Genomic DNA, 115,343 nt, shown 5'->3' with positions numbered 1-115,343 from the left:
AGCCGGTCGCCCGCCCACAGCCCGCTGAAGCCCCGGGCCTCGGCCTCCCGGGCGACGGCGACCACAGCCTCGGGGCAGGCGAACCGGCCGTACTGCGGCACCGCCAGCCCGAAGCCGACCGTCATCAGGGCTTTCTCCCGACCCCGCAGAGGATCAGCGACCGGGAGGGGTCCTCGTGGAGCCCCGGGTCCTCCGGCCGCCACTCCGGCAGCCAGACGACTCCGGGCTCCGCCAGGTCGAACCCGTCGAACAGCTCGGTGATCTCCTGGCGGGTCCGCAGGACGAGGGGGGAGTTGGCCCGCTTGTAGACGCTGACGCCCTTGTCCACGGCCTCGACCCGGGAGTCGCTGGTGCCGTGGGACAGCACCAGGTGGCTGCCGGAGGGCAGGGCGTCGCGCAGGGTGGCCACGATGCGCCGGGGATCGTCGGCCTCGGTGATGAAGTGCATGACCGCCACGAGTAGCACGGCCACGGGCCGGGAGAAGTCGAGATGGTCCTGGATCTCCGGAGACTTGAGGATCCCCTCGGGAGTCCGCAGGTCGCCGGGGGTGACGATGACCTGGTGCCGGTCCTCCTGCAGCAGCGCCCTGGCGTGGGTGAGGACGATCGGGTCGTTGTCGATGTAGACGACGCGGGAGTCGGGGGCGGTCTCCCGGGCCACCTCGTGGACGTTGCCCTGGGTGGGCAGGCCCGTGCCGATGTCCAGGAACTGCCGGATCCCCTGGCCGGCGAGGAACCTGACCGCCCGGCCGAGGAAGGCGCGGTTCTCCCGCGCGGCCGCGCGCACCTCGGGGGCGACCGCGAGGATCTCCTCGGCCGCGGTGCGGTCGGAGGCGAAGTTGTCCTTGCCGCCCAGGTAGTAGTCGTACAGGCGGGCGACGCTGGGAGTGTTGACGTCGATTCCGCGGCGTGTCCACTCTTCGTCTGCCATGCCCCGCCTCCGCCCGAAAGCTCCGGAAGATCCCGTGTGAAGATCTTTAGGCAGAGCGTAGTGCGCCATCTCCCGAAATCGGCGGAATTTACGAAATCTCCTAGGTGGCGGCCGGAGGGACGGAAGGCCCCGCGCGGCGGGCTCCGCCGGGCGCGGAAGGGGACGCGGCGCCGCCGTACGGCCGGAAACCGCGGGGAGATCCGGACGGCGTGGCCGATAGCGTTGCCCTCATGAGCGCCACCCTCGTCGCGAAGGACCTCGCCGCCGGCCACGGCGACCGCGCCCTGTTCTCCGGCCTCGACCTGGTCGTCGCCCCGGGCGACGTGGTCGGCCTGGTCGGGGTGAACGGGGCCGGAAAGTCCACCCTGATGCGGATCCTGGCCGGTCTGCTGCCGCCCGAGCACGGCACCGTACGGCTCAGCCCGCCCACCGCGTCCGTCGGTTATCTCCCCCAGGAGCGTGAGCGCCGGGCGGACGAGACGGTCGCCGAGTTCCTGGCCAGGCGGACCGGGGTGGCCGCCGCGCAGCGCGCCCTCGACACCGCGACCGAGGGTCTCGTCGAGGGGCGGCCCGGCGCCGACGACGAGTACGCCGCCGCCCTGGACAGGTGGCTGGCCCTGGGCGGGGCCGACCTGGAGGACCGGGCCGGGGAGGTCGCCGCCGAGCTCGGCCTGGCGGTGGACCTCGGCCTGCCGATGGCGGCGCTGTCCGGCGGACAGGCCGCCCGGGCGGGGATGGCGTCCCTGCTGCTCAGCCGTTACGACGTCTTCCTGCTGGACGAGCCCACCAACGACCTCGACCTCGACGGCCTGGAACGGCTCGAACGCTTCGTCGCCGGCCTGCGTGCCGGGACGGTCCTGGTCAGCCACGACCGCGAGTTCCTCGCCAGGACGGTCGACCGGGTCGTCGAGCTCGACCTCGCCCAGCGGCAGGTCCGGTCCTACGGCGGCGGCTACGACGGCTACCTCGCCGAGCGGGAGATCGCCCGGCAGCGCGCCCGCGACGCCTACGAGGAGTACGCCGGCACCCTCACCTCGCTGCGGCAGCGGGCCCTCACGCAGCGCGCCTGGATGGAGAAGGGCGTCAAGAACGCGCGGCGCAAGGCCGCCGACAACGACAAGGTCGGCCGGAACTTCCGCACGGAGGCGACCGAGAAGCAGGCCGCCAAGGCCCGGCAGACCGAGCGGATGATCGAGCGGCTGGAGGAGGTCGAGGAGCCCCGCAAGGAGTGGGAGCTGCGGATGGAGATCGCCGTGGCCCCGCGGTCCGGGGCGGTCGTCGCCACGCTGCGCGACGCGGTGGTCCGGCGTGGCGGGTTCACCCTCGGGCCGGTGGACCTGCAGATCGGCTGGGCCGAGCGGGTGGCGATCACCGGCGCGAACGGCTCGGGCAAGAGCACCCTGCTCGGCGCGCTCCTCAGGCGGCTCCCCCTCCAGGAGGGCCACGCCTCACTCGGCCCCGGCGTGGTCGTCGGGGAGGTGGACCAGGCCCGGGGGCTGTTCCTGGGCGGCGAGCCGCTGCTGGACGCCTTCGGCGCCGCCGTGCCGGAGATGACGCCCGCCGACGTGCGGACGCTGCTGGCCAAGTTCGGGCTGCGCGCGGCGCACGTGCTGCGCCCGGCGGCCACGCTGTCGCCGGGGGAGCGGACCCGGGCCGCCCTGGCGCTGCTCCAGGGCCGGGGCGTCAACCTCCTGGTCCTCGACGAGCCGACCAACCACCTCGACCTGCCCGCGATCGAGCAGCTGGAGTCGGCGCTCGCCGCCTACCCCGGCACGCTCCTGCTCGTCACCCACGACCGGCGGATGCTGGAGGCGGTCCACACCACCCGGCACATCCACGTCGAGGCGGGCCGGATCACGGAGCAGCCGGGCGCCTCCTGAACGCGCCCTCCGGCGTCGCCGGGCGGGAGTCCTCCGCCCGGCGACGCCGGAACGTCACCGCCGCCCGGTGTCCCCGAGGACACCGGGCGGGCGGCCGGGGATCACCGCGAGAGGTAGAGCACCTTCCAGGTGCCGGCGTAGAGGCAGTTGAGCGACGGCTGGGCCGCCCTGGCCTCGGAGCAGACCTTCAGCTCCACCTGGTAGACGTTCCGGTGGTCGAACGTGAACGGCTGCGGCGTGCCGTACGAGCAGTCGCGGATGGTGCGGTGCGTGAAGGGCAGGTTCCCGTCGGACGTCCGGTAGGTGATCCGGAAGACCGCCAGGCCGCAGGTCGCGCTCGCGCGGGTCAGGTCCTGGACGCGCCCGGAGATCCGGACGGTCTCGGCGGCGGGGATGTCGGCGTGGTCCTCGCCGGTGGCGCGCAGGGAGCCGGAGGCCTTGGCCCCGCGCCCCGGGGAGTAACGGGGGCCCCAGGTGACGGCCGGGGCGGCGGCGGAATCCGGGGCGACGGCGACGGCGGGGGTGGGGATGGCGGCCTGGGCGGCCGAGGGGAGCGAGACGGCCGAGAGCGCGGCGGCGGCGAGGGCGAGGCCGGTGAGGAGGCGGGTGGCGATCATCGGAGCGGTCCTTTCCTGCGGTGGTACCCGCAGTGTGTTATGAGGTGCTTTCAGCGGGCTTGACCGCGCCTGCAGACGGGTATCGGCGGGCTTGACGCCACCGGCGGCCGGTGCGGGGACCGCGCCGGGGCCCGGTGCGGGGAACATGCCGGGGTCCGGTGCCGGGGTCATCGGGACGCGCGGTGTGCGGGCATCACCCGCCCGCCGCGGGGAAGAGGGCCACCCAGGGAGGTGACGCCATGGAGGCGCTGGGAATCGACATCGGCGGCTCGGGGATCAAGGGAGCCCCGGTGGACGTCGCGACGGGGAGGCTGACCCGGGACCGGCTGCGCGTCCCGACCCCGGTGCCCGCCGCGCCGGAGGCGGTCGCCGAGGTGGTCGCGCGGATCACCGGGCACTTCGAGTGGGCCGGGCCGGTCGGGATCACCTTTCCCGGGGTCGTGGTCGGCGGGGTCACGATGTCGGCCGCCAACGTGGACCGGTCATGGATCGGCGTGGACGCGCGGGCGCTGTTCGCCAAGGCGACGGGCCTGCCCGTGACGGTGCTCAACGACGCCGACGCGGCCGGGGTGGCCGAGGTGACGCACGGCGCGGCCAGGGAGGCGGCCGGGGTGGTGCTGATGCTGACGTTCGGCACCGGGATCGGCAGCGCGCTGTTCGCCGACGGCCGGCTGGTGCCCAACACCGAACTGGGGCACCTGGAGCTCCACGGCAAGGAGGCCGAGAGGCGGGCCTCCGACCACGCGCGCGAGGCGCACGACCTGAGCTGGGACAAGTGGGCCGAACGGGTGGAGGAGTACCTGCGGCACGTGGAGATGCTGTTCTCACCGGCGCTGATCGTGATCGGCGGCGGGGTCAGCAAGAAGTCGGAGAAGTTCCTGCCCAAGGTGCGGCTCCGCACCCCGGTCGTCCCGGCGGCCCTGCTGAACGAGGCGGGCATCGTGGGGGCCGCCATGGCGGCGGCGAAGGCGTAGACCGGCCGGGCGGACCGTTCCCCGGCGACCCGTGGCCCGGCTCCGCCCGCGCCGATCCCGTACGGCCGGCCGGAGCCGTACGGCCGTACTGAAAGTTTCATCGGGCCCGAAGGGCGTTCGGTGAGGTCAGCGGCGGGGACGGCCCCGGGGAGACGCCTTCGGCGCGCAACACCCTGTACACATTCCCGAAACCTCCGGACTATGGGAGCGCTCCCACCCACGTCCTGGAGATGATCACGTATGAGAGCTCATCCGCGTCGCCGCGCCTGGCGGCACCGGGCGGCGACGTCGACGGCCCTGCTGGTGGCCGCCGCGGGCCTGGCCGCCGGGCCGGCCACCATGGCGCACGCCGCCGTCGCGTGCGACGTCAGCTACACCACCAACGAGTGGCAGGGCGGGTTCACCGCCACCGTCAACCTGAAGAACCTCGGCGACCCGCTGAACGGCTGGACCCTCGGCTTCGCCTTCCCCGGCAGCCAGCAGCTCCAGCAGGGCTGGTCGGCCACCTGGAGCCAGAGCGGCAACCAGGTCACCGCGAAGAACCTCGACTGGAACGGCAGCCTCGCCACGGGCGCGTCGACCAGCATCGGCTTCAACGGATCGTGGAGCGGAAGCAACCCCAAGCCCACCTCCTTCACGGTCAACGGCGTCACCTGCGGCGGGACCACCCCGACCAACCAGCCGCCCACGGTGAGCCTGACCAGCCCGTCGAACGGCGCCACCATTCCGGCGGGCTCGGCCGTGCCGCTCGCGGCGACGGCCGGTGACGACGGCGGGGTGAGCAAGGTCGAGTTCTACGTCGACGGCGCCCTGGTCAACACCGACACCACCGCCCCGTACAGCTTCTCGGCGGCGAACGTGGGGACCGGCAGCCACACCGCCAAGGCCAAGGCCTACGACAACGCCTCCCCGGCGCTGTCCACCGAGAGCTCCGCGGTCTCCTTCACCGTGGGCGGCGGGAGCGGCACCCCGTCGATCGTCGCCACCTCGACCGCGGTCACCGTGCCCGAGGGCGGTTCCAAGACGGTCGGTTTCAAGCTCAGCGCGGCTCCCACCTCCAACGTCACGGTCAACCTGACCAAGACGGGTGACTCCGACATCACCATCACGCCGTCCACGCTCACCTTCACGCCCGCCAACTGGAGCACGGCGCAGAACGTGACGGTCTCGGCCGCCCAGGACAGCGACCAGGTCAACGGCACCGCCACCATCGCCGCCGCGGCCGCCGGCCACACCGGCGCCTCCGTCACCGCGACCGAGGACGACGACGACGTCACGACGCCGCCGCCCGGTGAGCACGTCGACAACCCGTACGCCGACGCCACCGGCTACGTCAACCCCGACTGGTCGGCCAAGGCCAAGGCCGAGCCGGGCGGCACCGCCGTGGCCGACATCTCGACCGGCGTATGGCTGGACCGCATCGCCGCCATCGAGGGAACCTCCTCGGCCAAGGGCCTGCGCGCCCACCTCGAAGAGGCGGTCAAGCAGGACGCGGCCAACGGCAGCAAGCCGCTGACGATCCAGTTCGTCATCTACAACCTGCCGAACCGCGACTGCTCGGCGCTGGCCTCCAACGGCGAGCTGCGCATCTCCCAGAACGGCCTGGCCCGCTACAAGGCCGAGTACATCGACCCGATCGCCACGATCATGAAGGACCCCAAGTACGCGGCCCTGCGGATCGTGACGGTCGTCGAGATCGACTCGCTGCCCAACCTGGTCACCAACCTCAACGTGCCCGACTGCCAGGAGGCCAAGTCGAGCGGCGCCTACGTGGACGGCGTCCGCTACGCGCTGGACAAGCTGCACGCGATCAAGAACGTCTACACCTACGTCGACGCCGGCCACCACGGCTGGCTGGGCTGGGACACCAACTTCGGCCCCTCGGCCGACCTGTTCGCCAGCACCGTCTCCGGCACCGCCGCCGGCTTCGACAGCGTGGACGGCTTCATCACCAACACCGCCAACTACTCGGCGCTGAAGGAGCCGCACTTCACCATCAACACGACGGTGAACGGCCAGACCGTCCGCCAGTCGAGGTGGGTCGACTGGAACTTCTACGTCGACGAGCTCAGCTACGCCCAGGCCTTCCGGAACCTGCTCATCCAGAAGGGCTTCAAGTCCACCCTCGGCATGCTGATCGACACCTCCCGCAACGGCTGGGGCGGCTCGGCCCGCCCGGCGGCTCCCAGCACCTCCACCGACGTCAACACCTTCGTCAACCAGTCGCGGGTCGACCGGCGCATCCACGCCGGCAACTGGTGCAACCAGAGCGGCGCCGGCCTCGGTGAGCGCCCGCAGGCCAGCCCCGCCCCCGGTCTCGACGCCTACGTCTGGATCAAGCCTCCGGGCGAGTCCGACGGCTCCAGCTCCGCCATCCCCAACGACGAGGGCAAGGGCTTCGACCGGATGTGCGACCCGACCTACACCGGCAACGAGCGCAACGGCAACAACCTGACCGGTGCCCTGCCGAACGCGCCGATCTCCGGCCAGTGGTTCTCCGCCCAGTTCCGGGAGCTGCTCAAGAACGCCTACCCGGCGATCAACTGACCTCCGCCCGATCCCTCTCACCCGGGTCCCCGGCCGCCTCGGCAGCCGGGGACCCGCCCCTTTTCCCGGGGCGCGATATTGGGATGCGGCCGCGGTGGCGGGTCGGGCACGATGGGCGGTCGGCTCCGGAACTTCGGGCTGAAAGTACTCTGGAAGCAGTATGGGAACGCCTCCTTTGACATCTCCGCTCGCCCAGCTCCACGCGCGCCTGCCCGAACTCACCCTGCGTGACCAGCGCAGGCTGCGGCGCCGGCTCGACGGCGCCCGCAAGGTCAGGAACCGGGCCGCGCAGCAGAAGATCGCCGCGGAGATCACCTCCGACATCGAGAAGGCCGAACGCCGGATCGCCGAACGCCGCGCGGGCGTGCCTGCGATCACCTACCCGGAGAGCCTGCCGGTCAGCCGCCGCAGGGACGACATCCTGGAGGCGATCCGCGACCACCAGGTCGTGATCGTCGCCGGTGAGACCGGCTCCGGCAAGACCACCCAGCTGCCGAAGATCTGCCTGGAGCTGGGCCGGGGCGTCAAGGGCCTCATCGGGCACACCCAGCCGCGCCGGATCGCCGCCCGGACCGTCGCCGAACGCGTCGCCGAGGAGCTGGACACCCCGCTCGGCGAGGCGGTGGGCTACAAGGTGCGCTTCACCGACCAGGTGAGCGACGGCACGCTCGTCAAGGTGATGACCGACGGCATCCTGCTGGCCGAGCTGCAGGGCGACCGCGACCTCGCCCAGTACGACACGCTCATCATCGACGAGGCGCACGAGCGCAGCCTCAACATCGACTTCATCCTCGGCTACCTCAAGCAGCTCCTGCCCCGCCGGCCCGACCTGAAGGTCGTCATCACCTCGGCCACGATCGACCCGGAGCGGTTCTCCCGGCACTTCGGCGACGCCCCCATCGTGGAGGTGTCCGGCCGTACGTACCCCGTCGAGGTCCGCTACCGGCCGGTGGAGGAGGACGACGACCAGATCCAGGCGATCAGCGACGCCGTGGACGAACTGTGCGCCGAGGGCCCGGGCGACATCCTCGTCTTCCTCAGCGGCGAGCGGGAGATCCGCGACACCGCCGACGCCCTGTCCAAACGCAAGGACGCCGAGGTGCTGCCGCTGTACGCCCGGCTGTCGGCCGCCGAGCAGCACCGGGTCTTCCAGCGCCACTCCGGCCGCCGCATCGTGCTGGCCACCAACGTCGCAGAGACCTCGCTGACCGTCCCCGGCATCAAGTACGTCGTGGACCCCGGCTTCGCCCGCATCTCCCGCTACAGCCACCGCACCAAGGTCCAGCGGCTGCCCATCGAGGCGATCTCGCAGGCGTCGGCCAACCAGCGCAAGGGTCGCTGCGGCCGCGTCTCCGAGGGCGTCTGCATCCGCCTCTACAGCGAGGAGGACTTCCTCTCCCGGCCGGAGTTCACCGACCCGGAGATCCTCCGCACCAACCTCGCCTCGGTCATCCTGCAGATGACCTCCATCGGCCTGGGCGACATCGGAGCCTTCCCCTTCGTCGAACCGCCGGACCAGCGCCAGGTCAGGGACGGCTACGACCTGCTGCTGGAGCTGGGCGCGTTCGACAAGGCCAGGCAGATCACCCCGCTCGGCCGCAAGCTGGCCGGCCTGCCGGTGGACCCCCGCCTGGCCCGCATGGTCATCGAGGCCGACCACAACGGCTGCGTCCGCGAAGTCATGGTCATCGCCGCCGCGCTGTCCATCCAGGATCCGCGCGAGCGCCCCGCCGACAAGCAGCAGGCCGCCGACGAGAAGCACCGCCGGTTCGCCGACAAGGAGTCGGACTTCATCTCCTACCTGAACCTGTGGAACCACCTGCAGGAGCAGCAGAAGGAGCTGTCCTCCAGCGCGTTCCGGCGGTTGTGCAAGGCGGACTTCCTCAACTACCTGCGGGTTCGCGAGTGGCAGGACGTCTACGGCCAGCTCCGCCAGATGTCCAGGTCCCTCGGCGTCACCCTGAACGGCGTCCCCGGCGACGAGCAGAAGATCCACGTCTCCCTGCTGTCCGGCCTGCTGTCGCACGTCGGCGTCAAGGACATCGACAAGAAGGGCGCGGACGGTCCCCGCCGCCCTATGACCGAGTACATCGGCGCGCGGAACGCCCGCTTCGCGATCTTCCCCGGCTCGGCGCTGGCGAAGAAGCAGCCCCTGTGGGTGATGTCCGCCGAGCTGGTGGAGACCTCCCGCCTGTGGGCCCGGGTCAACGCCAAGATCGAGCCCGAGTGGGTCGAGCCGATGGCCCAGCACCTGGTCAAGCGCACCTACTCCGAGCCGCACTGGGAGAAGAACCAGGGCGCGGTGATGGCGTACGAGAAGGTCACCCTGTACGGCGTGCCCATCGTGGCGCAGCGCAAGGTCAACTACGGCCGCATCGACCCCGAGCTGAGCCGCGAGCTGTTCATCCGGCACGCCCTGGTCGAGGGCGACTGGGAGACCCACCACGCCTTCTTCAGGGAGAACCGCAAACTCCTGTCGGAGGTCGAGGAGCTGGAGGAGCGGGCCCGCCGCCGCGACATCCTCGTGGACGACGAGACCCTGTTCGACTTCTACGACCGGCGCATCCCCGCCGACGTGGTCTCCGGCCGCCACTTCGACTCCTGGTGGAAGAAGACCAGGAACGATCAGCCCGACCTGCTCAGCTTCGAGAAGTCGATGCTGATCAGCGACGCGGCGGGCGACGTCAGCCAGCGCGACTACCCCGACGTCTGGCGCCAGGGGAGCCTGCGCTTCCCGCTGACCTACCAGTTCGAGCCCGGCGCCGACGCCGACGGCGTCACCGCGCACATCCCGCTGGCCCTGCTCAACCAGGTCAACCCCGACGGCTTCGACTGGCAGATCCCCGGCCTGCGCGAGGAACTGCTCACCGCGCTCATCCGGTCCCTGCCCAAGGAGATCCGCCGCAACTTCGTGCCCGCCCCCAACTACGCCAAGCAGGTGCTCCAGCGGGCCGAGCCCACCCGGGAGCCGCTGCTGACCGTGCTGGAGCGGGAGCTGGCCGCCCTCACCGGCGTGTGGGTGCCGCGCGAGGCGTGGCGGCTCGACCAGGTCCCCGACCACCTGCGGATCACCTTCCGGGTCGTCGACGGCCGCAAGAAGAAGATCGACGAGAGCAAGGACCTCGCCGACCTCAAGCGGCGGCTCGCCCCCCGGCTCCGCCAGACCCTCTCCCGCGCCGCCGACGGGCTGGAGAAGTCGGGCCTGACCACCTGGAACGTGGGGGAGCTGCCGAAGACGTTCGAGCAGCGCCGGATGAAGGCGTACCCGGCGCTGGCCGACGAGGGCGCGACCGTGGCCGTGCGGATGTTCGAGACCGAGGCAGAGCAGCGCCGCGCCATGTGGGAGGGCACCCGCAGGCTGCTGCTGCTGAACACCCCCTCCCCGGCCAAGTGGGTGCTCGGCCGCCTGGACAACCAGGCCAAGCTCGCCCTCAGCCGCAGCCCGCACGCCGGCGCCGTCGCCCTGTTCGACGACTGCGTCGCCTGCGCCGCCGACAGGCTCATGAGCGAGTACGGCGGGCCGGTCTGGGACGAGGCGGCCTTCGCCGCCCTGCACGACAAGGTCCGCGCCGAGCTGTTCGACACCACCGAGGAGGTGGTCTCCCGGGCCCGGGACATCCTGGCCGTCTGGCACGCCGTCTCCACCCGCCTGGCCGAGGCGCGCTCCACCCCCGCCGTCGAGGACGTCCGCGACCAGGTGGGCGACCTGGTCTACCCGGGGTTCGTGACCGACACCGGCCACCGTCGCCTGCCCGACCTGCTGCGCTACCTCAGGGCGGCCGAGCGGCGGCTGGAGAAGATGGCCGACGACCCGTTCCGCGACGAGGAGCGGATGTACAAGATCCACGACATCGAGGACGAGTACCACGACCTGGTGGAGAAGCTGCCCCCGGTCCGCCGCGCGGACGACGACGTCCGGGAGATCCGGTGGATGATCCAGGAGCTGCGGGTCAGCTACTTCGCGCAGACCCTCGGCACGCCGTACCCGATCTCCGACAAGCGCATCCGCAAGGCCATGGAGCGCCTCTGAGCGGGTCCCCGGGAGCCCCACCGGATCTTCGGGCGGACGGTTCAGGCGACCGCCTGGGCCGGGCCGGTGGGACGGCTCATCCGCCCGCGGGGCCGCCGCCGGGGAGGTAGACGGGGCGCCGCTCGCGGCGGGCCAGGCGGGCGGCGGGCAGGCGTGGCGCGCTGACCTCCGGCAGCAGTGTGACGGCGGTGTCCCAGGCCAGGAACGCCGCGTCGTCCAGCTCGTCGGCCTGCAGCCGGATGCGCGACGGGTCGTCCAGCACGCCGCCGTCGAACAGGAAGTTCACCATGGAGCGGGGGCGGTCCCCGGCCGGGGGCGACCAGTGCACCACGAGCAGCCCGCCCACCTCGACCTGAACGCCCAGCTCCTCCATCGCCTCGCGCGCGGCGCAGTCGTGCGGCGCCTCGCCGTTCTCGACGATCCCGCCGGGAAAGCTCCAGCCCGGCCGGTAGTTCGGCTTGACCAGCAGGACCCGGTCGTCGGCGTCGGTGATCAGCACGGCGGCCGAGGTGAACACACTGGGCAGTGTGGCGTACCACTCGGCCGGCTCCAGGAAGACCTTGCTCACCCCGTCACGCTAACAGGGCGCCCCGTCCCGGCCCGCACCGTCACGCCGCCGACGACGCCGCCTGCCGCGTGGCGGCCGGTGTCCGCGCCGGGAGGAGCCTCCGGCGTCCTGGCCCGGGAGAGGTCAGACGTCGTCCGGGAGAGTGGCCATCCGGTTGAGGACGGGGACGAGCTGCTCCTCCTCGTAGTCGAGGTGCGCCTCCAGTTCCTCCGCCAGCCGATCCAGCTCGTCGCCGACCCCCTGCCCGCCCTCGTCCAGCAGGCTCCGGATGCGGCTGATCAGCCGGGCCACCGTCCGATGCTCCTCGCGCAGCCGGTCAAGGGTCTCGGCGAGTTCGGGGTGCTCGGTCCGCAGGTGGGGGAACAGCGCGCCGTCCTCCCCCTCGTGGTGCGCGTGCAGGGCGTCGCAGAACGTCAGGCAGTGCGTGCGCAGGTCCGCTCCGCCGGTCCGGTCACCGGATTCGGGGCGGCCGCGCAGGTTCGCCAGGTCGCGGCGGAAACCGTCGTGGAGTTTGACGAGCTCGTCGCCCCAGGCGATGACCCGTTCGTCGTTCGTCATGCCGTTTCTGCCTTTCGTGAGAGGTTTCCGTAGAGGGCGGCGAAGACCGCCGCGAAGAGGGCGGCCGTCGCGGCGAGGGTGAAGCTCCAGCCCGGACCGGCGCTGGACAGGACGGTCGCCCCGACCGCCCCCGCCAGGCTGCTGCCCACCACCCTCACCAGCGCGTTCACGCCGCCGGCCACCGCGGTCTTGGACGGCTCGACGTGTTCGACGGCCATGGTGCCGAGGGCCGCGTAGCCGAGACCGATGCCCAGGCCGAGTACGGTGGCGGCGCCGTACAGGGGCAGGCCGCCGCCGCGCTGGACGGCCGGCCACAGCGTGGCGACCGCCACCAGCGTCGCGCCGCCCGCCACCAGCGCGGAGGCGGTGAAGCGGCGCATCAGCGGGCCCGCGAGGACGGAGACCGCCAGCATCAGGACCGTCGTCGGCAGCAGGTAGAGGCCGACCTGCAGCACCGAGGCGCCGAGTGTCTCCTGGGCGAACGCCGAGATGGTCATGATGGCGGCGAACAACGCGAAGCCGAGCAGGAACGAGGCCACCGTCGCCCCCACGGTCCCCCGGTGCACGAGCATCGGGATCTCGATCAGCGGGGAAGCGGTACGGCGGGCGGTCACGACCCACGTGCCGGCCACCACCGCGGCACCGGCCAGCAGGCTCAGGGTCGGCGGGGACGTCCAGCCCCAGGCCGCGCCCTTGCTGATCGCGAGCAGCAGGCAGACGAGCCAGGTCGACACCAGTGCCGCGCCGAGGAGGTCGGGCCGGTCTCCCGCCTGCCGTCGAGCGGCTCGCCGGTCCTCCCGAACGACGGCCGTCACCAGCGCGAATCCCGATGCCGCCAGTCCGGCCAGGATCCAGAACACGAGCCGGTGGTCCCCGTCCACCAGTCCGGCGAGGATCATGCCTCCGCCGCTCCCCACGCCGATGGTCGCGCTCAGCACCCCGATCGCCGTCGGCAGCCGCGGCGCGGGCAGGGCCTCCCGGACCAGGCCGATGGCCAGGGGCAGCAGCGGTGCGGCCGTGCCCTGGAGAACGCGGCCCACGATCACGAGGGTGAGCGTCTCCGACACGGCGCTCAGCACCGACCCGGCGACGAGTAGTGCCAGCGCGACCAGTGACATCGCGCGCCGCCCGTACATGTCACCGAGGCGAGACAGCAACGGGATGGAGACCGCGCCCGACAGGAGGCCGGCGGTGAGGGTCCACGAGACGGACGTGAGGGAGGCGCCGAGCCGCTGCTGGAGCAGGGGTAGCAGCGGCACCATCACGGTCATCTGCAGGGTGCCGACGGCGACCCCGTACGCCAGCACGGCCACGGCCGCCGCGCCACGCGAGTTTCTATACATGTATAAAAAGTAGCATGGCAGAATGCCCTCGCGTACCGGACGACCCCCGAAGATCTCCAGAGCCGACATCGTGGCCGCGGCCCACCGGGTCATCGAGGAGGACGGCGTCGCGGGCCTGACGATGCGCCGGCTGGCCAGAGAGGTGGGCAGCACGGCCATGGCGCTGTACCACCACGTACGCGACAAGGAGGAGCTCCTCCTGCTGCTCCTCGACGACTACGCCGCCGGCCGGCCCCGGCCGAAGGAGGAGGACCTGCCCGGAGAGCCTCGCGACCGCGTGGTGGCGGTGGCGACGGCGATGCGGGAGACGCTGTCCGGCTGCCCGTGGATCGTGGACGTGCTGCGGGCCGACGACCTGCTGTCGGTCGGCGCCCTCTGGTACCCGGAGCAGATCATCGACGCCGCGCTGAGTGCGGGGCTGACGACGGAGGAGGCCGTGGACGCCTACCGGATCATCTGGCACTACACGGCGGGTGAGATCAGCGGCAGGGCCGCGGCGCGCAGACGGCGGGAGCAGGAAGGGGACACGTACCGGGAGCGGGTGTTCGCCCGGCTCGACGCGCGGGAGTTCCCACGGCTGGCGGAGGTGGGGCGGCGATGGGAGGAGCTGACCGCCAAGGACACCTTCGACCGTGGACTGCGCGCGATCGTCACCGGTCTGCTGCCGTGAGACCCGGCGCGCGGTGAAGGCGCGGTACGGCCGGCGGTGACGGGGTGACCGGCGGTGACGGGGCGACCGGCGGTGACGGGGTGACCGGCGGTGACGGGGCGACCGTCGTTCTCCCAGGCGAACGACTCGATGCCCGCTCGTCTAGGATCGGTCCGGCCTGCCGAAAGGGGATATGTCATGGTTCGGGCGGTGGTGTTCGACGTCGGGGAGACGTTGATCGACGAGACGCGGATCTGGTCGCGCTGGGCCGACCGGCTCGGGTTCCCCCGGTTCACGGTGCTCGGCATGCTGGGCGGCATGGCCGCCCTCGATCGGCCGTTCTCCGACGTCTTCGAGCTGCTGCGGCCCGGGTTCGACCTGGAGGCCGAGCAGGAGGCGTGGAAGCGCGACGACCCCGACGGGCTCCGGGTGAACTTCGACGCCGACGACCTCTACCCCGACGTACGGCCCGGCCTGGCCGCGCTCCGCGACCTCGGGTACGAGCTGATCATCGCGGGCAACCAGCCGCCGCAGGCGTACGACGCGCTGGCCGCGATGGACCTGCCGGTCGACGCGATCCACACCTCCGACGGCTGGGGCGTGGCCAAGCCGGCCCCCGAGTTCTTCGCCAAGGTCGTCGCGGTGTCGGGCCGCGAGCCGGGGGAGATCCTCTACGTGGGCGACCGGCTCGACAACGACGTCCGTCCGGCTCGCGCGGCGGGCATGCGGACCGCGCTGATCCGCCGCGGCCCGTGGGGTCACCTGCACGCCGACCGGCCGGAGGCGGCCGAGGCCGACCACGTCATCGACGACCTGCACGCCCTGGCCGCGCTCCTGCGACGCTGACCGCCGGCACCTTGCACGCCCTGGCCGCGCTCCTGCGGCGCTGACCGCCGACACCGGTCGTACGGGGCGGACCGGCCGGCGTCCGGCCTCCCGCGGCGCCCCGGTCCTCCCGCCGGCTTCCGCGCCCCGCCGTCCGCGGGGCGCGCCGGCTTCGCCGCGGGCGGCCGCGGTCAGAGGCCCGCGGCGGCCCCGATGATCGAGCGCGGGTCCGCCGCGCCGGCGAGGATGCCCGAGGGCAGCACGTCGATCAGGTGGGCGTGGCCGAACGACGAGCCGTACGGCGCGGAGCGGACGGGGTGGCCGCGCTCGCCCAGGCCCCCGCTCCACGGGGCGCCCTCCTCCACCTCGACCGTCGCGTGGTCGGGGGCGAGCCAGGTGTCGAAGCCGGTGCCGCCTGAGGCCAGCCGCCAGCGGGCGGCGGCGATCGCCTGTCCCGGCGCCTGGTCGTGGACCAGCAGGCGGGTGATGATCTGCAGCAGGATCTGCGGCTGGGCGTCGCCGCCCATGGTGCCCACCACCGAGCGCAGCGACCCGTCGGTCCGGGTGACCAGCGCGGGGACGAGGGTGTGCGGCGGGCGGCGGCCGGGGCCGTACTCGGCGGGGTGCCCGGGCTTCAGGGAGAAGCCGATGCCGCGGTTCTGCAGGTTGATGCCGGTGTTCGGCTCGAAGACGAGGCTGCCGAAGCCGGAGGCGTTGGACTGGATCAGCGAGACGCCCATGCCCTCGCCGTCCACCGCGCACAGGTAGGTGGTGTCGCCGGAGGAGGTGAGGTCGCGCACCGTGACCCTCTTGTCCCGGTCGATCATCCTCCGGCGCTCGGCGGCCGAGGCGAGCGCCTCCTCGACGGAGCAGTCCTCGAACAGCACGTCGGGCCGGTCGTGCCCGGCCATCCGCGCGGCCTCCACCAGCAGGTGCGCCCAGAGGGGGTCGGCCGGGTCGGCGGGCAGGTCGAGCTCCTCGGCGATGGCCAGCGCGAGCAGCAGCAGGTAACCCTGGGAGTTCGGCGGCGCGGTCCACACGTCGTGGCCCAGCGCGCGGATCCTGAGCGGTTCGACCCAGTCGGCGTTCTCCCTGGCCAGGTCGTCCTCGGTGTACTCGCCCCCGCCGAGGGCGATCAGTCCCTCGCCGAACTCGCCGAGGTAGAACCCCTCGCGCCCCTCGGCGAGGGCCTCCAGCGCCCGCGCCACGCCGGGCCGCCTGATCAGGTCCCCGGTACGGCGGGCGGCGGCGAAGTCGTGGTGCAGGGGAGCGACCGTCTCCAGGGACGGCACCATCAGCGGGGAGGCGGGGAACCCGGCGAGGGCGTGCTCGATCGCGGGCGCCAGCACCTCGGGCATGGTCAGCCTGCCGTACCGCTCGTGCAGGGCCAGCCAGCCGTCGGCGCAGCCGGGCACCGGGACGGAGCGGATGTCCCCGCGGTGCGGCATCTGCTCGTGCCCCTCGGCGCGCAGCCGGTCCGGGTCCGCTCCGGAACCGGCCCGGCCGGAGGCGTTGAGCGCGGCCGGGGCCCCGGGGCCGTCGTGGACGAGCGCGAACAGGTCACCGCCCAGCCCGCACATGTGCGGCGCGGTCACCGCCAGCACGGCGTTGGCCGCGATCGCCGCGTCGGCCGCCGAACCTCCTCGCTCCAGCATGGCCACACCCGCGCCGGAGGCGAGGTGATCGACGGTGCAGACCATTCCGGAACGCGCGTAGCGGGTGTTCAGCATGACGAGAGCGTACGGCTTCCGCCGCCGGGACCGCACCGGCCGGCCGGTACGGATTCTCCCCGGCCCGATGGTTCCCGCCCTCCACCCGCCGCCGTTCCCCGGCCGCTTTTTCGGTAGGCATACGGATGTCGCTACGGATGTTCGGCGCCTGAGCGCGGATCTAACGTCACGAAACGGGGGCACCGCACCCCGCCGCCCCCTCGCCTCCTCACCCCCCTCGTCTCCCGCCGTGCCCGCCGCCGGGTGATCCCGGTCTGCGGAGCCGCCGCCCTCCCCCCTGCCCGCGCGCGGGCGGACGCGGTGCGGGAGACCGTTCGAAAGGAACACGCGTGAGACGCAGAGCCGTACTCGCGGCCACCCTCGGCCTGGCCGTGGTGGCCGCGGTGGCACCCTCCTCACCGGCGGCCGCCAAACCCTCCCCGAAGCCGGCCGACAATGCCCGCTCCCTCCATGTCCGCTCCTTCGCCGACCCGCCCCAGCTCGCCGTGGCCGCCGCCGACCAGGCCGTCGCGAGCGGTCTGGACGAGCTGCGCAAGGGGCCCGACGAGGCCTACCGGCGCACCGCCGTGATGCCGGGCTCCGAAGGCATGTACTCCGTCGTCTACGAGCGCACCTACAAAGGGCTGCCCGTGGTGGGCGGCGACGCGGTCGTGATCACCGACTCCGCGGGGAAGGTGCGCGACACCGCGGCGGCCTCCGGCGTCACCCCGAAGGTGACGACCTCGCCGAAGGTGACCGCCGAGGACGCCCGCGCCAAGGCGAAGAGCCGGCTGACCCGGGTCGACGACAGCGCCGACCCGCGCCTGGTGGTCCTGGCCTGGGGCGCCAAGCCGCGCCTCGCCTGGGAGGCCCTGGTCTCCGGAATCGCCGGCGGCAAGCCGAGCAAGCAGCACGTGTTCGTCGACGCGCGCACCGGCGAGATCGCCGACGCCTACGACGAGGTGCGGGCGGGCACCGGGAACGGCTACTACTACGGCCAGGTCACCATCTCCACGAGCGGCTCCGGCAGCTCGTACTCGATGACCGACCCGACCCGCAGCGGCATCCGCTGCGGCGGGCAGAACGGCTCGGCCTACACCGGCACCGACGACGCCTGGGGCAACGGCTCCGGGACGAACCTGGAGACCGCGTGTGTGGACGCGCTCTACTCGGTGCAGAAGGAATGGGACATGCTGCGCGACTGGCTCGGTCGCAACGGCATCAACGGCAGTGGCGGCGGCTTCCCGACCAAGGTCGGGCTCAGTGACGTCAACGCCTACTGGGACGGCAGCACCACCAACTTCGGCCACACGCAGGACAACCAGCGCCAGGCCACGTCGATCGACGTGGTGGCCCACGAGTTCGGCCACGCCGTCTTCCAGAACACCCCCGGCGGCACCGGCTCCGGCAACGAGAACGGCGGCATCAACGAGGCCGTCGGCGACGTCTTCGGCGCGCTCACCGAGGCCTACGCCAACAACCCGAACGACCCGCCGGACTACGAGGTCGGCGAGAAGGTGAACCTCGTCGGCGAGGGCCCGATCCGGTACATGTACGACCCGTCCAAGGTGGGCGACCCCAACTGCTGGTCCTCCTCGATCCCGAGCACCGAGGTGCACGCGGCGGCCGGCCCGTTCAACCACTGGTTCTACCTGCTGGCCGAGGGTTCCGCGCCGGGCGGCGGCAAGCCGAACAGCCCGATCTGCTCCGGCGGGCCCTCCTCGGTCACCGGCATCGGCCTCCAGAAGGCCGGAAAGATCTTCATGGGCGCGCTGATGCGCAAGACCTCGACCTGGAAGTACACCAACGCCAGGCTGGCGTCGCTGTCGGCGGCGGTCGAGCTGTACGGCGATGGCAGCCCCGAGTGCGCCGCCACCAAGGCGGCCTGGAACGCGGTCAGCGTGCCGGTGCAGACCGGTGAGCCGACCTGCGCCGCGACGGGCAACGACTTCTCCCTGACGCTGAGCCCCGCCGCGGGCACGGCGCAGCCCGGTCAGCAGGTCACCTCGACCGTCGGCACGCAGACCGTCTCGGGCAGCGCGCAGACGGTCACCCTCACCGCCTCCGGCCTGCCGGCGGGCGCCACCGCGAGCTTCAGCCCGGCGTCGGTGACCTCGGGCGGCACCTCCACCATGACCATCGGCACCGCCGGGTCGACGCCGGCCGGGACGTACACCGTCACGGTCACCGGTTCCGCCACGTCGGGCACGCACACGGCGTCCTACACCCTGACGGTCGGCAACGGGGGGCCCGCCCCGACCGACCCGCCGGACATCAGCCTCGCCAACGTCAAGACCCACCTGCAGCAGCTCCAGAGCATCGCCACCGCCAACGGCGGTACCCGCAGGTCCACGGGCGCCGGCTACACCGCGTCGGTGTCCTACATCGAGCAGAAGCTCACCGCCGCCGGCTACACCGTGGTGCGGCAGTCCTGCACCTCCGTCTGCACCTCCGGGGCCGGGCCGAACCTGATCGCCGACTGGCCCGGCGGTGACGCGGGCCAGGTCGTCATGGCCGGAGCGCACCTGGACAGCGTCTCGGCCGGTCCGGGCATCAACGACAACGGCTCGGGCTCGTCGGCGCTGCTGGAGGTCGCGCTGACACTGGCGGCGAAGAACCCGACGATGGCCAAGCACGTGCGGTTCGGCTGGTGGACCGACGAGGAGCAGGGCCTCAACGGCGCCCAGTTCTACGTCAACTCGCTCAGCTCCACCGAGCGCAGCAAGATCAAGGTCTACCACAACTACGACATGGTGGCCTCGACCAACGGCGGCTACTTCATCAACAACATCAACACCGAGGCGGCCCAGCACCTCAAGGCCTTCTACGACGGCCTGAACCTCCAGCCCGAGGAGAACACCGAGGGCGCCAACCGGTCCGACGACGCGCCGTTCCGCAACGCGGGGATCGCCACCTCCGGCGTGGCGGCCGGCGCCAGCGCCACCAAGACCTCGGCCCAGGCCGCCAAGTGGGGCGGCACGGCGGGCCGGGCGTACGACCCCTGCTACCACCAGTCGTGCGACACCACGAGCAACATCAACGACACCGTCCTGGACCGGGCCGCCGACGCCTCGGCGTACGCGATCTGGAAGCTCGCGACGGGCACCACCACGAGCCGTGACTTCTCGATCTCCATGAACCCGTCCTCGGGGACGGTCCAGGCGGGCCAGGCGGCCACCGCCACGGTCTCCACCGCCACCACGGCGGGCACCGCGCAGACGGTCAGCCTGTCCGCGTCGGGTCTGCCCACCGGCGCCACGGCCGGCTTCAACCCGGCGTCGGTGACCTCGGGCGGCTCGTCCACCCTCACCATCGCCACCACGGCCGCGACGCCCTCCGGCACCTACCAGGTGACGGTGACCGGCACCGGTGAGGCCGCCACCCGCACCTCGACGTACACGCTGACCGTGCAGGGCGCCTCGGGTGGCCGCACGTTCCGCAACGACACCGACTACACCGTCTACGACTACGGCACCGTCCTGAGCCCGATCACCTCCACCGCGACCGGCTCGGCGGCGTCGCCCGTCAAGGTGACCGTCACGATGAACCACCCCTGCGCCGAGGACCTCCAACTGTGGCTCCGCGGCCCGAACGGGCTGTGGTATCCGCTCCAGGCCAGCGGCGGCTACGTCTGCACCCCGTACGGCACGCGGACCTACACGGTCCCGGTCGCTCAGCGGGCGGCCGGACAGTGGGTCCTGGAGGTCGACGACCTGTATCCGGGAGACACCGGCAAACTCGACTGGTGGAGCATCACCGTCTGAGTGTCCGGCCCACGAACGGAAGACGCCCCCGGGACCGAGCGATCGGCCCCGGGGGCCCCGTCGTCTCCGGGGCCGCGTCGTCTCCGGGCCGGTGCCGTCTCCGGTGCCGGGCGGGACGACCCCGGTGCGCGGGCCGGGCGCGTACGTTCAGACGGGCGGGGCGACCCCGGCGCGCGGACCGGGCGTGTGTTCAGACAGGCGGGGCGACCTCGGTGCGCGACCGCAGGCCGAGCTTGCGCAGCACGGTGGCGACATGGGTCTCGACCGTGCGCGTCGACAGGAACAGGACGTCGGCGATCTCCCGGTTGGTCCGGCCGAGCGCGACGAGCCGGGCCACCTCCTTCTCCCGCGGCGACAACGGTCCGGCGCCGCCCTTGCGGCCCCGTGGCAGCGGGGACTCCACGCCGAGGTCGCGCAGCGCGCGCCGGCAGCGCGCGGCGTCGTGGGTGGCGCCGAGCGCGCCGAATCGCTCCGCCAGCTCGGCGAGGACCGGGGCGGCGGAGCGGTCGCCGAGGGCGAGCCTGGCGCGCGCCTCGCTCTCGCCCACCCGCGCCGCCGTGTAGGGCTGGGGCAGGGCCTCGTACGCCTCCCGGGCGCGGGCGAAGAAGTCCGCGGCCTCGGCCGGCCGCCGGTCGGCGGCCAGCGCGCCCCGGGCGTGGTCGAGGGCGGCGTGCGCGGCGGGGGCGAGACGGCCGGCGATCCCGTCGGCGAACTCGGCCACCAGTTCGGCCCCCTCCTGGACGCGCCCGGCCCGGGCGAGCGCGGTGACGGCGGAGGGGACCAGGTAGGCGCCCCAGACCCATACCCCCTTGCGGCGCAGCCGGGCGACCGCCTGCACGGCCTCCGTGACCGCGTGCTCCAGCGCGCCGCGGGCGAGGTGCAGCTCGATCAGGCCGCCCGCGGCGGCCACGGCGACCGGTACATATCTCGCGTCCGGCGCGTCCATACCGGCGTTGTACAGGTACCTGCGGGCCTCCTCCCAATCGCCGGTGGCCAGGGCGAGCGATCCCAGGACCAGCCAGGCGTCCGGCGCCTCCGTGGACAGCTCCACCAGGGCGATCGCCTGGTCGCGGAGTCCCTCCCACTGGCCGGTCAGCCACCGCCTGCGGGTCGTCGAGACCTGGACGGTGTGGGCGGGGTACAACACCCCGCTCTCCGCGGCCAGCTGCTGCCCCCGTCTGCCGAACGCCTCCGCCGCGGCGTAGTGGCCCAGCGTGGTCGCCGAGTCGTGAAGGTTGCAGTAGCCGCGGGCGACCTCCCGCCGGACCGCCGTGGACGGGTCGGCGACGGGCAGCGTGGCGGCGACGGTGAACGCGTCCGGGGAGCCGATCGACATCTGGAACGCGACCCGGTTGACCAGGACGGCGGCCGCCAGCCCAGGGTCGTCGGCGGTCGCGATGAGCTCCTCGGCGCGGGCCATCCACTCCGCGTGCGTCGCCAGCGACTCGGTCCCCCATTCCGGCATCGCGAGGCCGGCCAAGCCACGGGCGGCCAGCGCCGGCCGGTCGTGCAGTTCGGCGACGGCGGCCAGGATCTCGGGGCGTCCGGTGGAGCTGTCGCCCCCCTGGTTGCACAGCACCATGCCGAGGTTGAGTCGCGCCTCGCCGCGCACCTCGCGGGAGAGGAAGTCGTCCCGCAGCAGGCGGCGCATCAGCCGCTCCACCCGCTGGTGTGACAGCCCGGTCGTATCCAGGCGGCTCAGCGCCAGCGACAGAGGACCGCGGTCGGGTTCGGGCAGGTCGGGATCGGCGAGCATGCCGTCGAGCACCTCGATCGCCAGGGCGGTGTCGCCGAGCGCGGCGGCCTGGTCGGCGGCCGCCCTGCCGTGGCGCAGCCAGGCGCCGATGTCCCCCGCCTGCCGGGAGTGGAAGGCCAGCTGGACCAGCGGCGGAGGGGTCACCTCCGCGAGCGCGGCCATCGCGCGCTCGTGCGCCAGACGCCGGTCCGGGCCCGGGATCGCGTCGTACACGGCCTGCTGGGCGAGGGCGTGGCGGAAGCCGTAACGGCCGCCGGGATGCTCGTGGAGCACGCCGGCGCGCAGGGCCTGGCCCAGTCCTGCGGAGTCCCCGCCGACCGTGGTGATCAGCTGCTCGCCCACCGGGAGCCGCAGCACCGCCGCCGCCTGTACGGCGCTCACCGCCGCCGGGGACAGGGCGGCCATCCGCTCGGCCATCGCCTCCCGCAGCAGCAGTGGCACCCCGGCGCGGTCCAGCGCGTCGGGCCCCTCGGCGTCGGGCAGGGAACGGACGACCTCCTCCACCACGAACGGTATGCCCGCCGTGCGCTCGTGCAGTCGCGCGACGAACGCGGGCGGCAGGTCGGGACGGTTCAGCAGCGCGCAGGCCAGGCTGTTCACCTCCGGGGCGTCCAGTGGCCGCAGCGGTATCACCAGGCTCGTCGTGCCGGGCGGACGCCGGTAGGTACGGCCGAGCGGCAGCCCCGGCGTGCTCAGGTCCTCCCGCCGGTAGGTCGCCACCACCGTCAGCCCCTCGGGTGGCTGGTCGGCGAGGAAACGCAGCAGCTCCCGCGTCCCGTCGTCGGCCCAGTGCAGGTCCTCGATCACGAGCAGGGCCGGTCCGACGGCCGCCAGCAGGGCGCGCATCGCGCGGAACAGCCGGTGCCGCTCGGCCCGCGGATCGTTCAGGCGCGGCGGCGACGGCGGGAGCACGTGCGACAGTTCAGGCAGGTAGTCGCGGAGCGCGCCGGTGACCGGGTTGAGGGCCTCGGCCGCCGGCAACCGGCCCGCGACCTCGCGGAGCGCCTCCACCACGGGGCCGTACGGGAAGGGCTCGCGGATCTGGTGGCAGTAGCCGAGAAGGACGGGCCGGTCGCCGGACACGAGACGGTCCAGCGCGGCGTGGACCAGCCGGGTCTTCCCGATGCCCGCCTCTCCCTCCACCAGCACCACGGCCGGCGGGCGGGCCATCGCCTCGATCAGAATCCGCAGCTCAGAGGTGCGTCCAACGAGTACGGGAGAGGATGGGTTGTTCATCGGTCGCTCCGGGGGAGACGGGTGCGGGACCCTCACGGAGGGTCCCGCATATCGCCGTTCAAGGTCAACCCTTGGACATAACGGGCTTGTTGCGGGAGCGTGTCAAGATTCGCACACGGCTGCTCCGGAGCGGGGGGAGCGGCCGTGCGAACCGCCCGGGACCTGCGCGTCCGGCGCGACGGAGGCACGGGACCCGCGGGTGAGCGCGGCCGGGCACATCGGAGTTCTTTTGTCAGTAAAAAACATCATTTGACGCTGAGGAGTTATTGGGGGGCTATCTGTAAGTTCGTCCACCCTCTTCATGGCCATCCTGGCGACAGGCTGGGAATCGGACCCGGGAGGTGGAATGGCGATTCCCGACCAGGGGGACGGCGAACGCCGGGCCGCCGCCCAGGCGCTGGTGCGCGAGAGGATCGAGCTGATCAGGAGGCGCATGCGCCGGGCGGCGATCCTCGACCAGGTGACGTGCCGCCTCGCCGTACGGATGAACGTGCGGCCGGAGGAGGCCGCGGCCCACCTGGCCCGGCTGTCGCACGAGAGCGGGGTGGACCTGCTGGAGGTCGCCCGGTCCGTGGACGAACGGGCCGGGGAGCCGCCGGAGACGCCGCGGGTGACCGCGCCGGAGTGGGCGGCCCCCGTCATGGAGGCGATGTCGCTGTGCGCCATGTACCTGAGCCCGGTCACCGACGAGACGGGCCGGCTGGTGGACTTCATCGTCGTCGCGACCACGGAGGGCGGTGAGGACGTCACCGGCCGCCCCCTAGAGGTCTTCCGGGGGCGCCGGCTCCTGGAGTTCGCCCCGGGGGTGATGCGCGCCGGGCTGCTGGAGGAGTGCATCCGGGTCTTCGAGACGGGGGAATCGTTCCAGCGGGGACCGTTCGAGTACATCGAGGCCAGGAACGACCGGCTGTGGCCGCGCTCGATCAGCGTCCGGGCGAGCCGGGTCGTGGACGGGATCCTGCTCACCTGGCAGGAACTGGACGAGGAGGAGCGCCTCATCACCGGCTGGGAACGCGCCCAGCGGATCGCCGGTCTGGGCTGGGCCGAGTGGAACCTGGCCAGCGGCCGGACCATCTGGACCCTCCCGATGTACGAGATGTTCGGCCGGGACGCGGCGGAGGGGCCCCTGCCGTTCGAGCAGCTCCCCGAAACGGTCGTGGAGGAGGACCTGGGCGCCGTGGAGGAGGTGGTGCGCACCCTGCTGGAGCACCGGGAGTCGGTCGAGCACGAGTTCCGCGTCCAGCAGCGGCACGGCATCCGGCACGTGCGCCTGGCCGCCGAGCCGGTGCTCGACGGATCCGGCTTCCCGTTCGCCGTCCGCGCCATGGCCCAGGACGTCACCGCGAACCGCCGCCGGGAACGGGCGCTGGCCGAGGCCCGCGACCAGACGCACCAGGCCAGGCACCGGGCCGAGGAGGAGCACCGGGTGGCGCTCGCCCTCCAGGACACGATCATGCCCACCCACCACGGCGTGTTCGACCTGCCCGGCCTGCGCATGGGCGTGAGGTACTCACCCAGCGGCGAGCTCGAACGCCTCGGCGGAGACTGGTTCAAGGCGCGCCCGCTGCCCGACGGCCGGGTGCTGGTGGCCATCGGCGACGCCATGGGCCACGGCCTGAGCGCCGTCAGCCTGATGGCCCAGATGCGCAGCGGCCTGGCCGGCCTCGCCTACACCGGCGCCCCGGCCGACCGGCTCGCCAGGTGGCTCAACGAGCTCGCCTTCCACGCCAACCAGAACATCACCGTCACCGGCACCGCCGTCATCGGGCACTTCACCCCCGCCACCCGCGTCCTGGAGTGGGTCTCGGCCGGTCACCTGCCGCCCGTCCTCGTCCGCGACGGCAAGGCCGTCTTCCTGGAGACCAGCAACGGCACCATGCTCGGCGCGTTCGAGGACATGGACTACACCCTGACCACGACGCAGCTCGCCCGGGGCGACCTGCTGCTGCTGTACACCGACGGCGTCGTGGAGCACCGCAGCCGCAGCCTGGACATCGGCCTGAACGCGATGCTCGACGCCGCCGGGCGCTGCGCCGATGCGGACCCGGAGAAGAACCTCGTCTGCGTCCTGCGGGAGCTCGGGGAGGAACACGCGACCGACGACGTCTGCCTGCTGGCGCTGCGGGTCCTCTGACCCCGGCACGCGGCCCGGGGCGGATTCCCCGCGGGTCACCCGGACGGCCCGCGCGGCGGGCGCCCCGCCGGGACCCCCCTTCCCGGCGGTGCGGGACCCTTCTGAAGGCCGCCTTCCCGGCGGGGCGGGACCCCTCTAAAGGCCGCCGCGGTCGCGGATGGCGCCCAGATCCTCCTTGATCTTGAAGATGACCACCAGCAGCTCCATCCACACGCGGGTCAGCAGGATGGCGAGGAACAGCCCGATCGGCGCGAGGAACAGGGCGATCACGCCGCTCTCCGGGCCGGTGTCGAAGGCGAGGGCCACCGTGGAGAGCGCCCAGAGGACCTCGATCACCACGAGGATGACGAAGATCACCTTGATGATGCTCGTCGTGACGTAGTGGTCGAAGCTCAGGTCGAAGAGGCGGGCGAAGAACCCCTTCCGCGTGCCTCCGGGCGGAGGGGCCGGCTGCCGGTAGGCGGGCGGGGCGTACTGGCCGGGGGTGTAGGGGGTCTGGCCGGGGGAGTGAGGCCCCGGGTCCTGGGTGTGGCCGCCCTGGCCGTACGGCTGCCCGGCCTGGTACGGGTCCTGGGTGTGGCCGCCCTGGCCGTACGGCTGCCCGGCCTGGTACGGGTCCTGGGTGTGGCCGCCCTGGGCGTAACCGCTCTGGTGGGTGTAACCGCCCTGGGCGTAGTGGCCGTAACCGGGCTGCGGGTCCTGGCTCTGGTAGGGGTTGGTCATCGTCGCGTCCTCGCTGGGGGGTTGGCCGTTGTCACTCTGCCAGAAACCTCCCGGAGGATCACGGCGGTTCCCGGCGCGGGAGAGGGCGGAGACGCGGAGAGAGCCTTCCCTGTCGTTTGTGTAGCCGATAGAATACGCAAAGTAACTTACCCATGCTTGTCCCGGTTGGGGGTTTCTCCGTGGAGAGTTCGGACGGTCGGGTCCTGATCCTCGTCCTGGTCGCGACGGTCGTGTTCTTCGTCGGCCGGCGGTTCCAGCGGACGGTGGACGCCTGGCTCGGATGGGGCAAGGCGGTGAGCGCGGCGGCCGAGGCCGCGGCGAAGATCACGGACGCGAAGTCGGCGGCGTGGTCGGCGGTCCGCGGCATGGCGCTGGCCGGGGCGGTCACACTGGTCTTCCTGGCCGTGATCGTGAACGCGGTCCGGTCCGGGTGACCCCGCTGAGACGTCGCACCCTCCTGGGAACCGAAGGTGCGGCGGCGGCCCGCCGTCCTCCCTCCGGGGCGGCGGGCCGCTCGCGTGAGAGAGGGGACGAGGGCGGCGGGCCGCTCGGGTGTGAGAAGGGCGAGGGCGGCTGACCGTTGATCTACGGCGGAGCGGTCTATAGCGTCGTCTGTCGTGACTCACCCCCCACGGTTGTTCAAAGCGTTCGTGGCGGCGGCGGTGCTGATCCCGGTCGGCCTCGCCTCCGCCCCGGCCTCGGCCGACCCCGCCGGCCAGGCCGCCGCCCGCGTCACCTCCGCCGCCGACCCCGCGACCCCCTGGCGCCTGAACCAGTGGCCCCGGACCCAGCCCTGGCAGCAGGACGCCCCCGCCGGTTCCACGACCGCGCTGCGCGCCAAGCCCGGCCTCCCCGCCCCGATCGACCCGCAGAACTGGAAGAACCCGGACCACATGACGTGGGCCGACTACACCAGGCCCCCGGGCGTCGACTGGGCGAATCCCGCGGTCAAGGGGTCCAAGCGGACCTTCCGCGGCGCGCTGGTCCTGCTCGACTACCCCGACCAGTCGTTCGTGGTCACCCGGCCCCAGGGCTCGACCGTCTTCGGCAACCCCAGCGCGGAGGCGCACGACATCCCGCGCGAGAAGGTCGCCGGGTTCTACAAGGACTTCCTCAACACCCCCGGCCCGCTCAACCGCGGCCACACCATCCACGAGTACTGGATGGAGGACTCCGGCGGTCGTTACGGCGTCGACCTGACGGCCTTCGGCCCCTACCGGATGCCCGGCAAGGCGCACGAGTACGGCATGGAGTTCCAGGGCGGCGGCGCCTGCCCGGCCGGCGACACCTGCGACCGGAACATCCGGACCGACGGGAAGGCGGCCTGGGCCGCCGCCGAGGGCGCCGAGGTGCCCGCAGGGTTCGACTTCGTCTTCTTCCTGAGCGCCGGCCAGGACGAGTCGTCCACCTGGCAGGAGTTCGGCCAGATGAAGTTCCCGACGAAGGAGGCGGTGACCGACGACTTCGGCCCGCCCGACCCGGGCCTGCCCAACTGGGCCGACACCCGCTACGTCGACTGGACCTCCTGGGCCTCGGCCGCCTCCATCTGGCCCAACGCCGGGGGCGGGTCGTCCACCCAGGCCGAGAGCTCCGGCCAGGGCGTCTACGCCCACGAGCTCAGCCACATCCTCGGTATCGGCGACAACTACAACAACCCCTTCGGCGTGCCGCCGCGGCGCGCCTACACCGGCATCTGGGAGATGCTCAGCCGCGGCAGCTTCAACGGCCCCGGCGGGCCGCACAGCCGCTGGCTGATCCCGGCCACCGGGGGCGGCTCCATGGGCGCCCAGCACATGCTCCGCAACAAGATCAAGCTGGAGATGGTGGACGAGCGCAACGTGCTGCGCCTGTCGCGCGGGGCGCTCGCCGACTCGGGCGTGGTCATCGCCGAGGTGACCGCCCGGGTGGCGCAGCCGGGGCCGAAGGGCCTGTCCGGGGTCAACATCGCCTTCGGCGACGGCGACCGCGCCCCGGCCTGCGACGTCGCGAAGGATCCGATGTGCGACGGCGGCGGCTACGACAACTACACCGTCGAGGTCGTCGACCGGATGGGCGCCGACTCCTTCACCCCCGACTCGGGCGTGCTGCTGGCCAAGACCAAGAACGCCGACCGCGCGCCGTTCGAGTGGGTCGTCGACGCCAACCCGCAGGACATCGGCATGACCGACTACGTTCTGCCCGACGGCACCGCCGTGCCCATCACGATCGGCGACTACCGCCAGCTGTCGGACGCGCTGTTCCACGCGGGCACCGGTTCCGGCTCGGAGTTCGAGTACGTGGACGAGGCCAACCGGCTCCACTTCTACGTCCTCGACCTGCGCCGTGACGCGGCGGGCGTCCTGTCCTACAAGGTCGCGGTCCGCTCCCTGGACGGCGCGGGACCGCAGCGGCGCGGCGTGCGGCTGCTCCCGGCCGCCGGCGTCCCGGCCGGCAAGGGCCTGTCGAGCTGCCGGTTCCCGCTGTTCAACACCGGCCGGGCCGCGGGGACCGGCGCCGGGCACCCCGAGGACGTGCGCGCCTACCTCGGCGGCGACGTCTACCGGCTGTCGGCCACCGTCCAGGGCCGCGGCTGGACGGCCTCGCTGCCCAACGCGCTCGCGACCGCGGACTTCGGCGACCGGACCGCGGTGACCGTCAACGCGGTGCGGGCCGACGGCGGCAGCCGCCTGGCCACGGTCACCCTGAAGGCCACCTCCGAGAGCGACCCGACCAGGACCGCCACGGCCACCTGCCACGTGGTCGGCCTGTAAACGCGGCGGCGCGGGGGACGGGCCGTCCGTCCCCCGCGCCGAGCGGCCGGTCGCCGCGACTCAGCCCAGCAGCACGCCGAGGAACAGCGCGGCCAGCGCCGACAGGCCGCTGAGCGCCCCGAAGGCGGCCATCGCGCCCCGGCTCCGGGCGCGGGCGTGCAGGAACGCCGTCACGCCGGAGATCACCACGACCGCCATCTTCACGTGCAGGGTGGTCTTGTAGGCCGGGTCGCCGCCGTCGACGGCGAGCATGTTCCAGACGCCGGTCGCGGCCAGGACGGCGAAGGCCGGCCAGGCGACCCTGTTGAACGCGCGGGCCGCGGTGCCGGTGACCCCCTCGCCGGCCGTACGGAGCGAGGGGACGAGGAAGGCGAGGGTGAGCTGCCCGCCGACCCAAACGGTGGCGGCCAGCACGTGAAGGAAGACACGGACGGTGTCGAGGGATACGGAAAGCACCCGATCAACATATTGGCCGTGCCCGTTGGTCCGGACTCCGGGGATGCGGTCCGACATTTACGACAACGGGCGTTGGTTGTTCCCTGCGTGGACATATTCCGCCGTATAGGCTCCCGGTGATGAATGAGCTGACGCGATGGATCGATCTTGAAGGTGCCGTCAACGTGCGCGACCTCGGCGGGCTCGCGACGGTGGACGGCGGAACCACACGATTCGGCCGGGTCTACCGGTCCGACAACCTGCAGGGACTGACCGAGCGCGACGTCGAACTGCTGGTCGGCGAGCTGAAGCTGCGCCACGTCGTGGACCTGCGCTCGGTCGCCGAGGTGTCGCTGGAGGGGCCGGGGCCGCTCACGGCCGTCCCCGAGGTGAACATCCACCACCTCACGCTGTTCGCCGAGAGCGGCGGGAACACCGACGTCGACGCCGACACGATCGACGGCGCGCGGGTTCTGCCCTGGAAGGAGCGGGGGGAGGAGGATCTCGCCGAGCTGCGGGTGACCGGCTTCTACTACGGCTACCTGCGCGACCGGCCGGACTCCGTGGTGGCCGCCCTGCGGGCCATGGCCCACGACGACGGCGCCGCCATCGTCCACTGCGCGGCGGGCAAGGACCGCACCGGCGTCGTCTGCGCCCTGGCCCTGGAGATCGCCGGGGCCACCCGGGAGGCGATCGTCGCCGACTACGCCGCCACCGGTGACCGCCTGGAGGGCATCCTGGCCCGCCTGCGCTCCAGCGCCACCTACCGCGACGACCTCGACTCCCGCCCGGCCGACGACCACCGCCCCCGGCCGGAGTATCTCCGGCAGTTCCTGCGCGTCCTGGACGACCGCTTCGGCGGCCCGCTGGCGTGGCTGGAGTCCAAGGGGTGGACCGGCGGCGACTCCGAGGCCCTGCGCTCACGTCTGCGCGACTGACCCGCCGTCCCCGGCGGCCCGGCCACCGGTCCGCCGGGTCGCCCGGGGGGCGGCGCGGCCGTACGGCGGTCGCCGGCGAGGGCTCGGCCCGGGGAGGGCCGGCCTTGCCGCCGGGCCCTCAGAGCGGGACGACGCGGCGCTCGGCCGCCGACCGCCGGGCGGCCTCCAGGATGGTGAGGACTCCGGCGACCTCCTCCGGGTCCACCGGGGGAGGGGCGTCCTCGCGCAGGCACGCCGCCACACCCCGGTAGAAGTCGAGGTAGGCACCCGGCTCGGTGCGGACCCGGCGGTGGTCGTCGTCGGTGCCCAGGACGCCCCAGCGCTCCTCCGGCTCCTCGCCGAAGCCGGGGGAGCCCGGGTCGGCGCCCGCGCGCAGGCGCTCCTCCTGCACGTCCAGGCCGTGCTTGACGTATCCCGCCCGGGAGCCCAGGACGCGGAAGCGGGGGCCGAGCATCGGGGCGACCGAGCTGACCCACAGGTGGGAGCGGGCGCCGCCCGCGTGGGTGAGGGCGACGAAGGTGTCGTCGTCGGCGGCGACGCCCGGACGGCGCACGTCGGACTCGGCGTAGACCTCGGTGGCCGGGCCGAGCAGCCGCAGGGCCTGGTCCACCAGGTGGCTGCCCAGGTCGTACAGCAGGCCGCCGAGCTCCTCGGCGCCGCCCGTCTCGCGCCAGCCGCCCTTGGGGACGGGACGCCAGCGCTCGAACCGGGACTCCAGCCGGGTGACCTCGCCGAGCTCGCCGGAGGAGACCAGCCGTTCGACGGTCCGGAAGTCGCCGTCCCAGCGGCGGTTCTGGAAGACCGTCAGCATCAGGCCGCGCTCGCGCGCCAGCCGCGCCAGATCGCGCGCCTCCGCCGCGGTCGCGGCCAGCGGCTTGTCCACCACCACCGGCAGGCCCGCCTCCAGCGCGGCCCGGGCCAGCGGCACGTGGGTGCGGTTGGGGGAGGCGACCACCACCAGGTCGCTCTCCTCCCACAGCTCCGCGGCGTCGCCCACCGCCCGCGCGCCGTACCTGCGGCGCACCTCGGCGGCCCGCTCCGGGTTGCCGGTCACCACCGCCGACAGGCGCAGGCCCGGCGTCGCGGCGATCAGGGGGGCGTGGAAGAACGCCCCGGCCACGCCGTAGCCGACCAGCCCGACGCGCAGGCCGGCCGCCGCGCCGTCCCCCGGGCCGGCCGTCGCGTCGGTCACCGCGTCGGCCACCGCGCCGGTCGCCGGATCGGCCGTCGCGTCAGTCACCGTGCCGCTCGTCCCGCTCGGCGAGGAACGCCTCGAACTGGGCGGCGAGCTCGTCGCCGGTCGGCATCTCGGACGGCTCGGCGATCAGGTTGCCGCGTTCGGAACCGGCGGCGAAGGCGTCGTACTGCTGCTCCAGGCCACTGATGGCGGTGGACAGCTCCGTGGACGCCTCGATCTGCTCGGCGATCTCGACGTCGGTCTTGGCCGCGGCCTCGCGCAGGCCCTCCAGCGGGAACACCAGGCCGGTGCTTCCGGTGATCGCCTCCAGGGCGGTCACCGCGGCCGCGGGGTACTCCGCCTGGGCGAGGTAGTGCGGGACGTGCACCGCGTGCCCCAGGGCGTCGTGCCCCTCGGCGCCCAGCCGGAACTCGATCAGCGCGGCGACGCTGCCCGGCACCCGCACCTCGCCGAAGACGCTGGTCCGGCCGGCGACCAGCTCGGGGCGGGTGGCGTGGCTCGTCACGCCCAGCGGGCGGGTGTGCGGCACCGCCATCGGGATGCCGTGCGCGGTCACCAGCGTGCCCACGCCCAGCCGGGTGACCAGCGTCCCGACGGCCGCGACGAACAGCTCCCACTGGAAGTCGGGCTCGGGGCCGGACAGCAGCAGGAACGGCGTGCCGGTGGTGTCGTGGACCAGCCGCAGGACGAGCTCGGAGCTCTCCACGCCGGACCACCGGTCGGTGTCGAACGTCATCACCGGCCGCCGGGAGCGGTAGTCGAGCAGGCGGTCCACGTCGAACGTCGCGATGACCCGGTGCTCCAGCTCGGCGAGCAGGTGGCCGACGGCGAGGCGCCCCGCGGCGCCGGCGTCCACGAAACCGTCGAAGTGGTAGAGCAGCACCGGATCGGTCAGCTCAGGGAGGTCACCGCTGAGCCGGTAGAGATCCGTCGGGTCTGACACCGTACGTCCAGCCTTTCGTCAGTCGTCTCTTCAGGTGAACCCGTGGGGCATCCGGTGAATTCCGCCGTCCACGGCGATCACTGGGCACCCTACCGGGGCAGAATGGAGCACATGCAGCCTGACCCGGAGCTGGAGGAGTTCGCCACCCGCCTGTTCGGCCTGGCCAGAGCGGGGGAGACCGACCTGCTCCGGGCCTACGTCGAGGCAGGGGTGCCGGTCGACCTGGCCAACGACAAAGGTGACACCCTGCTGATGCTCGCCGCCTACCACGGTCACGCGGCGACCGTCCGGGCGCTGGCCGAACTGGGGGCCGACCCCGGCAGGCCCAACGACCGCGGGCAGACGCCGCTGGCCGGGGCGGTCTTCAAGAAGGAGCCCGAGGTGGTGCGGGCACTCCTTGAGGCCGGCGCCGATCCGTACGCGGGCACCCCGTCGGCGGTGGACACGGCGCGGATGTTCGGAAACGACGAATATCTGAAATGGTTTCAGAACCGGCCGAAAACCTGAAGTTGGTATTTACGGGTGTATAGGAAAACGTTCGGTGTTCGTCCATTCTTGACGGGTGGAGACCACGACCGCCCGACGGGCATCCCGGCCCCTTAGCATCCCTCCGCTTCCCTGCCCCTTCCCCAGCCAGGTCAGTCCGCACGCGGACCAGGCGGACAAGGAGACCCTGGAGTGGCTTGCCGACTCCGGGATGCTCGACGACGAAATGGTGGAACGTTACCGCCGGGCCAGATACGGCTGGCTCTGCGCCCGGACCTACCCCTATGCCGACCATGACGCGCTTCGCCTGGTGACCGACTGGTGCGTGTGGCTGTTCGCCTTCGACGACGTCTTCTGCGAGTCGGACCGGCGGGCCGCGGAGATCGCCCGCGCGCTGCCCCGCTTCCTCGCGGTCCTCGACGAGCCGGAGCCCGCGGGCCGGCCCGGCGACGCGTTCGCCAGGGCGCTGCTGGAGATCAGGGGGAGGATCGCCGCCGCGGGTGACGCCGACCAGCTCGAACGCTGGTGCGCCGCCACCAGGGACTACCTGTCCGCGCAGGTGTGGGAGACCGCCAACCGCGAGGACCGGGTGGTGCCCTCACTCGCCGACTACGTCTTCATGCGGCGGCGGACCGGGGCGATGCTCACCGTCTTCGCGCTCATCGACATCGTCAGCGGCCGCCGCCTCACCCCCGGCGAATGGCGCCACCCCCTCGTGTGCGCGGTCACCGGGCACGCCAACGACGTCGTCGTCTGGGACAACGACCTCATCTCCTACGCCAAGGAGAACGAGGGCGTCAACGCCCGCAACAACCTGGTGACCGTGCTCGCCCGGCACCGCCGCTGCTCCCGGCAGCGGGCGATGGAGCTGATCGCCGGGATGCGCGACCGGGCCATCGCCGACATGGTGGCCGCCCGCCCGTCGCTGGAGGCGCTCGGCTCCGAGGCGGTGCTCGCTTACCTGCGCGGCCTGGAGTTCTGGATCAGCGGGAGCATCGACTACTCGCTGACCAGTTCCCGCTACACCGGCGCCTGGGAGCGGGCGGCCGGGCTCGCCTCCGGCTGACCGCCGCGGGCGGCCAGGGACGGCCGGTCACGCCTTTCGCCGACCGCCGCGGATCGCCCCGGGCAGCCGGGGCACGCCTTCTGCAGATCCGCGGCGGTCACCGCCGCTGGGTGGCGGGGTCGTCGGGGTCGCCGCCGAGGGCCAGCTCGATCAGCTCATCCAGGTTGAGCCTCCTGCCCTGGGCGAAGGCCTCCTCGAACTCCTCCTCGCCGAGGACCCGCTTGCACTCCTTGACGCAGCGGTCGTGCTCGGAGTTGAAGAACGGCGAGTTCATCTGCGGCATGCCGAAGGTGCGCCAGTTGGCCTGCCCGCCGCCCATCAGCAGCGCCGCCAGCCCCGGCTGCCCGGCGTCCAGGGCCTGCCTGGCGACCACTTCGATCGCCAGGCCGATGCCCAGCACGTCGTGGAAGTAGCGCTTGAGCCGCAGCGCCTCGCGGGCGTTGTCCATGGCCTCGGAGACGCGGCCCATCCCCTGGCAGACGCTGGCCAGGGCGTAGATGGCGTAGGAGCGCAGCCACAGCTCGCCGCGCTGGGTGCAGACCGCGATGCAGTCGCGCAGCAGCGTCTCGGCCTCCGCCGGGTCGTTCTGCATGAGCAGCACCATCGACAGCTCGACGATCGACGGCAACAGGCCCGGGTTGAGCTCCCGGCCGCTCTTGTGGAACTCGACCGCCACGCCGAGCAGCGCGCTGGCCTTCTGCAGGTCGCCCTGGAGGAAGGCCGCCGTGCCGAGCATCTTGGTGGCGAGGATGACGGCCCCGGAGTCGCCCACCCGGACCGCGTCGGAGCTGCACTTCTCGGCCGCGTCCACGGCCCCCGCGATGTTGCCCTGCGCGCTGTGGACGTAGGACAGCACCCACAGGGCCTTGCACCGCTCCGCGCTCGGCTGCGGCGCCAGCTCCAGGGTCTTCTCCAGGTAGAGCCTGCCCTCGCGGGCCAGGCCGCAGGCCACCCACATGAACCACAGGGACGACAGCAGCTTCAGCCCCTCCTGGACCTCCGCGGGGTCGCGCAGGCAGTGGTCCAGGGCGACCCTGACGTTGTCGTGCTCGTGGCGCATCCGGACGTACCAGTACACCTGACGGGCACCCGACCAGGCGTCCTCGCTCCGCTTGGCGAGCTGGAGGTAGTAGTCGCGGTGCTTCCTGCGGACGCGGTCGGTCTCGCCCAGCTTCTCCAGCCACTCCTCGCCGTACTGGCGCAGCGTGTCGATCAGCCGGTAGCGGTGCCCCGACGGGGTGCCGTCGCTCAGCAGGATCGACTTCTCCACCAGGCTGGAGATGAGGTCCATGACGTCCTCGGCGGGCAGATTCTCGCCGGAGCAGACGTAGCGGGCGGCGTCGAGCTCGAAGTCGCCGGCGAAGACCGACAGCCTGGCCCACAGCAGCCGTTCGGCGGGCTCGCACAGCTCGTGGCTCCAGCCGATCGCGGCGCGCAGCGTCTGGTGCCGGGGCAGCGCCGTACGGCTGGCCCCGGCGAGCAGGCTGAACCGGTCGGCCAGCAGGCCCAGGATCTGCTCCACCGACAGTGCCCGCATCCGGACCGCGGCCAGCTCGATGGCGAGCGGGATGCCGTCGAGGCGGCGGCACAGCTCGGAGACCGGGCCGATGTTGTGCTCGTCCAGCACGAAGTTGGGCACCACGGCGCTCGCCCGGGCGGCGAACAGCTGCACGGCCTCGTTGGTGAAGACGTCCTCGCCGGGCGTGTCGCCGGGCACGGCCAGCGGCGGGATGGCGATCGTGTGCTCGCCCCGGGCGTTCAGCGACTGGCGGCTGGTCGCCAGGATGGTCAGGCCCCCGGCGTTGCTCAGCAGCTCCTCGAACAGCTCGGCGCAGGCGTCGACCAGGTGCTCGCAGGTGTCGATGATCAGCAGGATCTCGCGGTCGCCGAGCCACTCGATCAGGGTCTCGTCGGCCGAGCGGGACGACTGGTCGGCGATCCCGAGGGCCGCGGTGATCGTGTGCCGGACCATCCCGGAGTCCTGCAGCCGGGCCAGGTCGGCGAACCACACGCCGTCCTTGAACTGGCTGCGCATCAGGTGCGCGATGCGCAGCGCCGTACGCGACTTGCCGACGCCGCCGATGCCCGTCACCGTGACCAGGCGGTGCCGGCCGAGGCGCTGCCGGAGCGTGGCCAGCAGTCTCGTGCGCCCCACGAAGCTGGTCAGCTCGTTGGGAAGATTGCCGTCTCGCCGCCATCCAGATGGCGTTGCCATGGCCGCCTCACGGGGGTAGTGCCAGGGGGAGATCACACCTGCTCTGGCATCGTACCCGCCGGGACCTCAGGCTGTCCCCGCGCGCGGATCATCCGCCCCGCCCGGCCGGGAGATCCCGTGCGGCGGCCCGGATCCCCCCGTCCCGCCGGTCCGGGCTCCGCCTACCGCCGGACCCCGGTTCCACCTAGCCGGACCCCGGGACCGGTGACCGGTGACGCGCCGGCCGCGGGGATCACCCCGGCGAGCGCGGAGGAGCGCAGGGCCCGGACCACCCCGGCGGGCGCGCTGTAGTTCAGCGTGTGCGCGGCCCCCGGGACCTCGGCAAGCTCGCCGCGGGGCAGCAGGGCGGCGACCCGCCGCGCCCAGGACCGGGACACGATGAGGTCCCGTGCTCCCCGCACCACCACCGCCGGGACGCGCACGAGACCCAGCTTGTCCTCGACCGGGTCGGCGAGGGCGGCGGCGAGCGTGGCGAAGTAGCGGCGCGGGCCGCAGACGAGGTAGTCGCGCGCCAGCACCGGCACGAGGAGGGGCCGCTCCAGGACCGTGTTCGCGGCCAGCCGTACCCCCTGCCGCCAGGCCGACCGCGCGCCGGCGTCCATGGTGGGGCCGATCAGCGCCATCGGCCCGGCCAGCTCGGGGGAGTGCGCCGCCAGGTCGACGACCACCTGGCAGCCGACGGAGTTGGCCACCAGCGGCGCACCGCCGCGCCCGGTGGCGCGCAGCCACCCGGCCAGCGCCAGGGACAGGCCGCGGACGTCCAGCGGCTCGCGCGGCCCCGGGGTCCGGCCGAACCCCGGCAGGTCCACCGCGACCACCCGCGACGCCGGGGCCAGGCGGCGGGCCAGCGGGAGGAAGTAGCGGTGGGAGCACCCCAGGCCGTGGACGCACACCACCTCGGGCGCGGACGCGGGGCCGAGCACCGCGGCGTGCATGGGGATCCCCGCGACGGCGATGACCTCCCGCCCGTCCCAGCCGGACGACGCGCGCCGCCTCACGCGGACGCCTCCGCCGGGGCCGGGGGAGCGGCGCCGGCGCCGCTCATGAGCCGATCCCTGCCGTACGGCGCGCGCTGTCCCATGCGGTGCCCCTTCGGGTGGGGGAGGAGACCGCCGGGCCGGCGGCTCGCCCCCTCACTCCCCGGGAGGCTCACGCCGAAACGGGGCCGTCTCTGATTAGCATGGACGGGTGAGCACGTACGAGCCCGACGACCTGCGGCCCGTCGATCTGTCCGATGACGGCCCGCCCATCCTGCCCGACCAGACCTCCGACGACACCGACGTCGGCTGGGGCGACTGGCGGCGATCCGACGACGACGCCCGCCTGCTGGAGGAGCGCCCGCCCCACTGGGGCTGACGGCGGACACGGACCGACGGCGGACACGGCGGATCCGGGGGTTGAGGAACATCCATGTCAGATTGTGCGCTAAGCCGACGTCGGGCCTGGTGGGCGGCTGACGGAGCGTCGGCGGGCGGACCGGCGAGGGCCGGCCGCCGGCGTCCGTCGCGGACGACGAGATCGGCGAGGCCCTGGAGCCGCTGTGGGGCAGCTCCGCGGTGAACACCTGGAATGCCCGGCGTGCGTCGGTGCTCTCGTGGCTGGGCTGGTGCGGTGAGCGCGGGTACGACGGCCCGGCGGTCCCGGCCTGAGCGAAGCGGCTCACCCCGGACTCCGAGACCCCGGCCCGCTCGAAGATGGCGATCGACCGGCTGATCGCGCGGCGTGAGGCGCACCTGCGGGAGAAGACGCTGTGGCGGCTGCTCTACGAGACCGTCGCCCGCGCCGAGGGAATCCTGGGCGTCAGCATCGAGGAGCTCGACCTCGCCGGGCGCCGTGCCCCGGTGAAGGCCAAGGGTGCCCGTCCCCGTACGCGTCGCCGCGGCGCTGTCCGCGAGGACTTCGTTCCGGAGACGGTCTACTGGGACGCGGGCACCGCCCGGCTGCTGCCCCGCCTGCTCAAGGGCCGTTCGCGCGGGCCGGTGCTCGTCACCCATCGCAAGCCAGGTCCCGGCGAGGCCGTCAGCCCGCGGGACATCTGCCCGGACACCGGGCTCGCCCGCCTCTCCTACGGGCAGGCCCGGATGCTGCTGGACGAGCACACGGCCCTCGGCGGTGAGCCGGGCACGGGCTGGGATCCGCATGAGTGGCGGCACTCCGGTTTGACCCGCCTCGGCGAGGGAGGGGCGAGCCTGCTGATGCTGATGGCGAAGTCCCGGCACAAGAAGGCAGAGAACGTACGGAAGTACTTCCACCCCTCCCCGGAGGCGATCGCCGAAGTCACCAGCCTGCTCGCGCCGGGCGATCGCCGACGCTGACCGCGGGCGGGGTGTCTTCCCAGAATTGGGGACCAGCGGTACAGCCGCAGGCTCTGGTTCGATCACGATCCTCGATTATCGCAGCGCTGTTATATTAGCGCTGTGACATCTTCCGATCCCACAGCGCTACCCGATCCCTGGCATTCCCTGCACGAGCTTCTGGCAGCCATGGACGCCGAGATCGAGCAGGTCTACGTCGAGCGTGGCATCGAGGGGGTGCGGCCTCGGTTCGCCTATCCGCTGATCCGGCTTGCCCACACCGGACCACTGACCATTCGCGAGCTTGCGAAGTCCCTGGACCGCTCGCACTCCGCGATCAGCCAGACCATCGCCGCCATGCGCAAGGAGGATCTGGTCACCTCCGAGCCGGGGCCTGACGCCCGCACCCGGCGGATCGACCTGACCGAGCGCGGCCGGTCGCTGGTGCCGTTCCTGGAGGCGGAGTGGCGCGCTACCCACGCGACGGTCGCCGAGCTGGACAGCGAGGTCCCGTACGCGATGACCACCGTTGTCGAGGAGGTGCGGCGGGCGCTGGAACGCCGGTCGATGCGGCAGCGGATCCTTCACCACCTTGTCGAGCCACCGCGATGAGGGGGCGTGCCCGTGTCCGGTTCCTCGACACCCGCCCGCTGCGTGGCAGTCAGTCGTTTCGCGACCTGTGGATCGGCACCTCCGCCTCTCAACTCGGCGGACAGATAGCCAACGTGGCGGTACTGGCCCAGGTCTGGGACCTGACCGGCAGCCCAGTGGGCACCGGTGCCATCGGGCTCGCCACCGGCCTGCCGATGGTGCTGTTCGGTCTGCTCGGCGGCACGTTGGCCGACACCTTTGACCGCCGTGCGGTGGTACGGGCCACCACCGCGGGCCAACTGCTGGCCGCCGCAGGGCTGTGCGCCCAGGCCCTGGCGGACAACCGCAACGTGCTGCTGCTGCTCGCCCTGGTCGCCGTGGGGACGAGCTGCAGCGCCCTCGGAGCTCCTGCTCGGCGCACCTTCCCGGTCCGGCTGTTGCCGGGCGACCAGGTCGCGGCCGGTCTTGCGCTGACCAACGTCTCCTTCCAGGCCGCGATGCTGGCCGGGCCCGCGATGGCCGGGCTGATCATCGCCCGCTGGGATTTCCCCGCCGCATACGCGACCCAGGCCGTGGCCATGATCGTCTCGATGCTCGCGGTGATCCGCCTGCCTGCCATGCGGCCCGAAGGCGCCGACGCGGCAGGTGGCAGGCGCCGGCCGGAGCGTGGCGGTTGGCGGATCGTCCTGCGCCGCCCGACGCTGTGGGGCTCGATGGCCACCGACCTGTCCGCAACGCTGCTCGCCATGCCCATCGCGCTCTTCCCGCTGGTCAACGAGGTCCGCTTCGGGGGAAACCCGCAGACCCTCGGCCCGTTCCTCTCGGCCGTCGCGGTCGGGGGGATCACGGCAGGTCTGCTCTCCGGCACGGTGACGCGCTGGCGCCGTGGCGGCCTGGTCCAGCTGTCCGCAGCCGGGGTCTGGGGCCTGGCGCTGGCCTGCTTCGGTCTGGCGGGGCCGTTGTGGCTGGCGCTCGGCTGCCTGGCCGTGGCCGGCGCTGCCGACACCGTGTCTGTCGTCACCCGCAGCGCCCTGGTCCAACTGGAGACCCCGGACGCATACCGGGGACGGGTCTCCTCGGTGGAACACGTCATCGGTGTCGCGGGCCCCGAACTCGGCAACTTCCGTGGCGGCCTGTTGGCGTCGGCCACCTCCGCCTCCTTCTCCCTGGTCTTCGGCGGCCTGTCCGCCATCCTGGCGATCGCCGCCGTGGCCACGACCAACGCGCCCCTTCGCGCCTACCGCACGCCGCCTGCCGCCGCGAAGCCGACCGCCCCCGGGGTCGCCGACACGGCGGCGACCGCTGGTCAGGTTTCCTGATTCGCCTCCGGCCTTGAGCCCGGTGAGAGGGGTCGTCAGCGTCCCGCGCAGCTGACGACCCTCAGCGCACGATCCGACACGGATGTTCCTCAGACCCCGATCCGGCCCGGCCGCCGCGGCGCGGCCCCGCCTCCCGGCGGTCGCACCCTGCCCGGCCCGGCCTCCCCCGCGGGCCCGTCAGTCGCGGGGGAGCAGGGTGCCCAGCGGCCCGAGGTCGAGGTTGAGGTCCGACCGCTCCAGGCCGAAGCGGTCGCACAGGTCGTCCATCGCCTCGTCCAGCCGCATCAGCGTCAGCCCGAGCGCCTCGACCTGCTCGTCGGCCAGGTCACCGTGGTCCATCCGCCGCACGCACTGCCGTTCCACGAGCTGGCGCACCAGTTCGACGACGGTGAGCACGAGACAGCTCAGGTCACGCTCGACGTGCTCGGGATCGGTCCTGATGCGGCGGGGGGCCGAGCGTCCCCCGCCCGGCGCGGGACCCGCGGCCTCCGGCTCGTCCGGCAGATCTCCCACGAGGCCCCGCGTGGGCTCCACGGCCTCCGGCCCGTCCGGCGGATCCCGCACGAACCCGCGTGCGGTCTCCGCGGTCTCGCCGTCCGGCGGCGCCGTGCCGTACGGGCGGTCCCCGGGGCGCCCCCCGGGCGGCTCACGGCGGTCCATGCCAGATCTCCCGCCCGTGCCGGGTCTCCCGTCCGGCGGGCCCGGACTCGCGGACGGACATGATCAGCAGGCGCAGGGAGATCTGCACCAGGTCGATGTCGGCGATGGACAGCACGACGTCGCCGTTGACGGTGACGCCGCCCGCCAGCAGCCGGTCCAGCAGGTCCACGAGCGCCACGCGCTCCGGGGGCAGGCGCCCCTCCGCGGCCAGCGCCGCGCCCCGCGGCCCCTCGTGGGTCATCGCACGCCTCCGGCGTCCGCCGTGCCGAGGTCGAGGGCGGTGAACGAGTAGGGCGCCCAGGGCCCGGTCAGCTCGATGTCGGCCCCCTGCCCCCGCAGCGAGTCGACGACGGCGGCGAACTCGCCGCCGCGGTCGTCGTCGACGAGGTAGGCGCCGTTGAGCACCATCGCCTCCTCGCGGCCGGACAGGCTCGGGTCCTGGGCCCGGTGCCGCCTGCTCGCCACGGAGACGGCCGCCAGCGCGGTGTGGACGTGCTCGGCCTGGCCGGCCGCGACCCGCCACGCGTCCTCCCGGCCGCGCAGGCTCGCCCTGCGGCGCTTCAGGTAGGCGATGCCGGGGCTGTCGGATCCGGCTGCCCCGGCCGTCCCGGCGGACTCCTCTCCGGGCGGCGGGGCGGTCTCGCGCCGCGCGTACGCCTTCACCCCCCACTCGCTGCGCCCGGCGACCTGCGACAGCAGCGCGGTGAAGTCCTCCCGCCGGTCCCGCAGCAGTTCGCGGACCTGCTCGTCGCCGCTGTAGACGGTCACGAGCCGGACCGGCGCCGTCGGGGCCGTCCCGGCCACCGCCTCCACGACGCGGTGGTGGGCGCGGGCCGTCTCGCCCACCCAGTCGAGGTCCTCCAGGGAGCGCCGCAGCGGCTCCTCGCCGAACCGGTCCAGCGGCACGGTGCTCACGTACGCGACCAGGCCGGCGTCCGCCACCGTCCGCACGGGCGTGTCGGCCACGCCGGTCAGGCCCGCGGGGTCGGGGGCGTCCGCGTCCCGGATGATCGCATAGACATACGTGCCGGTGTCCGGCATATCTCACTCCTCCGTTTCGCTCCCCTTCGCTCTCCTTCACTCCCGGTTCTCGCGTGGGCGCCCACCGCCGGTCCGGCCCCGGCCCCGGCCCTGGAGGGAGCGGCGCTCCTCCGGATCATCGCCCAGCTCCTGGCGGCGCCGGCGCTCCTCGAACTCCTCCCGCCGCTCGCGGCCCTCGCGGAGGTCACGCGGGTAGTCCCGGTATTCGAGGTCGTTCTCCGCCTCGGCGAGCCGCCTGCGCAGGCGGCGGTTCTCCTCGGCGAGGTCGTGGTCGGGCCTGCTGAGCCACGGATCGTGCTCCCACCAGTCGATGCCCAGCTCCCTGGCGGTGTCCACCGAGGCGATCAGCAGCCGCAGCTTGATCGTCAGCAGCTCGATGTCCAGCAGGTTCACCCGGATGTCACCGACGATCACCACGCCCCGGTCGAGCACCCGCTCCAGGATGTCGCCGAGGTTGGTGGTGGACTCGCGCCGGGCGGGCGGCCTGCCCCCGTAGGGGGAGGAGGCGGCGCCGTACCGTGTCGGATCGGTCACTTCGCCACCCCCGCTACTCCTCGCCCCTGCCGCGCTTGTAGCGCCGCGTCCTGCGGTAGGAGAGGAGGTCGCCGTCCGCGTCGAGCTGGATCTCGTAGAGCGCCAGGACATCGCCGGAGGAGGGGACGCGGCGGTCCTCGACGACCTCGATCCCGACCTTCCAGCCGTCCTGATCCGGCTGCACGAACGTGACGCCCTCCGGCTCCCGCCCGGTCAGCTCGCCGATCTGCTCCAGCCCGGTACGGCCGGCGGTGGCCGCGGTCAGCGCGCGCGACCGCCGGGCGCGCCGGGACCCGCCCGCCGGCTCGTCCCGCTCCTCCTCGAACTCCTCCCCGTCGTCGAACTCCTCGTCCTCGGGCAGGTCGTCCTCGACGGCGCCGCCCCTGCCGCGCCCCTCCTCCGGCGGCTCGTCCTCGTAGCCGCCGGAGGCGCCGGCCCTGTCGTCCCCGGCGCGGGCTTTCCGCCTGGCGGGCACGCCGATCACTCCTCTTCCCCGTCGTACGGCGCGGGCGCGCCGCGGGGCAGGTCGGGCTGGGTCACCATCCGCTCAAGGATCTCCGTCATGGCCTGTCTCTCCTCCTCCTCGGAGATCTCCCCGGAGCGTCTGGCCTCCTCCAGATCCTCCAGTTGCCGCCGGACCGCGGCCGGATGGTGCAGTTCCATCTCGGCCTGGTCCTGGATCACCTCGGCGATCTTGACGAGCGCGCGGAGCGGCAGCAGCGGCAGGCCGACGGTCAGATCGAACAGCAGGTCCACCGTGTCACTCCTCCGATCGTGGCGCCGCCACGAAGTCGTACGGCGCCAGCGGGCCGAGCAGCCGCAGGTCGATCCGGCCGGCCCAGCGGTCGCCGAGGTCGTCCAGCGCCTCGTCGAACTCGTCCTGCTGCTCCTCGTCCACCAGGACGGCCACGTGCGCGGCGTCCTGCTCGTGGGTCGGTTCCCGCACCGAGACCGCGACGCACAGCGGCGCGACGGCGGCGACGAGCTCCTGGGTGTCGGCGTCGCGCTTGGCCGCCACCGCCTCGCCGATCATCTGCCCGAGCCGGATCCGCGCGTCCCAGGTCGCCTCCTCCGGCTGCCCGCGGACCTCCTCGCGCAGCCGTTCGGCCTCGGGGTTCTCGTCGAGGACCTCCCTGATGACCACCGATTCGACGTAGCGGCCCTTGATGACGTACTCGGCGCGCCCTTCGAGGTCGTCCAGTGCGGCGAGGAACTCGTCGTGGTGCGGGGCCAGCAGCTCCTCCACCACCTCCTTGGGCCCGGTCATCACCGCTCCGAAGCGGAACGGCAGCACGGGCACCTCGGCGGCGGTCGCGTCCAGCAGCTGCTCGTGGGCCAGCAGGTCGTCGGGCCGGCCGAGGGGGCGATCCAGGACGATGTCGCTCACCAGCGCCGCGATCTCGCCGTGCCGTACCAGCGTGACCTCCCCGTCGTCCACGCCGAGCGTGCCCGGCTCGGTCTCGACGTCCGCCGGGACGATGCCGTAGACGTAGGCGTAGCCGGTGCGCCCGCGCCGGGCGGCCCCGCCCGACCGGGAGGGCGCGGCCTTGCCGGTCGTCTCACCGGTCGTCTCACCGGCCGTCTTACCGCTCGTCTTACCGCTCGTCTTGCCGGTCGCCTTGCGGGCCGGCTTCGCGGTCGTCTTCCCGTCGGCCTCGCCCGCCGTCCTGCCGGTCGTCCTCCGCGCGGGCTTCCGCGCCGTCTGTTCCGATCCGGTGGTCTGCTCCGATCCGGTGGTCGCCGTCTTTCCGGTGCTGCCGGGCATGTCAGTACTCCTCCCTCCGGCGGCGGGACGCCGGCCGACGCTCCTGCTCGGACTCGGAGACGAAGTCACGCAGTTTCTCCCCGGCGGCCTCGATGGCTCCCTGGGCGATCCCCTTGGTCTTCGACTTGCTGATGCCCTGCGTGGTGCCCTCCAGGACCTCCGGCAGCCCCTTACCGCCGGTCTGCGCAAGGTCCAGCCGGTTGGTGGCCTCCGCGAAGCGGAGGTAGGTGTCGACGCTGGCGATGACGATGCGCGCGTCGATCGTGAGGATCTCGATGCCGACGAGCGAGACCCTGACGAAGGCGTCGATCACGAGGCCCTTGTCGAGGATCGTGTCGATGACGTCTGCCAGGCCCGACGAGGACCCTCCGCGGCCACCCCCTCCGCCTCCACCCGCCGAAGGTTGCACGATGGTCATTTGGTCTTCCCCCGATTCCGTGTTCGCTCCCCGTCTCCCGGATCACGCGTTCCGGCGCCTCCGGGTCAGGCGTCCCCGTCCTCCCCGGTCAGGCGTCCCGGCCTTCCGGTCAAGCATTCCGGTCAGGCGTTCCGGGCGGCGGCCCTACGGCGTGGCCGGCGGGCGGGAGGCTCCTCTTCCTCCTCTTCCTCCTCCGGCTCCGGTTCGGCCCGGCGGCCTCGCGCGGCCTGTTCGCGGCGCGGCGCGGCGCGACGCCGTCCGCCCGCGGCCCGCGGTTCCTCCTCTTCTCCCTCCTCCTCGGGCTCCTCCTCTTCTTCCTCGCCCTCTTCGCCCTCTTCGCCCTCTTCCTCCTCGGGCTCCTCTTCCTCCTCCTCGGCGCCCTCGGCACCCTCCCGCTCCTCGGGCTCCTCCTCGCCGCCAGCCTCCTCGCGCTCGCGCTCCTCTTCCTCCTCGCGCAGCGCGGTCTCCTGGTCCTTGACGACCTCGCTGTCGCGGATCTCGCCGCGCCAGCCCTCCAGATCGTCGGGGTTGAGGACGGTCTGCATCATGACGTGCCGCCTGAAGTGCTTGAGCTCCAGGCGCACCCGCCGGCCCTGGGCCCGCCAGAGGTTGCCGGTGTATTCGAAGAGCCCCTTGGGGTAGTACTCGATCACCAGCAGGACCCGGGTCATGTCGGGTGCGACCTCGTGGAAGGTCACGGAACCGTTGGGGTAGCCCTTCGGGCCCTCGGACCGCCAGACGATCCGCTGGTCCGGCACCTGCTCGATGATCGTCGACTTCCAGGTGCGGTGGGAGAGGAAGATCTGCGCCCGCCACTGGTTCTTCTCGTCGGACTCCTGCGTGACGTTCTCCACCTTCTTCATGAAGCTGGGGAAGTCCCCGAACTGGGTCCACTGGTCGTAGACGAGCCGACGCGGGGCACCGACGTCGATGGACTCGATGATGTTGGTGACCTTGAGCTTCTTGCCCTTGCCGCCGCCGCCCTTACCACCGGTGATCTTCCTGAGCAGACCGCCTCCAGCCATTTTGGCGACCCCTTTCAGCCCGGAGGCGATCGGATGCTTGGAACCGATGACGGAGCCCGCGAGCCCGAGCAGACCGGAGTCGCTGTTCTGCAGGTAGTCGGTCAGCCGGCCGGTCAGGTCGTCGACCTTGTCGGTGACCGAGGAGAGGAGCCGATCACCGAGGGCCTCGGCGAGGTTGCGGAGCTCGTCGGTGAGCTGGTCGACGGGCAGTGCCCGCTCGACCTCGCGGACCAGCCCGCCGCCCCTGGAGGTTTCGGCCATGGGACGTCACCCCCGCGCCCTGCGGACCGGCCGCTCACGGGCCGGCGTCGTCTCGCGCTGTACGGCACGGCGCCTGCCGCCCCGGGCTCGCGGCGGTTCCTCCTCCTCTTCCTCTTCCTCCTCCTCGGGCTCCTCCCGAGCGGCGCGGGTCCTGCCGGCCTGCCTGCCCCTGCCCGCGGCGCGGCGCGGGGGAGGCTCCTCCTCTTCCTCCTCCTCGGGTTCCTCTTCCTCCTCGTACTCCTCTTCCTCGGCCTCGGGTTCCTCCCGGGCGGTCCTGCCCCTGCCGCGGGCGGCGCGGCGCCTGGGGCGCTCCTCCTCTTCCTCTTCTTCCTCGGGCTCCTCCTCGGCGCCCTGCGCCTTGGTCCTCAGTGACTCCGCGCGGTCGTGGAGCTTCGAGGTCAGGGTGTCGATCTGCCTGCTGGCCGCCGCCCGGGCCGCGGCTTTGCCCACCTCGAGCAGCTCGCCGCGGACGGCGTTGGTGATCTTCTCCAGCTCGGGGGAGGAGGTGAGCAGCTTCATGCCCTGCTGGAGCAGGTCGCCGCCGGGGCCTTCCTTGCCGCCCAGCTTTCCGAGCTTGCCGGTCGCGCCCGCCGCCGCCAGGGCGAGCGCGGCGCGCAACTTGTGATGCCGTCCGAGAAAGTAACCCGCGGCGACACCGAGGGCCACCTGCAGTCCGCACTTCACGATCGCCACTCCCCAGTCGATCACTCCGTCATGGGATCCGCCCGTCCGACAGGCTCCGCCGGCCGGATGGGAGGGAAGACGCCGCCGGGGCGGTCGCCTGCCGCGTTGAACATGCCAGAAGCCTTCGGCTCCCGAATTAGCGATTGCATACCCGTAAAAGCGATAAAGAAACATATACAGGTAAAAAGCGGACATAAGCGGCGATAAGAAAAGCGGCGGCCGGGGCCGCCGTTCCGGCCCCGGCCGCCGCTGCCATCGGGCGAATGCGTCAGGTGTCATGAAATGGCAAGGAATCGCCAGGAAGCCGCTAGGAGACGATGTCCCTGCGGCGGAACCTGCGGAAGGCGACGGCGACCAGGATCACCGAGTAGGAGACCGAGACGGCCACCCCCTTGACCATGCCGCCGTAGTCGGGCTGCGGGGCCAGCGCGTCCATCCACGCCGTGCTCCAGAACGTCGGCAGGAACTCCCGGAGCGTCCCGAGCGCCTCCACCGCCTGCAGGATGGTGCTCACGATCACCAGGCCGACGGCCCCGCCGACCGCGCCGAGCGGCGAGTCCGTCGAGACCGACAGCAAAAAGGCCAGCGCCGCCACCACGAGCTGGCTGACCAGCACGTAACCGACCACGACCGCGAACCGGGGCAGCACGTCCGCCGCCGCGACGGTCTCGCCGGTGCCGGGCACCCGTACGTCGTGCCAGCCGAAGGCGAGGGTCCCGGCCAGCAGCGCCATCGCCGGCAGGCAGACCACCGCCGCCGTCGAGTAACCCATCGCCACGATCAGCTTCTGGCGCAGCAGCCGGTCACGCGGGACGGGGGCGGCCAGCAGGTAGCGCAGCGAGGACCAGTTCGCCTCCCCGGCCACGGTGTCGCCGCAGAACAGCGCCACCGCGACGGCCAGCAGGAAGCTCGCCGACACCGACAGCGTGAACGCCGCGAAGTTCAGCCCGCCCTCGGTCGCCAGGTCGGAGACGCGCGTCGCCGCGCCCCGCCGCCCGGACCCGGCGCCGAGCTCGAACGCCACCACCAGGACCCACGGCAGCGCCAGCAGCAGGCCGAAAACGACCATCGTGCGGCGCCGTCTGAGCTGGCGGACGGCCTCCACCACCAGCGGCAGTGTGCGCCGGGCCGCGTACCCGCGGGCGGAGCCGTCCGCGGCGGGCGGCGGTGCCGCGGTGGAGCCGTCCGCGCCGGGCGGTCCCGCCGCGGCGGGTGCGGAGCCGTTCACGGTCTCTCCCCGGGTCATGCGTTCTCCCCGATCAGGTCCAGGAACACGTCCTCCAGGCGGGCGCTCGCGCCGCCGGCCGGGGCGCGCCCGGCCAGCAGGTCGCCGACCGTCCCGGCCGTGACGAGCCGCCCGCGCCGCATGACCACCACGTGGCTGCAGGTCTGCTCCACCTCGGCCAGCAGGTGGCTGGAGACGATGACCGTACGGCCCCGCGCCGCGTAGGCGATCAGGACCTCGCGCATCTCGCGGATCTGGGGCGGGTCGAGGCCGTTGGTGGGCTCGTCCAGGACCAGCAGGTCGGGCAGGCCGAGCATGGCCTGGGCGATGGCCAGGCGCTGGCGCATGCCCTGGGAGTAGGTGCGCACCGCCCGGTCCAGCGCGCCGCCGAGCCCGGCGATCTCCAGGGCCTCGGCGAAGCGGGCGTCCTCGGCGGGACGCCCGGTGGCCCGCCAGTACAGCTCCAGATTGGCCCGGCCGGTCAGGTGCGGCAGGAATCCCGGGCCCTCGACGAAGGAGCCCAGCCGGGACAGCACCGGCGCGCCGGGCGTCACCCGGTGGCCGAAGATCCGGATCTCGCCGCCGTCCGGGCGGATCAGGCCCATCAGCATCCGCAGGGTGGTGGTCTTGCCCGCGCCGTTGGGACCGAGCAGGCCGAGCACCTGGCCCTGCCCGACGGTGAAGGACAGGTCGTCCACGGCCCGCTCGCCGTTGCCGTACGCCTTGGTCAGGCCGCTGATCCGCAGCGGGACGTCGCTCAGGGCCGGGTCGTGGTCGGCGGCGCCGCGCCGCCGGCCCGTGAGGACCAGGACCGCCGCGACGACGAGGGAGGCCAGCGGCAGCGCCCAGGTCCACCAGGCGGGGCCCGTCGCGGGGGTCCGCAGGGCCGTGACGGTCGGCACCGTCACCGACTGCGAGGCCAGCCCGACGACGTGCACGGCGGGCTCGGCCGGGGTGCTGTAGCCGAGGTCGGTGGTGGTGAACGCGACGCGCAGCCGGTGTCCGGCGTCGAAGCGGTGGTCGACGGCCGGCAGGCGCACCGTGGCCTCCCCGGCGCCGCCCGCCGGGACGGTGATCCGGACGGGGGCGGCGAGCCCCTCGGGCAGCACCGGCGCCTGCCCGTCCGCGACGTCGTACAGCTTGGCGAACAGCGTCACCTCGTCCCCGGCCGCCGGAGCGGAGGAGGTCTTCCCCCCTTCCGCGCCGGGCGCCGGGCGGACCCGCACCTTCACGGTGGCCGAGCCGGTGACCTGGAGCGGGGCGGTGAGCGGCGCGGAGTCGAAGACGGCGCTCTGACCGGGCATGTCGGCCGACACGCCCAGTCCGCCCAGTCCGCCCGCGCCGCCCGCGAGTCCGGCGAGCCCGCCGAACCCGGGGATGGTGGAGATCGAGGCGGGGGAGCCGCCCGGCGGGTTGGCCACCGGCTGCTCCGCACCGCGCAGCGGCACCGTGGCGCTCCCGGAGCCGGACAGGCCGGGGTAGCGGGCGGCGGTGGCGTGCAGTTGCACCGGGCGCCGGGTGCCCGGGTCACGGCCGCCGTCGCGGGTGACGGTGAACGCGGCGCCCGGATCGCCCGCGCCGGGTGTCCGCTTCAGGTGGCGGTCGAACCAGCCGAGGGTCCGCTCGTGCAGCCAGTCGGCCTCGCCGTCGCCGCCGTCGTGGCCGCCGTCGAACCAGGCGACGCCGACCGGCGCGCCCGTCGCGGCGACGGCCCTGGCGTTGGCGTCGGCATGACCGAGCGGGAACAGCGAGTCGCTCAGCCCCTGGAGCAGCAGCGTCGGGACCTTGATCCTCCCGGGGACGGAGACCGGGCTGGAGCGGCGCAGGATGCCGACCGCCTCCGGCGTGGCCCGTCCGCTCTCGGCGACCCGCTGGTACATGTCGCAGATCTCCGGCAGGAACCGGCCGCACCGGACGTCCTGCGCGGTGGCCGGGACGGCGGGAGCCGTCCCGGCGGGGTCGCCGGAACCGCCAGGGCCGTTCGGGCCGCCGGAACCGGCCGTGTCGCCGGAGTCCCCGGAAGCGGCGGGGGCGCCGGGGTCGTCCGCGCCGCCCGTGAGGCCGGGGCCGCCCGGTCCGGACCGCGGCTCCGGGCCGCCCCGGCTGAAGAACAGCCCGGCCCACATCCGCTTGAACACGCCGTTCTCCGGCCCGCCGCCGCCCGCGTCCGGGAACAGCGCGTCGGCCAGGTCGTACCAGGTGATCTGCGGAACGATCGCGTCGATCCGGGGATCGTGGGCGGCGGACATCAGGGCGATCGCCCCGCCGTAGGACCCGCCCGCGACGCCGACGCGCGGGTCGCCCGCGGCGTCGAGCAGGACCTGCGGCTGCCGCGCCAGCCAGTCGACGAGCTGGCGGACGTCCTTGACCTCGTAGTCGGGGGAGTTGAGCGCGATCTGCCCTCCGGAGCGGCCGAAGCCGCGGGCCGACCACGTCAGTACGGCGTAGCCCTCCCCGGCCAGCCGCGCCGCCTCCTCCCGGACGCTCTGCTTGCTGCCGCCGAAACCGTGGGCCAGCAGCACCGCGGGCGCCCGCCCGCCGCCCGCGGGCGGGAAGAAGCTGGTGTCGAGCCTGACCCGCTGGTCGTCGCGGGGACCGTCGGTCACGGTGATCCACCGGTCCTGGGCCCGTACCGGCGGCGCGGACGGCCACAGCAGCCAGGCTGCACCTATGACCAGTACGACCGCCACCGCGATCCAGGTGACCGTCCTTCGTTGCATCCCGTGAGCTTACTGACGTTCGCTGAGAGCCCGCTGAGACGCCGTCCGGGAAGCCCCGTGGGAGGCCGAAGCGGTACCACCCGCCGTGATCGCGGTGAAAGGCGACGCGGCGGGGCGGCCGTCACCCGGCGGCTATCGCTGCTTCGCGAGCCACTCGTCGAAGGTAGTCGGCGCGATGCGGGCGCCCGCGCGGGGCAGCAGTACCTCACCGGCCATCTCCGGGCCGAACAGCGACGACCACGTCGGCACGAGTTCGACCACGCGGCCGCGCGCGTCGTTGGTGCGCCGGGCCATGTCCACCAGGTCCTGCGGCTCGGGGCCGGTGATCTCGGGGTGGCGCCCCCGAGGCGCGCCCACGGCGATCTCGGCGAGGATGTCCGCCACGTCCTCGGGCGCGATGGGCTGGATGAGCAGCGGCGCGACGGTGGCGACGCCGTCCTGCTCGGTCCAGCTCGTCACCATCGCGGCGAAGTCGTGGAACTGGGTGGCCGGAACGATCGTCCACGGCACCGGGCCCTCGGCCACGAGGCGTTCCTGCTCGCGCTTGCCGGCGTAGTGCGCGTTGCCCTCGACGCGGTCGATGCCGGCGATCGAGAGCAGCACGTGGTGGCGGACGCCGGCCCGCTCCCCGGCGGCGAGCAGGTTCCGGGTGGTGGCGCCGAAGTACGCCACCGCCTCGTCCCGGTCGGTCGCCGTGCAGTTCGTGGCGTCCACGACGGCCTCGACGCCGGCCAGTGCGGCGTCGAGGCCGTCACCGGTGGTCAGGTCCACACCGAGTGAGCGGCTGACGCGTATGACGTGGTGCCCGGCCCGTTCCAGGGCGGTGGCGGTGAGGGCCCCGATGTTCCCGGTCGCTCCGGCGACGGCGACTCGCACGGTCGGCATGGTGATCTCTCCTCTGTCTCTCCGTTGCCGCCGGATATTATCTCGGACTAAATAGATCCGCAATGTCTCCGATAGGATCGGGGTCATGAAGCTGCCCGTGAGCACGGAATGGCTGTTGCACTGCGCCGCGTCGCTGGCGCAGCTCAAGCCGGGGGACACCGCGTCGGCGGCACAGCTCGCCCAGTACTTCGACCTGCCCGCGGCCTATCTCGCCAAGCAACTGCAGGCGCTGGTCAAGGCCGGCGTACTGTCCGCGACGACCGGCCCGCGCGGTGGGTTCCGGCTGGCCCGGCCCACTTCCGAGATCACGCTTCTGCAGCTCGTCGAGGCGGTCGACGGCGCTTCCTCGCCGTACGAGTGCCGCGAGATCCGTCAGCAGGGACGGGGGGCACTGCCCGCTGAAGAATGCCGGACCCCCTGCATCCTCGCCGAGAAGATGGCCGAAGCCCACCGGGCCTGGCGGCGCAGCCTCGCCGCGACCTCGCTCGCCGACATCGTCGCCGCGCTGCCGCCGTCGGCTCCGTCCCGCACCCGTCTGCGCCTGACCGGGCCGCCGTAGCGCGCCCGCCGAACCCGCTTCCGCCCTGTCCGGCCGCCGGTTCCCTGTGAAGATCGGACGTTGAACGACAAGCTAAGGGATGTCCCCGATTGCGGAGCCAGGGCGGGCACGGGCATCATTTCGACGCGTGAAGTCAGTCCAGAGCCTCAAACGAAGAGCCACTCCGATCGTGGAGTGGGCGCTGCCCCTGTGGACCCGGGGGCCGGCGGGTCGCGAGACCCCGGAAGACCTGTTCAGGGTCCTGTACACCGGGTGGCTGGTGGCGTTCGCCTTCAAGGTCCTCGGCGCTTCCTGGGACGTCTCCTGGCACTTCAAGTGGCTCCGCGACGACCTGGCGCCGCCGCACCTGCTGAACAGCGTCGGCACGGCCGTCGCCCTCGCGCTGACGGTCGTCCACCTCTACACCGGTTACGGTGTGGACCGCCTGGCCCAGCGCCTCATCGGCTGGGGCACCGGCGTCTTCCTGCTCGCGGTGCCCCTCGACCTGATCAACCACCGCGTCAACGGGCTCGACATCACGTCGTGGAGCCCGTCGCACATGCTGCTCTACATCGGCACGCTCTTCATGATCTGCGGTGTGATCCGCGGCTGGTACATGGGAGCTCCCGCCGGACGGACCCGGACGGCCGTCCTCGGCGCGCTGTTCGTCTTCCTCTTCGAGAACGTCTGGTTCCCGGCGCAGCACCAGGAGTACGGCGTGTTCGGCCTGGCCGCCTGGGACCGCGGCAAGCCGGAGGCCGAGCCCATCCTGCTGCAGTTCGCCGCCGACCAGATGGGCCGGCCGGTGGACCGGGTGATGATGGCCAACTTCACGCTGCCCGTGCCCGACGCGGTGTACCCGCTCTACGCGGCGGCCGCCGCCATGATCGTGCTCATCGTCGCCCGCGCGATGATCGGCCGGATGTTCGCCGCGACCTCGGTGGCCGCCGCCTACGTCGCCTACCGCACCCTGATCTGGCCGCTGCTCGCGGTCGCCGGCTTCCCCCACTCGGCGGTGCCGGTCTTCCTGATCGCCGGGGCGGTCGCCGTCGACCTGGCGTTCCTCATCCCCATCCCCGTGGTCCGGGCGGTGGTCGGCGCGCTCGGCGTCACCGTCGTGCTCGACCAGGCGCTGCGGGTGCAGAACGCGCTGTTCACCTCCCCGCCCCTGGTGCCGCCGACGACCATGCTGGCCGGCGGCGTCCTGCTCGCCGCCCTGTGGCTGGGCGTCGAGTGGTTCGCGCGGCGCCGCCGGCCGCAGGTCGCCTAGGACATGGAGGCCGTGGTCAGCGCCACCGCGGCGCCGTAGGCCAGGCCCATCACGGTGATCTCGGCCGCCGCCCAGGCGACGACCGCCGTACGCTGCCGCGCGGCGACCCGCGGCAGCAGACGGAACCTGATGTGGGCGGCGAACGGGATCAGCAGCGCCACGCACACCGTCTTGGCCACCACCAGCAGGCCGTAGTCGCTGGTGAGAATCGCGTCCGGCAGTTGGACGCCGCGGGTCAGCGCCATCGAGGCCAGGCCGTTCACCAGGCCGGAGACGGTCACCAGGATCAGCGCCAGGGTGGCCAGCCTGGAGAACTTCGGCAGGGTCCGGGCCAGCAGCTCGCGGTCGGCGGCGACCAGCGCGATGACGGCGACCAGCCCGCCGGTCCACGCGGCCGACCCCATCACGTGCAGCTCCATCGAGATCATGATGGGGTCGTGCCAGACCGAGTCGACGGCGTGGCCGGTGACCGGGATCGGCAGCAGCCCGAAGAAGGCGATCACGATCCGCAGCTCGGCGGGGACCTTCTCGCCGAACCGCACGGCCAGCAGCCCTATCCCGGCGTAGGCGAGCGCGCAGGCGGCGCTGAACAGCATCCCCTGGCCCGCGCCGACGTCGTTGACGTACTCGGCGATCATCTGCGGGGTGGGGACGGTCCCCGGGTTGAGCTGGGCGGTCTGGAAGACGATGACGGCCAGCGCCAGCACCGCCCACGCCCAGGCGAACGTCACCGCGGCCGGCCGGGCGCGGCGCAGCACCGGCTCGGTCCGCTCCTCGTCGTCGAAGCCGAGCAGCCGGGGCAGCACGCTCAGCCCGACCACCGCCACGGCCGCCAGGTCCAGCAGCACCCGCAGCACCGGCAGGCCGTACTCCACGAGCGGTCCGGGCAGCGGGATGCCGGGTACGGCCTCCTCGGCGGTCAGTGTCGTCGCGGCGAGCACGGCGAGCACGGCTCCCGACACGAACCCGCCGGTGACCAGCCGCAGGGCCGTGCGCGCCCGCGGGGCGCGCCCCCCGGTCTCCGGGATCTCCGCAGCCTCCACGGTCTCCACGGCCTGGCCGGTCTCCCCGGCGTTCTCCGGCTTCCGGGCCGTGCCGGCCTCTTCGGACCTCCCGGCGCCGGAGGTCGCCGCGGGTCCCGCGGTCTCCGAGGACGCGGTCATCGCTGCGCCTCCCGCCCGCCGGCACGGCGCATCGCCACCACGGTGGCCCCGCCCAGCAGGACGAGCGCCGCGCCGATCCACAGCACCGCCATCCCGGCGCCGCCGTTCTGCGCGGCCTCGGCGGCCTGGGCGCTCAGTTCGGGTGAGCCGAGCGTGGCGGAGCCCTGGGACGCGGGGGAGGCCCCGGAGTCCGCGGCCCCGGGGGAAGCGGGGGACGCGGAGGAGACCGCCTGCGGTGAGGCGGCGGCGCCCGGCCCGGCGGCGGTCAGGGTGAAGGTGATCTTCCCGGATATCGGGTGGCCGTCGGAGGACAGGATGCGATAGCCCACGGCGTACTCACCGGCCGGGCCCAGCGGCTTGAGGGCCACGCCGACCTTCGGGCCGTTCACGGTCGTCGCGCCGTCCTCCCAGCGGGTGCCGTCGGGCCCGGTCACGCTGATCTGGGCGAAGCCCTGCCGTGCCGACTGGTCGAACGTCAGTGTGATCCGCTCGGGCCCGGCGGAGAGCCGGGCGCCGTCCTTCGGATCGCTGCCGATCAGGATGTTGTGGGCCTGCGCGGGGGCGACCACGCCGAGCAGCGCGGAGCATGCGAGCAGCAGGACCGTGAGTAGCCGCCTCACCGGTCGTGACCTTCCGTTGGGTTCTGCATGACCCCGCCATGGTCCCATCACCGGCCCTCGCCCGGGGAACCGAGCGGCCCGTGGCCGTTCGTCCCCGGCCGGACCTCCGACACGATGGCGGCCACACTCCAGGCCGACGCCGCCGTGTTGCGCGCCATGGAGGCACGGGCGCGCCGGTTCGCCGCCGACGTATCCCACGGACCGCGCACGCCGCCGGCGGTCATGGGCGCGGTGACCGGGGCCCTCGACGCCGGCGGCGACCGCCTCAGGCTGATCGGCACCCGCCTGTCCGACCTGCGCCGAACGGAGGAGACCACCCGCCGAACGACCGCTGCCGTGCCGGTGACGCTCACGTCACCGGCACGGCAGCGGTCTTCCGATCCTCACACGAGGTCGCCGGCCGCTACCTCGCCTCGGCGTCCGTCATGCTCTGACCCCGCCACTCCGGACCGCCGGACGGGCCTCAGGGGAGCCGCAGCCAGAGGGCGGGGACGTTCGGCGGTTCCCAGCCCGCCACGGCGGTGTGCGCCTGACGGCACTCGTAGCCGACGCCCGCGTGGGTGACCCGGACGCCGGCCGTGTAGGCCGTGCCGGCCTTCCACGCCGGGTAGGCGCCGGTCGGGGTCGCCGTCGGAGTCGCCGTGGGGGTCGCCGTGGGGGTCACGGTCGGGGTCACGGTCGGGGTCATCGTCGGGGTGGCGGTCGGGGTCGCCGTCGGGGTGGCGGTGGGGGTGGCGCCGGAGCAGGAACCCAGGTCCTTCCAGGTGTCGCCGGTGCCCGGCTCGTTGTTCTGGGTCCACCACCTGGCCTCCCACTGCCTGCCCCGGTGGGACACCCTGGCTCCGCCGGTGTAGACCTGGGTGGCCGACCACGCGGGAGCGGTGCAGTCGCCGGTGCCGCCGGTCGGGCCGGTCGGGGTCGGCGTCGGGTTGACGACCACGCCGCCGCGGGCGTGGTCGGCGGTCAGGCCGTAGGTCCTGCCGCCGAAGCTCACCGTGAAGTTCGCCGGGGTCGGGGCGGGCAGGTAGTAGACGTAGTCGATGGTGACCGACGCGCCGGGGGCGAGCGGTTCGGAGGCCCGCAGCTTGAACGAGACGCGGTTGAAGTCGCCCTTCAGGCCGCCGACGTTGTTGTTCGCGGTGTGCTCGCTGCTGATCACGGTGAGGCCGTAGCCGGACTGGTCCCTGGCGGTTCCGGGGGCGGAGCTGGCGTAGTCCCACTGGAACTCGGCGCCGCCGGGGATGGTCGTCGTCGACCTGTTGGTGATCTTCAGCTTGCCGGTGATCGGGTAGTTGCTGTCGCCGACCGGGAACCCGCCGATCTCCACCTGCACGTCGAGCTTCTCGGCGGGCACGTTCACCTTGGCGCGGGTGGCGCCGTACGGCGCGGCGGTCCTGAGCGTGTCGTACAGCTTCGTGGTGAGCGTGTCGCCCATGAACCACTCGCTCTTCGCCGAGTCCCACGCGTAGTCGCCGGCCAGCTCCCAGATCATCACGCCGCCGATGCCCTTGTCCCTGACGTAGGCGGCCTTGGCGGCGATGGACTGCTCGTCCTCGGTGGACAGGAAGACCTTCTTGTCGGCGTTCCACAGCCACGGCGCGACCATGGTGGAGTCGTACTGGCGGGTGTAGGTCCCGGTCAGCCGGTCCTCGGGGTCGGCCGGGTCGAGGCCGTAGGCGGGGCCGTACGACCCGGCGCGGCCCTCGGCGAGGTTCCTGGCGTGCCAGAGCGGGTTGCCGCCCCCGCCGACCTCGGCGCCGTTCTCCTCGTCGTGCCAGAGGTTGTCGATGCCGCGGGCGCCGTCGCCGCAGGTGGTCAGGCCGGTCGGACATCCGCTGGTGCTCTTGGAGACGCCCCACAGGCCGTTGGTGCCGCCGGTGACGTTGCGCCAGCCGCGGGTGTAGTACGGCACGCCGATGTTGATCCGGCCGGCCTGCACGGCTCCGCGGAAGTAGTGGTAGGCCCAGTCGGTGTTGAGGTAGCCGATCCCGCCGTACTGGGCGGCGGTGTAGACGCCCCACTTGGCCAGCTCGGCGTCCTTGCCGTCGTCGTAGAGGGCGGCGTTGGGGCCGACGAACTCGTTCCACGCGCCGTGCAGGTCGTAGGACATGATGTTGACGTAGTCCAGGTACTGGGTGACCTGGAAGGTGTCCATGCCGCGCAACAGGTAGCCGGACGACGGGGCGGCGACGGTCAGCATGTAGTACCTGCCGTCGGCGACCGCGGCGGCGTTGAGCCTGTCGCGCAGGGTCTTCATCAGCTGCGCGTAGTTCCGCATCAGCGTCGGCCGGCGGGCGTTGGCGATCTGCCAGTCCAGCGGGTGGCCCGCGTCCTTCATCGACGTGGGGTACTCGTAGTCGATGTCCACGCCGTTGAAGCCGTACTTCCTGACGAACGCCACCGCCGAGTCGGCGAAGGCGTCGATGCCGGCGGTGTTGGCGGATCCGTCGGCGTTGGTGGTCATGGTGTAGAAGCCGCCGGAGGCCCGTCGGGTGCCGCCGTCGTCGATGTAGCCGCCGCTCTCCGCCCAGCCGCCGACGCTGATCAGCGTCTTGGCCTCCGGGTGGGCCTTCTTGTACTTGTTCAGCAGGTTGAAGTGCCCCTTGTACGGCAGGCCGGGATCGGGCGTGTCGATGCCGGGCCACTCCATGCCGGTGGCCGCGTTGTCCGGTCCGTCGGCGCCGACCGAGATCTTGTTGTCCGGGCCGACGTGCGCGAAGGCGTAGTTGATGTGGGTGACCTTGCCCCAGGGGATGTTCTTGGCGAGGTAGGCGGGCTGGCCGTTCTTGCCGGTCCGCCAGCCGGTGAAGTAGCCGATGACCCGGCGGGGATGGTCGGCGCCCATCTTCTCCCGGCCCGCCTCGTCGTAGACCTGGCAGAAGGGGACGGCGAGGCCGGGGGTGGTGTAGAGGCCGTCCGGGCGGCAGGCCTCGTCGTCGGCGGCGGCGCCGGCCGTGCCGGCCAGCGCGCAGGCGATCAGTGCGAGTGACGCGCCGGCCGCGGCGAGGCCGGTACGCAGGCGTGAGGACATCGGGAGAGTCACCTCCGGGGTGAGGACGTACGCTGCGATCCCGCCCCCCACGGGTCATTGACCGGAAGTTATGCTTTCCGACCTGCGCCGTCAATGCTCTCTTTTAAGAAACTTTACTTATAGTTCTCCCGTTGTGCTCTTCCGGTCACGCGGTGGCGCGGGCCGTCGCGGAGGTGGGACCGGGGTTCGGGGCGGCGGAACGTGAGGCCGGTGTGCCGGTCACGCGGCCGGGCCGTCGTCCTCCATGGTCTCTGTGGTCCCGGGGGTCTCTGTGGTCTCTGTGGTATTCGGGGGTTCCGGGGTTTCCAGGGCGGCCCGGAGGGCGCCGAGGAACTCGGCCGAACCGCGGCCGTTGACGAACCGGTGGTCGTAGGCCAGCCCCAGGGTGATCACCTTCCGTACGGCGAAGCCCCCGCCGCGCTCCGCCACCACCTCCGGGCGCGGCGCGGTGAGCGACAGCGCGCAGATCTGGCCGGGGAACACGATGGGCGTGGCCGCCACGACGGCGGCGTCGGTGTGCAGGGTGACCGTGATGTTGCCGCCGGAGAGGTCCCGCTCGCGGAACGCGCCGTTCAGCGCGGTCTCGCGGAACCGGGTGAGGTCGCGGGCGATCTCACCGAGCGGACGCCGCCCCGCGTCCCGCACCACCGGGACGAACATCCCCCCGCCGACGTCCACGGTCACGCCGACATGGGCGGAGGAGGCCGGGCGGGCGCGGCGACCGTCGACGGGTGCGGCGAAGAAGAGGGGGAAACGGTCGAGCAGCCGGCCGGTCGCCCCGACGAGCAGCTCGGGCAGCCCGACGAGGGCGCGCACCCGCCGGGTCTCCCGGCGGGCGTGGACCAGCGCCTCCGTCACGTCGACCCGCACCGCGGTGAACGCCGCGGGGATCTCCCGGTGCGACCGCTCGACGACCTCGGCGATCCGCCGCTGGTTCCGCGAGAGCCCGATCAGCCCGGCCTCGTCGTGCCCGGCCCCGGTCTGCCCGGCGGCGTCCGGCCCGGCCCCGTCGTGCCCGGCTCCGGTCTGCCCGGCCTCGTCCTGCCCGGCTCCGGTCTGCCCGGTTCCCTCCGGTCCGGGAGCGGACGCGGCGGAGGCGGGCACGATGCCCGGCGCGACGAGGGGCTCCAGGTCGGCCCGCCGGACCAGCTTCCTGCCCAGGGCCAGCACCCGCCCGGCGGAGATGCCGTGCTCCGCCATGAACCGCCGGGCGGGCTCGGTGATGACGATCCCCTCCGGGGCCCGCGAGCCGTCGACGCCGTCCGCGCGGCTGCCGTCCGTCACCGAGCCACCGGGGCCGCCGGGGCCGCCGGGACCGTCCGCGCGGCTGCCGTCCGTCACCGAGCCACCGGGGCCGCCGGGGCCGCCGGGACCGTCCGCGCGGCTGCCGTCCGCCATCGAGCCGCCGGGACCGCCGGAGCCGCCGGAGCCGTCCGAGTGGACGCCGTCGGCCCCCGCCGCCTCCGGGTGTCCGGCCCCGGCGGGATCCGCCGGGGGGAGTGCCCGGCCGGAGGACCCCGCTCCGGCCGGGCCTCCCGGCTCCTCTCCCTCGCCGAGCAGCCGGGCGATCACCTGGCCGGGCGCGCACTCGGCGCCCTCGGCCAGGAGGCGCAGCAGCGTGCCGTCCGCCTCGGCGGTCAGCTCCTCGGCCGCCTTGGACGTCTCCAGCACCACCAGCGGGTCGCCGCCCCGCACGGCCTGGCCGTCCTCGGCGGTCCACTCCACCAGCAGGTAGGCGGCGTCGTTGTTGTTCAGCTTCGGTACCCGGACCTCGATCAAGACAGGGCCTCCACGATCGCGTCCCGGATGCGGGCGGACTGGACGAGGACTTCGCGTTCCAGGTGGGGCGCGGCCGGGATGACGCTGTCGGCCGCGCTGAGCAGGGTGATCGGCCGGCGCAGGGAGGACCAGAGCCTCGGGTGCAGCACCCGGGCGACCTCGGCCCCCCAGGTGCCGCCCTCGCTGCCGTCCTCCACGACGCACACGTGCCGGGCGCGCTCCAGGCCGGGCAGCTCCGGCAGCGGGTGGAGCCGGGCGGGCACCAGCAGCTCGCAGGCGATGTCGTCCTCCAGCAGCAGGACGCGCATGGCGTCGAGCGCCCGGTGGACCATGCCGCCGTGGACGACGATCGCGCAGTCGGGTTCGGCCACGCCGTCCAGGCGGACCCGGGCGACGTCCCCGGCCACCTCGTAGCGGAACAGGTCGTCCACCACGCCGCCCTCGTACATCCGCCGGGTGTAGAGGACCTTGTCCTCGAAGAACAGGCAGGGCCGCCCGAGCGCGAACATCCGCGCGAACAGCTCGCCCGCGTCGTGGAACGGGGTCATCTCGAACAGCGACAGCCCGGGGACGCCGATGAAGTGCTTCTGCGGGCTCTGGCTGTGGGTGGGGCCGTAGCCGCGGTTGCCGCCCGACGGGCAGCGGACGACCAGCGGGATCGGCACCGGCCGGCCGTACATGGCGGTGGACTTGGCGGCGAAGTTCACGATCTGGTCGAAGGCGAGCGCGACGAAGTCGGCGAACATGATCTCGACGATCGCCTTGCGCCCGGCCAGGGCGAGCCCGGCCCCGACCCCGGCGATCGCGCCCTCGCTCAGCGGGGTGGACCGCACCCGGTCGCCGAACCGGGTGGACAGCCCCCGGGTGACCTTGAAGGCGCCGCCGTAGGGGTCGGAGACGTCCTCGCCGAGCAGGTGCACGTCGGGGTCGGTCTCCATCAGGTCGTGCAGGGCGTGGTTGAGGTGCTCGGAGACGCGGGTCACGGCCGCTCCCACGCCGACGGCGGACGGGCGGTGACCTCGGCCGCGATCCGCTCGACCAGTTCGCGCCGCTCGCGGTCGATCCGCGCGAAGGGCTCGGGGAACAGCCGGGCGTAGCGGTCGTACCAGTCGTGGGCGGCGGCCAGGGCGATCTCCTCGGGGGAGCGGGTGTCGTCGCCCTTGCTGTGCGGGCCGGCCCGGTGGGTGGCGAACTCCACCACCAGCGGCCGCGAGTCCTGGCGGACCATGGCGACCAGCGGCGCCAGCTCGGTGCGGATCTCGCCGACCTCCAGGGACGTCACACGGTGGTGCAGCACGTCGAAGGCGGCGGCGCGGGCGGCGACGCGGCCGGACATCTGCGCGGCCGTCGGGGTGGACTGGGCGATCCCGTTGTGCTCGACCACCACCAGCAGCGGGACCCGCCAGAGCTGGGCCATGTTGAGCGCCTCGTAGACCGCGCCCTCACCCCAGGTGCCGTCGCCGATGTAGGCGCAGGCCAGCGCGCCGGTGCCCTTGAGGGCGAGCGCCACGCCGGTCGCCACCGGCAGGCTCTCGCCCTGGACCCCGGTGGAGAGGAAGTGCCGGTGGTAGACGTGCTGGCTGCCGCCGACGCCCGCGCAGAGCGCGCCCTCGCGGCCCATGATCTCCGCGAGCAGCCCGTACGGCTCGGCGTGCCTGGCCAGGAAGTGGCCGTGCCCCCGGTGGTTGCTGAGCACGAAGTCGTCGTCGCCGAGCAGCCGCGACAGCGCGACCGGGATGTACTCCTGGCCCAGGCAGGTGTGGGTGGTGCCGCTCAGCTCACCCGCCTCGAAGAGCCTGAGGAGGGTGAGCTCGAAGTGCCGGATCAGCAGGAGGAGTTCCAGGTCCTCCGGCTCCGGCGGCGGTGTTCTCCGTGCGCCCGAGGGCGTGGTGCCCGTGGGTGCGGGGACGGTGACGGTCACGTGGGCGCTCCTGGCGTCGGCGGCCGGACGACACGCTCGGCCGCGAAAATGGCACATCGGCATGGGAGCGCTCCCAGCGGAGCGTAGGAGCCGGTCCGGTCCGTGTCAATCAGGAAAGGCTTCCCGTCGAAAGGGTGTCGCGGGATAAATCGCCCTTAACTGCGGAAAAAACCATAACAACTAACATTCCGTACTCCTGACAGTTTGAAAACAATCCTGAAACCTTGACGGCATTCCCGGGCGATCCCTAGCCTCCTCCGTGGGAACGCTCCCACCAATCGCGGCCCGATCGGCCCGCGGAGTGCCCGGACCGGCACCCGTGCCGCCGAGCGCCCGCACCCCTCGGCGCCGGGGACACCCGCGCCGCACCCGTCCTTGTGAACACGTCCCCGGACCGGGCCGCCCGGTCCGGCAGCCCGTCATGGAAACCGCCCGGAAGGGCGGCTCCTCCCACTCCGCCGCCGGGGAACGCCGCACCGTTCCCCTCCCCCCTTGAGCACGGAGGTCTCAGGTGACGCACGCCAGTCTCTCGCCGGCCAAACAGGCGCTGCTGGCCCGGCGGCTGGGCGGCCGGGCCGTCGCCGCCGCCGTCCCGCCGCGCCCGCCGGGCACCGTGCCGCCGCTGTCCCCCGCCCAGGAGCGGCTGTGGTTCCTGGAGCAGTACGCCCCGGGCACCGCCGCCTACACCGTGGCGTTCGCGGCCCGGCTGGAAGGCGAGATCGACGAGGACGCCCTCGCCGGGGCGCTCACCGACGTGGCCGCCCGGCACGAGAGCCTGCGCACCCGGCTGGTCACCACCGAGGACGGCGGACCCGGCGTCGTGATCGACGAGACGCCCGCCGCGGAGCTGACCGTCACCGACGACCTCGCCGCGGTGGACCGGGAGACAGCCCGGTCCTTCGACCTCGCCCGCGGCCCGCTGCTGCGGGCGCTGCTGGTCCGGCTCGCCCCGCGCAACCACGTGCTGCTGCTCACCATGCACCACGCCGTCACCGACGGCTGGTCCTGCGACATCGTCATGGAGGAGCTGCTCGCCCTGCACGACGCCCGCCGCCGGGGCGGCGAGAGCGGCCTCGCACCGGCGCCGCCGCAGTACGGCGACTACGCCTGCTGGCTGGCGGGCCGGGACCACGACCGCGAGATCGGCTACTGGCGGGAGAAGCTGGCCGGGCTGCCGCCCCTGGAACTGCCCGCCGACCGGCCCCGGCCCGCCGAGCAGCGCTGGGAGGGCGCCGTCCACGGCCTCGCGCTGGACCCCGGGCTCAGCGAGGCGGTCGCCGAGATCGGCCGGGCGCGCGGGGCCACGCCGTACATGACGCTGCTGGCCGCCTTCCAGGTGCTGCTCGGCCGCTACGCCGGGCAGGAGGACTTCGCGGTCGGCTCCCCGGTCTCCGGGCGGAACCTGCCGGAGCTGGAGCGCGTGGTCGGCGTGTTCGTCAACTCGCTGCCGATGCGCGCCGACCTGTCGGGCGACCCCACGTTCGCCGAACTCCTCGACCGGGTCAGGGAGACCGCGCTCGACGCCTACGCCCACCAGGACCTGCCGTTCGACCGGCTGGTCACCGAGCTGGCCGTGGAACGGGACGTCAGCCGCTCACCGGTCTTCCAGGTGATGTTCGCGCTGCAGAACTACCGGTCGGCGCCGCTGCGCACCCCCGGGCTGACCATGTCCGCCTTCCCGGTCGAGACCTCGGCCAGCCGCTTCGACCTGGCGCTGTACCTGTTCGAGACCCCCGAGGGGCTGCGCGGCAACCTCACCTACAGCACCGCGCTGTTCCGCCCCGACACCGTCGAGCGGATGGCCGCCTGCTTCGAGACCCTGCTGAGGTCCGCCGCCGCCGATCCGGACACGCCGATCTCCGAGCTGGAGCTGCTCCCGCCGGACGAGCGCCGCCGGGTCGAGCTGTTCGGCGGCTCGGCCCCCGCCACGCCCGCCGGGGACGGTCTGCTGCACGGGGCCGTCTCCGCGCAGGCCGGACGCACCCCGGACGCCGTCGCCGTCGTCGCCGGGGACGTCTCGCTCACCTACGCGGAGCTGGAACGGCGCGCCGGGCACCTGGCCCACGCGCTGCGGCGGCTCGGCGTGGGCCCGGACGACCGGGTCGCGATCTGCCTGGAGCAGTCGGCCGACCTGGCGGTCGCGGTGCTCGGCGTGCTGAAGTCCGGGGCCGCCTACCTCCCGCTGGACCCCGAGCACCCCGCGGAACGGCTCGCCTACGTGCTGTCGGACGCCGGCGCGCGGGCGGTCGTCACCGTGCCGGAGCTGCGCGACCGCCTGCCGGGCGACCTGCCGGCGGTCGATCCCGCCGACCCCGGCGGACCCGACCCCGGGCCGGTGGACAGCGGCGTCACCCCCGGCGACCTGGCCTACGTCATCTACACCTCCGGAACCACCGGGCGGCCCAAGGGCGTGGCCGTGCAGCACCGGCAGGTCGCGGTCTACCTCGCCGGGGCGCGGGAAAGGCTGGAGGTGGAGCCGGGCGGGGTGTTCGCGCTGCTGCAGTCGCTCGCCTTCGACTTCGGCGTGACCGTCTTCTACCTGTGCCTGATGACCGGCGGCACGCTCCACCTCGTCCCGTCCCGTACGGCGGGGCCCGAGCTGGCCGCCTACCTCCGCGAGCACCGCGTCGGCCACCTGAAGATCACCCCGTCCCACCTGGCGGCGCTGCTGGCCGACACGCCCATGGACGAGCTGCTCCCCGCCGAGCTGCTGATCCTGGGCGGCGAGGCCGCGCCGCGCGCCTGGGCCGCCGAGCTGGCGGCGGCCGGGCGGTGCCGGGTGGTCAACCACTACGGCCCCACCGAGGCCACGGTCGGCGTCACCACCCACGCGGTCGAACCGGCCCGCGCCGCCGCTTCGGCCGCCGTGCCCGGCGCCGCCCACGGACCGTCCGCGGGATCGGGGACGTCCGCCGGGCCCGGAGCGGGCACCGGCCTGGGGACGGACGTGGGGGCCGTCCCCGGGGCCGGGACGGCGCTGCCGATCGGCTCGCCGCTGCCCGGGGCGCGCGTCCGGGTGCTGGACGCGAACCTGCGGCCCGTCCCGGTCGGCGTCCCCGGCGAGATCCACCTCGGCGGCGACCGGCTGGCCCGCGGCTACCTGGGACGGCCCGGCCTGACCGCCGACCGGTTCCTGCCCGACCCCGACGGCGGCCCCGGCGCCCGGATGTACCGGACCGGCGACCTCGGCCGCTGGCTGCCCACCGGCGACCTGGAGTTCCTCGGCCGCCGCGACCTCCAGGTGAAGATCCGCGGCTACCGGGTGGAGCTGTCGGAGGTGGAGGCGGTGCTCGCCGGCTTCCCGGGCGTGGCGCACGCGGTCGTGGAGCTGCGGGGCGGGCGGCTGGTCGCCTACCTGGTGGCGGAGGGCGCGGGGACCGCCGGGAGCGCGGGAACCGGCGAAGCCACCGCGACCGCCGGTCCTCTCGAAACCGTTCAGGCCGCCGGAACCGCCGGAACCGCCGAACCGGGCGGAGCCGCGCCCGCCGGGGCGGCGGAGCTGCGCGCGTGGCTGGCCGACCGGCTCCCCGACCCCATGATCCCGGCCCGCTACGTGTGGCTGGACGAGCTGCCGCTGAAGTCCCACGGCAAGGTGGACCGGTCGCGGCTGCCCGACCCCGGGGCCGACGCCCCGGCCGCCGGGTTCGTCCCGCCCCGCACCCCGGCGGAGGAGACGGTCGCCGCGATCTGGGCGGACGTCCTGGAGCTGGAACGGGTCGGCGCGCTCGACGACTTCTTCGACCTGGGCGGCCACTCCCTGCTCGCGATGCGGGTCGTCGCCCGGTTGCGCCGGGAGGTCCCCGGGCGGACGGTCACCGTACTGGAGCTGTTCAAGCACCGAACGGTCGCCGACCTGGCCCGGCTGCTGGAGGCCGGCGACGACGGGCCGCGCGGCCTGCTGCACCGGCTCACCCCCGCCCGCGCCGCGACCGCGACGCTGGTGTGCGTGCCGTTCGGCGGTGGCAGCGCGGTCGTCTACCAGCCGCTGGCCGACGCGCTGCCCGGCGACTGGGCGCTGTACTCCGTCGCGGTGCCCGGCCACGAGCTGGGCGAGGAGGCCCGCCCCCTCGACGAGGTGGCGCGCGGGTGCGCCGAGGAGATCCTCGCCGGGGTCGAAGGCCCGCTGGTGCTCTACGGCCACTGCGGCCTCGGAGTCATGCTCGTCGCCGAGATCGCCCGCCTCCTCCAGGAGGCCGGCCGCCCCGTCGAGGCGATCTACCTGGGCGGGGTGTTCCCCTTCGCCAGGCCGGGCCGCGGCCTGGACCGGTTCGGCGACCTCATGGACCGGCTGACCTCCGACCAGGGCCGGATCAACGCGCTCGCCGCGGCCGGCCTGGACGTCGAGGAGTTCGAGCGCGACCAGCTCAAACTGATCATCGCCAACCGCCGCAAGGGCACCCGGACGGCCGAACGCTACTTCACCCGCCTGTTCGAGGAGGAGCGCGAGCCGCTGGCGGCGCCCGTCATCGCGGTCGTGGGGGAGCGGGACCCGGCCGCCGAGTTCTACCAGGAGCGCTACCTGGAGTGGCTGCGGCTGTCGGACACGGCCGCCTGCGTGGTGCTCGACGAGGCCGGGCACTTCTTCGTCAAGTACCGGGCCGCGGAGCTGGCCGACATCCTCACCGGCACCCACCGGGCCCTGGCCGAGGGGCGGGAGGCGGCGCTGCGCCGTACGGAGGGGTCCACCTGGTGGCTGGAGGGCTTCCGCGGACCGGCCGCCCCGGCGGAGGAGAACGGGTACGCGGGCGACAGCGACCTCAGCGACCTCAGGGACCCCGGCGGCACCGGCGGCACGGACGCGGCCGGCGGACCCGGCACGGCCTCCGGGCGGGGGCCGGGGGACCGCAGGCCCGCGCTGCGCCTCGTCCACGGCGAAGGCTCCGGCACCACCGACTCCGCCGGAACCGCCGGAGCCGCACAGCGGTCGCCGCGGCCCAGCATGCGGCGGTTCCTGCTGGTCGCGGTCGGGCAGCTCGTGTCGATCACCGGATCGGCGCTGACCGAGTTCGCCATCCCGATCTGGATCTACCTCACCACCGGCTCGCTGGCGAAGTTCGCGCTGTTCGCGGTGCTGGGACTGGTGCCCGGCATGCTGGTGGCGCCGCTCGCCGGGGCCATCGTCGACCGCCACGACCGGCGGAAGGTCATGCTCGGCGGCGACATCGCCGCCGGCGGGACCCAGCTCATCCTGGGCGTCCTGCTGTGGACCGGCAACCTGCAGGTCTGGCACATCTACCCGCTGCTGGCCTGCCTGTCGGTCGCGCTGACCTTCCAGCGCTTCGCCTACGGCTCGGCGATCCCGCAGCTCGTCCCCAAGCGGTTCCTCGGCCACGCCAACGGCGTCGTGCAGATGGCCACCGGCACCGCCCAGCTCGTCGTGCCGCTGATCGCGACCGGTCTGATGGCGGTCATCGGCCTCGGCGGCATCCTCGCCATCGACGTGGCCAGCTACGTGGTCGCCACGGGCGTCCTGCTGTTCGTCCGGTTCCCCGCGGGCATGCCGTGGCGCCGCCGCGAGAGCGTCATGGCCGAGATGGCGAACGGCGTCCGCCACTCGTGGGGCAACCCCGGCTTCCGCGGCATGCTGCTGTTCTTCGCGGTGCTCAACGTCTTCCTGTCGCCGCTGTTCCTGATGATCTCCCCGCTGGTGCTGTCGTTCGCCGGGCTCGACGACGTCGGCCGGGTCTCGTTCTTCGGCGGCCTCGGCGTCTTCCTCGGCGGGTTCGCGATGACCGCCTGGGGCGGCCCGCGCCGCCGGCGGCTGCGCGGCGTGCTGCTGGCCACGCTCGCCCTGTCGGTGTTCTGCGTGCTCACCGGCCTGCGGGCGAGCCTGCCGCTGATCGCGGCCGGCGCGTTCGGCATGTCGCTCTGCCTGACCATGCTCAACGGCGTCTACGCCACGATCATCCAGGTCAAGGTGCCGCAGCGGTTCCACGGCCGGGTCATCGCGCTCAACACCCTCGTCGCCTGGTCCACGCTGCCCATCGGCTTCGGCCTCGTCGCGCCGTACGCCGGGCGGGTGTTCGAGCCGCTGCTGGCGCCCGGCGGGCCGCTCGCGGGCACCGTCGGCGCGCTGATCGGCACCGGCGAGGGCCGCGGCATCGGGTTCATGTACGCCTGCTTCGGCCTGGCCATCGCGGCCGTCGCGCTGACCGCGATGCGGGTGCGGGTGCTGGCGCGGTTCGACACCGACGTGCCGGACGCGCTCCCCGACGACCTGGTCGGGTTCGAGGCGGTGCGGAGCCGTGCCCGCGCCGCCGGAGGCGGCGCCGGAAGCGCCGCCGGGACGGACCCCGGCGCGGGCTCCGGTACGGCCACCGGTACGGGTTCCGTGCCGGACGCCGAGAGGGACACCGCGGAGGGCGCGGAGGGCACCGCACCGGACACCGAGAAGACGGAGAAGAAGGAAGAAGAGGTCATCGCATGAGTTTCCTCGTGGTGCTGAACGATGAGGAGCAGTACTCCGTCTGGCCCGCCGGCCGGGAGCTGCCCGACGGCTGGCGGGCCGAGGGCTTCGAGGGGACGAGGGAGGACTGCCTCGCCCACATCGAGAAGGTGTGGACGGACATGCGCCCGCTCAGCCTCCGGCGGGCACGGGCATGACCGCCCGGGACACCGCCGCGGGGGACGCAGGGGGTCTCGCGGGCGCCGGCGCGGCGGGGGAGACGGGACACGCCGACGGCCTCACGGGCACCGGCGCCGCCGGGGAGACCGGGGAAGCCGAGGAGACCGGTGGGACCGGCGGGACCGGGGGCCCCGCCGACGACGGCCTCGCCGCCCGGCTGGCCCGGATGATCTCCGACGCCTGCGACGGCCGGATCACACCCGAGGAGGTCCTCGCCACCGGCGCGTCCCCCGAAGCCTCGCTGTCCGCGCTCGGCGTCACCTCGCTCGCGCTGCTGCGCCTCATCGACGCGGTGGAGGAGGAGTTCGACGTCGTCCTCGACCTCGGCGGCGGCGCCGCCCACCTCGACAGCTTCCCGCTGCTGGTCGGCCACGTGGCCCAGGGGACGCGGTGAGAGCGGCGGGCGCAGCGGGCGCGCCGGCCGTACCGGCCCCCGGGACGGTGCCGGAGATGCTGCGCCTGCGCGCGGCCCAGGACCCGGACCGGGAGGCGCTGGTCGTCGAGGGCGGCGGGTCGATGACGTTCGCCGAGTGGGACCGCCGCGCGGACGCCGTCGCGCACGGCCTCCTCGACCGGGGGGTACGGCACGGCGACCGGGTCGGGCTGCTGTTCGGCGGCTGGGACTGGGTGGACTTCGCCGTCGCCTACTGCGCGGTCCAGCGGGCCGGGGCGGTCGCCGTGCCGCTGTCGGAACGCCTCGCGCCCGCCGAGGTCCGGCACATGCTCGGGCACTGCGCGGCCTCGGCCGTCGTGGCCGGCCGCGACCTCACCCCGCCGCCGGGCGACCACCGCGTCCTCCGGCCGGCGGAGCTGGAGGGGGACGCGACCGGACCGGTGGACGTGGAGGTCGGGCCGCGGGATCTCGCCCAGATCCTCTACACCTCCGGCACCACCGGCCTGCCCAAGGGCGTGGCCGCCAGCCACGCCAACCTGACCTTCGGCTGCGAGACCCGGCCCAACCGCCGCAGGTTCGGGCACTCGCGCCACCTGCTGCACGCCTTCCCGATCGGCACCAACGCCGGGCAGACCATGCTGCTCAACGCCCTCGACGCCCGCCCGGCGGTGCTGACCCTCGGCCGGTTCACCCCGGGCCGGTTCACCCGGCTGATCGAGACCCACCGGGTCGGCACCGTGTTCGTCGTCCCGGCGATGGCGATCGAGCTGCTCAACGCCGGCCTGCACACCCGCCGCGACCTGTCGAGCGTCGTGCTGCTGGGATCGGCCGCCTCGGCCCTGCCCCCGGCGGTGGCGGCGCGGCTGGCGGAGGCGTTCCCCAACGCCACGATCACGAACTACTACACCTCCACCGAGGCCGCGCCCGCCCAGACCATCATGATCTACGACCCGTCCCGGCCCGGGGCGCTGGGCAGGCCCGCGTTCGGCGGCTCGCTGCGGATCGCCGGCCCGGACGGCGAGCCGCTGCCGCCGGGGGAGGCCGGCGAGGTCTGGATGCGCTCGCCCACCGCGCCCCGCTCCTACTACCGCGACGAGCGGGCCGACGCCGAGGCGTTCCGCGGCGGCTGGGTGCGGATGGGCGACCTCGGCCGCCTCGACGCCGACGGCTACCTCCACCTCCTGGACCGGGAGAGCGACGTGGTCAAGTCGGGCGCGTTCAAGGTCTCGACCCTCCAGGTGGAGGCCGCGCTCTACGAGCACCCGGACGTCGCGGAGGCCGCGGTGGTCGGCCTGCCGCACCCGGTGCTCGGCACCGCGATCGCCGCGGCCGTCGTCCCGCGCTCCGGCGGGGTCACGGGCAGCGGGCTGCGCGCCTTCCTGACGGAACGCCTGGCCGGGCACGAGATCCCCGAACGGGTGCTCGTCGTCGACACCCTGCCCAGGAACCAGTCAGGAAAAGTCATCAAAAGGGAGTTGCGGGGGCTGTTCGACGCCGCCGCGACCGCTCGCACGGAAGGCACGACATGACGGCATCCCTGGTCGACGAGTGGGACCGGGCGTCCCTGGCACAGCACGGCATGTGGGTCACCGAGCGCGCGGGCGCCGGCGGCCGGGTCTACGCCATGCCCCTCGCCGTACGGCTGGACGGGCCGCTGGACGTGGACGCGATGCTCACCGCCTGCGCCGCGGTCGCCGCCCGCCACCCCGTGCTGGCCGCGGCCATGACCGAGCGGGACGGGCTGCTGCGCCTGCTCCCCGGCCGGACGCCCCCGCCGGTCCGCTTCGCGGACCTGACCGGCGGCGCGAACGGCGTCCCCACCGGTGACGCGGCCGACGTCGCGAACGGCGGCGCGAACGGCGTCCCCACCGGTGACGCGGCCGACGTCGCGACCGGTGGCGCGAACGGCGGCCCCACCGGTGGCGCCGAGTCCGCCGAGGACGCCGAGTCCGCCGCGGCGGAGCTGGTCGAGGCCGAGATCGCCCGGCCCTTCGACCTGGAGGCCGGCCCGCCGGCCCGGTTCACCCTGGCCCGGCTCGCGCCCGAACGGCACCTGCTGCTGCTCGTCGCCCACCACGCCGTCTTCGACGGCATGTCCAAGGACGTCGTGCTGGCCGATCTGGCCGCCGCCTACGGCGGGCGCGCCCTCGCGCCCCTGGCCGTGCCGTACGGCGAGGCCGCCCGCGCCGAGCAGGACCGGGTGGACGCCGGGCTCGCCGCGGCCGCGGAGTTCTGGCGGGAACGGTGGCACGACGACCGGGAGGTCCTGCTGCCCGGCCTGGTGGCCCCGTCGCTGCGCGCCGCCCCCGGCGAGACGGCCGGCCTCGACGCCGCCGCGCTCGGCTCCGGCCTCACCGCCGTCGCCGAGCGGCTGGGCGTCACCCGCTTCGAGGCGCTGATGACCGCCCTGCACGTGCTGCTGCACGCCTACGGCAACGAGCGGGTCGCGGTCGCGGCGGACCTGTCCACCCGGACGGAGGGGACCCGCGACCACGTGGGGCCGTTCGTCAACGAGCTTCCCGTGGTGTCCGCGCCGCACGGCACGTTCGCCGGGTCCGCCGGAGAGAGCGGCACGTTCGCCGAGTCCGCCCGGGAGACGCGCGAGGAACTGCGGGCCGTCTACCGGCACCGGGAGGTGCCGCTGGCCCGCGCCCTGGGCGGGATCAGCCCGCGCAGCGCCCTCACCCCCGTCTCGGTCAGCTACCGCCGCCGCACCGGCCCCGCCCCCGCCTTCGACGGCCTGGACGCCTCGGTGGACTGGGCGATGTTCAACGGCGCGGTCCGCAACACCCTGCACCTGCAGGTGGTGGACGCCCCCGAGGGCCTGTCGGCGCGGCTGCTGTTCAACCCCCGGGCCATCGGCCGGGCCGGATGCGAGAGCGTCGCCACGGACCTCGTCGCCCTGCTGCGCGGCGCCGCGGCCCGGCCCGACGCCCCGCTCGGCGAGCTGCCGCTGCCGCCCCGGGTACAGGGTCCCGCCGTCGCGGCCCCGGCGGTCCCCGGCCCCGCCGGGAAGGCGGCGGAGGGGGAGCCGGCGACCGGGGCGGCGGCGGGCAAGGACTCCGACGCGGGCTCCACCGCGGGCTCCGACGCCACCGGCTCCGGGACCGGCCCGGACGCCACCGCGGAGATCACCGCCGAGGTCACCGCGATCTGGCGCGAGTTGCTGGGCGTGGACGAGATCGAGCCGGACGACGACCTGTTCGACCTCGGCGGTCACTCCCTGACCATCACGCAGATCATCTCCAGGGTCCGCGACCGGTACGGCGTCGAGCTGTCCTTCGAGCTGTTCATCGACACCCCGACCGTCGCCGGCGTGACCGGTGAGATCGCCGGGTCCCGATGACGGACGCCCCCGCCGCCCGGCGGGCGCCCGTGACGGTCGAGTTCGCCGGCGCCCGCGGCGGCGAGGCCCCGCTCACCTGGGGCCAGCAGGCGTTCTGGCGGCTGACCCGGTGGCTGGACGACGGCGACCCGTACTTCAACATGCCCTGGACGCTGCCCGTCCCCGGCCGGCACGACCTCGACGCGGTCCTCGCCGCGCTGCGCGGGCTCGTCGAGCGGCACGAGACGCTCCGCACGACCTGCGCGCAGACCCCCGCCGGGCCCGTGCAGCGGGTGACCCGGCGGGGCCGGCTGACGGTCGGGGTCGCCGAGGCCGGGCAGGCCAGGCCGCTCGCCGTGGCCGCGGAGATCGCCGCGGAGCTGGCCGCCACCGGGTTCGACTACGCCGCCGAGCCGCCGCTGCGCTGCGTCGTCGTGACCGGCGACGGGCGGCCCCGGGCGATGGCCTTCGCCCTGTCCCACCTCGCGGTGGACGCCTGGACGCTGGACATCCTCGCCGCCGACTGGAAGGCGCTGCTCGCCGGGCGGGAGCCGCCCGCCCCCGCCTGGCAGCCGCTCGACCAGGCCGCGTTCGAACGCGAGGGGGCCGGCGCCGCGCGCGGAGCCAGGGCGCTGCGGCACTGGCGGGCGGAGCTGGAGACGGCGCCCCTCACCCTGTTCGACTTCCCCGGCGTCACCCCGGAGGAGCCGCGGTTCGTCCGGATCGGCATGGAGTCGGCCGCCGTCGCCGCGGCGGCCGAGACGCTGGCGGAACGCTGGTCGGTCAGCACGGCCAGCGTGCTGACCACGGCGAGCGCCGTGCTGCTGTCGGCGCTGACCGGGCACCGCCGGGTGGCCATGCAGCTCATCGTCGCCAACCGGCACGACCCCAGGACCGGCGCCATGGCGGGCACCGCCGTACAGGACGGGCTGTTCGTCCTCGACCTGCCCGGCGGGACCTTCGCCGACGCGGCGCGGGCCGGGCACGGGCGGGCGCTGACCGCCTACCGGAACGCGCACTACGACCCGTTCGCGATGATGGCGCTGCGCGAGGAGGTCGGCCGGGAGCGCGGCGGGACCGTGGACCTGTCGGCCTACTTCAACGACGCGCGCTCCATCGGCCACTGGCCCAACCTGCCCCGGGTGGAGCCGCCCGGCGACCCCGCGGCGATCGCCGCGCTCACCGGGCGGACCCGGACCTTCCCCGTCGGCGCGTGGCACGAGGTGGACGCGACGGTGTTCTTCTCCACCACCCCCGCCACCCACACCTGCGGGCTCCACCTGCTGGTCGACACCGCCCGCCTGCCCCGGTCCACCGCCCACGCGCTGCTGCTGGGGATGGAGACCCTGCTGGTGAGCGGCGTGGCCGGGGACGTGCCGCTCGACGCGGTCGCGGAGCTGTGCGGGATCACCCCGGTCACCCGGCCCGGCGGGAGCGGCCCGGGATCACCCGGAACGACCGGCGGGGACGCGGAGGCCGTGCCCGTGGAGGGCGCGCCGGTGGACGGCGAAGTCGCCGGGAGGGCCGCCGGGGACGTGACCGCCGGGGGAGGCGTCCGATGACCGCCGCGGACGACCGGCGGGCCGAGCTGCTGGGCCGCCTGGCCGCGCTGCCGCCCGAACGCCGCCGCGCCCTGCTCGCGCACGCCCGCGGACGGGCCGCCGGGGACGTCCCGGGTACGGCAGGCACGGCAGGCACGGCGGGCACGGCGGGCACGGTGGGGACCGACGCCGGAAGCGGCGCCGGGACGGAGGAGTGGCCGCTGTCGTTCGGGCAGGAGCGGCTGTGGTTCCTCAGCCGCTTCGACCCGGCCGACACCGCCTACCACACCCCCTGGTGCGTACGGCTGTGCGGCCCGGTGGACGCCGACGGGCTCGCCGCCGCCTTCACCCGGGTGACCGGGCGGCACGACGTGCTGCGCACCCGCTTCCGCCTGGCCGGGGACCGCCCCGTGCAGGTCGTCGTGCCCGCCGCGCCCGTCACCGTGGAGCGCGCCGACGTCGCCGGCGACCCCGCGCCCGCCGTCCTGGAGTTCGTCAACCGGCCCTTCGACCTGGAGAACGGCCCGCCGCTGCGGGTGGCGCTGCTGCGCCTGGCCGACCGGGAGTACCTGCTCTGCATCGTCCTGCACCACATCGTGGTGGACGGCTGGTCGCTGGACGTCCTCATGCGGGAGCTCGCCGAGTGCTACGCCGCGCACCGTGAGGGACGCGGGCCGGTGCTGGCCGACCTGCCCGTGCGGTACACCGAGGCCGTGGCCGAGGAGCGGCGCCGGGCCGGAGACGACGACGGCGCCCATCTGGCGTACTGGACGCGGACGCTCGCCGGCGTGCCCGTCCTCGACCTGCCCGCCGACCGTCCCCGTCCCCCGCGCTGGACCGGCCGGGGCGGGCGGGTGGAGCTGGCCGTACCCGACGAGGTGGTCTCCCGGCTGGAGGAGACCGCGAAGAGGCGGCGCTGCACCCTGTTCATGGCCCTGCTCGCCGCCTACCAGGCGACCCTCGGGGCGGCCGCCGGGCAGGAGGACCTGTGCGTCGGGGTGCCGGTCGCCGGGCGGAACCGGACCGAGCTGGAGCCGCTGATCGGCTACTTCGCCACGACCCTGGTGCTGCGCGCCGACCTGTCGGGCGACCCGACCTTCGAGGAGCTGCTCGGCCGCACCCGCAGGGCGGTGTTCACCGGCATGCAGCACGCCGAGGTGCCCTTCGAGCGGATCCTCGGCGCGCTGCGCCTGCCCCGCGACCTGAGCCGGCCGCCGCTCTTCCAGGCGATGTTCAACCTGCACAACCTGCCCAAGGACGACCTGCTGCGGACCTCCATGGCCGACCTCGACGTCGAGGTCCACCCGGTTCCGGCGGCGGGCCGTACCAAGGCCGAGGTCTCGGTGGACGCCTGGCGCGGGCCCGAGGGCCTGGGCGGCGTCCTCGACTACAACAGCGACGTCTTCTCCGCCGGGACCGCGCGGCGGCTGGCCGGGGCCTTCACCGAGCTGGTGGAGCGCGCCGGGGCCGACCCGGGACTCCGGCTGTCCGACCTGAAAGGCATCCGACCGTGACGACGACGGCGATGACATCGACGACCGCACGACCGACGGCACAACCGACGGCACCGACGACGGGAACGGCGCCGGGGACGGGACCGGTCCGGAACCGGCCGCCGGCGGCCCCCGACGCGGTGGCGGTCACCGGGACCGGCGGCGAACTGACCTACCGCGAGCTGTGCCGGAGGGTGGACGACCTGGCGGCGGTGCTGCGCGGGTACGGCGTCGGCCCGGAGTCCCTCGTCGGGCTGTGCGTGGAGCGCACGCCCGGGATGGTGGTCGCGCTCCTGGCGGTCTGGGCGGCCGGCGGCGCGTACGTCCCGCTCGACCCGTCCTTCCCCGCCGACCGGCTCCGGATGGTCCGCGAGGACGCCGGGATCGACCTGGTGCTGACCCAGGACGGGGTGGACCGCGACCTGCTGCGCGGCGTGCCCCGCGTGCTGCGGCTCGGGTGGGACGGCGCCGCCCCGGCGGACGCCCGCCGCGCCGCCCCGGCCGCCGGGGACGACCCCGCGCCGCCGGGCGCCCTGGCCTACCTGATCTACACCTCCGGCTCCACCGGCCGTCCCAAGGGCGTGGCGGTGCCGCGCGAGGCGGTGACGAACCTGCTCGCCTCGTTCGCCGGACTGCTCGGCCTCACCCCGGCCGACCGCTGGCTGGCCGTCACCACCCTGTCGTTCGACATCTCGGTGCTGGAGCTGCTGCTGCCGCTGTCCCTCGGGGCCCGGGTGGTGCTGGCAGGCGCCCGGGAGGCGGCCGACGGCCGGGCGCTGCGGGAGCTGGCGGTCGCCGAGGGGGTCACGGTCATGCAGGCCACCCCCGCGACCTGGCGGATCCTGCTGGAGGCCGGCGGCGTCCCCGGGACCGTGCGGACCCGGCTGTGCGGCGGGGAGGCCCTGCCGCGCGACCTGGCCGACGCGCTGCTGGCCGGCGGCGCTCGCCTGTGGAACGTCTACGGCCCCACGGAGACCACCGTGTGGTCCGCCGCCGGAGAGGTCCGGCCCGCCCCGGCCCCGGTCGACCTGGGCGAGGCGATCGCCGAGACGTCGCTGTACGTCCTGGACGACGCCGGCCTGCCGGTGTCCGACGGCGAGGTGGGCGAGCTGCACATCGGCGGGACGGGCGTGACGCGCGGCTACCACGGCATGCCCGCCCGGACCGCGGACCGCTTCCGGCCCGACCCCTGGTCCGGCCGTCCAGGGGCGCGCATGTACGGCACCGGCGACCTCGTCCGCCTCGCCCCCGGCGGGCGCCTGGAGTATCTCGGCCGGGCCGACCAGCAGGTCAAGATCCGCGGGTTCCGGATCGAGCTCGGCGAGATCGAGACGGCGCTGCGCGCCGCCCCGGAGGTACGGCAGGCCGCGGCGGGCGTGTGGACCGGGCCCGACGGCTCACCCCGGCTGGTGGCCTACGTGGTCCCCGCCGAACCCGGCGCGCCCGCCGGAGACGAGCCTCCCACCGGGCCCGGCACGGTGGCGGACGGGCCGCGCGCCCACGGGGAGCCGGCGCCGCCCGCGCCAGCGGACCTGTGGCCGGGGCTGCGCGAGCGGCTCCGCCGGAGCCTGCCGGAGTACATGGTCCCCGCCCACCTCGTGACGCTCACGGCCCTGCCGCTCACCCCCAACGGCAAGCTCGACCGGGCGGCGCTGCCGCCGCCGGAGGCCGCGCCCGCCAGGACCGCCGCCTACCGGGCCCCGGGCACGGCCGTGGAGGACGAGCTGGCCGGGATGTGGGCCGAGGTGCTGGGCCTCGACGAGCCCGTCGGCGTGGACGACGACTTCTTCGAGCTCGGCGGGCACTCGCTGACCGCGGCCCAGATCGTCGCCCGCGTCCAGGCCCGCTACGGCGCCGCCGTGCCGATCGTGGCGTTCTTCGAGAACCCCACCGTCGCCGGGCTCGCCGGGGAGCTGGAACGCCTCGACGACGACCTCGGCCTGTCCGAGATCGCCGCGCTGCGCGACGAGCTCGACGGCCTCGACGCCGACGAGCTGGCCGCCGTCCTCGACGAACTGGCCCCGGGCGCATGAGGGCCCCGCTGTCCCCGGCGCAGGAACGGCTGTGGCTCCTGCAGCGCCTCGACCCGGGAAACGCCGCCTACACCATGTACCTGGCGCGCCGCCTGCGCGGCCCTCTCGACGAGGACGCCCTCACCCGGGCGCTCACCGACGTCCTGACCAGGCATGAGAGCCTGCGCACCCGGTTCGCCGAGGAGGACGGCGTGCCGTGGGCCGTCCTCGACCCCGCCCCGCCGCCCGTCGAGTGGATCGGCCCGGTGGACGACGGGGAGGCCCGCCGCCTGGTGGCGGAGCGGATCGACACGCCGTTCGGCCTCGCCGCCGGGCCGCCGGTGCGGGCCGCGGTGATCCGCGTCACGGGCGGCGATCACCTGCTGTGCGTCACGATGCACCACATCGTCGCCGACGGCTGGTCGCTGAACGTCATCCTCGACGACCTCGCCGAGTGCTACACCGCGCGGACCCGTGGCGCCGAGCCGGCCCTGCGCCCGCTGCCGGTCCAGGCCGGCGACTACGGGCGCTGGCAGCGCCGCCGGGCGGGGCGGGCCGAGCCGTACTGGCTGGAACGGCTGGCCGACCCGCCCGCGACCGAGCTGCCGTTCCGCCGCGACGGCGGCGCGACCGGGCTGGGGGAGGCCCACCGCGTCACGGTCGCGCCCGCGACGGTCCGCGCGCTGGAGGACCTGGCCAGGGCCGGGCGCACCACCCTGTTCACCGTGCTGGCCGCGGCCTACCAGGTCCTGCTGTCCCGGCACAGCGGGCAGCGGGACGTCCTGGTCGGCAGCGTCGTCGCCGGCCGGGAACGGGTCGAGCTGGAGCCGATGGTGGGATATGTCGCCCAGACGGTGCTGCTCCGCGGCGACCTGAGCGGGGACCCGACGTTCGCCGATCTCGTCGGCCGGACCCGCGGCGACGTCCTGGGCGCGCTGGGCAGCCCCGCCGTGCCGTTCGAGAGGCTCAGCCACCCGGCGGACACGCTGCTGCGCACCATGCTCATCCTGCACAGCCAGGACGCCGGCCCGCGCCGGCCGTTCGGCGGCCTGGAGGTGTCCCACGTCGACGCCGGGCTGCGGCGCGTCAAGAACGACCTGCTCGTCGAGGCGTGGCGGGACGACGACGGCGACGGCTCCGGCGGGCTCACCGTGTCCTTCTTCTACGACACCGGGCTGTTCGAGGCCGCGGAGATCGGCCGCCTCGCCGGGCGGTTCACGCGGCTGCTGGAGTCGGCCGCCGCCTCGCCGGGCACCCCGGTCTCCGCGCTGCGCATCTGGACGGACGACGACGAGGCCGGGCTGCGCCTCCCGGACGCCGGACCGGCCCTCCCCGAGGCGGCACCGGCCCTCCCCGCCGTGGCACCGGCCCTCTCCGACGTCGGACCGGTCCTTCCCGGCGGGGACGGCCCGCGGACGGTGCCGGAGATGATCGCCGAGGCCGCCCGGCGGGCGCCCGGCGCCGTCGCGGTGGTCTGCGGCGGGGAGCGGGTCACCTACGGCGAACTGCTGGCCCGCGCCGACGCGCTCGCCGCCGCCCTCCGCGACGGCGGGGTGCGGCCGGGCGACGTCGTCGGCGTCCTCCTGCCCCGCTCGCCGGAGGCGATCGCCGCGCTGCTCGCCGTGTGGCGGGCCGGGGCCGCCTACCTCCCGTTCGACCCCGACGTGCCGGACGAGCGGCTGGCCTTCGCGCTGGCCGACGCCTCGGCCACCCACCTGGTCACCCGGCGCGCGGCGCCCGCGGGCCTCACCGCCGTCGACCCGTCACCGGCGGACCCGGGAGCGGCCGGACCCACGGGCCGGGGGACGGCCGGCCTCGCGGGCACGCGGCCGGAGGGCGGGGGACGTGAGACTCCCGGAGGGCTCCCCGCCGGGGTGACACCCGGGGACGCCGCCTACGTCATCACCACCTCCGGCTCCACCGGCGTGCCCAAGGGCGTGCTGGTCGAGCACGGCGCGCTCGCCGCGCGGGTGCGGTGGATGCGCGCGGACTACGGGCTCACCCCCGCCGACCGCGTCGTCCAGTTCGCCTCGCTCAGCTTCGACGCGCACGTCGAGGAGGTCTTCCCGGCCCTGGCCGCCGGAGCCACCCTGCTGCTCCTGCCCGACGGCGCGGCGACCCTGCCCGACGTGCTGGCCTCCCCCGAGGGCGGCCGGGTCACCGTACTGGACCTGCCGACCGCCTACTGGCACTCGCTGACCGAGGACCTCGCGGAGATCGCCTGGCCGCCCGCGCTGCGGCTGGTGATCCTCGGCGGCGAGCAGGTCGCGGCGGCGGCCGTGGCGCGCTGGCGCGACCGGTTCGGCGACGCCGTACGGCTCGTCAACACCTACGGCCCGACCGAGGCCACGGTGATCGCCACCGCCTGCGACCTCGGGGCGGACGCGGCGGCGGGCCGCCCGCCGATCGGCCGCCCGATCGGCGCGACCACGGCGTACGTGCTCGGCGACGGGGGAGAGCCGCTGCCCGCGGGGGTGGCCGGGGAACTGGTGGTCGGCGGGGCGGGGGTGGCGCGCGGCTACCTCGGCCGGCCGGCCCTCACCGCCGCCGCCTTCGTGCCCGACCCCGGCGGCCGGCCCGGGGCGCGCCGCTACCGCACCGGCGACCGGGTGCGCCGCCGCCTGGACGGGCGGCTGGAGTTCCTCGGGCGGCTGGACGGCCAGCTCAAGGTGCGGGGCTTCCGGATCGAGCCGGGCGAGGTGGAGAGCCGCCTGCTGGCCTGCCCCGGCGTGGGGCAGGCGTTCGTCACCGCGCGGGGCGGGGAACTCGTCGCCTACGTCACCGGCGCCGCGGACCCGGCGGACCTCCGCGCCCGCCTGGAGCGGGTGCTCCCGCGCCAGTTCGTCCCGACGGCCTGGGTACGGCTCGACGCCCTGCCGCTCACCCCGGGCGGCAAGGTGGACCGGGCCGCGCTCCCCGCGCCGCAGGCCGCCCCGGACGCCGGACGGGTCCTCCCGCGGACCGACGGCGAGCGGCTGGTGGCCTCGATCTGGGAGGAGCTGCTCGGCACGGGCCCGGTCGGCGCCTTCGACGACTTCTTCGCCCTCGGCGGCCACTCGCTGCTGGCCACCCGGGTGGCGGCCCGGATCAGGCGGGCCACCGGCGTCGAGGTGCCGATCAAGACGATCTTCGCCGGGAGCACGGTCGCGGCCCTGGCCGAGGAGGTGGAGCGGCTGCTGGTCGAGGAGCTGGCCGCGCTGAGCGAGGAGGAGGCCGAGGCGCTGCTCGCCGGGGCCGAGGAGCCCTGACCGCCGGGACCGGCGGCCCGCGACGGGCGCGGGCCGCCGGGGAGCGCCGGGACGGGTCGGGTAAATGACCCCTGGCCTGCGCTTACTCCTTCAGGGAGGGGGGAATTGAGCCCATGATCCGGCGTGTCCGGCCGGGTCGCGGGACGGACGCCGCCGGAGGCGTCCCGCCGCCCGGTTCGGCGAGAGGGGGCGCACCGGTGAACGATCCCGACGGTGTCTACAACGCCCGCGAGCACGGGCTGGCGGGCGACGGCGTCACCAACGACCAGCCGGCGCTGGCCGCGCTGGTCGACCGGGTCGGGGCGGCCTGCGCGGCCGACGGGCGGGCGCGCACCATCCACTGCCCGCCCGGCGTGTACTCGATCCGGGACGCCGGCACCGTCTGGCGCAGCGGGGTGTCCCTCGTCGGCGCCGGGGCGGGCGCGACCCGCTTCGTGCTGTCCAACCCCGGCAACCCGGGCACCGCGGTGCCGCTGGCCTTCTTCACCGCGCTCCAGCACGGCGCGGGCCCCGGCAACCACATCGCCGACTGCACCTTCGCCGACTTCGAGATCGACGGCTCCGGCGTGAGCGCGGACCCGTACGACGTGCTGGCCAAGGGGCTGGGCCTGCAGTACGTGCTCCGCGGCCGGTTCCGCGACCTGTACATCCACGACACCGCCGCCTCCGGACTGGGCTGCGACTTCCTTCAGGACACGGTGGTGCAGGGCGTCATCGCGCTGCGCTGCGGGCGGCTGGACACCGGCACGCAGATCGGCGGCGCCGGGCTGGGCATCGGGATCGGCGGCTGGGGCGGGGTGGAGCGGCTGACCATCAGCGGCTGCACCGCCGTCGGCAACGGCACCAACGGCATCTTCCTGGAGTTGCAGAACGCGGCGTGGACTCCGCCGCGCGGCATCCGCATCACCAACTGCCACGCCGAGGACAACCGGTACGGCATCTCCGACTGGGGCGCCGAGGGGCTGGTGGTCTCCGCCTGCGTCATGATCGGCAACCACGAGGCCGGGTTCGACGTCTCCGGCCTGGGCACCACCGGCGTGCCCGGCCGGGGCGGGATCGTCACCGGCTGCGTCATCGACGCCAACATCCGGGACGGCGTCAGCGTCGGCAACACCCCCGGCCGCTACACCGTCACCGGCAACCGGATCAGCCGCAACGGCCGCTACGGCTACCGCGAGTACAACACCCCCGGCACCTCCGCCTTCGCCTCCGCGTCCACCGCCGACTCCGCCTCGGTCGGGATGGTCCTCGACGGCAACGACATCTGGTGCAACGCCCTCGACGGCATCCGGATCGACAGCCCCGTCGCCGACGCCACCGTCCTCGGCAACCGGATCCGCGACAACGGCGTGCAGCGGGCCCCGGCCGCGGAAGGCGGGGGCCCGTCCGTCACCTACACCGCCACGGCCATGACCGACGCCTCGGCCCGCTGGGAGCCCGGCGGGCACCTCGGCAAGATCCTCACGGTCGGCGCCGACATGGCGATCGTGACGGGCAACACCGCCACCGAGCTGACGCTGGCCCCCTGGCGTCCCGGCGCGACCTCGGCGTGGCGGGGCGAACCGCCGGGGGCGGGCACGCCGTACCGGCTGCCGGAGCCGCCGGAGATCCGGGCGGGCATCACGCTGAACGCCGAGGCCCGCGACTACACCATCCGCGCCAACCGGATCTGGGACGGCGGGCGGCCGGGGACCCAGACCCACGGCCTGTGGATCACCGGTTCCGGGGGGTGCGTGTCCGGCCGGGTGGTGGACAACGACCTGGAGGGCAACGCCGTCGCCGCGACCCGTTTCGACATCGGTCCCGAGGGCGGGGAGTGGGCGCGCAACCGCGACGTCCCCCGACCCGCCTGACCGCCTCGCGGCGGGGGCTGTCGCGCGGGGGGAGGGCGGCGTAACATCCGAGCACCCCTCATGTTGTCGGGTGCCCGGTCGTGATCGCGAGGTGCGAGCCGTATGAGCGCTGTCCAACCCGTCCCCGAGGTCCCGGCCGCGCTCGCCGAGCCGGTACGCAGGGTCGGGCCGTGGTGGGTCGCGGGCATCTCGCTGGCCAACCTCGCCCTCTGGATCGGCTACTCCGGGCCGCTCCAGATGCTCCTGCCCCTGCAGATGGCGCGGATCGCGCCGGACGGCAAGGAGACGGCGCTGGCGCTGGTCACCGGGGTGGGAGCCGCGGTGGCGATGCTGTCCAACCCGGTCGCCGGGGCGCTGTCCGACCGCACGACCGGGCGGTTCGGCCGCCGGCACCCCTGGACGCTGGCCGGCGCGCTGGCCGGGGCCGCGGCGCTGGCGCTGCTGGCCGGGCAGGACACCGTCGCCGGCGTGGCGGTCTGCTGGTGCCTGGCCCAGGCCGGGCTCAACGCGATGCAGGCGTCGCTCAGCGCCGGGGTGCCCGACCACGTGCCGGTGCGCCAGCGGGGTGAGGTGTCGGGCTGGGTCGGCATGCCGCAGGCGCTGGGCGTGGTGCTGGGGGTGGGAATCGTCATCGCCGTGGCCGCCACCGTCCGGTCCGGTTACCTGATGATCGCCGCGCTGGTCCCCCTCGGCGTGCTGCCCTTCGTGCTCACCACCGCCGACCCGCCGCTGACCGCCGCGCCCCGGTTCGACGCGCGGGCCTTCCTGCGGAGCTTCCGGATCAGCCCCCGGGAGCACCCCGACTTCTTCTGGGCCTGGCTGACCCGCTTCCTGATGCAGCTCGGCAACGCGATCGCCACGCTCTACCTGCTGTACTTCCTCGCCGACGCGGTCGGCTACGAGCGGATCTTCCCCGGGGAGAAGGCCGAGGACGGCCTGCTCGTGCTGATCCTCATCTACACCGCCGCCGTGGTCGTCACCACCGTCGTCGCCGGCGTCGTCTCCGACCGGCTCGCCCGCCGCCGGCTCCTGGTCACGGTCTCGGGCCTGATCAGCGCGGTCCCGGCGGTCCTGCTGGCGTTCCGCCCGACCTGGCAGGCGGCCCTGGTCGCCGCCGTGATCCTCGGCGTGGGTTTCGGCGTCTTCCTGTCGGTCGACAACGCCCTGGTCACCGAGGTGCTGCCCGCCGCCGACGGCCGGGCCAGGGACCTCGGCGTCATCAACATCGCCAACTCCGGCCCGCAGGTCCTCGGACCGGTCATCGCCGGCCCGATCGTGGCGGGCGCCGGCGGCTACCCGGCCCTCTACCTGGCCTCCGCGGCGCTGACGCTCCTCGGCGCGGTCCTGGTCCGGAAGATCCGCTCCGTCCCCTGACCCGCGCCGCCCCGCCTTCCCGCTCCGTTCCCCGCTCCGTCCCCTGACCGGCTTCGCTCCCCGGTCCGTCCGCCCGCCGGGACGTCGGTCAGGCCAGCCAGCGGCCGTCGCGCATCAGCTCGCGGCCGGTCAGTTCGTCCGCCTCGCGCCACGCCTGGACGCGGCGCGGGGTGATGCGGAACCAGCGGTACGGCGTGGCCGACACGCGCGGGTCGAACCCGGTGCGCTCGGCGAACCGGTCGCCCCGCTCCCGCGGCAGCTCGCCGATCTCCAGGACCTCGACCTCGCCGTCGATCATGGACACGTCGCGGGTGAGGCCGAGCCCCAGCCGGACGACCCGGGTGGCCGCCAGGTTCCTGCCGGTCGGGCTGTCCGCCGGGGTGGCCGCCAGCAGCGCCTCCCCGTCCCAGTCGAAGGACAGTGGCACCAGGTACGGCGCGCCGTCGGCCGAGGCGGTGGCCACCCAGACGTCGACGTCGTGGTCGAGCCGGTGCTCGGTGTCACGGCGGCGCCGGGCGCGGGAGCGGGGTCCGGCGCTCTCCGGGTGGCGGTCGAGGGCGTCGTGCGCGGGCTCCCCGGCCGTCGCCGGACCGGTCGCGGGACGCGGCGCCGTACCGGTCACCGGGGTGGGAGAGCTGGTCATGGTCACTCCTGTCGTCGCGGGTCACGATCGGCCGGGGGCGTTCCGCCGGGCCGATCGCCGTGGTCACAGCCTCTCCCGGCCGGAGCGCGGGCCGCTTCCGTACCGACCACGGAACCCGGTACGGATAATGGTCCGATGCCCGGTCCAGTCATCCAGGCCCCGGCCGTCTCGGCTCGCGAGGCCGAAGTGCTCACGCTGCTCGGCGAGCACCTCAGCAACGCGGAGATCGCCGCGCGGCTGTTCATCTCCGTGCGGACGGCCGAGTCGCACGTCTCCTCACTGCTGCGCAAGCTGGGACTGCCGGACCGGCGGGCGCTCGCCCGGCACGCGGCCGAGCTCGCCCGAACCGAGGAGCCGCGCCCGGCTCCCGCCCTGCCGGCGCCGCTGACGGCGTTCATCGGCCGGATCCGGGAACGCGGTGAGCTGGCCGAGGCGGTGACGTCGCACCGGCTGGTGACCGTGACCGGCCCGGGAGGGGTGGGCAAGACGCGCCTCGCGCTCGCGGTGGCGGCGGACGTGGCCGGCGACTTCCCCGACGGGGTGTGGTTCGTGGACCTGGTCCCGGTCACCGAGCCGGGCCGGGTGGGGGCGGCGGTCGCGGCGGCCGTGGGCGTGGGCGAGCAGCCCGGACGCGGCATCGACGACGCGGTGCCGGCCGCGCTGGCGGACCGCCGGGCGCTGTTGGTGCTGGACAACTGCGAGCAGGTGCGTGACGGGGTGGCGCCGTTCCTGGAGCGGCTGCTGGCGGCCTGCCCGCGGCTGCGGGTGCTCGTGACGAGCCGGGCCCGGCTGACGGTGCCGTTCGAGCGGGTGTTCCCGGTCCCGCCGCTGTCGCGGGCCGGTGGTGACAACTCCGAGGCGGTGGCCCTGTTCCTGGACCGGGCGGCGGCCGCCGGCCGGCTGCCGGGCCCGGAGGTGGGCGAGGGGGTCGTGGCCGTCTGCGAACGGCTCGGCGGCATGGCGCTGGCGATCGAGCTGGCGGCGGCGCGGTGCTCCACGCTCGGACTGGACGGCCTCGTGGCCGGGCTCTCCGACCAGTTGCGGATCCTCGCCGGGGGGCCCCGCGCGAACGACAGGCACAGGTCGGTGCGGGCGGTGCTGGACTGGAGCCACGACCTGCTGGAGCCGCCGGACCAGGCGTTGCTGCGCCGGGTGGCGGTGTTCGTCGCGCCGTTCACCGCCGACGCGGCCGCCGGGGTCGCCGGGTTCGCCCCGCTGGACCGGGACGGGGTCGCCGACGGGCTCGGCAGGCTCGCCGAGCACAGCCTCCTCGCCGTGACGCCGTCCGCGACCGGCACCCGGTACCAGGCGCTGGAGACCATCCGCCAGTACGGGACGGAGCGGCTCACCGGCGCCGGTGAGCTGACGGACGTCCGCTCCCGGCATCTGGGCTGGTGCCTGGCCGGTGCGGACGCCCTCGCGGGAGCCGGCGGCGCGGACCGGCGCGCCCGGTTCGACGCCGTGGCCGAGGACATGCGGGCCGCCCTCGCCTGGGCCGCCGAGCAGCCGGAGCGGCGCGCGGACGCCCACCGGCTCGCCCTGTCCCTGGCCGGTCCGGCCTTCACCCGCAACCTGCTCGGCGAGGCCCAGCAGCGGCTGGAGCAGGCGGCCCGGCTCGCCGACGCCGACGCCGGCGCCGCGGCCGTGGCGCTGCGGCACGCCGCCGCGGTGGCCGGGTGCCGAGGGCTCGGCGACGACATGTTCCGCCTGCACCGCGCCGCCGCGGAGGCCGCCCGCCGGGCCGGGGACACCGTCGGCGCCGGCCGTGACCTGGCCACCGCCGCCACCGTCGCGTACCGCTTCTCCAGCTCGTTCACCCGGGTCCCCTCCGCGGAGGAGGCGGCGGCCCTCCTCGCGGAGGCGCGGGAGCTGGCCGGCGACGCCCCGGCCGCCGAGGCGGCCGTAGCGCTGGCCGAGGCGGCCGTGGTCGCGGACGCGTTCGGTGCGGTCCAGGGGGACGCGGACAACACCGCGCGGGAGACGATCGGGTTCGCCGAACGGGCGGTCGAGCTCGCCCGGCGCGCGGGCGACCCGGTGGCGGAGTCCGCCGCCCTCGACGCGCTCTCCGGCGCCCGGAGCTGGGCCGGCGAACCCTTCGCCGCCGCGGCCGCCGCCCGGCGCCGGATCGACGTCCTGACCTCCGCGCCGCCTTCTCCCGCCGGCGCGCACGAACCGGCGCCTTCCCCCGTCGGCATGTACGAACCGACGCCTTCCCCCGTCGGCTCGCACGAACCGACGTCTTCCCCGGCCGGCTCGCGTGAGCTGATCGACACCCCGGCCGGCACGCACGAGCTGGTCGACGCCCTCGCCATGGCCGCCGGGACCGCCCTCGGCGTCGGCGAGCTGCCGGAGGCCCGCCGGTGGGGCGGGCGGCTCGCCGGTCATCCGCTGCTGGCCGAGGCGGGCCACCACGCCACGTCCTGGCTCCTGGTCGCCGACGCGCTCACCGGCGACGCCGGCGAGGTGCTCGCCGGCAGCGCGCGGTTCCTCGACGCGTGGGAGCGGAGCGGCCGCGGGCGGTCCTTCTCCCTCGGCCCCGCCGCCGCGTCGGTCGCGATGATCCACGGCCTGCGCGGCGACCACGACGCCCGGAGGACCTGGCTCGCGATCGTGGAGGAGGCGGGCACGGGGCCGGAGCACCGCCGGGGCTACGGCGCGGTCTTCGACGCCACGGTCCTGCTCCACCACGGAGACGTGGACGCGGCGCTGGAGCGGGTCGCGCCCGAGCCGGAGCAGGTGTGGAAGTGGGTCTCCTGGATCTGGCTCCACTGGTACGCGGCGCTCCGGGCGGAGTCGGCGGTGCTCGCCGGGCACCGGGACGCCCGGGACCGGATCGCCTCGGCCCGGAGCGTGACCGCCGGAAACCCGGTGGCCTCCGCCCAGGTGGACCGGGCGGAGGCGCTGCTCGACGGCGATCTGCCCCGGCGGCTCGCCGCCGCCGCGGCGTTCGAGGCGGCCGGCTGCCGCTACCAGGCGGCGCGCACGCTGGTGCTCGCCGGGGGCGAGCACGCCGCCGCCGGGGAGGCCGCGCTGGCCGGTCTCGGCCTCGTGCCCGGAGCCGTCCGGTAGGAGGCGGCGCCGCGGCGCGTCCGCCACGGCGGCGGGGGCGGGCCGGGAAGCGCAGGACATGCGGGCCGGGGCGCCGGTCCGGCGCACCCGGCCGCTCAGCGGGGGCGGGCCTCAGCTCACCGCCTGCTTCACCAGCGCGGTGATCCGCTCCTCCACCTCGGGCGTCACCTCGGTCAGGGCGAAGGCGACCGGCCACATCGTGCCCTCGTCCAGGTTCGCCACGTCGCTGAACCCGAGCGTCGCGTAGCGCGTCTTGAACTTGCTCGCGTTCTGGAAGTGGCAGACGACCTTGCCGTCCAGCGCGTAGGCGGGCATCCCGTACCAGAGCCTCGGCTCAAGGGCCGGGGCGGTGGCCCTGATGACGGCGTGCACGCGCTCGGCCATGATCCGGTCCGAGTCCTCCATCTCGGCGATCTTCGCGAGCACGTCCCGCTCCGCCTCCGCCGCCTTCTCCTCCCGCGAGGCGCGCCGCGCCGCCTTCTTCTGCTCCTGGGCGTGGTCCTTCATCGCGGCCCGCTCCTCGGCGGTGAATCCCTCATAGGTGCTGTTCTCGTTGCCGGCCACGGTCATCACTCCTGTCGGTATGGGTGCGCGATCGGACAGGATGTCCCGCCTGTCCGATCGCCGTGGTCACAGCATCCCGCATCGGGGGCGCGGGCCGCCTCCGTGGTGGCCACGGATAACAGGTCGGTACCGGCCCCGCACCCGCCGGGCCGCGACACGACCGCGGCCCGGCGGAGGTGGGACCGGCTCGCGCCGTCCGGTCTTTGAAACTTTCATGACCCACCCGGGATTTTCGGCCCCCGTGGCCGGAGCCGTCCTCCCGGGGCGCCGTGGGGAAGGCCCCTGAGCTGGGAGGCCGTACGGCGCCGCGAATCCGTCCCGCGGCGGTGCGGAGATGACCCCATAACGTCTCGACAACGACCGTTGATCCGGCCGTCACGCCGATGTAACGTCGGCGCCGCCCCAGAAAATATCGGGCAAATATCGAAACTTTCAGCAACAGTGGTGCGGCGGTGGCGCCGGGCGGGTCCGTCCGGCGCCGGCCAGGTCCGGAGCCCCCGCACGACCCCCGGAGAGACGAGGAAGGGAACCACTGTGATGTCGTTGGGACGGCGAAGCGCGGCAGCCCTGGTCGCGGCCACACTCCTCCTCGGAGGATGCGGCGGCGGAGGCGACGGGGAGCCGAAGGCCGCCTCCGGGAGCGGGGGGAAGGTCACGGTCGAGTGGTGGAACATCGGGACCACCGAACCGCTGAAGTCCTTCCTGGCGCGCATGGCCACCGAGTACCAGAAGCAGCACCCGAACGTCGTCATCAAGAACCTCCCCATCGAGAACGAGGCGTTCAAGGCCCGGATGACGACGCTGAACCAGTCGGGCAAGACGCCCGACCTCTTCACCACCTGGGGTGGCGGCGTCCTGAAGCAGCAGGTGGACGCCGGGCTGGTCAAGGACCTGAGCGCCGACGCCGCGTCCTGGATGGGCTCGTTCACCCCGGCCGCGCTGCAGCCGTACCAGGTCGACGGGAAGACCTACGCCATCCCGGCGGACATCGGCATGGTCGGCTTCTGGTACAACAAGGCGCTGTTCGCCAAGGCGGGCGTCACCGAGCCGCCCGCCACCTGGTCGGCCTACGTCGACACCGTCAAGAAGCTCAAGGCGGCCGGCATCACCCCGATCGCCCTGGCCGGCAAGGAGAAGTGGCCCGGCCACTACTACTGGGCCTACCTCGCCATGCGGATCGGCGGCCTGGCCGCCCTGCAGCAGGCGGCGACCGACCACGACTTCACCAAGCCCCCCTTCGTGGAGGCCGGCCGGCGTCTGAAGGAGCTCGCCGACCTCGACCCGTTCCAGAAGGGCTTCCTCGGCGCCGCGTACAACACCCCCGACGGCCAGGCCGCGCTCGTCGGCAACGGCAAGGCGGCGATGGAGCTGATGGGCCAGTGGGCGCCGTCGGTGGAGAACGAGGCGGGCAAGGGCCTCGGTGACGACCTCGGCTTCTTCCCCTTCCCGGCCGTCGAGGGCGGGGCGGGCAAGGTGACGGACGCCTTCGGCGGCGGCGGCGGGTACGCCGTCGGCACGGACGCGCCCGCCGAGGCGCTCGACTTCCTGAAGTTCATCTCCGAGGCGAAGAACCACCGCGACGTGGTGGCGTCCGGGGCGGTCCTGCCGGTGCTGAAGGGCGCCGAGGACGCCGTCAAGGACCCGAACCTGGCGACGGTGGCCAGGGCGCTGTCGTCGGCGAGCGGCTTCCAGCTCTACCTCGACCAGGCCTACCCACCGGCCGTCGGGCAGGAGGTCAACGACAGCGTCGCCGAGCTGATCGCGGGCAAGAAGACGCCCGAGCAGGTCGCGCAGGCCATCACCGAGACGGCGAAGTCCGAGTAGATGAGGGCGGCGCAAGACACCTCCCGGCTCGCGCCCCCGCCAGGGGAGCGGCGGGCGCCGTCCCCGGCCGCCACGGCGGCGGCCGGGGCGGCGGCGCCCCGGCCGCCGCGCGGGCACCGGCTCCGGGGCCGGCTGACGATCGCGGCGTTCCTGCTCCCGGCCCTGCTGCTGTTCGGCCTGCTGGTCCTGGCCCCGATCCTCGTGGCGATCTACACGAGCGTCTTCAAGTGGAACGGCCTGCGCGGCCTCCCGGACGACTTCGTCGGGACGGCCAACTTCGAGCGGATGTTCGCCGACGAGGTCTTCCTCGGCGACCTGTGGCGCGGCGCGGTGCTGATCGTCCTGTCGCTGGTGGTCCAGCTCCCGTTCGCCCTCGGCGTCGCCATGCTGCTCAACCAGCGCATGCGCGGCCGGGCCGTCTACCGGATGATCTTCTTCGCCCCGTACATCCTCTCCGAGGTGATCACCGGGGTGCTGTTCTCGATGATCCTGTCCCCGGACGGCGGCCTGGCGAACCTCGTGCTGGGGACGGTGGGGCTGGAGTCGGGCTGGCTCTCCGACCCGTCCACCGTCATGCCGTCCCTCTTCCTGGTGATGACCTGGAAGTACTTCGGCTTCCACATGATCCTCTACCTGACCGGCCGCCAGGGCATCCCGCACGAGGTGACCGAGGCGGCGCAGATCGACGGCGCGGGGAGCTGGCAGGTGTTCCGGTACGTCACGCTGCCGCTGCTCGGGCCGACGATCCGGATCAGCGTCTTCCTGTCCGTCATCGGGGCGATCCAGCTGTTCGACCTGGTCTGGGTCCTCACCGGCGGGGGACCGGCCCACTCCTCCGAGACCATGGCCGTCACGATGTTCCAGTTCGGCTTCAAGCGCTACCAGGTCGGCTACGCCAACGCGATCAGCGTCGTGATGTTCGCGGTCAGCCTCGTCTTCGCACTCGTCTACCAGCGGTACGTCATGCGCCGCGACACCGAGGGAGCCATCACCGCCATGCGGAGCCAGCGTTGAACCGGCGGCCCGCCCCCTCCCGCGCCGGAGCCCGGCCGCGGTCCCTGGGGCTGCACGCGATCGCCGTGACGGTCGGGGCGTTCGTCATCGTGCCGATCGCCTTCGGCCTGCTCGGCGGGTTCAAGGACACCGTCCAGCTGTCCACCAACCCCGTCGGCCTGCCGTCGCCGTGGGTCTTCTCCAACTACGCCGACGTCCTGACCGCCCCGTCGTTCTGGCGCCAGCTCGGCAACAGCGTTCTCATCGCGCTGGCCACGACGTTCGTGGTCGTCGGCGTGTCGGCGCTGGCCGCCTTCGTCTTCGCCCGGTTCGCCTTCCGGGGGCGGGAACTGTTCTTCACGATCTTCACGGTCGGGCTGATGTTCCCGTTCGCGGTGGCGATCCTGCCGCTGTTCGTCCTGCTGCGGGCCGCCGGCCTGCTGGACAACCCGCTGGGGGTCGTGCTGCCGCAGGCCGCCTTCGGCCTGCCGATGACGATCATCATCCTGCGCGGCTTCTTCCGGGGCATCCCGGGGGAGATCGAGGAGGCGGCGACGCTCGACGGGTGCGGCGCGTTCGGGTTCTTCTGGAAGATCCTGCTGCCGATGGCCCGCCCGGCGCTGGCGACCGTGTCGGTGCTCGCGGTCGTGGGGAGCTGGAACAACTTCATGCTGCCGCTGGTCGTCTTCAACGACCCCTCCTGGTGGACCCTCCCGCTCGGCGTCCAGCAGTTCCAGGGGCAGTACGCCACCGAGTGGGCGCGCGTCCTGGCCTACGTCACCGTCGCGATGGTGCCGGCGCTGGCGTTCTACGCCCTGGCCGAGCGCCGGCTCGTCAGCGGCCTGACCGCCGGCGCGATGAAGGGCTGACGGCCGGTGGATCGGGGACACGGCACCCTCCCGGGCGCCCCGGGACGGACGGAACCGGAGTACGGCGCGGCCCCCGCGGCCCCGGGGCATGACGCTCCCGCGGGCGCCTCAGCCCCGCTCGGCCCGGGGCGGCGCGGTGCTCTCGCGCACGACGAGCTCGGTGGCCAGCTCCACGCGCCGGGCCTGCGACGGCTCGCCCCGCCCCATGGCCAGGACCATCCGGGTGGCCGCGGCCGCCATGTCCTGAAGGGGCTGGCGGACGGTGGTCAGCGGCGGCCAGGCCGAGCGCGCCAGCGGCAGGTCGTCGAAGCCGACCACGCTGAGGTCGTCCGGGACGCGCAGGCCGCGCCGCCGGGCGGCCTCGAACACCCCGAACGCCTGCATGTCGCTGCCGGCGAAGATGGCGGTGGGCGGATCGTCCAGGGACAGCAGCGAGTGCCCGTGGTCGCGGCCGGAGTCGACCAGGAAGTCGCCGTGGCGGATCAGCTCCGGCGCGACGGCCACGCCCGCGGTCTCCAGCGCCGCGCGGTAGCCGTCGATCCTGGCCCGGCTGCACAGCATGTCGGCCGGTCCGCCGATCATCCCGATCCTGCGGTGCCCCAGCTCCAGCAGGTGCCGGGTGGCGGCCAGCCCGCCGTTCCAGTTGGTCGCGCCGACCGAGGTGACGCCCGGCGCGGGCTCGCCCTCCGGGTCGACGACGGCGAACGGCGTCGCGCGGGCGTTGAGCTGCCCCTGCAGCGTGGCGGACAGCTTCGAGGCGACGACGACCACGCCGTCGGTACGGCGGGCCGCGATGCGCTCCAGCCAGTCACGGCCGGGACCGGCGTGCGTGTGCAGCACCGAGACCACGATGCCGGCGTCGGCCTCGCGGGCGGCCGTCTCGGCGCCCCGGACGATCTCCATCGCCCACGGGCTCTCGATCTCGGAGAAGACCAGGTCGATCAGCCCGGCCGGCCCGTCGCTCTGGCTGACGCGCCGCCGGTAGCCGTGCTTGTGCAGCAGCCGTTCGACCCGCCGCCGGGTCTCGGCGGCGACCTCCGGCCGGCCGTTGATGACCTTGGACACCGTGGGGACGGAAACCCCCGCCTCCTCGGCGATGAGGGCGATCGTCACCCGCCTCTTCGCTGGCATGCCCAGGAGTGTAGCCGAAACCTTTCGGCTCACCGCCCGCCCGGTGCGCCATGCCCGCGGTTCCACCCGAACGGATCATTCGAGTGATATGCGTGTTCCGCGTATCGCCCGGCTCTGAAAACTTCAATTGTCTCATGAAAGTTTCAAAGAACCGCTTTCGGCGCCCGCTCGGCGGACGGCGACCGTCGCACAAGGAGAATCCATGACCCTGCGTGTCTCCGGATCCCGGCTCGTCGACCCGGAGGGCGCCGCGGTACGGCTGCGCGGCGTCGGCCTCGGGGGCTGGCTGAACATGGAGAACTTCATCACCGGCTACCCCTCCACCGAGTCGGAGATGCGCCGCGCGGTGGGTGAGGCGCTGGGGGAGGACCGGGCCGAGCTGTTCTTCGACCGGCTGCTGACCTCCTTCTTCGGCCCCGGCGACGCGGCGCTGCTGGCCTCCCTCGGCGTCAACTGCGTGCGCATCCCGGTGAACTACCATCACCTGGAGTCCGACGACCGCCCGATGGAGGTCGTCGAACGGGGATTCCGCCACCTCGACCGCGTCGTCGACCTGCTCGGCGAGCACGGCATCTACAGCGTCATCGACCTGCACGCGCTGCCCGGGGCGCAGAACCAGCACTGGCACTCCGACAACCCCACCCACATCGCGTCGTTCTGGCGGCACCGGCACTTCCAGGACCGGGTGGTGCACCTGTGGGAGGCGATCGCCGACCGCTACCGCGACCACCGGTGGGTGGCCGGCTACAACCCGGTCAACGAGCCCGCCGACCCCACGGGAACGGTCGTCGGGCCGTTCTACGACCGCCTGGTCAAGGCCGTCCGCGCGGTCGACCCCGGCCACGTGCTGTTCCTCGACGGCAACACCTACTCCACCGACTTCTCCGTCTTCCGGGAGGTCTACGAGAACACCGTCTTCGTCTGCCACGACTACGCCCTGGCCGGGTTCGCGCACGGTGGGCCGTACCCCGGCCGCACCCGGGGCGAGTGGGTGGACCGCGAACAGCTGGAGCGGACCTTCGAGCGGCGCACCGCCTTCCAGCGCCAGACCGGCACGCCGCTGTGGGTCGGGGAGTTCGGCCCCGTCTACACCGGCGACCCCGCCGTGGACGAGCAGCGGTACCAGATCCTGCGCGACCAGCTCGACATCTACGACGCCCACGAGGCGGGCTGGTCCCTGTGGACCTACAAGGACGTCGGGCTCCAGGGGCTGGTGCACGCCGCGGGTCCGTACATGGAGCGGTTCGGGCCGTTCATCGCGAAGAAGACGCGGCTCGGCGCCGACCGGTGGGGCTCCACCATGGAGGAGTCCGCCGACATCCTCGCGCCGCTGCACGCGCTCCTGGAGACCGAGTTCCCCGGCTGGGACCCCTACCCGTGGGGCGCCCGGTACCAGACCGACGACCTCATCCGGCACATCCTCATCGCCCAGGCCATGCTGCCGGAGTACGCCTCGCTGTTCCGCGGCCTGTCCGACGAGGAACTGGTCGCGCTGGCCGACTCCTTCGCGCTGCCGGCCTGCGTCCGCCGCGAACCCCTGCTCGAACTGCTCGCCGCCAACCTGGCGGCCCGGTGACGGCGGGCGGTCCGGGCGCGACGGGTACGGCGGGCGTTCTCGGTACGGCGGGCGCGGCGAGGACGTTCGCCAACCCGATCCTCCCCGGCTTCCACCCCGACCCCTCGATCTGCCGGGTCGGCGACGACTACTACCTGGTCACGTCGAGCTTCGAGTGGTTCCCCGGGGTGCCGGTGTTCCACAGCCGCGACCTGGTGCACTGGCGGCCGCTGGGCCACGTCCTGGACCGCCCCTCCCAGCTCCCGCTCGACGGGACCAAGCCCAGCGGCGGGATCTACGCCCCGACGCTCCGGCACCACGAGGGCGTCTTCTACATGATCACCACGCTGGTCGACGGGCCGCCGGAGGCCGGCCTGGAGAACTTCGTGGTCACCGCGACCGACCCGGCGGGCCCGTGGAGCGAGCCGTACCCGCTGGACCTGCCCCGCGCCTTCGACCCGTCGCTGTTCTTCGACGACGACGGGACCGCCTGGGTCACCGCGACCCGCCCCACGAACGACCTCGGCCACACGGAGATCTTCCTGCGCCGGCTCGACCTCGGCACGATGACCCTCACCGGCGAGGAGACCGTGCTGTGGGACGGCGCGCTCAAGGACACCGTCTGGGCCGAGGGCCCGCACCTCTACAAGGTCGACGGCCACTACCACCTGCTGATCGCCGAGGGCGGCACCGCGCACGACCACGCCGTGACCGTCGCCCGCTCGGACGACGTCGCCGGGCCGTACCGCGGCAACCCCCGCAACCCGATCCTCACCCACCGCCACCTCGGCCTCGGCCACCCGATCGTCGGGACCGGCCACGGCGACCTCGTGCGGACCGCCGACGGCGAGTGGTGGATGGTGCTGCTGGCGATGCGCCCCTACGGCGGATACCACTACAACCTGGGCCGGGAGACCTTCCTGACCCGGGTGCGCTGGGAGGACGGCTGGCCGCTCGCCGAGCAGGTCGAACCCGAGGCGGCCGCGCCGGGCCTGCCCGAGCACCGCTGGCCCGCCGAACCCGTCTGCGACAACTTCGACGCGGAACGGCTCGCGCCGTGCTGGAACCACCTGCGCACCCCGCGCGAGCCGTACTGGAGCCTGACCGAGCGGCCCGGCCACCTGAGGCTGCGGCCGGGCCCGCGGACCCTCGCCGAGCGGGCCGCGCCGAGCCTGGTGGCGCGCAGGCAGTGCCACCGCGACTTCGCCGCGCACACCGCCCTCGACTTCACCCCGGCGGGGGACGGGTGCGCGGGCCTGGTGCTGATGCAGAACGACGACTTCCACATCCGCTACGTTCTGTCGGCGCGCGGCCTGGAGGTGGTCCGCCGGCACGCCGGCGCCGACGAGGTGCTCGCCACGGCCCCGGTGCCCGGCGGCAGGCTGTTCCTCGGGGTGGAGGCGAGGGGCCAGGAGTACCGGATGCGCTACGCCACGACCCCCGGGCGGTGGCTGCCCCTCGGTGACGCGGTGGACGGGCGGGTGCTCAGCACGACCGTCGCGGGCGGCTTCACCGGCGCCTACATCGGCATGTACGCCGCGGGCGGCCCGGAGGCGACCCGGAACCCGGCGGACTTCGACTGGTTCGAGTACTTTCCCCTGAGCGAGCCCGTGAGCCCGTGAATCCGCGGATCATCTCGGGTGAAGAAGCAGCGGATCGGCGGGGGCGCGCGTTCTCAGGGCATGGATGGTGAAATCTTACGACTGGAGGAGCGGGCACATTCGGTGCCGGCTCCTCCAGCCTTACACGCCGGCACCGAGCTCGTCGCCTTCTACCGCGACCACCGGCTCAGCCTGGTCCGGCTCGCCGTACTGCTCGTCGGCGACCGGGAGACGGCCGAGGACGTGGTGCAGGACGTGTTCGCCCGGCTGCACGGCACGTGGCGGCCCGGCGTCACGACGCTCGCCTACGTCAGGACCTGCGTGCTCAACGGCTCCCGGTCGGTCCTGCGCCGCCGGGCGGTCGCGCTGCGGTGGAGAGAACGGGTCACCGATCCGGCCGACTCGGCGGAGACCGTAGGGGATGATCACCGTCCCCTGCCCGCGCCACGGTCCCGCCGCGCCTTCGGGAAGGGCCCGATCAGGACCGTCGCCGTCGCCCTGGCCGTCGCCGCGACGGCCTTCGGGGTGACACGGCTCGTCTCCCTCTCCTCCGGGCCGCAGGAGAGCATCGTCGCCATGACCATGAGCGGCACGGCGCCGTCCGGGACGCCCGAGGTCTCGGTCTTCCTCTGCAAGGACGGCGATCCCTTTCCGGGCTGCGAAGGCCGCGGGATCACCGAGACGGAACGGGAGAACCTCCGGCGGACGCTGGAGGCCCGGCCCGAGGTGGAGGGCGTCGCCTTCCAGGACCGGCGACAGGCCTGGGAGGACTTCCGGCGGCAGAACGAGGACGACCATCCCGAGCTCGTGAAGGCGATACACCCCGGGGACATGCCCGAGTCTTTCCGCGCCCGGATCAGGGCGGGCGCGGACCCTTCGGCCGTGGCCCGGGCCGCGAGCGGACTGCCCGGCGTGTCCAACAGCGTCGACCAGGTCTGCATCCTCGACAAGATCCACCCGCTGGGATCGGTCAAGGAGATCCTGGGACTGGGCGAGCAGTGCTCCTTCAAGGGCGGAGGGTGATCCGGTGACGGCTCCCACCCGCGGGAACACCGTGGTCCGCGGCTCCTGACCCGATCCTCGACGGCGCCTCCGGGCGGCCCGGCGAAGGACGAGGGACCCCGTGCGGCGTACGGGGCCTGAGCCGACGGGGGATCCCGTACGGTTCACGGGGCCTGAGCCCGTGAGCCGCCGGAGGGGCCGGTCGTCAGCCGCGGAGCAGGCGGCGGACGCCGAGTGAGGCCGTCCGGACCGCGAGCGCGGGTGAGAGCCGGGTCAGGAGCCAGGCCGTACGGCCCGACGCCGGGGCCACGATGAGCGCCCGGTCGCGGGCGACGCCCCGCATGACGTCGCGGGCCAGCGTCTCCGCCGGGTAGAGGAAGGGCGCCACCAGCTCCGCCGAGCGCCGGGCGTTCGCGCTGACCGCGGTCTGCGGCAGGCCGGGGTTGACGCGGTCGTACAGCGGGGTGTCGGTGAAACCCGGGCAGACCGCGTGCACCTTCACCCCGTGCGCCGCCGCCTCGGCCCGCAGCGCGAGCGACAGCCCGACCACCCCGTGCTTGGCCGTGGTGTAGGGCAGCATCAGCGGCGCGGGGAACACCCCCGCCACGGACGCGGTGTTGACGATGCGGCCGAACCCCTGCTCGATCATGACCGGGTAGGCCGCGTGGACGCCGTGGACCACCCCGCGCAGGTTCACGTCGATCACGCGGTTCCAGTGGTCGAGGCCGAACTCCTCGGCGGCGCCGCCGACCGCGATCCCGGCGTTGTTGAACATGAAGTCCAGCCGGCCGTGGCCGGCCCGGACCTTCGCCACCAGGTCCCGGACCGCGTCCGCGTCGGTGACGTCCAGCGCCGCCCCGGCGCAGCCCAGCTCGGCGGCGGCACGCTCGGCTCCCTCGCCGTCCGAGTCGGCGACCACCACGTGGACGCCGTGTCCGCGCAGCTCGCGGGCGAGGGCCAGCCCGATGCCGGAGGCGCCCCCGGTCACGATCGCCGTCTTCATGAACCAGCCTCCCAGCGTCTCCGACCATCTCCCGGCGCCCTCCGGGCCCTACCCGGCAAGCGGACGGAACACCCGTAAGCCTCCAAAAACCTCAGTCTGGGGTGCCAGGTGTCTCACACCGGTAGAACGGCCTTCCTCAGAGGAGTATTCGGGCCACTCCGATTCATCCGGTGACGTCTTTGTCGCTGAGCGTGATGTAATCCTTCCGGGTATGACAGCGGTGTCCGCCCCCCGTCCCCTCCTGGGAACCGTTTTCCTGTTGTTCGTCAGCGCGGCCTGGGGCTCGGCCTTTCCGCTGATGAAGGACCTCATCGCCCGCGTGCCCGTGGCCGACCTGCTCACCGAGCGGTACGGCATCGCCACGCTCGTCCTCGTCGCGATCCGCCCCGGCTGCCTGCGGAGACTGCCGGAGCGGACGTGGCTGACCGGAGTCCTGCTCGGCCTGCTGTTCGGCGTCGGCCAGACCGCCCAGGCGGTCGCCCTGCACGACCTGCCCTCCTCGGTCTCGGGTTTCGCCGTCGGCTCCTACGTGGTGATCACCCCCATCCTCGGGCTGATCCTGACCGGCGCCCGGATCACCGGCCGCACCTGGGTCGCGGTGGCGCTCGCGACGGCCGCGATGGCGGCCTTCACGCTGCTGAAGGAGGCCGAGGGCGGCGACGTCTCACTGCCCGCGCTGGCCGTCACGCTGCTGTCGGCGGTGCTGTACGCGGCGCACACGCTGGTGCTGGGCGGCTACGCCGACGCCCGCCGCGACGCGTACCCGATCGCGGTGATCCAGCTCGGCACCATCGCGCTCATGACCGGCATCCTCGCCGTGCCGGACGGCCTCACCCTGCCCGCCACCCCGGCCGACTGGGCGGTCCTGGGCCACCTGTCGGTCGTCGCCTGCGCCCTGGGCTTCCTGGCCCGCTCCTTCGGGCAGCTCCACGTGCCGCCGGTGCCCGCCGCGGTGATCCTGTCGGCCCAGCCGCTCTGGGTCACCGCCCTGGCCGTCGTGGCGTACGGCGAGCCGCTCACCGGCACCTTCCTGGTCGGCGGCGGGCTCATCGCCCTGGCCATGCTCATGGTCGTGCTGCCCGGCAGGCGGCGGTCACCCGGCGGACGGCGGTCACCGGGCGGGAGACGGTCACCCGGCGGACGGCGGTCGCCCGGTGGGAGGCGGTCACCCGGTGGACGCTGGTGGCCCGGCGGGAGGCGGTCGCCGGGCGGGCGGTGGTGGCCCGGCGGGCGGCTCAGCACAGCGCGCCACGCGGCAGACCCAGCTCCAGCTCGGCGGACGCGCGGACGAGCTCTGCCAGCCGGGCCCGGGTCAGCAACCGCCGATGCGCGGTCACCTGGGCGGCCAGGCCGTCGACGAGCGCGATGATCCGCCAGACCGCGCCGTCGGGATCGGCGCAGTCGAAGGCACCGGTCCCGACCCCCTCGTCGACGACCGAGCGCAGCGCCCGCCGCCAGCGCAGGCCGGTCTCCCGGCAGATCGCCTCCAGGTCGGCGTCGCGCACCGACTCGGCCCGGGCGTCGATCCACAGCGTCCACGAGGTGGGCCGGCCACCGGGGGAGTAGAGAGCCAGCAGGGCGCGCAGCCGCTCCGGCGGGGAGCCGCCCGACGCCTCCAGCCGCTCCAGGGCCGCGAGGTCCCGCTCGGCCGCGTAGGCGAGGGCCTGCGCGAGCATCTTCTCCCTCGTCTCGAAGTGGTAGAACAGCAGCGCCTGGCTGACCCCCGCGGCCCGCGCGATGTCGGCCGTGCGCGTGTGCCCGAACCCCCGGGCGGCGATCACGCCGCAGGCCGCGCGGAGCAGGTCGTCACGCCGCAGACGCCCGAATCCCCGTGCCACATCGGAACCCTAGCCGCTCCCCGTCCCGCCTTTCCGGTTTCGCCGGACACCACCGTGCGCATCTCTACTACAAACGGGACAAGAGGGGTGCTCGCCGTACGCCGGGGCTCCGCCCGCGTCCCGTCGGCCGACGGCACCGGGAGGACCCATGCCCGACATCACCGCGCTCCCCGGCTTCTACCGGATCGCGCGCGCCGACCCGGGACGCCGCGCGGTGATCGACGCCGACGGCACGACCACCTCGTACGACGAGCTGCTCGCCCGGGTGAACCAGGTCTCGCACGGCCTGCGCGCCCGCGGCCTCACCCGGGGCGACGTGGTCGCCGGGGTGCTGCCCAACGGCCTGGACCAGGTGGTCATGCTGATGGCCACCGGCCAGATCGGCCTGTACTACGTGCCGGTCAACTGGCACCTGACGGACGCGGAGATCGCCTACATCCTCGCCGACTGCGACGCCCGGGTCGTGGTCACCGGACCGGACCACCCCGTGGCGGGAGCGCTGCCCGGCGCCGCCGCCCTGGCCGCCGGGCAACCGGTGACCGACCCCGCGGACCGGACTGCCGGATCCGTCATGTGGTACACCTCCGGCACCACCGGCTTCCCCAAGGGCGTCCAGCGGCGGCTGTCCGGCGCCGAGCCGGAGGCAGCCGTCCCCGCCGTCACCTGGTTCCTCGGCGAGGTCTGCGACCTGCGGCCGGGCGACGAGACCCACCTGGTGACCTCGCCGATGTACCACTCCGCGCCGTGCGCGCACACCACGTTCGCCCTGCACCTGGGCCACACCCTGGTGATCGCCCCCGGCTTCGACCCGGCCGGGGTGCTGGAGCTGGTGGACCGCCACCGGGTGACCAACTCCATGATGGTGCCGACGATGTTCCACCGGATGCTGCGGCTGCCCGAGGAGGTCCGCCGCTCCTACGACCTGTCGTCGCTGCGGCAGGTGGTGCACACCGGCGCGGCCTGCCCGGTGGCGGTCAAGAAGGCCGTCATGGACTGGTGGGGCCCGGTCCTCTACGAGTACTACGGCTCCACCGAGGCGGCCATCGCCTTCGCCGTGAAGCCGCACGAATGGCTGGGACGCCCCGGCACGGTCGGCCGCCCCGTCCCCGGGTTCGAGGCGAGGATCCTCGGCCCCGACGGTGAGGAGCTGCCGCCGGGGGAACCCGGCATGATCCACGTCAAGTCGGGCCTCGGCCGCTTCGCCTACCGCAAGGACCCGGCCAAGACCGCCGCCGGCATGCGCGGCGAGTGGTACGCGCCCGGCGACATCGGGTTCCTGGACAAGGACGGCTACCTGTTCCTCTGCGACCGCCGTACCGATCTGATCGTCTCCGGCGGGGTGAACATCTACCCGGCGGAGGTCGAGGCGGCGCTGCTGGAGCACCCGGCGGTCGCCGACGTCGCGGTGATCGGCGTGCCCGACGAGGAGTGGGGCCACCGCGTCGCCGCGCTCGTCCAGCCCACGCCGGGCGCCCGGCCCTCCCCGGAGGAGCTGCTGGACCACCTCGGCCCGCGCCTGGCCCGTTTCAAGCATCCCCGGATCTTCGAGTTCCGCGACGAGCTGCCGCGCACCCCCACCGGCAAGCTCTCCCGCTCCCGGCTGCGCGAGGACTACCTCGCGGACCGCGCTTCGGGTTAGGCCGGGCGGCCCAGCTCCTCGCGGAACAGCCGCAGGACGTTACCGCCGACGATCCTGACGATCTCGTCGTCGGAGAACCCGTGCTTGAGCAGCGCGTCGGTGACCAGTGGCAGGCCGCTCGGCCCGGCCAGTCCCGGGATGGCCGCCCAGGCGTCCACGCCGCTGTAGCTGAACCCCTCGCAGCACGGGGGAGTGAGGTCGGTCATGACCTCGCGCATGAAGTCGGGGCCCAGGCCCACGTGGTCGATCCCGCCGACGCTCACCACATGCTCGATGTGGTCCACCAGGCGGTCCATCGTGTGGTCGGCCGGGTCGTCCGCCAGGAAGGCCGCCAGGAAGTTGACGCACACCACGCCGCCGGTCGCGGCCACGCCGCGGATCTGGTCGTCGGTGAGGTTGCGGTGGTGGTCGCGCAGCGCCCGTGCCGCGGAGTGGGTCGCCATCACCGGCCGGGCGGCCAGCTCCAGCACGTGCGCGACCCCGGAGGCGCTCAGGTGCGAGATGTCGAAGATGACGCCCAGCCGCTCCATCTCCCGGACGGCCTCCACCCCGGCCGCGGTGAGCCGGCTGCCGGTGGCGTCCTCGCCGCTGCCGTCGGCCAGCGCCGTACGGCCCACGTGTGCGATCGAGGCGACCCGCACGCCCAGCCGGTGCATGGTGGACAGCAGCTCGACGTCGGCGTCCAGGCCGGGGGCGCTCTCCAGCGCCAGCACCAGGGCGATCCGGTCCTCGGCGAGCGCGGCGTCGATCTGGGCGCCGTCGGCGCACAGCCGTACCGCGTCGGCGTTGCCCTCGGCGAGGACGTGCGCGCACTCGATCATGCGCAGCGTCTGCCGGAGCGCGCCCTCGGGCCGGAACCCGTCGTCCACGAAGACCGGCAGCACCTGCACGTTCACCCCGCCCTCCTGGAGCTGGGGCAGCCAGCGCTCACGGAAGAACGACGCCCACTGCTTCGGCGGCCGGGCGGTGACGGCCATCAGCAGGTCGTTGTGGGTGTCGGCGACCACGGCGGCACGGTGGAGGTCAACGGACACGGGCGGGCCCTTCTCACACGGGGTTGCGGTTCGGTTCCCGCGACGTTACCGGCAACCGGCCCGCCGCGCCCGCACGGCCCACCGCGTACGGCCCACCCCGCACGGCCCGCCACCCGGCGCGGGCCGTACGGAGGTGCGGTCCGTGGGGTGATCTCTCGCACGGGTAAGGCCCGCAACCCGCGGCGCGGGCCGTACGGGGCCGTCAGCGGGCGAAGCGGAACGCCGACGGCCGGGGCGCCCGGGTGAGCCGCCGGTAGAGGGTGGTCGGGCCGGGCCAGTTGGTGGCGATCCGGCCCGCCGCGTCCTTGTACCAGCTCGTGCAGCCCGCCTGCCACACCATCGGGCCCATCGCCTCCGCGAGGCGCCGCCGCCAGGCGTCCATCGCCGCGGGATCCACCTCCATCGGCCCCCGCTCTACCAGGTACGGCAGGCAGCCCATGACGTACCGGACCTGGCATTCGATCATGAAGATGATCGAGGTGTGGCCCAGGTTGGTGTTGGGCCCGTACAGCAGGAACAGGTTCGGGAAGCGCGGCACCGCGATGCCGAGGTACGCCTCGGCGCCGTCCCGCCACTCCTCGGCCAGGCGGCGCCCGCCGCGGCCGACCACCTCGACGGGCGACAGGAATCCGGTGGCGTCGAAGCCGGTCGCGTAGACGATCACGTCGGCCTCGCGGAGTCCGCCGGTCGTCTCCACGCCGCCCGGCGCGACGCGGACGATCGGCTCGGTGACGACGTCCACGTCCGGCCGCGTCAGCGCGGGGTAGAACCCGCTGTCGATGACGATCCGCCGGCAGCCGACCGGGTGGTCCGGGGTCAGCTTCGCCCGCAGCTCCGGGTCCGGGACCCGCGCCCGCAGGTGGGCCAGGGCCCGCTGCCGCACCGGCCCGGCGCTCCACCCGCCGGACAGGGCCGGGTACAGGACACCCTCGGTGTACCGGTAGAACCACTCGCGATAGCCGCGCTGCAGGAACGGCACCCGGTGCAGCGCGGTCCGGGCAGCCGGGCCGAAGACGCCGTCGGGCTTGGGGAGCACCCAGTTGGGGGTGCGCTGGAAGACGTCCAGGTGCGCCGCGGCCTCGGCCACCGGCGGGATGAGCTGCGCCGCCGACGACCCGCTCCCGATCACCGCGACCCGCCGCCCGGTCAGGTCCGCCGAGTGGTCCCAGCGGGCGGAGTGGAAGGACGCGCCCCGGAAGTCGTCCATGCCCGGGATGTCCGGCAGGCGGGGTCGGCTGAGCTGACCCACCGCCGACACCACCACGTCGAACAGCTCCTCCCCGGCGGAGGTCCGCACCCGCCAGCGGCCCAGTGACTCGTCGTACACGGCGGCCGTGACCTCGGTGTTCAGCCGGACATACGGGCGCACGCCGTACCTGTCGGCGCACATCTCCAGGTAGGCGAGGATCTCCGGCTGCCCGGGGTAGCGGCGGGTCCAGCTCGAATACCTCTCGAAGGAGAAGGAGTACAGGTGCGAGGGGACGTCGCACCCGGCCCCCGGGTAGGTGTTGTCCCGCCAGGTGCCCCCGACGCCGGGCCCCCGCTCGAAGACCGTGAACGAGCGGATCCCGGCCTCCCGCAGCCGGATGGCCATGCACAGGCCGGCGAACCCGGCCCCGATGATCGCGACAGTCGGCCCCATGCGCCAGCCCTTCCGGATGCCCGTGCCCGCCCGCCGGGAAGGCCCCGGCGGGGCCGTCCCCCGCTGGAGATCAGCGTCCTGCGGACCGGGGCACGAAGTAAATACCGCCTGGAAAGGATCGGCCCGGACTCCGCGGCAGGGCACTCCGGGGGCGGCCGGGCCCCCGGCGGGGGGCCGGGGCTTCACAGGGGGGAGCGGGGGCGGTCCGAGGGCGCCGGGAGCGCCGGGAATGCGGTCCGGCCCGGCCGCCGGGCGGGCCGGTAGTCTGCGCACGTGCCTACCCTTGCTGACGTCGTCGCCGAGCTCGAATCGACCTACGACCCCCGCTGGGCCGAGTCCTGGGACGCGGTCGGGCTCGTCTGCGGAGACCCCGCCGCGCCGGTGCGGCGGATCCTGTTCGCCGTGGACCCGGTGCCGGTCGTGGCCGAGGAGGCCCTCGCCTGGGGCGCCGACCTGATCGTCACCCACCACCCCCTCTACCTGCGCGGCACCACCAGCGTGGCGGCCACCACCTTCAAGGGCCGCCTGGTCCACACGCTGATCAGGAACGACATCGCCCTGTTCGCCGCGCACACCAACGCCGACGTCGCCGACCCCGGCGTCTCCGACGCGCTGGCCCGCGCCGTCGGCCTCACCGGCCCGCTCACCCCGCTGGTCCCCGCCGCCGACGACCCCCGCCGCGGCCTCGGCCGGATCGGATCGCCGCCCGCCCCCGTCACCCTGCGCGAGTTCGCCCGGCAGGCGGCGCGGGGCCTGCCCGCCACCGCCGGCGGCCTGCGGATCGCCGGAGACCCCGACCGCGAGGTGCGGCGCGTCGCGGTGAGCGGCGGCGCCGGTGACTCCCTCCTCGGCGCGGCCCGCGCCGCCGGGGTGGACGTGTTCCTCACCGCCGACCTGCGCCACCACCCGGCCAGCGAGTTCATCGAGGAGTCCGGGGGACCGGCGCTGATCGACGCGGCCCACTGGGCCACCGAGTGGCCCTGGCTCGCCGACGCGGCGCGCCGCCTGGCCTCCGGACTGGCCGCGAAGGGGAATACTGTTGAGACGCGCGTATCCGAGACGGTCACGGACGCCTGGACGACAACAGCAGAGTGCGAGGATCTGAAGTGAAAGCAGCCCCGGCGGCGCAGAAGCGCCTGCTCGACCTGGCCGAACTCGACTCCGTCATCGACCGGCTGGCCCATCGCCGCCGCACCCTGCCCGAGCTGGCCGAGATCGACGACCTGTCGGCCCGCGTGGCCCGGCTCGCCACGCAGGTCATCGCCGCCGAGACCGAGGCGGGCGACCTCGCCCGCGAGCAGACCAAGGCCGAGTCCGACGTCGACTCGGTCCGCATCCGCGCCGAGCGCGACCAGAAGCGCCTCGACTCCGGCCAGGTGACCTCGCCGAAGGACCTCGCGAGCCTCCAGTCCGAGATCGCCTCCCTGAACCGCCGCCAGAGCGACCTGGAGGAGGTCGTCCTGGAGATCATGGAGCGCCGGGAGGCCGCCGACGAGCAGGTCACCAAGCTCGCCGCCGAGCGCGACCGGCTCGCCGGGCTGCGCGCCGACGCCGAGGACCGCCGGGACGCCGTCTTCGCCGAGATCGACAAGGAGAACACCGAGGTCAAGGGCAAGCGCGGCACCGTCGCCACCGAGATCCCCGCCGACCTGCTCTCCCTCTACGAGAAGCTGCGTGAGCAGTTCGGAGTGGGCGCCGCCATGCTGCAGGGCACCCGCTGCCTGGGCTGCCGCACCAGCCTGTCCATCGCGGAGATCAACAGCATCAAGGCCGCCTCCCACGACGAGGTCCTCCGCTGCGAGGAGTGCCGCCGCATCCTGGTCCGCACCCCCGAGTCGGGCCTGTGACCTCCTTCGTCGTCGAGGCCGACGGCGGCTCCCGGGGCAACCCGGGTCCCGCCGGGTACGGCGCCGTCGTCAAGGACGCCTCGGACGGCCAGGTGCTGGCCGAGATCGCCGAGGCGATCGGCACCCAGACCAACAACGTCGCCGAGTACCGCGGGCTGATCGCCGGCCTGCGGTCGCTCCTGGCCATCGCCGGCGACGGCGCCGCCGTCGAGGTCCGGATGGACTCCAAGCTGGTCATCGAGCAGATGGCCGGCCGCTGGAAGATCAAGAACGAGGGGCTGCGGCCGCTCGCCACGGAGGCCGCCGGGCTGGCCCGGCGGCTCCGGGTCACCTGGCGGTGGATCCCCCGGGAGAAGAACAAGGACGCCGACCGGCTGGCGAACGAGGCGATGGACGCGGCGGCCAAGGGCCGCCCGTGGCGCCTCGCCGGCGCGTCGCCCACCGCTCCGGCGGGACCGGCCGCCTCCGGGGTGTCGTCAGGTCCGGCCACCGGTTCGGCCCCCGCCGGCCCGGCCGCCTCCGGTGGGCCTGCCGCGGGGTTCCGTGAGACCGCTTCCTGGGAGACCGCTTCCCGGGAGACCGGCTCGGCCGGTCGCCCGACCGCATCCACCATCCAGGACTCCCTGCTCGACCTCATCGGTGAGGAAGAGACCGTGGCACCGGCCCCGTACGGCCCGGTGAGCGGGACGGACCCCGAGACGACCGCGGCGACCGGATCCGGCGTCGGCACCGGCTGGCGCCCGCCCACCACCGTGGCGACCTCGCTGCTGATGCTCCGGCACGGCGAGACCCCGTTCTCCGCCGAGCGCCGCTTCTCCGGCGTCGGCGACCCCGAGCTCACCTCCGCCGGCATCGCCCAGGCCGAGGCGGCCGCCGCCAGGCTGTCGCGCCCGCCGTACGGGATCCAGGTGGTGGTCAGCTCGCCGCTCAAGCGCGCCCGCGTCACCGCCGAGATCGTCGCCGCCAGGCTCGGACTGGAGGTCGAGGTCGAGGAGGGGCTCAGGGAGGTCGACTTCGGCGACTGGGAGGGCCACACCTTCACCGAGATCCAGCGTCGCTGGCCGGACGAGCTCGCCGCGTGGCTGGCGGACCCGTCCGCCGCGCCGCCGGGTGGGGAGAGTTTCGAGGTGGCGGCGCGGCGGGTCCAGACGACCGGGGACCGGCTCGTCGAGCGCTACGAGGGCAGGGCGGTCCTCGCCGTCTCCCACGTCACGCCGATCAAGATGCTGCTGCGGTTCGCACTGGAGGCTCCCCCCTCCGCGCTGTACCGGATGCACCTCGACCTGGCCGCGCTGTCCCTGATCGAGTACTACGCCGACGGGCCCGCGGTGGTGAAGGCGTTCAACGACACCTCCCACCTCCGCTGAGGCCCATCGGTTCACGGACGTCCACCGGACGGGCGTCCGTTCGCGCTGAGATCGACGCTCCGGACGCCCGTCCGGCCCTTGAAGCCTGCGCTCCGGACGTCCGTACAGGCTGGGGGCCGTGACGTGCCGCACGTCCGTCCGGAGCGCGGGCGGCTCCCTCCTCGGCGCCGCCCGCGCTCCACATTCGACCGGAGACGACTTGTCACCCGGTTGGAGATCGGTTGGGAGCCGATAAGCTTGCAACACGGCGGACGAGCCGGCCGGGCGGCCGCGTCGGGTCCCTTCGGGACCCGCCGAGGAAGGTCCGGGCTCCACAGGGCAGGGTGGTCGGTAACGCCGACCCGGGGTGACCCGCGGGACAGTGCCACAGAAAACAGACCGCCCCTCCCTCGCGGGAGGGGTAAGGGTGAAACGGTGGTGTAAGAGACCACCAGCGCCCACGGTGACGTGGGCGGCTCGGTAAACCCCACCTGGAGCAAGGTCAAGAAGGGACGCTCCCCGGAGCGTTCCGCGCGTGGCGTTCGAGGGCTGCCCGCCCGAGCCGCGCGGGTAGACCGCTTGAGGCCGCCGGCAACGACGGCCCTAGATGGATGGTCGCCCCTTCACGTCAGTGAAGGACAAAACCCGGCCTACAGGCCGACTCGTCCGCCCCGCATGGCATCTGCCTGCGTGAACAGATCCTAGAGGATCATGCGATCTGTTCGCGCGTCATCATTTTGTCAACAGGCACGCTCTTGTCAACACTGAGCGCGTCGTCGATGGCCGTTCGGGTCGCCTCGTCGGACTCGGGGTAGAGGTGGCCGTAGGTGTCCATCGTCTCTGTGATCGAGGCGTGCCCCATCCTGGTTTGGATCACCTTGGGGGAGACGTTCCGAGCGATCAGTAGCGATGCGTAAGTGTGCCGGAGGGCATGGAAACCCGTCCCGCGAGGAAGGCCGCTTGTGTCAGCCGCGCGCTGCCACGCGGGGTTGAACGTGCTTCGCAACAGAGGGTTGCCTCGGGATGAGGGGAACACCAGACGGACGGCTTCCTTTCGGCCGTCCACCCATGTCATTTCGCGTTCCTCGGCGGGGTAGTCGGCCAGGTGTTGGGCGAGAGCGCTGATAACCGTGTCAGGCAACGGAACGGTTCGAGCCGATGCCTTGGTTTTGGGCGTGTCGAACATCCCGCCCTGCACGATCTGCCGGTCCACAGTGAGTGACTTCCGGAGGAAGTCCACCCGATCGACGGTCAGGCCGAAGCATTCGCCCTGCCGCAGGCCGGTACCGGCCGCGAGGATGACCATCGCCCGATAGTGAGGGGCGATGCTCTGAGCTATGGCGTGGACCTGCTCCGGAGCGAGAGGAGTGACTTTCTTGTCGGTCTTCTTCGGCAGCTCGATTCCCACACACGGGCTCTCGGCAAGGACTTTGTCCCGGACGGCGGTCCGGAAGAGTGAAGCCACGATGTTGTAAACCGTCTCGATCGTGGACGGTGCGAGCTTCTGCTTGCCCTTGAGCCACGCCACCCATGTCTGCACGTCGGAAGGGAGAACGGAGTTCATCCGCTTCCCACCGAAGAAGGGGACCGCATGGTTCGTGAGGTGGGAGCGGTACTGGCTGGTGGTGCCGGCCTTCTTCACGGCCTCCTTGTTGCCTAGCCACCGCTCGGCGTACTCCTGGAAGGAGACGCGCCCGGCCTTCACGTCGAAGACCAGGCCCTCATGCTTCTTCGATCGGATCTTGTCCCGAAATGCCTTGGCGTCCCCGAGGTTGTTGAACGTCTCGGACGTCTGCTTGCCGTTCGCATCCCTGTAGGGGACCTTGTAGCCGTAGACGGGCCTGCCCTTCGCGGCCGTCTCCCGCTTGGACAGGACCTTGCGAATCCCGTCCTTCATCTCGGCTGCCACTAACTCTCCGTTCTGTTGAGCGGTAGATGCCTATCTTTCGAGGTGGTGCGGCCAGTGTCCTTAGCACGCCGTTGGCGCGTTTGACAAGACCCATTCATAAGGTATGTTGCAGTCCGTTGGTTAAACGGCCATGCCCAGTGGTCGGTGACCATCATAGAAGCGCTCTGTTGTTCTCGGTCCGTTGAGCGCCGGATCGAGAGACGGAGCGCTTTCGTGCTTTCTAGAGGTTAAAGCGTGTACACGGCCTGAGCTTAGGCCGTGTACACGCCCTGGGGTCGCATCTTGATAACTCAATAGTGCAGGCAAGCGTAAGAGTGCGGTGGACAGAAGGGGGGCAGACTGAATCCTGCCCCACGATCAAGGAGGGCTCAACTGAAAGAGCGTCTTTGGACGGTGGATGAGGTTGCGGACTACTTGGGAGTTCCCAAGTCGCGCGTGTACGACAACTGGCGGTCGTGGGGTCTGCCGTTCCTCAGAATCGGCCAGCAGCTTCGCTGCGAGCCTAGGGCGCTGTACGAGTGGGTCACTGAGCAACGAGCAGCATAGGAAGGATGATGATGAGCATTCCGATGGGTCCTAGCGACCTGTTCGCGGTTTCCGGTATCCAGACCACGTATCACGGCAATGTCAGACGAGCTGTGATTACCTACCCGGACGGTGTGGAGACTGAGCTGAGATTTCCTCTGCCTATCAGGCGGGACGAGGCGGTTACCGCCCCCATGCCTCCTGGGGATGCGTACATGATCCGCATGATTACGGAAGAAGAAGAGGAAGACGGGCGAGTGTATGGCTACGTGGCGTACTGGAGCCCGAGCGTCGAGGAGGTCTCTAAGTGACTCCTGAGCCGCGCTGGATTCTTAGCGCCAACTACGACACCAAAGTACTTTACGAGCGAATGTTGTGGGATGAGCATGCAGGCGGCATGCTCTCTCGTGAAGACTTCGACCGTAGGGGCCTACTGTTCGCCTACGGCATTGTGAGGCATGTAAACGGAAAAACCGGTATCGCTGGGGTGGGGATATCGAAGCTGGCGCAGGACCTCGGCTATGACTCTGAGAATCATGGATTCCATAAGGCCCGAAAGGTGCTGTTGAATCTTGGCTTCCTGACTTGCCGAGGGAAAGTAGGACGGGCATCGAAGCTCTCCATGTCGGTCCCCGAAGCTCTCCGGGATAAGACGGATAAGCAAGGGAATCAGATCTATGCAACCTTGTTCGATTCCGTCACTGGCGACCTGGTGACCGTAACCGACACGAGCAAGCTAGATGGTGAAGCACGGGCTAAGCCCATTCCGGAATCAAAGTCTGACGTCGCTACCACGGCGACAGGCCAGCCTGAACCAGGCTGGTGGTACACCGAACCAGAGGGAGACGACGAACCGTTGGCACCTCCACCCTTGGTAACCGTCAGACCTCCTCGCCGGTCGCCTCGGTTCAACGCAACTGTATGACTGACGCGAAGACTGTCGCATACCCCTCTCCAGAGGGGACTAAGTAGGAAGTATGAAGAACTAAGGATGAAGCTTGGAGCCCTAAGCGGAAAGCTTCAAGCGCGAAGGTGGAAGAAGGAAGCCCGTAGGGCGAAGCAACAAGCGTAGAGCTGGAAGCCCGAAGGGCTGAAAGCCAGCGGGCAAGGTAAGACGACTAGCTCCGATCCCAACGGGGATCGCCGGCTAGGCACTCCGATGGAACAGGGGGTATGCCGTTTAGGCGGCTACCCCCTGTTTGTTGGACAGCTTGTTGGCTGTCAGGGCTGCGCCCTGATTCCGCCCGATGGGCTACTAGCCCGCTCTTCGCGGGCAAGCTGATTCACTTCCGTAGGAAGGACTGGGCATCACCAACCCCGATGCGGCAGGCCGCGAGAGCCTGCCTTTCAAGGTTCGCAAATGCACCTGTGCTTACAGCGCTTGTGGTAAGGACTTCACGGCCCGACGCGCTTACGGCGTCGCTGGCCCGTGGCCGAAGTACTGTCCCGGCGGTACATGCGCCAGCGAAGCGAAGAAGGCCCGAGACAGAGCTAGGCCGCGCACCTACGAGCGGTGCGCCCAGTGCGGGCGGAAGAATGAACTTCGTTGGAGCCAAGGTGAGTACTGCTCTGCCCTCTGCTTCGGGATGGCTGCGCTTATAGCGCGGGGAAGCTCTGAGAGCGACGCTAAGGCCCGCGTGGAACAGGTCATAGCCGATAACCCTTCGTTGGAGGAAAGACGCTCTCCCGCCGCTTCTGGCGAGCGGGAAGCTAGGTTCTCCAGTCGAGACACCAAGCTTCTGAGCGCCTGGGAGATGAGCGAAGGGTTTGGGGTTATCCGGCAAGAGAAACCCCTCGGCGGCCACCGAGGGCCGGAGGAGGGTTACACCTGTCCTGGTATCGCTTCTCGTGTCACTGCCCAGCACCCTTGGTTTGCTTCTCACCCGAAGTGGTGGGAGGAGTCTTATGTTCCGATGATCCGCATCGTTGGGAAGGTTGTTCCTCTGCGCGTCGTCGGCTTCCTTAATCTGGCGTCGCTCGTCTCGGAATCAACTAGGCCCCTAACGCTAGCGGCCTAGCCTCTCGTCGCATTAATTACTATGTGAAGCCTGCTAAAGGCAATCACCCTTCATGCAAAGCCCCGGTGTCGTCGCACCGGGGCTTTGTTGTTTCTCCGCTAACCAAAAGGAGCTTGCGCATGCTTACCCATAACGACATTGCCAACCTTGGCCCTGACGACTTCGCTGCCCTGTACGAGACGGGTGCGATTGACCACCTGGTGTCTGATCTGGAAGTGACCGACCGCGACGACGACGGCACCGTTACCGGTGTCATCTACAACGTGAGGTAAGCCCCGTGGACGCACCCAACACCGACAGCACAACGGCAGACGTTCACCCCAACACATCTGGTGAAGCACCAGGGGTGGAAAATCCGGGCCTGGAGAGTCGAGACCCTGACGGACTGGACTTCGCCACTACTGACTTTTTCGAGAGGGCGCAGGAGCTAGGGAAGGCCCGTAACGAAGTCAAGGAACTACGGGCTAGCCTCACCTCCTCTCGTTTCGAGCTGGAAGCCGCTAAGGCTGGCGCGCAGATTGACGGAATACTGCCCTACCTGAACATGAGCGTGTTCGTAACCGAAGACGGAAACCCTGACGTTGAGAAGATGCAGGACTTCATTGCATCGCTAGGGGCAACGTCTAAGAAGCCTGCGTTTACTCAGGATGTCTACGCCGGTGGTAGAGGTTCCGGAGGTGGTCCGAACCTCCGCAGGCCGGAAAGCTTTCGCGGCATGACGCCTGCCCAGATTGCCGCATACGCCAAGGGCAAGTTCTAGAGAAGGAATACTGAAATGATTTTCTCCACCCAGGTCGGCAGTTTCATCCCCGAGTTCTGGAGTGCTCAGCTTCAGATCAGCATGAACGCTAACGCTGTCGTTAGCTCTAACCTTTGCACCAACCGGGACTATGACGGCGACGCCAGAAGCGGCAGCAAGGTATGGATTAACTCCCTAGTTGATCCCACCGTTTCCGAGTACGTCGGAGCGCCGATCACTACTAACCGACTCCAGACCAACGCAACCGAGCTGCCCATCGACCAGGGCGACTATTTCAGCTTCACGCTCAAGGACGTTGAGCGTTTCCAGATGATCGGAGAGCTTGCCGCTACGGCCACGGCCCAGGCCGGGCAGAAGCTCATCGAAGCGTCAGACCTGTTCGTCGGGTCGCAGATGCTTGCCAACGCTGGGGCTAAGGACATCGCTATCAGCATCCCGGCGGGTACCAACGCCGGGGATGCCCTCTATGAGAGCATCGTCGATGACATCGTGACAGTGCTTGATGAGAACAGGATTCCCGAAGACGGGCGATTCCTGGTCGTCACTCCCCGAGTTAAGGCCATGCTTCTCAAGTCATCTCGGTTCATCGACGCAAGCCAGTACGGCAGTAGCGAGCCCATCCGGAACGGCGTCATTGGCCGCTTCGCCGGGTTCACTGTGCAGATGAGCACGAACCTTCCGAAGACCTCGGGTGCCTACACCTCCGACATCATTGCCGGTCACCCGATGGCTACGACGTTCGCTGAGCAGATTGAAGAGGTGGAGTCGCTACGCGATCCGGAGGACTTCGGTTCGATCATTCGCGGCCTGCACGTCTACGGCGCGAAGGTCATTCGACCGGAAGCGCTCGCTACCGCGAAGGTCACCATTGCCGCTTAGGTGAGTAGGCCCCTGCTACGGCGGGGGCTTACTTGTATGTAGCGCAGGGTTTCTAGTAGCCCATTCTCCCCACAGGGAGGGGGTAACCCCATGACCAGGGGAATTGGAAACTGTGGAGGGGGTGGCCTTCGGTACGCGTACGATACTGGGACTTTTGGAAAAGCGCCATAAACGCGGTCCGGCCTGCGTAGACGCGAGATTTGAGCAGTCGGATTTTTGGGTGTCCGTGATACTGCAAGGCTCCTCCCCCGTATTGGGGAGGAGCCACATCATCTATTGCTTCTCTTCGGGTCAGTGGATGGTCGTATCCACCTCCCCGCTTGGCTTGTCCTCCGCTTGCGTCGCGCCTTCCTCAGCGCGATAGGTCAGCGTAAGCTCACCAAGGAGTCGGTTCTTCCAGGTGATCGCAGAAACTTTGTGAGCGTTGCCCTTCGCGATTAAGCGATGGACGCCTAGAAACGTCACGATCATTACTGCGATCGACAGGAGTCCCAAACCCAGGGGGCCGCTGACCACTTCCGTGATCGCAGCCCCCATAGCTTGTTAAGCCTTCTCCAGGATCAGAGACTTGGCCATCTCCGCCCCTTCCTTAACTAGAAAAGCCATCTGAGAGCATCCATTCCCAACGCCCTCTTAGGAATCCACTGCACGCGTCCTAGGCTGAAGCGATCAGTGATGCACTACAACTTTCCCGCAGCCAAAAGCTTGAGCCAAAGCAGGTATAAGGTCGCCACCCCAGGCGACGTAGCGCGTGATCAGTCTACGTAGGCTTACCCCTTCTGTCCCAAGAACCATCAAGATCCCCCGCGTTATAGCCCTCCGGGGTCTAGCCGGCGGGCACGTAGCGTGACATGAAGAAGGCCCCCGCCGTAGCGGGGGCCTGTCTGCGTTACGGGGCCTATTCCAGGACTACGCCAGGGAGTAGACGCCCCTCGGCCCGCCTCTGAGCCTTTAGGCGCTGCCCCAGCTCTGCTGGGGTGCTGCCACACACGACGAGGGACAGGCCCCGACGCTGAGCCAGCTCGGAGAGGTCTGTCCTTCGGATCGCTTGGAACCCTCCCCCTAGCCCCTGCTGGATGTCCCAGGTGCGCCCGTAGGTCTGTCTCAGCTCGGCCAGGGTCACGACGCCCCCGGATCGGCCCCTAGCTCTGCCTCTAGCTGCTTCTGGTCGTCGATGAGCTTCCGGAGGACGTCTAGGTCATCGTGGCTGAGCGTGGCTTGTAGCCCTGCGTCGATCTGCTTGTTGGTGAAGTTGGGCGGCGCCTCTCGGCGTGCCCACCAGGGGCCGCGTTCACTGTTCCGCCAGATGCGCCATCCCTCGGGAGTCTCTTGCTTACTGAGCTGCATTCCTCCAGCGTAAAGCTACTTACCTACTCATGCCTAGTCTTACCCCGGGATACCCGGGGTAAGAGACGGCAGCATCGTCGTACCTACTGTTGGCTATGTGATCAACTTCCGCCCTGATCGGCTGATATGGGAACAGGTGCTCTCAGGGATCCGGAGACGCATCCGGGAAGGTGAGTACCGGCCTGGCTACCCGTTGCCGGGCGTTCCCCGGCTTGCCGCAGAGTTCGGCGTGGCGAAGCGTACGGCGGAACGGGTGATAAGCGAGCTAAAGGCGAATGGCGAGGTTTACGCGGTTCGCGGCAAAGGCACCTTTGTGTCAGACCCCGAGACGGGCGGGCCGCCCGAGGTGATCGAACCAGTGCAGGGGAATGAAGGGTAGCCATTTCGGGGAAAGTCGCCTAGTTCGCCCTGGAACGATGTA

At 72.9% G+C, this 115,343-nt stretch carries 91 protein-coding genes, 1 other RNA gene and 1 pseudogene (1 of these 93 cut by a window edge); 50 read left to right on the top strand and 43 right to left on the bottom strand.

Going from position 1 to position 115,343, the window contains the following annotated elements:
* Both IEZ10_RS06290 and IEZ10_RS06285 read right to left on the bottom strand, forming a co-directional pair.
* A protein-coding gene (locus IEZ10_RS06290) for a TIGR03619 family F420-dependent LLM class oxidoreductase (RefSeq protein WP_189245489.1) crosses the window boundary here: on the bottom strand, nucleotides 1-125 show its 5' end (the start). Its footprint begins 772 nt before the window's first position; 125 of the gene's 897 nt are visible here — the first part of the coding sequence; its start codon is at nucleotides 123-125; its stop codon lies off the left edge, out of view.
* On the bottom strand, nucleotides 125-931 hold the full coding sequence (locus IEZ10_RS06285; protein WP_189245488.1) for an SAM-dependent methyltransferase: 807 nt from the start codon (nucleotides 929-931) through the stop codon (nucleotides 125-127). The genes IEZ10_RS06290 and IEZ10_RS06285 overlap by 1 nt, the downstream gene beginning before the upstream one ends.
* Before the next feature lie 230 nt (nucleotides 932-1,161).
* Here IEZ10_RS06285 and IEZ10_RS06280 point away from each other — a divergent pair, with 230 nt between their 5' ends.
* Nucleotides 1,162-2,811 carry an ABC-F family ATP-binding cassette domain-containing protein gene (locus IEZ10_RS06280; RefSeq protein ID WP_189245487.1) on the top strand — a complete coding sequence of 550 codons (1,650 nt, stop codon included), beginning with the start codon at nucleotides 1,162-1,164 and terminating at the stop codon, nucleotides 2,809-2,811.
* Nucleotides 2,812-2,912: 101 nt separating this feature from the next.
* Here IEZ10_RS06280 and IEZ10_RS06275 read toward each other — a convergent pair whose 3' ends face one another.
* Complete coding sequence (locus tag IEZ10_RS06275) at nucleotides 2,913-3,428, bottom strand: hypothetical protein (protein WP_189245486.1); 516 nt, start codon at nucleotides 3,426-3,428, stop codon at nucleotides 2,913-2,915.
* Between the two features lie 239 nt (nucleotides 3,429-3,667).
* On the opposite strand from IEZ10_RS06275, the gene ppgK reads away from it, so the two are divergent.
* From ppgK to hrpA, 3 genes are all read left to right on the top strand, one after another.
* Nucleotides 3,668-4,402, top strand: coding sequence for a polyphosphate--glucose phosphotransferase (gene ppgK / locus IEZ10_RS06270; protein ID WP_189245485.1), 735 nt, complete (start codon nucleotides 3,668-3,670; stop codon nucleotides 4,400-4,402).
* 240 nt (nucleotides 4,403-4,642) lie between these two features.
* A complete protein-coding gene (locus tag IEZ10_RS06265; RefSeq protein ID WP_189245484.1) occupies nucleotides 4,643-6,949 on the top strand; it encodes a glycoside hydrolase family 6 protein in 2,307 nt (768 codons plus the stop codon).
* A 160-nt stretch (nucleotides 6,950-7,109) separates the two neighbouring features.
* Complete coding sequence (hrpA, locus tag IEZ10_RS06260; protein ID WP_189245483.1) at nucleotides 7,110-10,979, top strand: ATP-dependent RNA helicase HrpA; 3,870 nt, start codon at nucleotides 7,110-7,112, stop codon at nucleotides 10,977-10,979.
* 76 nt (nucleotides 10,980-11,055) lie between these two features.
* Here hrpA and IEZ10_RS06255 read toward each other — a convergent pair whose 3' ends face one another.
* From IEZ10_RS06255 to IEZ10_RS06245, 3 genes are all read right to left on the bottom strand, one after another.
* Nucleotides 11,056-11,547, bottom strand: coding sequence for an NUDIX domain-containing protein (locus tag IEZ10_RS06255; RefSeq protein ID WP_189245482.1), 492 nt, complete (start codon nucleotides 11,545-11,547; stop codon nucleotides 11,056-11,058).
* A 123-nt stretch (nucleotides 11,548-11,670) separates the two neighbouring features.
* On the bottom strand, nucleotides 11,671-12,105 hold the full coding sequence (locus IEZ10_RS06250; protein ID WP_189245481.1) for a hemerythrin domain-containing protein: 435 nt from the start codon (nucleotides 12,103-12,105) through the stop codon (nucleotides 11,671-11,673).
* The gene (locus IEZ10_RS06245) at nucleotides 12,102-13,448 is read right to left on the bottom strand and encodes an MFS transporter (protein ID WP_189245480.1); all 1,347 of its coding nucleotides are present in this window, start codon (nucleotides 13,446-13,448) and stop codon (nucleotides 12,102-12,104) included. The genes IEZ10_RS06250 and IEZ10_RS06245 overlap by 4 nt, the downstream gene beginning before the upstream one ends.
* A 22-nt stretch (nucleotides 13,449-13,470) precedes the next feature.
* Here IEZ10_RS06245 and IEZ10_RS06240 point away from each other — a divergent pair, with 22 nt between their 5' ends.
* Nucleotides 13,471-14,118, top strand: a complete 648-nt coding sequence (locus IEZ10_RS06240; protein WP_189245479.1) for a TetR/AcrR family transcriptional regulator — start codon at nucleotides 13,471-13,473, stop codon at nucleotides 14,116-14,118.
* Nucleotides 14,119-14,295: 177 nt separating this feature from the next.
* On the top strand, nucleotides 14,296-14,943 hold the full coding sequence (locus tag IEZ10_RS06235; protein ID WP_189245478.1) for an HAD family hydrolase: 648 nt from the start codon (nucleotides 14,296-14,298) through the stop codon (nucleotides 14,941-14,943).
* A gap of 170 nt (nucleotides 14,944-15,113) precedes the next feature.
* On the opposite strand, the gene IEZ10_RS06230 is transcribed toward IEZ10_RS06235, so the two are convergent.
* Nucleotides 15,114-16,652 carry a gamma-glutamyltransferase family protein gene (locus IEZ10_RS06230; protein WP_189245477.1) on the bottom strand — a complete coding sequence of 513 codons (1,539 nt, stop codon included), beginning with the start codon at nucleotides 16,650-16,652 and terminating at the stop codon, nucleotides 15,114-15,116.
* A gap of 329 nt (nucleotides 16,653-16,981) precedes the next feature.
* On the opposite strand from IEZ10_RS06230, the gene IEZ10_RS06225 reads away from it, so the two are divergent.
* Nucleotides 16,982-20,395, top strand: a complete 3,414-nt coding sequence (locus IEZ10_RS06225; RefSeq protein ID WP_189245476.1) for a M28 family peptidase — start codon at nucleotides 16,982-16,984, stop codon at nucleotides 20,393-20,395.
* A gap of 190 nt (nucleotides 20,396-20,585) precedes the next feature.
* Here IEZ10_RS06225 and IEZ10_RS06220 read toward each other — a convergent pair whose 3' ends face one another.
* Nucleotides 20,586-23,387 carry a helix-turn-helix transcriptional regulator gene (locus IEZ10_RS06220; RefSeq protein ID WP_189245475.1) on the bottom strand — a complete coding sequence of 934 codons (2,802 nt, stop codon included), beginning with the start codon at nucleotides 23,385-23,387 and terminating at the stop codon, nucleotides 20,586-20,588.
* A gap of 346 nt (nucleotides 23,388-23,733) precedes the next feature.
* On the opposite strand from IEZ10_RS06220, the gene IEZ10_RS06215 reads away from it, so the two are divergent.
* A complete protein-coding gene (locus tag IEZ10_RS06215) occupies nucleotides 23,734-25,521 on the top strand; it encodes a PP2C family protein-serine/threonine phosphatase (protein WP_189245474.1) in 1,788 nt (595 codons plus the stop codon).
* Between the two features lie 135 nt (nucleotides 25,522-25,656).
* On the opposite strand, the gene IEZ10_RS39810 is transcribed toward IEZ10_RS06215, so the two are convergent.
* On the bottom strand, nucleotides 25,657-26,244 hold the full coding sequence (locus IEZ10_RS39810; RefSeq protein ID WP_189245473.1) for a DUF4282 domain-containing protein: 588 nt from the start codon (nucleotides 26,242-26,244) through the stop codon (nucleotides 25,657-25,659).
* 179 nt (nucleotides 26,245-26,423) lie between these two features.
* Between IEZ10_RS39810 and IEZ10_RS06205 the strand changes: the two genes are divergently transcribed.
* Together IEZ10_RS06205 and IEZ10_RS06200 are read left to right on the top strand one after the other, a co-directional pair.
* The gene (locus IEZ10_RS06205; protein WP_189245472.1) at nucleotides 26,424-26,678 is read left to right on the top strand and encodes a hypothetical protein; all 255 of its coding nucleotides are present in this window, start codon (nucleotides 26,424-26,426) and stop codon (nucleotides 26,676-26,678) included.
* 183 nt (nucleotides 26,679-26,861) lie between these two features.
* Nucleotides 26,862-28,994: a M6 family metalloprotease domain-containing protein gene (locus tag IEZ10_RS06200; protein ID WP_229810994.1), complete on the top strand. Its 2,133-nt coding sequence runs from the start codon at nucleotides 26,862-26,864 to the stop codon at nucleotides 28,992-28,994.
* Nucleotides 28,995-29,054: 60 nt separating this feature from the next.
* Here the strand turns inward: IEZ10_RS06200 and IEZ10_RS06195 are convergent, their stop codons facing one another.
* The gene (locus tag IEZ10_RS06195; RefSeq protein WP_189245471.1) at nucleotides 29,055-29,450 is read right to left on the bottom strand and encodes a hypothetical protein; all 396 of its coding nucleotides are present in this window, start codon (nucleotides 29,448-29,450) and stop codon (nucleotides 29,055-29,057) included.
* A 119-nt stretch (nucleotides 29,451-29,569) separates the two neighbouring features.
* On the opposite strand from IEZ10_RS06195, the gene IEZ10_RS06190 reads away from it, so the two are divergent.
* Nucleotides 29,570-30,367, top strand: a complete 798-nt coding sequence (locus tag IEZ10_RS06190) for a tyrosine-protein phosphatase (protein WP_189245470.1) — start codon at nucleotides 29,570-29,572, stop codon at nucleotides 30,365-30,367.
* Between the two features lie 118 nt (nucleotides 30,368-30,485).
* Here the strand turns inward: IEZ10_RS06190 and IEZ10_RS06185 are convergent, their stop codons facing one another.
* Both IEZ10_RS06185 and IEZ10_RS06180 read right to left on the bottom strand, forming a co-directional pair.
* The gene (locus IEZ10_RS06185; protein WP_373287379.1) at nucleotides 30,486-31,571 is read right to left on the bottom strand and encodes a Gfo/Idh/MocA family protein; all 1,086 of its coding nucleotides are present in this window, start codon (nucleotides 31,569-31,571) and stop codon (nucleotides 30,486-30,488) included.
* Nucleotides 31,572-31,599: 28 nt separating this feature from the next.
* Entirely contained in the window at nucleotides 31,600-32,508 is a 909-nt protein-coding gene (locus IEZ10_RS06180; protein ID WP_189245469.1) for a proteasome assembly chaperone family protein, read from the bottom strand.
* A gap of 102 nt (nucleotides 32,509-32,610) precedes the next feature.
* On the opposite strand from IEZ10_RS06180, the gene IEZ10_RS06175 reads away from it, so the two are divergent.
* Together IEZ10_RS06175 and IEZ10_RS06170 are read left to right on the top strand one after the other, a co-directional pair.
* The gene (locus IEZ10_RS06175) at nucleotides 32,611-33,015 is read left to right on the top strand and encodes an ankyrin repeat domain-containing protein (protein ID WP_189245468.1); all 405 of its coding nucleotides are present in this window, start codon (nucleotides 32,611-32,613) and stop codon (nucleotides 33,013-33,015) included.
* Nucleotides 33,016-33,070: 55 nt separating this feature from the next.
* A complete protein-coding gene (locus tag IEZ10_RS06170) occupies nucleotides 33,071-34,060 on the top strand; it encodes a 4-epi-cubebol synthase (protein WP_373287374.1) in 990 nt (329 codons plus the stop codon).
* 97 nt (nucleotides 34,061-34,157) lie between these two features.
* On the opposite strand, the gene IEZ10_RS06165 is transcribed toward IEZ10_RS06170, so the two are convergent.
* On the bottom strand, nucleotides 34,158-36,275 hold the full coding sequence (locus IEZ10_RS06165) for an ATP-binding protein (RefSeq protein WP_189245466.1): 2,118 nt from the start codon (nucleotides 36,273-36,275) through the stop codon (nucleotides 34,158-34,160).
* 161 nt (nucleotides 36,276-36,436) lie between these two features.
* On the bottom strand, nucleotides 36,437-37,273 hold the full coding sequence (locus IEZ10_RS06160; RefSeq protein ID WP_229810993.1) for an alpha/beta fold hydrolase: 837 nt from the start codon (nucleotides 37,271-37,273) through the stop codon (nucleotides 36,437-36,439).
* 190 nt (nucleotides 37,274-37,463) lie between these two features.
* Here IEZ10_RS06160 and IEZ10_RS06155 point away from each other — a divergent pair, with 190 nt between their 5' ends.
* From IEZ10_RS06155 to IEZ10_RS06140, 4 genes are all read left to right on the top strand, one after another.
* On the top strand, nucleotides 37,464-37,631 hold the full coding sequence (locus IEZ10_RS06155) for a hypothetical protein (RefSeq protein ID WP_179826812.1): 168 nt from the start codon (nucleotides 37,464-37,466) through the stop codon (nucleotides 37,629-37,631).
* Between the two features lie 338 nt (nucleotides 37,632-37,969).
* Nucleotides 37,970-38,590 carry a site-specific integrase gene (locus tag IEZ10_RS06150; protein ID WP_229810992.1) on the top strand — a complete coding sequence of 207 codons (621 nt, stop codon included), beginning with the start codon at nucleotides 37,970-37,972 and terminating at the stop codon, nucleotides 38,588-38,590.
* Between the two features lie 102 nt (nucleotides 38,591-38,692).
* Entirely contained in the window at nucleotides 38,693-39,181 is a 489-nt protein-coding gene (locus tag IEZ10_RS06145) for a MarR family winged helix-turn-helix transcriptional regulator (RefSeq protein WP_189245465.1), read from the top strand.
* The gene (locus tag IEZ10_RS06140) at nucleotides 39,178-40,479 is read left to right on the top strand and encodes an MFS transporter (protein WP_189245464.1); all 1,302 of its coding nucleotides are present in this window, start codon (nucleotides 39,178-39,180) and stop codon (nucleotides 40,477-40,479) included. Before IEZ10_RS06145 ends, IEZ10_RS06140 begins: the two co-directional genes overlap by 4 nt.
* A gap of 177 nt (nucleotides 40,480-40,656) precedes the next feature.
* Here IEZ10_RS06140 and IEZ10_RS06135 read toward each other — a convergent pair whose 3' ends face one another.
* From IEZ10_RS06135 to IEZ10_RS06075, 13 genes are all read right to left on the bottom strand, one after another.
* Nucleotides 40,657-41,139 carry a gas vesicle protein K gene (locus IEZ10_RS06135; protein ID WP_229810991.1) on the bottom strand — a complete coding sequence of 161 codons (483 nt, stop codon included), beginning with the start codon at nucleotides 41,137-41,139 and terminating at the stop codon, nucleotides 40,657-40,659.
* Complete coding sequence (locus IEZ10_RS06130) at nucleotides 41,126-41,380, bottom strand: gas vesicle protein (RefSeq protein WP_189245463.1); 255 nt, start codon at nucleotides 41,378-41,380, stop codon at nucleotides 41,126-41,128. Before IEZ10_RS06130 ends, IEZ10_RS06135 begins: the two co-directional genes overlap by 14 nt.
* On the bottom strand, nucleotides 41,377-42,180 hold the full coding sequence (locus tag IEZ10_RS06125) for a GvpL/GvpF family gas vesicle protein (RefSeq protein ID WP_189245462.1): 804 nt from the start codon (nucleotides 42,178-42,180) through the stop codon (nucleotides 41,377-41,379). The genes IEZ10_RS06130 and IEZ10_RS06125 overlap by 4 nt, the downstream gene beginning before the upstream one ends.
* A gap of 36 nt (nucleotides 42,181-42,216) precedes the next feature.
* The gene (locus IEZ10_RS38745) at nucleotides 42,217-42,714 is read right to left on the bottom strand and encodes a gas vesicle protein (RefSeq protein WP_229810990.1); all 498 of its coding nucleotides are present in this window, start codon (nucleotides 42,712-42,714) and stop codon (nucleotides 42,217-42,219) included.
* A gap of 13 nt (nucleotides 42,715-42,727) precedes the next feature.
* The gene (gene gvpO, locus IEZ10_RS06115; protein ID WP_229810989.1) at nucleotides 42,728-43,189 is read right to left on the bottom strand and encodes a gas vesicle protein GvpO; all 462 of its coding nucleotides are present in this window, start codon (nucleotides 43,187-43,189) and stop codon (nucleotides 42,728-42,730) included.
* A gap of 5 nt (nucleotides 43,190-43,194) precedes the next feature.
* Nucleotides 43,195-43,470, bottom strand: a complete 276-nt coding sequence (locus IEZ10_RS06110; protein ID WP_189245461.1) for a gas vesicle protein GvpG — start codon at nucleotides 43,468-43,470, stop codon at nucleotides 43,195-43,197.
* 4 nt (nucleotides 43,471-43,474) lie between these two features.
* Entirely contained in the window at nucleotides 43,475-44,479 is a 1,005-nt protein-coding gene (locus IEZ10_RS06105; RefSeq protein ID WP_189245460.1) for a GvpL/GvpF family gas vesicle protein, read from the bottom strand.
* A gap of 1 nt (nucleotide 44,480) precedes the next feature.
* Nucleotides 44,481-44,897 (bottom strand): gas vesicle protein GvpJ, encoded by a 417-nt coding sequence (gene gvpJ / locus IEZ10_RS06100; protein ID WP_189245459.1) that lies wholly within the window; start codon nucleotides 44,895-44,897, stop codon nucleotides 44,481-44,483.
* A gap of 122 nt (nucleotides 44,898-45,019) precedes the next feature.
* Nucleotides 45,020-46,183, bottom strand: coding sequence for an SRPBCC family protein (locus IEZ10_RS06095; RefSeq protein ID WP_189245458.1), 1,164 nt, complete (start codon nucleotides 46,181-46,183; stop codon nucleotides 45,020-45,022).
* Nucleotides 46,184-46,189: 6 nt separating this feature from the next.
* Nucleotides 46,190-46,891: a hypothetical protein gene (locus IEZ10_RS06090; RefSeq protein ID WP_189245457.1), complete on the bottom strand. Its 702-nt coding sequence runs from the start codon at nucleotides 46,889-46,891 to the stop codon at nucleotides 46,190-46,192.
* A 283-nt stretch (nucleotides 46,892-47,174) separates the two neighbouring features.
* Nucleotides 47,175-48,113 (bottom strand): ABC transporter permease, encoded by a 939-nt coding sequence (locus IEZ10_RS06085; protein WP_189245456.1) that lies wholly within the window; start codon nucleotides 48,111-48,113, stop codon nucleotides 47,175-47,177.
* Nucleotides 48,110-50,812, bottom strand: coding sequence for a CocE/NonD family hydrolase (locus IEZ10_RS06080; protein ID WP_189245455.1), 2,703 nt, complete (start codon nucleotides 50,810-50,812; stop codon nucleotides 48,110-48,112). Before IEZ10_RS06080 ends, IEZ10_RS06085 begins: the two co-directional genes overlap by 4 nt.
* A gap of 132 nt (nucleotides 50,813-50,944) precedes the next feature.
* The gene (locus IEZ10_RS06075) at nucleotides 50,945-51,697 is read right to left on the bottom strand and encodes an SDR family oxidoreductase (RefSeq protein ID WP_308426248.1); all 753 of its coding nucleotides are present in this window, start codon (nucleotides 51,695-51,697) and stop codon (nucleotides 50,945-50,947) included.
* An 85-nt stretch (nucleotides 51,698-51,782) separates the two neighbouring features.
* Between IEZ10_RS06075 and IEZ10_RS06070 the strand changes: the two genes are divergently transcribed.
* Nucleotides 51,783-52,256, top strand: coding sequence for an RrF2 family transcriptional regulator (locus IEZ10_RS06070; RefSeq protein WP_189245454.1), 474 nt, complete (start codon nucleotides 51,783-51,785; stop codon nucleotides 52,254-52,256).
* A 127-nt stretch (nucleotides 52,257-52,383) separates the two neighbouring features.
* Nucleotides 52,384-53,505: a hypothetical protein gene (locus IEZ10_RS06065; protein ID WP_189245453.1), complete on the top strand. Its 1,122-nt coding sequence runs from the start codon at nucleotides 52,384-52,386 to the stop codon at nucleotides 53,503-53,505.
* On the opposite strand, the gene IEZ10_RS06060 is transcribed toward IEZ10_RS06065, so the two are convergent.
* The 6 genes from IEZ10_RS06060 to IEZ10_RS06035 form a co-directional block, all read right to left on the bottom strand.
* Nucleotides 53,502-54,668 (bottom strand): CopD family protein, encoded by a 1,167-nt coding sequence (locus IEZ10_RS06060; RefSeq protein WP_229810988.1) that lies wholly within the window; start codon nucleotides 54,666-54,668, stop codon nucleotides 53,502-53,504. The genes IEZ10_RS06065 and IEZ10_RS06060 overlap by 4 nt on opposite strands.
* Nucleotides 54,665-55,288, bottom strand: a complete 624-nt coding sequence (locus IEZ10_RS06055) for a copper resistance CopC family protein (protein ID WP_189245452.1) — start codon at nucleotides 55,286-55,288, stop codon at nucleotides 54,665-54,667. Before IEZ10_RS06055 ends, IEZ10_RS06060 begins: the two co-directional genes overlap by 4 nt.
* 463 nt (nucleotides 55,289-55,751) lie before the next feature.
* Nucleotides 55,752-58,319: a chitinase C-terminal domain-containing protein gene (locus tag IEZ10_RS06050; RefSeq protein WP_189245451.1), complete on the bottom strand. Its 2,568-nt coding sequence runs from the start codon at nucleotides 58,317-58,319 to the stop codon at nucleotides 55,752-55,754.
* 219 nt (nucleotides 58,320-58,538) lie between these two features.
* On the bottom strand, nucleotides 58,539-60,098 hold the full coding sequence (locus IEZ10_RS06045; protein WP_189245450.1) for a 2-oxo acid dehydrogenase subunit E2: 1,560 nt from the start codon (nucleotides 60,096-60,098) through the stop codon (nucleotides 58,539-58,541).
* The gene (locus tag IEZ10_RS06040) at nucleotides 60,095-61,081 is read right to left on the bottom strand and encodes an alpha-ketoacid dehydrogenase subunit beta (protein ID WP_189245449.1); all 987 of its coding nucleotides are present in this window, start codon (nucleotides 61,079-61,081) and stop codon (nucleotides 60,095-60,097) included. The genes IEZ10_RS06045 and IEZ10_RS06040 overlap by 4 nt, the downstream gene beginning before the upstream one ends.
* A complete protein-coding gene (locus IEZ10_RS06035; protein WP_229810987.1) occupies nucleotides 61,078-62,019 on the bottom strand; it encodes a thiamine pyrophosphate-dependent dehydrogenase E1 component subunit alpha in 942 nt (313 codons plus the stop codon). Before IEZ10_RS06035 ends, IEZ10_RS06040 begins: the two co-directional genes overlap by 4 nt.
* A 511-nt stretch (nucleotides 62,020-62,530) precedes the next feature.
* Here IEZ10_RS06035 and IEZ10_RS06030 point away from each other — a divergent pair.
* The 11 genes from IEZ10_RS06030 (at nucleotide 62,531) to IEZ10_RS05980 (ending at nucleotide 83,884) form a co-directional block, all read left to right on the top strand.
* Nucleotides 62,531-68,446, top strand: coding sequence for a non-ribosomal peptide synthetase/MFS transporter (locus IEZ10_RS06030; RefSeq protein WP_189245448.1), 5,916 nt, complete (start codon nucleotides 62,531-62,533; stop codon nucleotides 68,444-68,446).
* Complete coding sequence (locus IEZ10_RS06025; RefSeq protein ID WP_189245447.1) at nucleotides 68,443-68,622, top strand: MbtH family protein; 180 nt, start codon at nucleotides 68,443-68,445, stop codon at nucleotides 68,620-68,622. The genes IEZ10_RS06030 and IEZ10_RS06025 overlap by 4 nt, the downstream gene beginning before the upstream one ends.
* Nucleotides 68,619-69,038, top strand: a complete 420-nt coding sequence (locus IEZ10_RS39805) for an acyl carrier protein (RefSeq protein WP_268246285.1) — start codon at nucleotides 68,619-68,621, stop codon at nucleotides 69,036-69,038. The genes IEZ10_RS06025 and IEZ10_RS39805 overlap by 4 nt, the downstream gene beginning before the upstream one ends.
* A gap of 56 nt (nucleotides 69,039-69,094) precedes the next feature.
* Nucleotides 69,095-70,567, top strand: a complete 1,473-nt coding sequence (locus tag IEZ10_RS06015) for a class I adenylate-forming enzyme family protein (protein WP_189245446.1) — start codon at nucleotides 69,095-69,097, stop codon at nucleotides 70,565-70,567.
* Nucleotides 70,564-72,384, top strand: a complete 1,821-nt coding sequence (locus tag IEZ10_RS06010) for a condensation domain-containing protein (protein WP_189245445.1) — start codon at nucleotides 70,564-70,566, stop codon at nucleotides 72,382-72,384. Before IEZ10_RS06015 ends, IEZ10_RS06010 begins: the two co-directional genes overlap by 4 nt.
* Entirely contained in the window at nucleotides 72,381-73,925 is a 1,545-nt protein-coding gene (locus tag IEZ10_RS06005; protein WP_189245444.1) for a condensation domain-containing protein, read from the top strand. The genes IEZ10_RS06010 and IEZ10_RS06005 overlap by 4 nt, the downstream gene beginning before the upstream one ends.
* Nucleotides 73,922-75,418, top strand: a complete 1,497-nt coding sequence (locus IEZ10_RS06000; RefSeq protein ID WP_189245443.1) for a condensation domain-containing protein — start codon at nucleotides 73,922-73,924, stop codon at nucleotides 75,416-75,418. Before IEZ10_RS06005 ends, IEZ10_RS06000 begins: the two co-directional genes overlap by 4 nt.
* Before the next feature lie 11 nt (nucleotides 75,419-75,429).
* Nucleotides 75,430-77,430 (top strand): non-ribosomal peptide synthetase, encoded by a 2,001-nt coding sequence (locus IEZ10_RS05995; protein ID WP_268246284.1) that lies wholly within the window; start codon nucleotides 75,430-75,432, stop codon nucleotides 77,428-77,430.
* Complete coding sequence (locus IEZ10_RS05990) at nucleotides 77,427-80,657, top strand: non-ribosomal peptide synthetase (RefSeq protein WP_189245441.1); 3,231 nt, start codon at nucleotides 77,427-77,429, stop codon at nucleotides 80,655-80,657. The genes IEZ10_RS05995 and IEZ10_RS05990 overlap by 4 nt, the downstream gene beginning before the upstream one ends.
* 197 nt (nucleotides 80,658-80,854) lie before the next feature.
* Nucleotides 80,855-82,510, top strand: coding sequence for a right-handed parallel beta-helix repeat-containing protein (locus IEZ10_RS05985; RefSeq protein WP_229810986.1), 1,656 nt, complete (start codon nucleotides 80,855-80,857; stop codon nucleotides 82,508-82,510).
* 102 nt (nucleotides 82,511-82,612) lie between these two features.
* Nucleotides 82,613-83,884 carry an MFS transporter gene (locus IEZ10_RS05980; RefSeq protein WP_189245439.1) on the top strand — a complete coding sequence of 424 codons (1,272 nt, stop codon included), beginning with the start codon at nucleotides 82,613-82,615 and terminating at the stop codon, nucleotides 83,882-83,884.
* Between the two features lie 88 nt (nucleotides 83,885-83,972).
* Here the strand turns inward: IEZ10_RS05980 and IEZ10_RS05975 are convergent, their stop codons facing one another.
* Nucleotides 83,973-84,527 (bottom strand): pyridoxamine 5'-phosphate oxidase family protein, encoded by a 555-nt coding sequence (locus IEZ10_RS05975; protein WP_189245438.1) that lies wholly within the window; start codon nucleotides 84,525-84,527, stop codon nucleotides 83,973-83,975.
* A 135-nt stretch (nucleotides 84,528-84,662) separates the two neighbouring features.
* On the opposite strand from IEZ10_RS05975, the gene IEZ10_RS05970 reads away from it, so the two are divergent.
* Nucleotides 84,663-87,596 carry an ATP-binding protein gene (locus IEZ10_RS05970; RefSeq protein WP_189245437.1) on the top strand — a complete coding sequence of 978 codons (2,934 nt, stop codon included), beginning with the start codon at nucleotides 84,663-84,665 and terminating at the stop codon, nucleotides 87,594-87,596.
* 111 nt (nucleotides 87,597-87,707) lie between these two features.
* Here IEZ10_RS05970 and IEZ10_RS05965 read toward each other — a convergent pair whose 3' ends face one another.
* On the bottom strand, nucleotides 87,708-88,166 hold the full coding sequence (locus IEZ10_RS05965) for an iron chaperone (RefSeq protein ID WP_189245436.1): 459 nt from the start codon (nucleotides 88,164-88,166) through the stop codon (nucleotides 87,708-87,710).
* Between the two features lie 537 nt (nucleotides 88,167-88,703).
* Here IEZ10_RS05965 and IEZ10_RS05960 point away from each other — a divergent pair.
* From IEZ10_RS05960 to IEZ10_RS05950, 3 genes are read left to right on the top strand one after another with little or no spacing between them, the layout of a single operon-like run.
* The gene (locus IEZ10_RS05960) at nucleotides 88,704-89,984 is read left to right on the top strand and encodes an extracellular solute-binding protein (RefSeq protein WP_373287373.1); all 1,281 of its coding nucleotides are present in this window, start codon (nucleotides 88,704-88,706) and stop codon (nucleotides 89,982-89,984) included.
* Nucleotides 89,985-90,998: a carbohydrate ABC transporter permease gene (locus IEZ10_RS05955; protein WP_189245434.1), complete on the top strand. Its 1,014-nt coding sequence runs from the start codon at nucleotides 89,985-89,987 to the stop codon at nucleotides 90,996-90,998.
* Nucleotides 90,995-91,846 carry a carbohydrate ABC transporter permease gene (locus IEZ10_RS05950; protein ID WP_189245433.1) on the top strand — a complete coding sequence of 284 codons (852 nt, stop codon included), beginning with the start codon at nucleotides 90,995-90,997 and terminating at the stop codon, nucleotides 91,844-91,846. The genes IEZ10_RS05955 and IEZ10_RS05950 overlap by 4 nt, the downstream gene beginning before the upstream one ends.
* A 108-nt stretch (nucleotides 91,847-91,954) precedes the next feature.
* On the opposite strand, the gene IEZ10_RS05945 is transcribed toward IEZ10_RS05950, so the two are convergent.
* The gene (locus IEZ10_RS05945) at nucleotides 91,955-92,977 is read right to left on the bottom strand and encodes a LacI family DNA-binding transcriptional regulator (protein ID WP_189245432.1); all 1,023 of its coding nucleotides are present in this window, start codon (nucleotides 92,975-92,977) and stop codon (nucleotides 91,955-91,957) included.
* Nucleotides 92,978-93,179: 202 nt separating this feature from the next.
* On the opposite strand from IEZ10_RS05945, the gene IEZ10_RS05940 reads away from it, so the two are divergent.
* From IEZ10_RS05940 to IEZ10_RS40230, 3 genes are all read left to right on the top strand, one after another.
* Nucleotides 93,180-94,553, top strand: a complete 1,374-nt coding sequence (locus IEZ10_RS05940) for a glycoside hydrolase family 5 protein (protein WP_189245431.1) — start codon at nucleotides 93,180-93,182, stop codon at nucleotides 94,551-94,553.
* Nucleotides 94,550-96,154: a glycoside hydrolase family 43 protein gene (locus IEZ10_RS05935; protein ID WP_189245430.1), complete on the top strand. Its 1,605-nt coding sequence runs from the start codon at nucleotides 94,550-94,552 to the stop codon at nucleotides 96,152-96,154. Before IEZ10_RS05940 ends, IEZ10_RS05935 begins: the two co-directional genes overlap by 4 nt.
* Before the next feature lie 102 nt (nucleotides 96,155-96,256).
* Entirely contained in the window at nucleotides 96,257-97,156 is a 900-nt protein-coding gene (locus IEZ10_RS40230; protein ID WP_308426247.1) for a permease-like cell division protein FtsX, read from the top strand.
* 184 nt (nucleotides 97,157-97,340) lie between these two features.
* On the opposite strand, the gene IEZ10_RS05925 is transcribed toward IEZ10_RS40230, so the two are convergent.
* A complete protein-coding gene (locus IEZ10_RS05925) occupies nucleotides 97,341-98,138 on the bottom strand; it encodes an SDR family NAD(P)-dependent oxidoreductase (RefSeq protein WP_189245428.1) in 798 nt (265 codons plus the stop codon).
* Between IEZ10_RS05925 and IEZ10_RS38730 the strand changes: the two are divergent.
* Nucleotides 98,101-99,201, top strand: a pseudogene (locus IEZ10_RS38730) (DMT family transporter); the annotation flags it as partial. The gene IEZ10_RS05925 and the pseudogene IEZ10_RS38730 overlap by 38 nt on opposite strands.
* A 172-nt stretch (nucleotides 99,202-99,373) precedes the next feature.
* On the opposite strand, the gene IEZ10_RS38725 reads toward IEZ10_RS38730, so the two are convergent.
* Nucleotides 99,374-99,976, bottom strand: coding sequence for a TetR/AcrR family transcriptional regulator (locus tag IEZ10_RS38725; RefSeq protein WP_229810985.1), 603 nt, complete (start codon nucleotides 99,974-99,976; stop codon nucleotides 99,374-99,376).
* A gap of 148 nt (nucleotides 99,977-100,124) precedes the next feature.
* On the opposite strand from IEZ10_RS38725, the gene IEZ10_RS05915 reads away from it, so the two are divergent.
* Nucleotides 100,125-101,615 (top strand): AMP-binding protein, encoded by a 1,491-nt coding sequence (locus tag IEZ10_RS05915; protein WP_189245426.1) that lies wholly within the window; start codon nucleotides 100,125-100,127, stop codon nucleotides 101,613-101,615.
* Here IEZ10_RS05915 and IEZ10_RS05910 read toward each other — a convergent pair.
* A complete protein-coding gene (locus IEZ10_RS05910) occupies nucleotides 101,612-102,649 on the bottom strand; it encodes a dipeptidase (protein WP_189245425.1) in 1,038 nt (345 codons plus the stop codon). The two genes, IEZ10_RS05915 and IEZ10_RS05910, sit on opposite strands and share 4 nt — an antisense overlap.
* Nucleotides 102,650-102,851: 202 nt before the next feature.
* On the bottom strand, nucleotides 102,852-104,291 hold the full coding sequence (locus IEZ10_RS05905) for a flavin-containing monooxygenase (protein WP_189245424.1): 1,440 nt from the start codon (nucleotides 104,289-104,291) through the stop codon (nucleotides 102,852-102,854).
* A 273-nt stretch (nucleotides 104,292-104,564) separates the two neighbouring features.
* Between IEZ10_RS05905 and IEZ10_RS05900 the strand changes: the two genes are divergently transcribed.
* The 4 genes from IEZ10_RS05900 to rnpB all read left to right on the top strand — a co-directional run bounded on the left by IEZ10_RS05900 (nucleotide 104,565) and on the right by rnpB (nucleotide 108,153).
* Nucleotides 104,565-105,401, top strand: a complete 837-nt coding sequence (locus tag IEZ10_RS05900) for a Nif3-like dinuclear metal center hexameric protein (RefSeq protein ID WP_189245423.1) — start codon at nucleotides 104,565-104,567, stop codon at nucleotides 105,399-105,401.
* Nucleotides 105,398-106,138 (top strand): zinc ribbon domain-containing protein, encoded by a 741-nt coding sequence (locus IEZ10_RS05895; RefSeq protein ID WP_189245422.1) that lies wholly within the window; start codon nucleotides 105,398-105,400, stop codon nucleotides 106,136-106,138. The genes IEZ10_RS05900 and IEZ10_RS05895 overlap by 4 nt, the downstream gene beginning before the upstream one ends.
* Complete coding sequence (locus IEZ10_RS05890) at nucleotides 106,135-107,505, top strand: bifunctional RNase H/acid phosphatase (RefSeq protein ID WP_189245421.1); 1,371 nt, start codon at nucleotides 106,135-106,137, stop codon at nucleotides 107,503-107,505. The genes IEZ10_RS05895 and IEZ10_RS05890 overlap by 4 nt, the downstream gene beginning before the upstream one ends.
* A gap of 252 nt (nucleotides 107,506-107,757) precedes the next feature.
* An RNA gene (rnpB, locus tag IEZ10_RS05885) (RNase P RNA component class A) lies at nucleotides 107,758-108,153 on the top strand.
* A 40-nt stretch (nucleotides 108,154-108,193) separates the two neighbouring features.
* Here rnpB and IEZ10_RS05880 read toward each other — a convergent pair.
* Nucleotides 108,194-109,393, bottom strand: a complete 1,200-nt coding sequence (locus IEZ10_RS05880; RefSeq protein ID WP_189245420.1) for a tyrosine-type recombinase/integrase — start codon at nucleotides 109,391-109,393, stop codon at nucleotides 108,194-108,196.
* A gap of 393 nt (nucleotides 109,394-109,786) precedes the next feature.
* Between IEZ10_RS05880 and IEZ10_RS38720 the strand changes: the two genes are divergently transcribed.
* The 6 genes from IEZ10_RS38720 to IEZ10_RS05850 all read left to right on the top strand — a co-directional run bounded on the left by IEZ10_RS38720 (nucleotide 109,787) and on the right by IEZ10_RS05850 (nucleotide 113,575).
* Nucleotides 109,787-109,939 (top strand): helix-turn-helix domain-containing protein, encoded by a 153-nt coding sequence (locus IEZ10_RS38720; protein ID WP_268246283.1) that lies wholly within the window; start codon nucleotides 109,787-109,789, stop codon nucleotides 109,937-109,939.
* 11 nt (nucleotides 109,940-109,950) lie between these two features.
* Complete coding sequence (locus tag IEZ10_RS05870) at nucleotides 109,951-110,229, top strand: hypothetical protein (protein ID WP_189245419.1); 279 nt, start codon at nucleotides 109,951-109,953, stop codon at nucleotides 110,227-110,229.
* Entirely contained in the window at nucleotides 110,226-110,843 is a 618-nt protein-coding gene (locus tag IEZ10_RS05865) for a hypothetical protein (RefSeq protein ID WP_189245418.1), read from the top strand. Before IEZ10_RS05870 ends, IEZ10_RS05865 begins: the two co-directional genes overlap by 4 nt.
* A gap of 1,212 nt (nucleotides 110,844-112,055) precedes the next feature.
* Nucleotides 112,056-112,208: a hypothetical protein gene (locus IEZ10_RS05860; RefSeq protein ID WP_189245417.1), complete on the top strand. Its 153-nt coding sequence runs from the start codon at nucleotides 112,056-112,058 to the stop codon at nucleotides 112,206-112,208.
* Nucleotides 112,209-112,213: 5 nt separating this feature from the next.
* Nucleotides 112,214-112,696 (top strand): hypothetical protein, encoded by a 483-nt coding sequence (locus IEZ10_RS05855; RefSeq protein WP_189245416.1) that lies wholly within the window; start codon nucleotides 112,214-112,216, stop codon nucleotides 112,694-112,696.
* Nucleotides 112,697-112,711: 15 nt separating this feature from the next.
* Nucleotides 112,712-113,575, top strand: a complete 864-nt coding sequence (locus tag IEZ10_RS05850; protein WP_189245415.1) for a phage major capsid protein — start codon at nucleotides 112,712-112,714, stop codon at nucleotides 113,573-113,575.
* A 291-nt stretch (nucleotides 113,576-113,866) separates the two neighbouring features.
* On the opposite strand, the gene IEZ10_RS05845 is transcribed toward IEZ10_RS05850, so the two are convergent.
* Both IEZ10_RS05845 and IEZ10_RS05840 read right to left on the bottom strand, forming a co-directional pair.
* A complete protein-coding gene (locus tag IEZ10_RS05845; RefSeq protein ID WP_189245414.1) occupies nucleotides 113,867-114,112 on the bottom strand; it encodes a hypothetical protein in 246 nt (81 codons plus the stop codon).
* A 582-nt stretch (nucleotides 114,113-114,694) separates the two neighbouring features.
* Entirely contained in the window at nucleotides 114,695-114,922 is a 228-nt protein-coding gene (locus tag IEZ10_RS05840; protein ID WP_189245413.1) for a hypothetical protein, read from the bottom strand.
* Nucleotides 114,923-115,019: 97 nt separating this feature from the next.
* On the opposite strand from IEZ10_RS05840, the gene IEZ10_RS05835 reads away from it, so the two are divergent.
* A complete protein-coding gene (locus IEZ10_RS05835) occupies nucleotides 115,020-115,301 on the top strand; it encodes a GntR family transcriptional regulator (protein WP_229810984.1) in 282 nt (93 codons plus the stop codon).
* Nucleotides 115,302-115,343: the final 42 nt, after the last annotated feature.

It is taken from the genome of Streptosporangium pseudovulgare (assembly GCF_014648055.1).
GTDB lineage: Bacteria > Actinomycetota > Actinomycetes > Streptosporangiales > Streptosporangiaceae > Streptosporangium > Streptosporangium pseudovulgare.
The sequence above is the reverse complement of the archived record's forward strand: the minus strand, read 5'-3'. Positions and strand labels throughout refer to the sequence as shown.

Coding starts and splice junctions, on each gene's coding strand:
- IEZ10_RS06010 (WP_189245445.1), top strand. CDS start 70,564: ATGACGGCATCCCTGGTCGACGAGTGGGACCGGGCGTCCCTGGCACAG.
- IEZ10_RS06130 (WP_189245463.1), bottom strand. CDS start 41,380: ATGACCCACGAGGGGCCGCGGGGCGCGGCGCTGGCCGCGGAGGGGCGC.
- IEZ10_RS06075 (WP_308426248.1), bottom strand. CDS start 51,697: ATGCCGACCGTGCGAGTCGCCGTCGCCGGAGCGACCGGGAACATCGGG.
- ppgK (WP_189245485.1), top strand. CDS start 3,668: ATGGAGGCGCTGGGAATCGACATCGGCGGCTCGGGGATCAAGGGAGCC.
- IEZ10_RS39805 (WP_268246285.1), top strand. CDS start 68,619: ATGACCGCCCGGGACACCGCCGCGGGGGACGCAGGGGGTCTCGCGGGC.
- IEZ10_RS06080 (WP_189245455.1), bottom strand. CDS start 50,812: ATGCAACGAAGGACGGTCACCTGGATCGCGGTGGCGGTCGTACTGGTC.
- IEZ10_RS06060 (WP_229810988.1), bottom strand. CDS start 54,668: ATGACCGCGTCCTCGGAGACCGCGGGACCCGCGGCGACCTCCGGCGCC.
- IEZ10_RS06250 (WP_189245481.1), bottom strand. CDS start 12,105: ATGACGAACGACGAACGGGTCATCGCCTGGGGCGACGAGCTCGTCAAA.
- IEZ10_RS39810 (WP_189245473.1), bottom strand. CDS start 26,244: ATGACCAACCCCTACCAGAGCCAGGACCCGCAGCCCGGTTACGGCCAC.
- IEZ10_RS06150 (WP_229810992.1), top strand. CDS start 37,970: ATGGCGATCGACCGGCTGATCGCGCGGCGTGAGGCGCACCTGCGGGAG.
- IEZ10_RS06240 (WP_189245479.1), top strand. CDS start 13,471: ATGCCCTCGCGTACCGGACGACCCCCGAAGATCTCCAGAGCCGACATC.
- IEZ10_RS06215 (WP_189245474.1), top strand. CDS start 23,734: ATGGCGATTCCCGACCAGGGGGACGGCGAACGCCGGGCCGCCGCCCAG.
- IEZ10_RS06275 (WP_189245486.1), bottom strand. CDS start 3,428: ATGATCGCCACCCGCCTCCTCACCGGCCTCGCCCTCGCCGCCGCCGCG.
- IEZ10_RS06140 (WP_189245464.1), top strand. CDS start 39,178: ATGAGGGGGCGTGCCCGTGTCCGGTTCCTCGACACCCGCCCGCTGCGT.
- IEZ10_RS06265 (WP_189245484.1), top strand. CDS start 4,643: ATGAGAGCTCATCCGCGTCGCCGCGCCTGGCGGCACCGGGCGGCGACG.
- IEZ10_RS05980 (WP_189245439.1), top strand. CDS start 82,613: ATGAGCGCTGTCCAACCCGTCCCCGAGGTCCCGGCCGCGCTCGCCGAG.
- IEZ10_RS06105 (WP_189245460.1), bottom strand. CDS start 44,479: ATGCCCGGCAGCACCGGAAAGACGGCGACCACCGGATCGGAGCAGACC.
- IEZ10_RS05955 (WP_189245434.1), top strand. CDS start 89,985: ATGAGGGCGGCGCAAGACACCTCCCGGCTCGCGCCCCCGCCAGGGGAG.
- IEZ10_RS06280 (WP_189245487.1), top strand. CDS start 1,162: ATGAGCGCCACCCTCGTCGCGAAGGACCTCGCCGCCGGCCACGGCGAC.
- IEZ10_RS06085 (WP_189245456.1), bottom strand. CDS start 48,113: ATGACCCGGGGAGAGACCGTGAACGGCTCCGCACCCGCCGCGGCGGGA.
- IEZ10_RS06000 (WP_189245443.1), top strand. CDS start 73,922: ATGACCGCCGCGGACGACCGGCGGGCCGAGCTGCTGGGCCGCCTGGCC.
- IEZ10_RS06220 (WP_189245475.1), bottom strand. CDS start 23,387: ATGAACAACCCATCCTCTCCCGTACTCGTTGGACGCACCTCTGAGCTG.
- IEZ10_RS05945 (WP_189245432.1), bottom strand. CDS start 92,977: ATGCCAGCGAAGAGGCGGGTGACGATCGCCCTCATCGCCGAGGAGGCG.
- IEZ10_RS05840 (WP_189245413.1), bottom strand. CDS start 114,922: ATGCAGCTCAGTAAGCAAGAGACTCCCGAGGGATGGCGCATCTGGCGG.
- IEZ10_RS05970 (WP_189245437.1), top strand. CDS start 84,663: ATGCCCGGTCCAGTCATCCAGGCCCCGGCCGTCTCGGCTCGCGAGGCC.
- IEZ10_RS06005 (WP_189245444.1), top strand. CDS start 72,381: ATGACGGACGCCCCCGCCGCCCGGCGGGCGCCCGTGACGGTCGAGTTC.
- gvpJ (WP_189245459.1), bottom strand. CDS start 44,897: ATGACCATCGTGCAACCTTCGGCGGGTGGAGGCGGAGGGGGTGGCCGC.
- IEZ10_RS06070 (WP_189245454.1), top strand. CDS start 51,783: ATGAAGCTGCCCGTGAGCACGGAATGGCTGTTGCACTGCGCCGCGTCG.
- IEZ10_RS06190 (WP_189245470.1), top strand. CDS start 29,570: ATGAATGAGCTGACGCGATGGATCGATCTTGAAGGTGCCGTCAACGTG.
- IEZ10_RS06235 (WP_189245478.1), top strand. CDS start 14,296: ATGGTTCGGGCGGTGGTGTTCGACGTCGGGGAGACGTTGATCGACGAG.
- IEZ10_RS05870 (WP_189245419.1), top strand. CDS start 109,951: ATGAGCATTCCGATGGGTCCTAGCGACCTGTTCGCGGTTTCCGGTATC.
- IEZ10_RS05990 (WP_189245441.1), top strand. CDS start 77,427: ATGAGGGCCCCGCTGTCCCCGGCGCAGGAACGGCTGTGGCTCCTGCAG.
- IEZ10_RS05975 (WP_189245438.1), bottom strand. CDS start 84,527: ATGACCAGCTCTCCCACCCCGGTGACCGGTACGGCGCCGCGTCCCGCG.
- IEZ10_RS06165 (WP_189245466.1), bottom strand. CDS start 36,275: ATGGCAACGCCATCTGGATGGCGGCGAGACGGCAATCTTCCCAACGAG.
- IEZ10_RS06025 (WP_189245447.1), top strand. CDS start 68,443: ATGAGTTTCCTCGTGGTGCTGAACGATGAGGAGCAGTACTCCGTCTGG.
- IEZ10_RS05860 (WP_189245417.1), top strand. CDS start 112,056: ATGCTTACCCATAACGACATTGCCAACCTTGGCCCTGACGACTTCGCT.
- IEZ10_RS06125 (WP_189245462.1), bottom strand. CDS start 42,180: ATGCCGGACACCGGCACGTATGTCTATGCGATCATCCGGGACGCGGAC.
- IEZ10_RS05845 (WP_189245414.1), bottom strand. CDS start 114,112: ATGGGGGCTGCGATCACGGAAGTGGTCAGCGGCCCCCTGGGTTTGGGA.
- IEZ10_RS06135 (WP_229810991.1), bottom strand. CDS start 41,139: ATGGACCGCCGTGAGCCGCCCGGGGGGCGCCCCGGGGACCGCCCGTAC.
- IEZ10_RS06095 (WP_189245458.1), bottom strand. CDS start 46,183: ATGGCCGAAACCTCCAGGGGCGGCGGGCTGGTCCGCGAGGTCGAGCGG.
- IEZ10_RS05940 (WP_189245431.1), top strand. CDS start 93,180: ATGACCCTGCGTGTCTCCGGATCCCGGCTCGTCGACCCGGAGGGCGCC.
- IEZ10_RS05925 (WP_189245428.1), bottom strand. CDS start 98,138: ATGAAGACGGCGATCGTGACCGGGGGCGCCTCCGGCATCGGGCTGGCC.
- IEZ10_RS06050 (WP_189245451.1), bottom strand. CDS start 58,319: ATGTCCTCACGCCTGCGTACCGGCCTCGCCGCGGCCGGCGCGTCACTC.
- IEZ10_RS05905 (WP_189245424.1), bottom strand. CDS start 104,291: ATGGGGCCGACTGTCGCGATCATCGGGGCCGGGTTCGCCGGCCTGTGC.
- IEZ10_RS05850 (WP_189245415.1), top strand. CDS start 112,712: ATGATTTTCTCCACCCAGGTCGGCAGTTTCATCCCCGAGTTCTGGAGT.
- hrpA (WP_189245483.1), top strand. CDS start 7,110: ATGGGAACGCCTCCTTTGACATCTCCGCTCGCCCAGCTCCACGCGCGC.
- IEZ10_RS06015 (WP_189245446.1), top strand. CDS start 69,095: ATGCTGCGCCTGCGCGCGGCCCAGGACCCGGACCGGGAGGCGCTGGTC.
- IEZ10_RS06175 (WP_189245468.1), top strand. CDS start 32,611: ATGGAGCACATGCAGCCTGACCCGGAGCTGGAGGAGTTCGCCACCCGC.
- IEZ10_RS06230 (WP_189245477.1), bottom strand. CDS start 16,652: ATGCTGAACACCCGCTACGCGCGTTCCGGAATGGTCTGCACCGTCGAT.
- IEZ10_RS05915 (WP_189245426.1), top strand. CDS start 100,125: ATGCCCGACATCACCGCGCTCCCCGGCTTCTACCGGATCGCGCGCGCC.
- IEZ10_RS05965 (WP_189245436.1), bottom strand. CDS start 88,166: ATGACCGTGGCCGGCAACGAGAACAGCACCTATGAGGGATTCACCGCC.
- IEZ10_RS05995 (WP_268246284.1), top strand. CDS start 75,430: ATGACATCGACGACCGCACGACCGACGGCACAACCGACGGCACCGACG.
- IEZ10_RS06245 (WP_189245480.1), bottom strand. CDS start 13,448: ATGTATAGAAACTCGCGTGGCGCGGCGGCCGTGGCCGTGCTGGCGTAC.
- IEZ10_RS06285 (WP_189245488.1), bottom strand. CDS start 931: ATGGCAGACGAAGAGTGGACACGCCGCGGAATCGACGTCAACACTCCC.